Genomic DNA, 112,942 nt, shown 5'->3' with positions numbered 1-112,942 from the left:
CTCCATTTTCTGAACATCGATCTTGATCCCCTGGCGGGCCGCTTCATCGATCATGTTCAGGGCGACTACCATGGGAATACCCATATCAATGATCTGCTGGGTGAGGAAAAGGTCCCGGTCCAGGTGGACGGCATCAACGACGTTAATGACGATGTCGGCTGCCAGGATGACGTCCCGGGCTACTTTTTCTTCTTCGTTAAAGGAAGAAACGCCATAGACACCGGGCGTGTCCAAAATAAAGTCATTTCCTACCCGGGCATGGCTGATTTCCAGGGTGGTACCGGGAAAGTTGGAAACATCCACGTACAGGCCGGTGAAGGCGTTGAAAAAGACCGATTTGCCGACATTGGGATTACCGGCCAGGACTATCTTGCGGACGCCCGCAGGTATATTTAACTCACGGTTAAGATCGTGGCAGGCCATAGGCACGCCTCCTTGCCGGGGATTTAACCGGATGCGGGGCGGGGACAGGTTCAACGGTGATTTTTTGGGCCAGGCCCCTACCGATAGCTATTTCCTGGCGGTTTTTGGCCACAATAATGGGGCCCCCGGGAATGACGCTGGTACAGGTGATGAGTTCTCCTTCACTGATGCCGAAGCGGATGGCCTGGGCGCGAATGCCCCGTCCTGGCAGGGCGAGGATGCGACAACGCTGTCCTTCTCTAGCTTCATCCAGGGTCATGATCTTTCCCTCCCTGCTACCCTAAATTCTTATGCGAGAATTTTTGCTTGATGCCAGCCAAGTAATTGATAAAGATTATCAATGAGCTTCTATAAATATCTTACGGCAAATGAGAATCAATGTCAATGGGGTGGCAAAGAAAAAAGGCTCACTTTTTGGTGACGCCTTCGCGGCTGATAACGCAGCGGATGTCTTCAGCCACGGGTAAGTGATAGGACTGGCAGAGCTGGACCAGGCGGGAAGTTGTCCGCTCGCCCAGGTAATCTTCCAGGGCCTTTAAGTCCAGGTTACTGGTTACCACCGTCGGCAGTTCGTTGATTAAACGATAGTTTATCAAGGAATAAATTTTATTACAGGTCCAGTCGGTATAATTGTGGGCACCCAGGTCATCAAGGATCAGGACAGCTACTTTACGGGCCGTATCGATGAGTTCCAGTTCCGTTTGACTGCCGTCCTGGGGCCGGCGGTCATAGGTGGCCCGGATGGCATCCAGCAAATCAGGAACAACGGTAAAAAGAACTTCGCGACCGGCGGCCGTTAAGGCATTGGCAATGGCAGCGGCCAGGAAGGTCTTGCCGCTACCCACTGGCCCGAAGATAAAGAGGCCGCGGCCACGGGTTTCCTGGCGGTAGGTGGCGACGAAACGCCGGGCTGCTTCCAGGCAGCGGCGCGCGCTTTCGTAATAAGTAGTACCCGTAAGTTCATCGTTTAAGGTACGGGAGTAATACTTCAGGTCAAAGTTCTGGAAGGTGTACCTGCTCAACTGGGGTGCCAGGTTGGCTGCCCGCAGGCGGTTTTGCCAGGCCTTTTGCTGCATGCAACGGCAGCGGTAAGCCCGGCCGTCGCGGATGATGAGGCCCCGGTCCTGGCACAGGGAGCACTGGTAAGCCGGCAACTCCAGCGGCCCTTCCTGGCCTTTATTTTTCATAATTAATTGAGCTGGAATATGTATCCTTTCCATGGGCAGGCCTGTAACCCTCCCTTAACCTTCCGGGTTAAGCCGGTAAAGATCGCGGTATTTATCCTTCCTGGTAGAAGAACTGGCAGGGCGAGTAGAACGGGTTTTCTTTGTTTTTACCTTTTCATCATAGGCCATAGCTTCGGCAACGGTACGGATATTATGGCGCTGCCAGTCCCTTAAAATGGAGTCGATATAACGGAAGTTGACGATGCCCCTTAATACGGCCCGGCGCAAGGCTTCCTGTAATAATTCGACCGGCACCTGGTCATCCTGGCACCAGGCTTTCAGCTGCTCGCTTTCCAGGGGAGACAGGGGACGGCCAAACTCCTTTTCAAAAGTCCGGTACAACTCTCCCTGCCGGGCTGCAGTGGCAGCCGTTTCCTTTTTTACCTCAGTAACTGTATGGTAATCCCCTAGAGCCAGTTGAATTAATTTAGTCCAGAGGGGTGTAAAGGAAAAGGTATTTTGCCAGCGGCCCAGGGAAGGATGGTAATAGGGTTCGACCGCCAGGAGTTTTTTTTCAATAATAGAAGCAATTAGATTCTTAACTTCTTCGCTGTCCAGGCTCATGTACTGGCTGATCTTTTCCGGGGTGGGAAAACGTTCCTGCTCCACCTGGCGCCAGTGCAAGAGGTGGATTAAAACCATCATTTCCGTTTCTGTCAGGCCCAACCGGGCGTAAAACTTGACGAGCAGGTCAGGGATAACCAGACTGCCTGCTTCTAACATGGCTGTTGCCAGCGCCTGGTAACCATCATTGCTGGCCATACCTGCCCCTCCCCCCTGGTAACTCCTAGCAGTACTTCTATTATACCATCGACAATACTCCCGGCCAAATTTAATCAAGGATTGTTAGGGGCATTGCTCATAGCTAATTATAGATTATAATTATCTTAGTTAAATGGAGGTAAAATCCCATGGAAGTGGTTGCCCTCATTGGTCCCAGCGGCAGCGGCAAAAGTCACCGCGCCCTGGCAGTTGCCCGGGATTATGCCGCCGAAGCCATAATTGACGACGGTTTGCTTATCCAGGGGAGTCGTATTCTGGCGGGAGTTTCGGCCAAGGAACAGCCGACGCGGGTAGGGGCCATCAGAACGGCCCTTTTCAGCGACCCTGACCACGCCCGGGAAGTCCAGGAGAGACTGGCGGCCATTACTCCCCGGCGCCTCCTGGTGATCAGCACCTCCCGGGAAATGGCAGAGCGCATAACCAGCCGCCTGCAGCTGCCGCCGCCCTCCATCTGGGTGGATATCACCGAAGTGGCTACGCCGAAAGAGATTGCCCGCGCACGGCAGATTCGTAGCCAGCTGGGGAAACACGTCATCCCGGCACCCACCGTGGAAGTCAAGCCGCGCTTTAACGGGCCTTTTATCGAACCGTTAAAAACTTTTTTGCGCCGGCGCCAGGCACCGCCGGGAAAAAAGAAAAACCTGTGGGTGGAACAGACCACCGTCCGGCCGACCTTTAACTCCCTGGGCCATTTCTATATTGCCCATAATGCAGTGGCGCAGCTGGCTGTTTACCTGGTAACCGCTGCCGGGCTGGCCAACCCCCGCGTCCAGGTGGAAAACAGGAATGGCAATCTGGTGTTAAACCTGGAGGTTGCCGCTCCTTACGGTGTTTACTGGCCTCCCCTTTTACGGGCCGCGCAAAAACGGGTAAAATCAATGATTACAAATATGACAGCCCTGGAAATTGAGGCTGTCAATATTACGGTTCGCGGGATTAAATTTACCGATGACCGGCTCTAGCTGGCTTTTTCATCCAGGTTCTGGTTTAAAATAGCCGCTATTTGCTGCAGTTTATGATTGACGCCGGCATAATCCTGCCGGGCAAAACCCGCTTCTACCAGGGCCTTGAGCTGCACCAGGATGCGCTGGTAGGTGGCTTCGGCTTCGGCGGCTGCGGCGCTGGCCGTCAGGGTAGCCGGCGAGGCTGCCGGCAGGCTTTCCGCTAGCGGCAGGAGTTGGGCGGTAGCCAGCCATTGGGGGACTTCTGTGGCCAGGCCCAGCTCAGCGGTTACCAGGCTGGCGAAATCCCTGGCTGCTTCTTCTTCCCCGTGGGTTATAAAAACTTTGCGGGGGGGGCGGGCAAAGGATTTAAGCCATTTTAATAGACCCGCCTGGTCGGCATGGGCGGAAAAGCCGTCAAGACTGACAATTTCAGCCCGTACGGCAATTTCTTCACCGTGGATGCGTACCCGCTTCTCCCCGTCGAGCAGGCGCCGCCCCAGGGTACCGGCTGCCTGGTAGCCTACCAGGAGGACTGTACTTTCCGGCCGCCAGAGGTTGTGCTTCAGGTGGTGCTTGATGCGGCCGGCGTCGCACATGCCGCTGGCCGCAATGATGATGGCTCCTCCCTGGATCTTATTGATAGCCATGGATTCCTCGGCGGTGCGGCTTAAGTGCAGCCCCGGCAGGTAGAAGGGACAGGTGGCGCCGTCATTACTTAACTCTTTAGTTTCAGCATCAAAATAATCCTGGTGGCGGCAGAAAATCTCGGTGGCCGCCACTGCCAGGGGACTATCGAGAAAAATTTTGTCTACCTTGATGGCTCCCTGGCGCAGGAGGATATTAAGGGCATAGAGGAGGTCCTGGGTACGCTCTACGGCAAAGGCGGGGATAACCAGGTTACCTCCCTTTTTCATGGCCCTGTTAATTACTTCTTTGAGACGCTCAATTTTGTCCCCCTGGACGTTATGGTGGCGGTTGCCGTAGGTAGACTCCATGACCAGGTAATCGGTGGCCTCAATGGGCGCCGGGTCATTGACAATGGGTTGTCCCGGGTTACCTAAATCGCCGGAAAAGGTAACCTTTACTTCTTGCTCCCCATCGCGCACCCAGATTTCCGCTATCGCTGACCCCAGGATATGACCGGCGTCCTGGAGGCGCAGGCGAAAACCCGGTAAAATTTCCTTTTCTTCTTTATAATCCAGGGCCTGAAAATGCTCCAGGCAAGCAGCCGCCTGGGCGGCGGTATAGATGGGGGTTAAAAGGGGCAGGCCGGCGCGGCTGTTTTTCCTGTTTTTGCGCTCGACCTCCATTTCCTGGATATGACCGCTGTCCGGTAGCAGGACGCTGGCCAGCTCGGCACTGACCGGCGTGGTAAATACCGGCCCCTGGAAGCCCTGCAGGTAAAGCTTAGGAATCAGGCCGCAGTGGTCGATGTGGGCATGGGTGAGGACCAGGGCATCGATACTGGCCGGATTAAAGGGAAAAGGTCCATAGTTGCGTTCTTTAATGGCTTTGGAACCCTGGAAAAGCCCGCAATCAATAAGGAGGCGGTGCCGCCCGTTATCGAGAAGGTAGCAGGAGCCTGTTACCGTCCCGGCAGCACCGTAGAAATGTAAATTGATCATCTTTCCTCTCCCTGTTCTAATTTTTTGCCGACCTCTGACTTCCTGTCTCCAACCTCCGTTAAGCGTGGGCCACAGCCCGGTGCTTGAAGGCCAGGCGCCGGGCGACAAAGCGTTCCATCCGGTTCATGGCTTCCGTCAGCTCGGCCAGGGAAGTAGCGTAGGAACAGCGGATAAAGCCTTCCCCGCTGCTGCCAAAGGCCGGGCCGGGGACGACGGCCACCTTTTCTTCTTTCAGGAGTTCTTCGGCAAATTGGGTGGACGTTAAACCCGTAACTTTAATGGATGGGAAAACGTAAAACGCGCCCCGGGGTTCAAAACACTCCAGGCCCATTTCCCGCAGGCGACTGACGACCAGGCGGCGGCGCCGGTCATACTCGGCCACCATCCGCTCCACATCCTGGCGCCCGTTGCGCAGGGCCTCCAGGGCGGCCATCTGTCCCATCACCGGGGCACAGAGGATGGTATACTGGTGGATCTTGACCATGGCGGCCAGTAAGTCGGGGTGGGCGGCCACATAACCCACCCGCCAGCCGGTCATGGCAAAGGCCTTGGAAAAGCCGCTGACCAGGATGGTCCGTTCCTGCATGCCGGGGAGGGCGGCAAAGGACCGGGGCGGGCCGTCGTAGCGCAGTTCGGCATAGATTTCGTCACTGATCACCAGCAGGTTATACTTCTTTACCAGGGCGGCGATAGCCTGCATTTCGGCCTCATTAAGGACGGCACCGGTGGGATTGTTAGGAAAACACAGGATCAGGATCTTGGTACGGGGTGTGATATATTTTTCCAGCCGCGCCGCCGTCAAGGCAAATTCATCCTCCATGGTAGTTGGCACCGTGACGGGAACGCCGCCGGCCAGCTGGGTGATGGGCCGGTAGGAAACATAACAGGGCTCGGGGATCAGGACTTCGTCGCCGGGATTGATGACCGTCCTTAAGGCCAGGTCGACGGCTTCGCTGGCCCCTATGGTAACCATGACTTGCTTTTGGGGATCGTAACTTAAGCCAAAACGTTCCGCTAAGTAGCCGGCGATGGCCTGGCGTAATTCGGGCAGGCCGTAGTTGGAGGTATACATGGTATAACCTCGCTCCAGGGACTGGACGCAGGCTTCCCGGATGTGCCAGGGGGTAACAAAATCCGGTTCCCCCACGCCCAGGGAAATAACCCCGCGGGTGCTGGCTACCATGTCAAAAAAGCGACGGATGCCGGAAGGTGGTATATTTTTAACAGTAGGATTGATAAAGCGCTGGGCCTCAAAACCGCAGGTAATGGTCATGGTTGCAACACCTGCCTCCGGTCTGCTTCTTGATCCTCAAAAATAACCCCATCCTGTTTATACCTTTTCAGGATAAAGTGGGTCACTGTACTCTGGACGTGTTCCAGGGTAGCCAGCTTCTGGGAGACAAAGGTGGCCACTTCCTTGAGACTCTTTCCCTGGACCAGGACGGAAAGGTCATAGCTGCCGGACATCAGGAAAACGGATTTTACTTCCGGGTAACGGTAGATACGGCCGGCAATCTCGTCAAAGCCGACATCCTGCTGGGGCGTTACCTTAACGTCGATTAAGGCCGCCACCTCTTCTGCGCCGGCCTTTTCCCAGTTAATCAGGGTATGGTAGCGTAAAATGATTTTTTCCTGCTCCATGGCGGCTATTTCTTTAGCTACCTGGTCTACCGGCAAGGCTAACATAATGGCTATTTCTTTAGCGGTTAATTTACCGTTATTTTCCAGGAGTTCGAGTATTTTTTTACGCATGGATAAACCTCCGTATGATATATGAAAACCTCCCGCCCCGCAAAGGGACGGGAGGTTAATTCCCGCGGTACCACCCTCATTGGTCTCGTACGACCCAGCTCTGTAGCGCCTTTGTTAATGCGCTTTGGCCGTTAACGGGGCCAATCCGTCCTGCCTTAAGGATAAATTCCTTCCCGCGGCGGCTCCGGGGTGGCTTTCGACAGGTCTGCTACCGGGCTTGCACCCTCCCCGGTTCGCTTACGAGCAGGGGGCCTGCCTACTCTTCCCTTCACTGCCTTTAACCTTGCTGTAAATTTTAATGCTATTGTAGCACTGGCCTGGCTGCTGTGTCAATAAAAAATTAAGTCAGCTGGCGCCAGCTGGCTTCCCGTCGCAGGCGGCGGGCCAAATAGGCCGGATTGGCCAGTTCATCGGCGGCCACTTTGCGGATGCTGATCCCCTGTTGGCGACAGTAAAATTCATGGCGCCAGTCATAGCGCATACCGTCCGGTTCAAAGCCCAGCTGCAGGCGGGGCAGGAAAAAGGGAATTTTTCCCCCCCGGGTCTCATAGTTGGTAATTACTTCTTCGTCCGGGTACGCCTGAAGGAGGGCCAGGCGCAGGGCCTTCATAGCCTGATCCAGGGGATCGACGACAGCCGGGAAGGGAGGGGCCGCTTCCGCTTCCTCCGGAGAGGTCATGTCGTCTTCCCGGCCAATCAGCAGCACGTCATCTTCACCGATACCTGCGGGTCCGGGAACCGGTTCATTTACCGGTTCTCCGGATGTATCGCCAGGTGTTGCTTGTAGCGGAGGCCGGTCCGCAGCTACTACCCCTGCTTGCTCAGCCGGGCATGCCGGATGTGTCGCTTCAGCTGTTTCACCCGGGGCAGCAGGTTTACTTTCCTCACCGGGAGCATGTTCCTTTCCCTTTTCCTCCCGGGCCTTAAAGTAACGGGCTGTTCCTTCGCTGATTATATATTGTATGTCCCGGGGAAAGTTGCCAAAGCTCTGCAGGATACGACGGTCTGGTAGACGCTGGGCAACCAGTTGCTCAAGTAAAGCCTGGAGATGCTGTTCCCGTCCTTCCAGGACTTCCAGGAGCAAGTCACCCATTTCCTGAACCATGGCGATACCGCGGGCCAGTTGTTCTACGCGGGCGGATTCATCTTTAAGGCTTATGGATATGGCACATTGAACCAGTTCATCGACACGCTGCAGGATTTCATTTTCCAGCCGGTTATTGCGCAATCTCCCCACCTCCTGGCAGCTCTTCCTCCCATCAATATATGCGGCCAGGTTACCGGCAAGAACTGCAGGCCAGTAAAAAACCCGGGGTGCAAACCCGGGGTCAAAATTTATTCCGCCTTGGGCCGGGGGTAAAGGCCGGCTTCCTTGACGATGGTGGGGATGATCTCTTCCCACATCACGGCCATGATGTGTACGCCGGCTACCCCTTCAATGGTCTTGAGGTGTTTAATCTGTTCGACACATATGGCCACCCCTTCGGCCTTGGGGTCGGCAGCTTTTTCCATCCGGTTAACAATTTCATCGGGAACGATCATCCCGGCTACCGACTGCTGCATATATTTAGCGGCTTTGGCAGACTTCAGGGGCATGACGCCGGCAATGATATGGGCTTTTTTATGCAGGCCCCTTTCCCTGACCATGGCCATGAAACGCTCGAAACGCTCCATATCAAAGATGCACTGGGTCTGGATGAAGTCGGCGCCGGCGTTGATTTTCTTTTCCAGCCGCAAGACCCGGAACTCAAAGGGATCGGCGAAAGGATTGGCAGCGGCGCCGATGAAGAACCTTGGTTCATTGCCCTTCAGTTCTTCCCCGCAGGCGAATTTTTTCTCGTCCCGGAGGTCCTTGACGATTTTAATGAGCTGCAGGGAGTCCACATCATGGACGTTTTTGGCCGCCGGGTGGTTGCCAAAGGACTGGTGATCCCCCGACAGGCAGAGGACGTTGCGCATTCCCAGGCTATAGGCCCCCAGGAGGTCGCTCTGCAGGGCGATGCGGTTGCGGTCCCGGACCGTCATCTGGATAATAGGCTCGCCCCCTGCCTGGAGGACGTGGACACCGGCAGCAATACTGGAGAGGCGGACAATGGCCGTCTGGTTGTCCGTCAGGTTCATGGCATCCACATAGTCTTTTAACTGGGCGGTATGTTTTTTGATGCCCTCGGGGTTGGCGTGTTTGGGCGGGCCGATCTCACCGCTGACCACAAAATGACCCTGGGAAAGGAGTTTTTCCAGTTTGCTTTCTGTTTTCATGCCAGCCTCACATCCTCTCGTACCACTTTCCGGGGACCGCCGTCCCGGGACTTGGACCAGTCCTTGGGTGGCTGGATTTCCATGAGGAGATCCAGTTTACCTAGGGCCTGCATCCGGTCGTAGATGAGCTGCCAGGCACAGGGGGTTTCCGGGTTAACCTCACACTTGCCATTCTGGGAACCGCCGCAGGGCCCGTTTAAAATGCTCTTGGAGCAACGGATAATGGGGCAAATACCCCCGGTTTTATAGAGGATGCACTCGCCGCATAGCCCGCAGCGCTCTTCCCAGACGCCGTGCTCAACGGTGCCGCCGGCAAACTTGGTGTTTAAGGCCGGTACCACCCATTTATTATAGCGTTCGGCCAGGAACTGGACGCCGACACCGCAGGCCAGGGAAACGATGGCATCGACATCGTCGGTAACGTATTTTTCCAGCATATCCACGTATTCAGGGTCACACTGGCGGGTCAGGGTAACCTCCACTGTTTCCAGGGGGTTGCCTTCCTTTTGCCTCAGCAGCCGCAAAGCGGCGGCCAGGATCCCGGTTTCCTTTTCCCCGCCAGCCAGGCAAACGGTCACGCAGCCGCCGCAACCGACTACCAGCACCTTTCTGGCTCCTTGAATCAACCCGGCAACCTCGGCCAGGGGTTTACCCTCAGCGATAATCATTCCTGCTCACCTGCTTTCCTCGAATTTGCAGATGCATATTTTTTATTTAACGGGCTGGGACCTAATTTACGGATACGCTCGGTAAACTCCCGGGCAATTTCAGCGAAACGCGGTCCCATGGCCGCCGAGAGGTTGTACATCTCCAGGCGCTCACCACCGATACCGATCTCGTCCAGGATTTTTTTCGCCTGCTGGACCCGGCGTTTGGCCCGGAAATTCCCCTTCAAGAAGTGGCAATCGCCTTCCATGCAGCCCAGGACATAGACACCGTCGGCACCGTCTTCGAAGGCTTCCAGCAGGACCCGGACGTCGGTCTTCCCGGAACAGGGCATCTCAATTACCCGGATGTTGGCCGGGTACTGCAGGCGCAAGGATCCGGCCAGGTCGGCGGCTGAATAGGCACAGTAGTAGCAACAGAAGGCTATAATTTTTGGTTCAAACTCCTGCAATTGACTACACCTCCCCGAAGAGGCCGGCTACCTTGGCCAGCAGCTGGTCATCTTTATAGAACTGGAGCTGGATGGCCTTGGCCGGGCATTCACCGGCACAGGTACCGCAGCCCATACACTGGACGGCATTGATTTCGGCCACGTTACGCTCATTAATGCGCGGGACGCTGTAGGGGCAGACCCGGACGCAGGTCAGGCAGGCAGCGCACTTGTTTTCATCGACCACGGCTACCACGCCGCCTACCATCAGGTTTTCCCGGCTCAAAATGGTACAGGCCCGGGCCACGGCACCTTCGGCCTGGGCAATGGCTTCACTGGCGAATTTAGGCGCATGACCGGCACCGCAGAGGAAAATCCCGGCCGAGGGGAAGTCAATGGGCGCCAGCTTGGCATGGGTCTCGACATAGAATTTATCTTCATTTAAAGGCAGTTTCAGCATGGTAGCCAGTTTTTCCACCCCGTCCGGGGCCACGGCACCCGTGGCCAGCACCAGCTGGTCGGGCCAGAGCACCAGGTCTTTGCCGGAATCGGAATCCTTAACTAAAACCTCCAGCAGGCCGATGTCCCGCCGGCGCACCTCAGGTGGTCTTTCCGGCTCATAGTGGATAAAGAGGACGCCCTGCTCCCGGGCCTGGCGGTAATAATCCTCCATGAAGGCATAGGTGCGGATGTCCCGGTAAAGGACGTAAACTAAAGCTTCAGGATTGCGCGTTTTTATGGCCAGGGCGTTTTTAATGGTCTGGGCGCAGCAGGTGCGGCTGCAGTAGGGGTGATCGCCATCCCGGGAGCCCACGCACTGGATGAAGACCACCTGTTTGTTTTTCTCAGCATCCCAGTGGCCGTCGGCCAGGGCCTGCTCCAGCTGGGTATTGGTTACCACCCGCTCGTCCTGGCCATAGAGATAGGCGCCGGTTTTTAACTCCTGGCTGCCGGTAGCGACGATCACCACGCCGTGTTCCAGCTTACATGTACGGCGCAGGTGTTCTTTACCAGGTTCACCAAGGGAAATGGTGGTGGTAAAGTGTCCCTGGTGGCCGCCAAAGTCTTCCAGGCGGGCACTGGTGTACACCTGGATACGGGGGTTGGCCCGGACCCTGGCGATCAGGTCTTTTAACAGGGCCTGGAGGTCTTCCCCTTCCAGGGTGGTCCGTAAATGCCGGACCTGTCCACCCAGTTCAGCTTCCCGTTCGACGATAATGGCGTCAAACCCCTGTTCGGCGATATTTAACGCTGCTGTCAAGCCGGCTATGCCGCCGCCGATGATCAGGGCCTTCTGGACTACCGGTACCGGCTGCAGGTGCAAGGCTTCATGGCGTTTGACCTTGGCCACGGCCATGCGTACCAGGTCAATAGCTTTTGCAGTGGCGCTGGCCGGTTCGTTGCGGTGTACCCAGGAACACTGGTCGCGGATATTGGCCATTTCAAAGTAGAACTGGTTTAAGCCAGCCTCCCTTAAGGCTTCCCGGAAAAGGGGCTGGTGGGTGCGTATGGTGCAGGAGGCCACTACTACCCGGTTCAGGTTGTATTCCTGGATGGCGTCTTTAATCTTCTTCAGGGTGTCCTGGGAACAGGTGTAGAGATTATCCTCAGCATGGACTACGCCAGGTAATTTGGCGGCAGCCTCAACTACCGCCTTGACGTCGACTACGCCGGCGATATTAATGCCGCAGTGGCAGATAAAGACACCAACCCGCGGTTCTTCCTGGCTCACGTCCCTCTCCGGCGGGTATTCCTTGGGCGTGACCAAGGTATTACGGCCCGAGGCTATGGCGGCACCGGCTAAAGATGCGGCAGCGCTGGCATTGACTACCGTTTCCGGGATGTCCCGGGGACCCTGGAAGACGCCGGCCACATAAACGCCCGGCCGGGTAGTGGCTACCGGCTGGAAGGGTAAGGTCTTAGCAAAGCCATAGGGATTAAGCTCAATACCGGCAGCGGCCGCCAGTTTTTCCGCGCCGGCCGGTGGCCTGACGCCTACCGCTAAAACAACCATGTCAAACTCTTCCCGGATTATCTTGCCGTCGGCATAGTACTGGATGATAAGGTTTTTGGTCTGCGGGTCTTCTTCCACCCGGGAAATCATAGCCCGCACATAACGCACGCCGGCGGCTTTAGCCGCTTCGACGTAGCGGTCAAAGTTTTTACCGTAGGCGCGGATATCCAGGTAAAAAATGGTCGGCTCAATATTGGCGTCATGTTCCCGGGCAATAATGGCTTCTTTGGTGGAATACATGCAGCAGATGGCTGAGCAGTAAGGGCTGCCTTCCCCCTCGCAATCCCGGGAACCAACGCACTGGATGAAGGCCACCTTTTTGGGCGGCCGGTGATCGGAAGGCCGTACCACGTGGCTTTCCGTGGGGCCGGTGGCGCTGAGCAGCCGCTCAAACTCCAGGCTGGTCACCACATTGGCATAATAACCGTAACCGTATTCGCCGGCCAGGGTGGCATCAAAGAGTTCGTAGCCGGGGGCCAGGACCAGGGAGCCAACCTTGAGTTCCACTACCTTTTCCTGCTGCCAGTGCTCTACAGCTTTCTTTTTACAGACAGCTTCACACTGGAGACATTCCGAGCAGATGCCGCAGTTCAGGCAGCGTTTGGCCTCTTCTATGGCTTCTTCCGGGGTAAAGCCCTGGTAGACTTCCCGGAAATCCTGGATGCGCTCTGCTACCGGGGCCATGGCCTGGATTTTGCGCCGGCCGGGGAAGGGTATAACATTGGGCGGCGGGTCCAGCTTGGGTTCTTTTTCCAGGGAACGGCCGGCAGCCAGGTCTTCGCCCTGCAGGTAGCGTTTAACGGATTCCGCTGCTTCGTGGCCGCTGGCTACGGCTTCCACTACCGAGGCGGGCCCGCGGACGATATCGCCGCAGGCAAAGATGCCAGGCACGCTGGTAGCCAGGGTCAGGGGATCGGCAGCAATCAGGCCGCGACTGGTGGCTATGTTACCGTCTTCGCTTAAGAAAGAAAGATCGGCAGCCTGGCCGATGGCCAGGATAATGGTGTCGGCAGCCAGGGTTTGGGTAACTTCCGGGTTATACTGGGGATTAAAACGGCGTTCTGCATCGAAAACCCGGGTACACTGCATTAGTTCAATACCGGTGACCCGGCCTCCTTCGCCAAGGAAACGTTTGGGGCCCCAGGAAGGATGGATGATGATGCCTTCTTCCAGGGCTTCTTCAATCTCCCAGGGGTGGGCCGGCATCTCAATCCGGGATTCCAGGCAGGCCAGGTGGACTTCCTTAGCCCCCAGGCGCCGGGCCGTCCGGGCTACGTCAATGGCTACGTTACCGCCGCCGATGACGACAACCCTTGCTCCTACTTCGGGCCGGCCGCCCAGGGCGGTTTCCCGCAAGAAAGCTACTCCCGGTAGAATACCCTTTAAATCGGCACCTTCAAGCTTTAACATCCGGCTCTGTTGCAGGCCGGTGGCGATGATAACGGCGTTGTACTGCTTTTGCAGTTCCGCCAGGGTAATATCTTTGCCGATAACGGTATTGGGCACAAACTTAATCCCCAAAGCGAGGATGCGCCCGGTTTCCCGGTCGACTACTTCCAGGGGGAGGCGATAGCGGGGGATACCGCCTCGCAGCATGCCGCCGGGCTGGCTCAAGGCGTCGTAAACGGTAACCTGGAAGCCTGCCAGGGCCAGGTCCTGGGCGGCTGTCAGGCCGGCCGGCCCGGCGCCGATGATGGCGACTTTTTCTTGCCTGGCGGGAAGCTCCGGCCTCTGTTCCTTTTCCCGGGCTGCTTCAGCTTCCCAGCCATAGTCATAGGCCGCCCTTTTCAAAGTAGCAATGGCAATGGGGTCGTCAAACTGTCCCCGGTTGCATTCGGTTTCGCAGGGGTGGTGGCAGATGCGGCCGCAGATGCCGGCAAAGGGCATGCGGCGATGGATTACCTCCAGGGCCTCTGCAAATTTACCCTGGGAGATCAGGGCCACATAACCCTGGGCATTGGTACCGGCCGGGCAGGCGCTGCGGCAGGGAGGCGTACCCCTTTTGGTAATCAGGTATTTATTGGGTACCGCCTGGGGAAACATCTTGTGAATGGCCTTCCTGCTGCCCATATTCTGGTTATACTCGTTGGGAACAGATACCGGGCAGGCCTGCTCGCAGTCGCCGCAGGCAGTACATTCCTCAATATTAACGTAGCGGGGTTTTTCCCGGATCTGGACGGTAAAATTACCCTTTTCCCCTTCTACTTTCTCCAGGGAGGCGCATGTATGCAGGCGGATATTGGGATGGGTTAAAGTATCCGTCATCCGGGGCCCCAGCAGGCACATGGCACATTCATTGGTGGGGAAGGTTTTGTCCAGCTGGGCCATACGACCGCCTATGGAAGAACTTTCTGTCACCAGGTGCACCAGGTAGCCTGCATTAGCCAGGTCAAGGGCCGACTGCATACCGGCAATACCGCCGCCGAGGACTAGGACCGAACCTACGGCCGGGACATTTTCCTGCTTTTCATTCATGGCGTCTCACAACCTTTCTGCTAGGAGGCTACCAGCAACCCCTGCTGCCGTAAAAGGGGCAGGGGATCTACTAAATGTTTCTTTAACCAGGGAGCGGCATCCAGCCCCAGGGCCAGGCCGATGATTTCGGTAATGAAAAAGACGGGTAGAGGTTCTGCGCCGGCCGGCTGGCGGCTGTCCAGGTTAGTCTGGCACAGGGGACAGGCCGTCACTATGGCTGCAGCTCCGGCATAGCGAGCGGCAGCTACAATTTTTCCCACCAGTTGCTCCACAAGTTGCGGCTGGGGAATGGCGAGACTGGCCCCGCAACACTCGTTTTTATGGGTCCAGCCTACCGGAGTGGCACCGCACCGGGCCAGGAGCCGGTCCATCAGCCGGGGCTGTTCAGGATTAGCTTCAAAACTGGCTACTTTCGGCGGCCGGGTCAGCAGGCAACCGTAGTAGGCAGCCAGGGGGAGGCCGGCCAGGCTTTTTTTTGCTTTCCCATCCAGCAGAGCCTGGAGGCGGGCATCGGCCAGCATGTCTACGACATGGCGCACCCGCACCTCTCCCCGGTATTCCCGCCCCAGGATTTGACCTGCCTGCCGGTTGAGTTCCCGGGCTTCCTGGCTGCCGCCGGCCATAAAGGCCTGGGTCGCTTTTAAGGAGTTGTAACAGGCAGCACAGGGTACCAGCAAATCGTTACCGGCAGCCTCAGCCAGGACCAGGTTATGCAGGGGTAAGGCATGGCTCAGGTAACTGTTAAGGGAATGGCCGGAGGTGGCGCCGCAACAGCACCAGTCGTCCAGTTCCTGTAACTCCACTCCCAGGGTTTTAAATACGGCTTCGGTGGAGGCCGAAAATTCAGCCGCCGTCGAGTGCAGGGAACAGCCCGGGTAATAACTTAGTTTCATGCCTGTCCCCCCTTTTCTCCTTGCCACAAGGCCCGGAAGCGAGCTTTATTTTTAAGCCCTTCGGGTAAAAGCCGTAGTTTACCGCGGCGGAACATGTTCAGCCCCAGGGGAACATCCTGGAAGTAGGTACCTGTCTTCATTTTGAAGGCGATGATCATCCCCAGTTCATGGACCCGACCCTTGCTTTTAACCGAAGCCAGGAAGGCCTGGTGGAAAGCAGCCACTTCCGGCAGGGCCGGCTGGATACCTTTAGCCAGGGCCCGCTGCTTCAAAGCGTCGTTAATAGCGGCAATGTCGATGCCGTTGGGACAACGGGAAACACAGGTCCGGCAGGCAGCACATTGCCAGATGGTTTTGCTTTTTAAGAGTTCTTCTTCCAGACCAAGCTGCACAAAGCGTACTACCTGGTGGGGCATCAGGTCCATGGCCATCGTGACCGGACAGCCGGCAGTACATTTATGGCACTGGTAACAACGGCTGACAGGTTGACCCGATTGCCTGGCCACCGGAGCAACAAGCTGGTAGGATGGTATAATTTGTTGCTCAGCCAATCCCCTTCCTCCTTCCTGCCCTAAAAAAGAGAGGACCAGCGTTTAGACAATACGCCGGTACCTCTCTCCACTTTACTGCGGTAATTTTCCCCCAGGTATCAACGTATTCCTGTAACGCTGTTCGCTATTGTTAATTTTAATTTCACTATTTTAGTTACCCCGTAATATCCTTCGACATTTTTTATAAAAATCCTACCTGGTTTTAAACAACTTAACAAAAGAATCGCAGTAAACCGTCTGGTTGAGCAAAATTTCTGCTGCTGCCGCCGTTTCCATGAGGGCTTCGTCGCAGGCATCGGCTATGGCGGCATCCAGGCCGCAGGCCATGGCCATGGCCAGGAAAGTCCGGTTGATGAGGGGCCGGTTCTGGCAGTTCTGGGAGACGTTGCTCAAGCCCAGTACGGTCCGGGGAGCCGGGTCGGCCAGCATTTTAATCTGCTGCAGGGTCTTTAAAACTTCAGGAGCGTGATCCTGGGCGACGTTGGCCGGGAGAATCAAGGGGTCAATATACAGGTCATCCATGGGCAGGCCGAATTCATCAGCCGCAGCCACCAGTTCCATGGCAAAGGCCAGGCGGGTGTCGCTATCCTTAGGGATGCCGGTTTTATTCATAGTGAGGCCAATGAGGGCTGCGCCGTGCTCCACGGCCAGGGGGAACAATTTTTCTATTTTTTCCCGTTCGGCATTGGTGGAGTTGATAATAACCCTATTTTTGGCTTTTTTCAGTCCCGCTTCGATGGCCGCGATATTGGTGGAATCCAGGCACAGGGTTAGACTGCTGGCTTCCTGGGTGACCTCTACCAGCCATTCCATGGCACTGACCTTATCCTGGACGGCCGGCCCGACATTTAGATCCAGGGCGCGGGCGCCGCCTTCTTCCTGGCGGCGGGCCCATTCCTGTACGGGGGCCGGGTCCCGTTCCTGGATGGCCCGTTTAATGTCATTGAACATGCCGTTAATCCTTTCGCCAATGATAAGCATGCTTTAGACCTCCTTCGATTAATAAGCATTGTTAACCATAAGCTGGTCGATATTTTCCTTGACTTTGGCTACAGCTTCCGGGTGACGCATGAGGAGAATGTGGGCGCCGGCCTGGAGGAGGGCGGTGGCGGTAACGGCTTCCCAGAGGATACCCCGCTCCACTTCTTTACCCCAGCCGGGGTATTCACTTACCGGAGCCACAGCTTCCTTGGCCCGCCAGGCCTCATATCCAACCGTACAGATCACCGGCATGGAGAGCATTTTATCACCCTGGAGGGCTCCCAGGCGGATGCGCTCCATAATCGAGTAGGCGTATTCTATCCCGTAGCCCAGGCCGCCAATAGAAGGGTCAATAACAATGTGGTCCAGGCCCAGGTTCATTTCGTTGATGAGGATGTTGAGCTGCTTGCAGATATTGATATCCAGGGGTGAACGGGCAATAATGTTGTGCTTGTGCACCATGCAGGCCGCTGTCAGGGATTTGTAGTTGTCCTGCTCGGCGTTACCCAGGAGCAGGTTTTCCCCTGCTGCCGCCTCTGCTACTGCCTCCAGGACGTCATGATCCTTTTCCACATCGCCGCAGCCAACGACAATCAGGGGAACACCAACAGCCTGCAGGACTTCCTTGACGGTAGCCACACACTGGTCTACCGGGCGGTTGGCCCCTTCGGGATCGGCACCGTCTAGTTTCAGGTAAATCAGGTCGGCGCCGTATGCAGCCACACATTTTTGCGCCCAGCGGCCGGGCTCATTGATTACATCATTAAAGGGGTCCTTCAAAACATCCGGCCAGTCGGGAACGATATCCTGGACTTCCATGGCGATGACGGGGCGGCTAACCTCTCCTTCAAAATGGTGGAAGGGAAGGGCAGCATCGCCGCCGACAACAATGGTGTGGCTGCGGGTACCGCCTTGCTCTTTGGTGGCACCCAGGACAACTTTTTGTACCGTAGCGCGGCTCCGATCACGTAAAACCTGGACGGGCATGAAAAACACTCCTTCCATAAATTGTTAAATACGGCACCTGCTCAGGATGTCACTGACTGCCTGGACGGCCGGGGCTTCTGCCGGTAGCTCAAAAAGGGGTTTGCCGTAGGTATCAAAAGCGACGACCTGCTCATCATAGGGAATCGTCCCGGCCAGGGGCAATGCTGCCCGCTCCATCTCTTCCTGGAGGGGACCCTGGTCACCGGTAGTTTTGGTTACTATCAGATACATATTGGGAATAGCAAGCTGCAGTTCCTGGACCAGTTCCCGTACCCTACCGGCGGAACGAATTCCCCGGACGGAGGCGTCGCTGATGACGAAGAGGTCCTTCACATTCTGGATAACCCGCCGGCTGATATGCTCCAGGCCGGCTTCACTGTCAATGACCATATAGTCGTAGCTGGCGCTTAAGGTTTCCAGGTGCTTGCGCAAGAGGTCATTGGGGTAACAGTAACAGCCCGGACCCTGGGGCCGGCCCATGGTTAATAAATCAAATTCCCTCGTTTCCACCAGGGCCTGGGCCAGCTGGTACTGGATGAACATATCCTTGCTCATGCCCGCGGGGATGGCCCGCGGGTTTTTGGTGGCATCGAGGATATCGGCAATAACGGTATCGACTTTAACGCCCAGGGCTTCGTTTAAATTGGCGTTGGGGTCGGCATCCACGGCCAGGATGCTCCCTTTATGGTTCTCAACCAGGTAGCGTATCAGCAGGGCGGCAAAGGTGGTCTTTCCTGTACCCCCTTTACCGGCAACGGCAATATGGCGGGCCACTAGCCTTCCCTCCTTTCCAGGCTGGTCCCAGTGGTCACGGAGGGGAAGAGTTCCAGCCGGGTGTGGGGCAGGAACAGGGCCGAGACAAATTCCTCCATAAAGAGGTTGCCGGCGGAAAGCTCCAGGTAGGTCATCTTGCGGCCCAGTTCCAGGGCTTCCTCCCAGGCCGGCCGGGAAAGGAGGGCTAACTCGGCGCCTTTGAGGGAAGTGTTGCCGGCAAAGACGTATTTTTCCGCCGGCAAATCGGGTAAGAGGCCGATTTCAACGGCATTGGGAACGTGCAGGTAATTGCCGAAACCGCCGGCAATGATAATCCTGTCGACTGCTTCCAGTTCTAGGGAGACGGTCTTTAACAGGCTTTGGATGCCGGCAAAGACGGCTCCCTTGGAGCGGATGAGATTTTTGATGTCGGCGGCGGTAATGACGATATCCTTGCCGTGGCTGCTTTCTGCCGCCCAGGCCAGCACAAACTCATAGCCTTCATCGGTACGCCTCAACCTGGGCGTGGCTACTTCCTGGAAGTTACCGGTCCGGTCGATGATGCCGGCCCGCCTGAGCTTCGCCAGGCAATCAATTAAACCGCTGCCGCACAGGCCGGCCGGGCGGCCGCCGCCTATTACTTCCAGCTCAACTTCACAGGTTTCCGGGTCGATGGTTACTCCTTCAACTGCTCCCTCCATGGCCCGCATACCGCAGGTGATGCCGCTGCCTTCAAAGGCCGGCCCCGCCGAACAGGCGCAAGCGATGAGCCAGTCCTTATTCCCTAGGACCATTTCCCCGTTGGTGCCAATGTCAATGAAGAGGGTCAGTTCTTCTCCCCGGGCAAGGCGGGTAAAGAGAGCACCCGCGACAATATCGCCGCCCACATAGCTGGCTACGCTGGGGAAGACCTGGACGGTAGCCAGGGGATTAATGGCCAGCCCGATTTCCCCGGCAGTGAGGGCCGGCCACTCGGTAGCAGCAGGGATATAGGGTTGCAGGCGGATATACTTGGGATTTACGCCCAGCAGCAGGTGGCTCATGGTAGTGTTGCCGGCAATGACTGCTGCCGTCACCTCCGCCTGGTTAATCCCGTGGTTGGCCAGTAAAGAATTACTTATCTCATTAATGGTGGCCAGGGCCGCCTGGCGCAGCTCCTCCAGGCCCCCATGGTTACTGGTGGCGTGGATGATGCGGGAAATGACATCATCTCCATATACCGCCTGGCGGTTATAACTACCGCCCTGGCCAATCCTCCGGCCGTTACGTAGGTCCAGGAGGGAGACTACTACCGTCGTGGTACCCAGGTCGATGGCCAGGCCGAAGCTCCTGCCTGACCCGGCAGGGGTAACCCGTAAGAGGCGGTTATCAGCCCTGGCCAGGGTGACATCAACCTGCCAGCCGGCCTGGCGCAAGCTCTCCGGCAAATCCTGGAGAAGGGCTAAGCTCACCTGCCCCTCTACCCCTTTTTCTTTCCGCAGGGCCGCCAGCAGGCGGCTGGTATCACTGGTGTTTTCCGTCAGGGTAGGCTCGGCGAGATGCAAGGTTACTACTTCACAGGCAGCCTCCAGGGGATAGGAACCCAGTAAATCAGTCAGGCCGTCCTGCAGCCGCCCCTTGTCCTGGAGGAGCACCTGGTGTTTGCTGAGGAGGGATTCTGCCGGGATCTCGATGGCTACATCGCCCTGGATGATGGTCTGGCAGGCCAGGGTATAACCATCTTCCTTCAATTTGGCCGGCAGGTGTCCTCCTTTAACCTGAACCTCTCCCCGGCGAACTTTAATGATACAGCGGCCGCAGGTACCGGCACCACCGCAGGTACTTTTCAGGGGCAGGCCGGCCTTTTGGGCCGCCTCCAGGACGGTGGTACCTGCCGTTACCTTTACGGTGGTATTGGCTGGTAAAAAAGTAACAGTACACTGATTCACGGGCTTCTTCCCCTTCTTAGCTAAAATAGAGATGGTTTAGGATGCTAGATTGGCCCGGGCAAAGGCCACGATACCGCTGGCTTCCCGGGGTCCTACCAGTACCTCCCAGCCCGTCAGGTCTTCCAGCTTGCCCTTCAGGACGGCCACTGCTCCGGGAATAATAATCCGGCGGTGCTTGACCTTATTTTCGAGACCAACTTTTTTCATGACCCCGGCAATCTTTTCAGCCTCAAACTTACCGTCGGCATAGGCCGTCAGCACGGACAGGCCATCGGTATCGACGGACAGCAGGTAACTGGGTATCTTGGTGCTTTCAATTTCTCCTTCTACCGAGTAATAGGTCAGGGAGAAGTTGGTGGTCACATAAACCGGTGAATTCTCATTAACGGCTCCTATTTCATTGAGTTTCTCCTCTACCCGGATGGGTACCTGCGGGTCGGTATAGAGATTCTGGCGCCAGGACAGCAGGGGCAACAGGTGTTCTTTGGCGGCGGTACGCAAGACTACCAGGCTGGCATACTTGCTGATATAGTTCGTAGCCTGGAGGATTTCCGCCAGGGGATCGGTTGCCGTCGTCAGGGCAATAATGGGATAGCCGAAGGAACGGAAGCGTTTTTTAATGGCCAGGCGGCGGATCTGGGTAAAGTCGGCAACGGCACGGGAAGTTTCCCGGGCTCCGGGGTCGAGGACCAGCTGCTTGCAGCCCAGGGCGACGATTTTGTCCACCAGGCCGGCCAGTTCTTCCAGGCCGTTACCATATACCGCCAGGGGGCAATTAAACTCTTTTGCCAGGGCAGTCATGGCCTCGTAATTGGCAGCAGTGGCCGCATATAACAGGGGCCTGCGGTCGGCTACTCCCGCCAGGGCAGTTTTTAAGACGGCGGCATCGTCAGCCATGAGGATAAGGTTTAGCCGGGTAGCAGCAGCAACCGCAGCTACAGCTGCCTGGAAGGCATTGGGGTCATCGGCGTCGTGGCGGATGGCAATGGCCTGGATGGTATAATGCTGTCCCACCCGGTCAAATTGCAGTTCGTTGATGGCGGCAACTTTAGCCGTTAACTCTTCGTTGCTGAGGTTATCGCTTACCAGGATGGCAATGGCTGTTTCGTGGTAGAAGCGCTTGTCGTGGCGGAAGAGTTCGGTCTCATCCCCCATCTCCACTGTTGCCGTACCTGTACCCAGGACCACTTTGGCAATGGGCGGGGCCGCGGCGGCATTGAGGGCCTCCCGGGCAGCATCGGAAACGTAAGGGCAAGAGTCCAGGCTGGCCTTACCGGCCGCCAGGTTCATGGCAAAGGCCAGGCAGGTGGGCGTACCACATTCGCCACAATTCTTTTTGGGCAGCTGTTTATAAATTTCCAGTCCCGTTAAAGCCATAACTGTTAACTCCTTTCCTTTAAGGTTTAAATATTCCGGGCCGGGTATATGCAAAGAGGCATATACCCGGCCTTGCCAGCAGCAGGGGTAGAGCCTACATAATGGGATCCATGGTCAGGGCCGGGTGGCCCACTTCTTCCAGGTAGGGCAAGATTTCATCAACGGTGGTGCCTATGGTTTCATCGGCAATTTTATCGATAAAGTCCTCGCCCAGGCCTTCTTCGATGCTGCGCTGGATCAGGTCGTCACGGAGGAAGTCCTTCAAAGCTTTGGGCATCCAGACAATACGGGCGATGCCGCCGTCGGCCTTAATGAATTTTTTACTGACAATATAGGTGCGGCCGATGCCCATAAAGCCGGGAGTCTGGACGCCGCCGCCGATCATGCCGGCCAGGGTGGAGAAGGTCATTCCTGAAGGGGTCATCCCGGCATGGTCGCGGGTAGTAATCATGATGCCGTTACACTCCGGCAGGATGGCCATGATGGCTTCAAAGCAACCGCAGGAGGTCATGGGGTTCTCCATGAGGGTGTACAGGCAAACCTGTTCCAGGTTGCGGTTGGAAGCCGTGTAGAGGTAGTCGTTGACGCTCTTCCAGATACCTTTAACGGGATCAATCTCCCCTTCTTTAGCTATCGGCTGGTTGGGCCCGGCATGGTTGATTTCATAAGAAGCCTTGGCGTCCAGCCAGCTGACGGCGCCGCACAGGCCTACCCGTTCGGGGGTGACAATACAGACATGGTTAGGGGCAAAGGACTGGCACAGGACGCAGGAATAGAAAGTATCCACCGACTCGTCGGTTAAGCCGCGCATGCGGTCGTCACGCTCTTTGTATTTCTCCCGGGCGATGGCCAGGTACTCTTTAACTTTGGCTTCGTCAGTAAAGATGGTTACCTGGACGCGGTCGACAATGGCCGGGAATTCTTCCTTCATCTTGGCTACCAGGATTTCACCATAATGCTTGAAACGAAAACCTTTGGCCACGGCTTCTTTGCTAACCCGGAGCCAGTTAATGGCGCGCTGGCCGGTATGCCAGAGACCTTCACCGTAGTTAATGAAGTCGTGGATGCGCCGTTCCAGGACCCCTTCAAAGTCGGCCTGCATTTTACGGCCATAGATATCCACCAGGATACCCAGGGGTAAAGTGCTGCCCTCCGGCACCTGGTCAATATCCGGGCCGATAAGCTCGATCTTGCCGTCGGTAATCTCCGCCTCGGAAACAGTACGAACCAGCTCAAAGGCCGGGCTCCGGTTACCACCCATTTCGACATACATATCGCCCTTGCGGATACTCTCCCCTTCAAAGGCAGGACCGAAGTTAATGGGCAGGTCGAGCTTAATCTTGGTAAGTTTGATGCCCCGGGTTTCCATAGCTATCTGAACTATTTTGTCATAATCGGTAACGCTGAAGAACCAGTCGGGAATCTGCTTGTCTTCCGGCAAAGGTTGGTCGGTAATTACCGGGAAACCGGTAAAGATGGCGCCGAAGGCTGCGGCTGTCTTGACCATATCGTGCTCGCCCAGGTAAAGGACGAAGGCGCGGATGCGGCGCCGCTGGTAGTCGCGCTGCTCTTCGCGCAGGCCCGGCGTTACGCCGCCGAACATCATCCCGGCCCGGAGGGCGTAGTTGGCGGCGTGGACGATCTGGGTGAAATTACCCAGGGGGTAGGCGATGTAGTCAATGCCCAGTTTGACGTTTTCCTCCAGCAGTTGTTCTACCGCCTCATCGCAGATGAAGAGCATAAAGCCCATACCCATGAGGTCCTTGACTATCTTGGCCAGGGCCTTGGAGTCCCTGGCCCGGCCCAGGATAATGGCTTCCCCGGGGATGGTCCAGTCTACCATTTTGATACCAAAACGGCGGACGACCGGGTCACCGATAAAGCCCGTCCAGGGCTCGGGTAAGAGGGGCTCTCCCGGCTTATATTTCAGGTAACGGAGGGCCTCGATAATTTCGGCCGCGTACCAGGTGGCTTCTCCTGCCAGGCGGGCATTTTCAAAATTAAGCACCGGGCTTATTTGCGCCCGCTTGCGGTTGAGGATGGGCGGCAAGTCGCCGAGTTTTTTTACTTCTTCCCCGCTGTAGCAACGAATAACCGGCAAATAATAGGCGGTATCGGGATAACCGACGGGATGGTCGGGACCATAAGTCCGGATAGCCTGGTTTAAAAGGATCTCCGCATAGCTGGTGGCCGTAATGGCGCCATGGTAAACTTCCCGGAATAGGGTTACAGGTTCTTTACCCTCTGGAATAGCACCTTCGTAGATTTTATCAAAATCAGTCATTGCCTGGAACCTCCTTTAGTAACCCTGGCAGAGTTTGGTTTCATAACGCTCAGCAACATTTTTGTGTACGCCCAGCTTCCAGGTGCGATATTCCAGGGCGTCAAGGATCTTCCGGGCAGCTACATGGGGATCCATTTCAAACATAAAGTAACCGCCATAAACGTCGCTGGCAATCTGGGTGAGGATACTGTAGATCAGGTCGCTGCCTTCCACCGGCGGCATGGTACCGACGTGGGTCGGTACACCCAGGGATACCCACCAGGTGCCGATGGCTACCGCTTTACCGCTCATGGCTTCCGGGGCTGAGGCAACGAAGGGCACCTTGGGGGTATCAACGCCAAGGTCGTTGGCCATGGCCATTAAGAGGTCGGCGGCCCGGGAGTTATCCACGCAGGAACCCATGTGGAAAACAGGCGGCAGGCCGATTTCAATATTGGCTCCCTGGCTGAGGCGGTTGAGGAAAGCTTTTAGGCCATCGCCACAATAGGTTTCTACATTGGCCGGGTCCATTAAACCGGCTTTGGCCGCTCCCTGGGCCGAACACCCGGTAGCGATGACGAAGACGTTATTCTTCAACAACTCTTTCATAACAACCAGGTGCGAGTTATCCTGGAACCCTTTCAGGTTATTACAACCGCAGATAAGCGCCACCCCGGCCAGCTCGCCGTCAAGGATGGCTTTATTGAGCACGCGGATGGGATTTTCAGCATCCTGGGTAGCCAGGAGCTGCTGCAAGGCCTCCAGGCTCCAGCCGGCGACCACCCTGTTTTTGATTTGAGGGATAAAAACCGGCCGGTTGCTTTCTTTGCGCTCTTTGAAGGCTTCAATGGCCATGCGAATGGCGGTTTTGGCATTATCCAGGGCTGTAGCCGTCTGGTAGTCGAGGTGATAGGCGCCGGGGATCTTGACGTTGTCGGCAGTGGTAATAATCCGGGTGTGATAACATTCGGCCACGGCGCTGATGGAAGGCATAATGCACTGGACGTCGACGCACATGGCGTCAATGGCACCGGTGCAGATGGCCAGTTCCTGGGAGGCAAAGGAGGTGACCAAAGGTATACCCTGGCGCATCAGGACTTCATTACCGGTGCAGCAAATGCCCACCAGGTTGATACCCTTGGCGCCGGCAGCCCTGGCCTCACCTTCCATTTCCCGGGCCGCCTGGACGATAATTTCACTTAGCAATGGGTTATGACCGTGGAGGACAAAGTTAACCTCATCCGGGTCCAGGACGCCCATGTTGGCTTCACTGACCACCGGCTGGGGGGTACCAAAGAGGATGTCGGAAAAATCAGTGGCAATATGTTCACCGGCATAGTCAGCCAGGGCGACGCGGATAGCACTGAAGACCAGGTTAACGGGGTCGTTATCCATACCCATATGAGCCTGGTTGACCAGTTCAGAAATAGAGGCATGGATACCATAAGGTACAACATTGTGGGTGCGGAATTTTTCCCGGCGGCCCTCGGTTATAGTTGTCATCAGCCAGGTGGCTTCACCCTCACCCTTCAGGCGGCGGAAGTCTTCCAGGGCTTTCTCCCCTACTTCCTGGGCCAGTTCCATAACGCTTTTGCCTTCTACTTCAATACCTACACGCCGGCAGACTTCCTTTAACTTGGCTTCATCCTTGACAGTATAGTCCGGCGCTTTCCCATTAGCCATTTCTACCAGGGCATGGGCAATATGATTGCCGTGCTCACTGTGGGCGGCAGCTCCCGTAAGGAGCATTAAACCAACGTTACGGGCAACGATAGTCCAGGCTGAAGCGCCGCAAATGCCGCGGCTACCAGGACCATCGTCGGCTTTGATGCGGCAGGGGCCGGCCATGCAAAAACGGCAGCAAATACCTTCATACCCGATTTTACACTGGGGCTGCTGGGCGACAAAGCGATCAAAGGCGGTTATTACCTTGTCGTCTCTGCTTTTAGCCAGCATTTTCAGGGCTGCCGGGTCGACGGTACGGTCCCTGTTTTTGGGTTCCATAACCCGCGGGGCCTCTGAGGGCCTGCAAGTGTGGGTAATATCGCGGAACCTGGGCATATTCTTACCTCCTTGGTTTTTTTACTCCTTTTTAATGCAACAGCTATCTCTACGGAGAACTCCGGTTCTCCTGCATATGCCCGGGCAACATCCAGCTAGCTTAGCAACCTGGTAGCCAGCTCGGTAATACCTGCTGCGGTAAAAGACTGCTCACCGGTAAAACCGGCAGCCTGGTCTAAGATTTCTGTTTGGAAGGGAATCAGGCCAATGACATCGCCTGGCGGCAGGTGGTTGAGGATAAATTCTTCATCCTTGGGTTGACGCAATTTATTGCCCACAAATTTTATTTGCTCAATACCAAGTTCTGCGGCCAGTTTTTGCACGACCCGGGCGGTCTGGACACTGACCAAGGTGGGCTCGGTAACAATCAGCATCAGATCTACCCCACGGGCCGTACCCCGGGTCAGGTGCTCAATGCCGGCACCCATATCCAGGATCACCATTTCCTGGCGTTTCAGGATGAGGGAATTGACCATGGCATTCAAGACGGCATTTTCCCGGCAATAGCAGGTAGATCCCCCGGGTTTGATGGCCCCCATTTTCAAAAAAAGGATATTCCCGTTCCTTATGGTATAATCCTGCAGCAGGTTATCTACTTCCGGGTTTAAAGAAAAGAAGGCGCCGCTACCGCCGGTGCGTTCAGCAATCAACTGTCGCATATCCACAATGGGTTTAAGGGTACCCAGCCTTTCCTCAGGGAGCCCCAGGACCATCCCCAGGCTGGTATCGGGATCAGCATCGACGGCATATACCTGGTAACCATGCCGGGCAAAATATTTAATTAAACCGGCAGCAATGGTGGTTTTGCCGACGCCACCTTTCCCGGAAATGGCCAGCTTCACTCGAACACCTCCTTTGTTCAAAAAAATGGACATACATTTTTCCGGTTACATTAGTGAACTTCTACACAAAGTCCGTTTTTCCTGCTACCCTTTCCCTGAACTGCTTGTTAATTTTTGCTCTCTTCTCATCCCGGGCAACAAATCATTTAACTTAATTTTAACTGCTCCTGCACCTTTAAACCGGTTATTTCATCTATTCGGCCAATATTATAAACCATTTGATACAAAAATGGAATAATTTTTGTTAATTAAGAATGCGCTCACAAAAGAAAAAGCCTGCCATTACATATTGACTTTTATCATAACGGCAGGCCTTATTTGTGTCAATAGTTTAATACAATAATTTTGCTTAATAAGCTTATTATCTAATTTTACTGTTCTTCCTTATTCGCCAGTTTTGCTTCCAATTCAGCCACCTTTTTTTCCAGGGCCGCCATTTCGGCCTTAGTTACCAGGCCCCATTCATTGCGTAAGCGATTAATTTCTCTACTAACGGTTTCCTGGAGAAGGGCCTGCTGTTCTTTACCTTTGTTTAGAAGTTGCTCAACGAAATTTTTTACTTCTTCCCGCCGCAATTCCCCCTGGTGAACCAGCTCTTCGGCTACTTCTTCCGCTTTTTCCTTGGTCAGGAACATGGCTCCCAGGCCGGCGAGGAAAACTTTGCGCATGAGATCCAGCATAATCCTTGACTACCTCCCTGTTTTGAATTACCTTCCTGGATTATTATAACATATTCTGGCCGGGTTATATTTCGGGTTTAATAAAAAAGCTCCTTAAAGGAGCTTAAGGGGTAGGGGCATCTTTTTTGGTAAAGGAATCTTTGGCGCCACATTCAGGGCACTTGCGGGGTTTGCAACGGGCATCCTTTTCATAACCGCACTGGGTGCATTGCCAGACTGCCATGGCTTGTACCTGCCTTTCTAATAATAGTTACTGATATGATTATAAGCTGCCCCGGGTCTTCCTGTCAAGGTTTAAATTACCTTGACTTGGTACACCAGGTGTGAAAAAATATAAATATCTGCAGTCAAGGAGGTTCTTGCCTTGTCTACCCAAAGTAATACCCTTTCCGCTCCCCACCCCCGGCGGTGGCTCATCCTTTTTGCCGTCATGACCGCCGGCATAATGGGGCCTATTGATGGCAGCGTAGTAAATGTGGCCCTGCCAACTATTAGCAGGGTTTTTAATGCCGATTTAAATACGGTAGGCTGGGTGGCCATGGCCTATCTTTTAGTTTTGGGAAGTTTGATTTTAACCTACGGTCGCCTTGGGGATATGTACGGTTTTCGCCGGGTGCTTTTAATGGGAATTGCCATTTTTACTGTAGCTTCCGGAATCTGCGCCCTGGCCCCCAATATATGGATCTTAATTGCCTTTCGCGCCATCCAGGCCATTGGTGCCGGGATGTTTATGGCCATGGGGCCAGCCATTATAACCTCAGTTTTCCCACCTTACGAACGCGGGCGCGCCCTGGGGACCAACGGTATGATTATTGCCACCGGCCTGGCCCTGGGACCGACCCTGGGCGGTTTGCTAGTCACGGTAGCCGGGTGGCAAGCCATCTTTATCATTAATATTCCCATTGGTATCCTTAGTTATATCTTGTGCCGGCAGGTAGTACCAGCGACGAAAGATTTGCAACCGCAGCGGTTTGATTTAACCGGTGCGGCCCTAGGTTTTTTCTCTTTGAGCGCTTTCCTGCTGGCCGGCAGTTATGGTGAAGAATGGGGCTGGACTTCACCGGTCACCTTAATACTGGGTTTGGTGTTTTTAGTTGGTGCCTGGGCCTTTATCCGCTGGGAGCGCCGGGTTGAACAACCCATGCTGGATTTAACCCTGTTCCATAATAAGGTGTTTACTGCGGCCAACTTTGCGGCCCTGATGAACTTTATGTCCCAGTATGCCATGATTTTTTTGATCCCTTTTTACCTGCAACAAATATTGAACTACACTCCCGGGCAGGCCGGTTTAATTTTAACGGCTTCTCCCCTGGTGACTCTCTTAATCGCCCCTGTTAGCGGGGCCTTATCGGACCGCCTGGGGACGCGCTGGCTGGCCTTTACGGGGCAGGCTATCGTCAGTATGACCCTTTTCCTGATGGCCGGTTTAAAAGTTACTTCCCAGGTCCTGGATATTATCTGGCGCTTATGCCTCTTTGGTTTTGGCACGGGTATCTTCCAATCCCCCAATAATAGCGCCGTGATGGGCAGTGTCCCCCGCCACCGGCTGGGTATTGGCTCCGGCGTCCTGGCTACGGTCCGCAATGTAGGTATGGTGCTGGGGATAGCCGTTAGCAGCGGCGTCTTTACCTGGCAACGGGCGACCAAACTGGCTCTCCTGGGACCTGCCGGCACAACCATGGCTTTTATGGCCGGGTTAAAGGCCGCCTTCCTAGTTGGTGCTTGCTTGGCTGCCGCCGGTGCCATGGCCTCCCTGGTAAGGAGCGATAATTTACCCCCGGCCGGTCACTAAGGTATTGCCTGCCGGACGCAGGCATGTTAAAATATGAATGCTGCCGGGATGTAGCTCAGTTTGGCTAGAGCACCTGCTTTGGGAGCAGGGGGTCGCAGGTTCAAATCCTGTCATCCCGACCAGCGTTTTGTGCCAACGTAGCTCAGCCGGTAGAGCAACTGACTTGTAATCAGTAGGTCAGGGGTTCGAATCCCCTCGTTGGCTCCAGAATTTCAAGGCTTCCGGGGATTATCCCGGAGGCTTTTTTGTTTGTTTATGTTTGAGTTACTGTCGCAATAGCAATAACCTCATTTCCCAGGACATCAATTACTTGAACTGCAATGGTTCTTGATAGCTCAGGCTCCAGGATGGCCGTAGCCCGGACAGGTATGTTTTGTTCATTTTTGCCGTAATCCCTCCAGGCCTGCCACTGGCTTTTAAAAACCTGGCCGTCGTAATTCCAGTCAACGGCCCAATAATCGATAAGGAAGGCAAAGTTCTCTCGCGCTTTAGCCATTAAAGCTTCCCACTGGCCCTTCTTAAAATATGCATGGTTATCCGACCCTCCAGGCAGGGCATAACCCTCCAGGCCTACAGTTATTTGCACCTGTCCATTGGCCAGCCTGGTTACCGCGGGTTTGCTTAAGCTCAGATGTGGTCTTCTGTCTGATGCAGTTACGCCTGCAGATACGGCAGGGAAGACGGGTGACAGCAAATTGCTATCAGCCCGGGCCGGCCTGATAGTTTCAATAAGAAAAGGGCTGGCCTCTTCCGCTACCAGGCGCTTGCGCGTAACCTGGATTCCCACCTGGCCCAGCTCGCAGCCCAACCAGCGCCGTCCTAACTCTTCAGCCACCACCAGGGTGGTACCGGAACCGCAGAAGAAATCAGCCACCAGGTCCCCAGGATTGGATGAAGCCTTGATGATGCGCCGCAGGAGGCTTTTATTTTTCTGGGTGGCATAGCCGGTCTTTTCCCTGGAGAAGCTTTTGATCTGGATAGAATCCAGGCTCCCTTCCCCTTTCAGTTGAAATTCAAAGGGGTTAGCGTTCCATACATCTTCTATGGGATAGCCTTTCCCAGTTGTTTCCTGGCCACCGCGGCGCCGGTAACCAGGTGGGTAGGGTATGTATTCTTTGTTAAAGGTAAACTTCCCTGGGTTTTTGACGTAGAAAAGCAGGGTGTCGTGATTGCGGACCCAGTTGCGCACAGCACTCTTGTACCCGGAAATCCAGCCAATCCGCCAGATAATCTCCCGCTGGAAGGAGCCCGGGCCGAAGATCTCATCCATAATAACCTTTATATAATGACTGATGCTGGCGTCCAGGTGGACATAGATGCTGCCGTCCGGCGCCAGCAGCTTTTTCATGAGCTGGAGGCGGGGGTAGAGCATATCCAGGTAGGCATCTATACCCCCGGCCCAGGTATCCTGGTAGGCCGGGCGTTCGATTACCGGGACTTCCAGACCGGCTGACGCGCCGGAAATGGGAACCCGGTAGCTGTAATTGGCCTGGCTGAAAAAAGGAGGATCGATGTATATCAAGTTAATTTTACCTTCATACCCTTCGGCCAGGAGGGCGAGCATGGCCTGGAGGTTGTCACCGTAAATAAGACGGTTGAGATCTGGATTTCCCGCGGCGATTTCTTGTTGAGGCATGTCGTCATGGCCTGCTTGGGGGATGACCATCTCTTGCGCCCGGAAAATAAATTCACCCGCCCGTGGTTCCCCCGCCGGTTTTGTCTCCCAGACCAGCCGGGCAGAACTTTGCGGGGGCAGGCGCCTGTTAGCCATGGCTGACCTCCATCCTTTATTTCTAGGCTAGCCGCCTGGGAGGCGCACGGGGGTAACTCCCAGAACGGGACTTCTTAACCGCACCCGGCCGGCATCATGGCGGCCGCCTTCAGGCCCTCTTCCCGGATCTGCTCCAGGATGCGGGTCTTGAGGTCCAGGAAAACCAGGGAATTTTTTATAACGAAGATTTATTCGCCGTTGATGCCGGGAATCCTGCCAGCAGGCAAGCGCCGGCTCTGGCGCAGTGCATTTTTATTAAGACCCTGGAAGCAACCTGCCTGCTCTGGATTCTCCGGGACTGCCTTGCCTCCTGCCCCTTTAAAGGTGTAGGATAGTTATTGTTTGGGGGTGTAGCTATGAAGCTCGTCTATATTAACCCGGAGACAAACCTGGACCTCCTGGCCGGCAGCCTGTGGGACGGCCGGGGCGAGGATTGCCGGCAGCAAGTAGTTATCAGCATCCGCCAGGGCCGCATCGCCGCTGTACGGCCACAGGAAACGGCCGTTACAGAAAAAAATGCCCGGCAGATCAACCTTGCCGGATTGACGGTCTTACCCGGCTTAATCGACGCCCACGTCCACCTGGCCCTGGACGGCATCGATTTTCAGGCCTCCCTGGCCCGCTGGCAGGACCCGCCGGCCAGGGAAGCGGCCCTGGCCCGGGCCCTGCGGGCATCCCTGGAGCATGGCCTGGTAGCTATAAGAGACGGCGGCGACCGGGAGGGTCTCAACCTCCAGGCGCGGGAATGGGTCCGGACTGGCAAATACCCGGGTCCCCGGGTGGTGGCCACCGGGATGGCCGTAACGAAAAAAGGAAAATACGGTTCTTTCCTTGGTCCCGGCACCACCGACCCGGCTTCCATCAGGGAGTTGATTGCCGGCCTGGTAAACCGGAATGTCGACCAGGTGAAAGTTGTGGTGTCCGGCCTGGTTACCTTCCGTCGTTACGGGGAGGTGGGCAGTTTGGAATTTGATGCTGCCGAACTGGCTACCGCCGTAAAGGCGGCCCATGCGGCCGGGCGGCCGGTGATGGTCCATGTCAACTCGGCCGCCGGCGTGGACCTGGCCCTGGCCGCCGGGGTGGATAGTATCGAACACGGCTATTTTCTCACCACGGCCCAGCTGGAAACCATGGCTGCCAGGGGTACATACTGGGTACCGACTGTCGCCGCTATAGCCAATCGCCTGCTTACCACAAAAAGGGATGACTACCCGGAAGGGGAAAGGGATATTATTCGCCGGACCCAGGAATCCCAGCAGCAGATGATTGCCCGGGCTTACCAGCTTGGGGTGAAGTTGGTCGTAGGTACCGATGCCGGTGCCCCCGGTGTCTACCACGGGGAATCTTATCTGGACGAACTGCTGTACTGGCACCGGGCCGGCGTCCCGGCGGTGGCTATCCTCCGGGCGGCTACGGTTACAGCTGCAGCCGCCCTGGGCCTGGGCGGGGAACTGGGGCAGGTAAAACCCGGCTACCGGCCCTGCCTGATTGCCGTCCGGGGTAACCCCCTGGAGGATTTAAAAGTCCTTGCCCAACCAGAAATGGTTTTTATTGATTTTTAGCCATGCCGCCGCACCTCTACCTGGGGGCTCTTCCTGCCTAACTATCAGTTGTCATTTTCCAGGGCCTATGCTATCTTTTCCTTAGATTTTTGCCAGGGAGGTCTTTGCTTTGTCCATTGTGCGGGCGCACTTCTGGGTGAAGGGCCTGGTCCAGGGGGTGGGTTTTCGTTATTTTGTCCTGCGGCAGGCGGCGGCTCTGCAGTTAAACGGATGGGTGCGGAACCGCTATAACGGCAGCGTTGAAGGGGTAGTTGAAGGACCGGCTGAAAGGGTGAAAGAGTTCCTGGACCACTGCCGGCGGGGGCCCGCCCTGGCCGAAGTCCAGGAAATGAGGATCCAGTATGAAGAGCCAAAGGGCGAAACGACCTTTAGAATTAGAAGTTCCATTTGAATTAAGCCATAGTGATTGGACCCCTATTTCAGTAAAGCCTGGAAGTAGCAGCCTCCAGGCAAGGGGGCAAGAAGTTGGATGCAGTTAATCAAGCTTACCAATTACCAGGGGTCCATGCCGTAGGAGCATAATCACCGCCAGGCCCAGGCCGAAGACAAAATACCAGCCGGGTCCCAGGCGCCACCAGAAATAAAATGGCAGGCAGCTGAATATGACCATGGTTGCCAGGTCACTGTTGCGGGTGAGGAATACCAGCAGGCCAAGGGCAATGGCCGCCGGCGGGACTACCGGTGCATAAATGGCCAGGGCTGCACCCAGGCTGGTGGCCAGGCCCTTCCCGCCTTGAAATTGCCAGTAGAGGGGCCAGTTATGCCCGGCCACGGCTGCCAGGGCCATGGCGACGGCCAGCTCTATTCCACCCCACTTCCATCCCAGGGTCGCCAGCAGGTAACCTTTCGCCGTATCCCAGAGGAAGGTGGCAATACCTGCCATCACCCCCAGATTGCGGAGGACGTTCATGGTACCGGCGTTACCGCTGCCCACCCGGCGCACATCCACCCGGTGCCAGAGGCGGCCGGCAATATGCCCACCGGCCAGGGAACCGGCCAGGTAGGCCAGCAAGGTGCCTGCCAGAGCCAGCGACCAGAGCAACAAAACTCCCTCCCCCTCAATTAAATTACACTTTATTTAACTATAGTTCTAAAAACGGAGATGAAGCGGAGATAGTAGGGAGATGATCCGGACCAGTCATTTAAGTCAAATTTAACCGTGCCGGTTTAACCGTTTCCGGAATAAACTCATCCCCTTTTAGCAACCGGCCAACACCAAGCATAGGATATGTATGGAACGGCCGTGCTGAAGGGGGGGATACAGTTGGAAGATCTCAGTCGCTTCTTTACCGTTATCGGAGCGGTCTTTGCGGCGGCCAAAGGCATTACTGACCAGGTCAAGGCCCGCTGGCCCTGGCTGGGGGAACCAAGGGATGATCCCCGGGAGGAAAAACAGCGGGAGCTATGGGTGATTTTATTTAACGCCGTTATCGCCGCCCTCCTGGCCGGTATGGCCTCGATTGATGTCTTTGCTCTGATGGGACTGAATGCCTTTGCCGGCCTGAAGGCTGCTTATCCTGGCCTTTATTCATTGATTAATATGGTTGCCGTGGGCCTGATGTCTACCTTTGGCAGTCCCTTCCTCCATGAAATCCTGTCGATCCTGATTGAATTCAAGGAAAACATTCGCCTACGTAACCAGATGGCCACCTTGCAGCTCCTGCCGGTTAAGAAAGTCGAAACACACAGGCAAGAAAAATGAAGGGGGGACTGTTTTACGACGCGGCCGTGAAATAACTTAAATGGCCAGTTTAGACCTAGAACGATACGGAATGAGGCCCAGCAGATCATCTTTATTTTTCGGGACTGGTGCCGTTGCCGGCAGCCAGCCTTTATTTTTCAGGTCTTCGTAGACATCCAGCAGCCAGGGCCGGGCCAGGCCGGCAGCCTCCAGGAGGGTGGCATCGCTAAAGATTTCGGCTGGCGTCCCGGCGCCAATTACCTGGCCACCAGCCAGGACGTAAATATAGTCGGCCCAGGTATAGGCTATGTCCACGTCGTGGGTGGATAAAATAATCGCCTTACCCTGGCGGCTGATATCTTCCAGTAAGGCCATCACATCCCGGGTTGAGCGCGGGTCCAGGTAGGCCGTCGGCTCATCAAAGATGATAAGCCGGGGTTCCATGGCCAGGACGCTGGCAATGGCCACCCGCTTTTTCTGGCCATAGCTTAAGAAATGAGTTGGCTTATCCTGGAGGCCGGTGATACCCGTTGCCGCCATGGCGGCTTCAACCCTTTGCCCCACCTCTTCCCTGCTCAGGCCCAGGTTTAATGGTCCAAAAGAAATTTCCTGGCGGACGCTGGCTGAAAAGAGCATGCTGTCGGGGTCTTGAAAGACGATACCCACCTGCTGGCGTAAATCTGTTAATGCTTTATGGCTGTAATTAATCCTGGCCCCGGCAAAGTAGATACACCCCTCCTGGGGCCTTAAGATGCCGTTAAAATGAAGGAAAAGGGTTGATTTGCCGGCGCCATTGGGACCCAGGACGGCAATTTTCTTACCCTCAGGGATGCTTAAGGTAACATGCTGCAGGGCCTGGGTACCGTCAGGGTAAGTAAAGGAAACCCTTTCTGCTTCTAAAAGGGCGGCCAAAAGGTCCACCTCCGGTAGTCGGCATTGAGGTTGGGGTCAAAAAGACACGAGGAGGAGCCGGTCTGAAGACGGCCGGTTTATGTAAGCAGCATTAAAATAACTAAAACCAGGTCAAAGATGGCGGCCAGGCATAAAAAGGGCCAGGAGAAAGGATAAGCAACCTCCAGTACTTGTAGCTCTTCATGGTAGCCCCGGGCTGTCAGGGCGGTAAATAATTCCTGGGAACGGCGGTAAGTCTTAATAAAAAGGTTGGCCGCCAGCTGGCCCAGGGAATGATAGGACGTGCGTAGGGAGGCATAGCCCAGGCGGGAAGCCTGGGCGGTATAAATGTCGTTTACGGTCGCCAGTAGGACAAAGATAAAGCGGTAGGTCAGGCTGATTAAATCCACCAGCAGGGCGGGGACGCGGAGCTGTCTGAGGACGGTAAGGATATCCACTATGGGGGTCGTTAGGGAAAGAAAATAAAGACAGGCAGCGGCCCCCAGGGACTTGAGAAAAATTTTTCCGGCAAGGTGCATACCGGCTGGGGTGAAGCCTAAAGTCCAGCCCAGGAGGGTCACGCCCTTAAGACTGGCCTGGGGCTGGCTGGTAATGGTGAGGGCGATCATGGCCACCCCCGCTACTAAAAAAGAAAAGGGAACCAGGAAAAGTTGCAGGTAAAAACGGGCCGGGATGCCGGCGATCCCAATGGTAGCCCCGGCCATCAGGGCAATGATGATGGCCGGGATTAAAGGCCGGGGCGCCACCAGGGCGATCAGGAGGGTTACCAGGGCAAAGGCTACTTTTTCGCCCGGGTGGATGTTCTTCAACCGGTTGCTATAGGCATACTGGTCAATGCTGAACATTTACTTTTGCTCCCGCTGTTTCTTGCCTTTGCTGTAGCCCAGGAAGTAACAAACAATACCGCTACCGATGGCTGCCTGGGCGGCAAAGAGGAAGGATTCCACTTCCCCGCTGGGGGGTTCCCAGACAGGTTTAAACCAGGGTTCATAATCAGGCCGGATCTGGGTAATAGTCTCTTCCGCCTGGTCGTCAGCACCAGCAAATTCAGCGCTGCGGTGAAGGAAAAAGGGTGCCACTGCCAGGAGAATAACGATCAAGAGTAAGAAGATATTTTTCTGGGCGGTACTCATTACTTGTACACCTCCATTAACTGCTGGATGTCAGATACAGAGGGCCTTCTTAATCTAAAATAGATAGCTCCTGCAATTCGTTTTTATTATAAGTGGCCAGCAAGTTAAAGACGATGACGGTTAAGATACCTTCGCTAATGGCCAGGGGTAACTGGGTGACGGCAAAGATACCCATGAATTTTAGCATGGATGCTAGCACCCCTCCGGGTTGGGCCGGGAAGGCCAGGGCCAGCTGCAGGGAAGTGGTGACGTAGGTCATCAGGTCCCCCAGGGTAGCGGCCAGGAAGACGGCTACGGCCATTGAGCCATTGAGCCTCCGTACCAGGCGGTAAAGGCCATAGGCCACAAAGGGTCCGACGACGGCCATGGAAAAGGTATTGGCACCCAGGGTGCTTAAGCCGCCGTGGGCCAGCAAAAGGGCCTGGAAGAGGAGGACGATACCACCCAGGATACTCATGGCTGCCGGGCCAAAGAGGATGGCCCCCAGACCTACCCCGGTGGGATGGGAACAGCTACCGGTTACTGAAGGGATTTTCAGGGCCGACAGGACAAAGGCATAGGCGCCGGCCAGGCCTAAAAGCATTTTCAGGCCGGGATTGCTTTTTACAGTTTGCTGGATGGACCGCAGGCCCCAGAACCAGAAGGGCAAGACGACGACAAACCAGAAGGCGGCCCAGTTAAACGGGAGGAAGCCTTCTGCGATATGCATGGCAAAGGCCGGCCCGGCCAGTAAGGCCATAGCCAGCAGGAGATATAGGGTTAGCCAAGTTGTACGGCGGAACATTGTATGTACCCTCCTTACATTTTAGAAGTAAGACCTATCCTTGTTCTTCGCTTTTTACCGGTGCTATCTTTTTTAATAAATCAATAACTTCCGCCACTGAATAGACCGGATAACGGTACTGGATTGCCGGCCTTTTAATTATGACCACCGGTATTTTTAGAGCCAGGGCGGCGGCAATTTTCGCCTCGGTACCGCCGGCCGGGCCGGCATCCCGGGTGATGATAACGCCGGCCTTATATGCTTTAAACATGGCTTTGTTCATTTCTTTAGAAAAGGGTCCCTGCATGGCTATAATGTCACGGGGCGTTAAACCCAGGTCCTGGCATTTTTTAATTACCTGGTGTTCAGGTAAAACCCTGACAACAATTCGTTTGTCTTTAAGTAAAGGGTTTTTGACGAACACTTCCAGGTTATTGGTACCGGTAGTTAAAAAGATAGTCTCCCCCAGCCTGGCAGCAGTCCGGGCGGCTTCTTCCCAGGTTGCCACCTGGTATATTAGGCTATCATCTGGCAACAGGGTTTCAGGCCGTAAGAACCGCAGGTAATATAGCTGTTGTTGTTGGCACCAGGCTTCCAGGGTCCGGGATAGCTGGTTGGGATAAGGAAGGGTGGCGTCAATGACTGCTTCCAGTTGCCTGCTACCCCCCAGGGTAGCTAAATTACCTTCCGTTAAGGGACATGTTAATATTAACGTTGCACCATCCTGCCGGGCCAGTTGTTCGCCATAGGCACTGTCGGTCCAGGTAACAATTTGATAGCCTGCCTGCCGGAGGCTGCGGATTAACTGCCGTCCCTCGCCGGTACTCCCTACCACTAAAATCAAAACGCGCTGTCCTCCCTGTAGAAACTAAAAACCCCGGCTACTTTGCCGGGGGAACCGGTGGTGCCGCTAAACAGGCATACCTAAATACACCACCTCCCCGGGTTAAGGCCCTGGTGGCATCAGGATAGGCTGGCCTGTTGGCCAGGCATCATCGGTCGCTGCAAGTTCCCGCTTCCAGGCGGCGTTTTGCGCAACCTCTCCCCTGCCGGCGGCTAATTTAAGCCCGGTCTTCTCGAGACCGCGCACCCATTCTGTATGCATTTTAAAAAGCCATTGAAGGATAAGTTTAGATAACAAACAACTGAGAAGCAACATGATAAAACCCCCTGCTCCTACAAAAGCAGAGGGTTTGCTTGCCATACTCTGGCCAACCACCCCCTATCCGGCGTAGGGGTAAAGGTTCCCAGACAACCGGTATCCTGACTCGGGATCATGGCTCCAGCACCGCCTTCCCAGGTATTACCCAGTGGCTTTATTGGTGCTTGCTCCCCCTCACAGTGGCGGGACCGTGTCAGAATTGCACTGACTTCCCGTATTTGCCTGGAACATATTCACTTTAAGGTTATTCTATCATAACCTGGATAGGATGTCCAGGGGGTTTAAACGTGTTCTTAGATTCCTGATGATTTTTTGCCTGATAGAAGTTATGCCAGCCCGGCCCTTTGGGCAACGCGCAAGACTGCCTCATTAGCCTTCTTCCGAACCTCACCGGCATCTATAGTTTTCAGTTCGCCCTTCTCCATGACGATTTTGCCGTCCACCATGGTCATGGTAACATCAGAACCCCGGGCCTGGTAGACCAGCTGGGTGTAGACGTTGACGCCAGCCGCAGGCTGGGTATGGAGGCCCGCCAGGGAAACTATGGCCAGGTCGGCCTTTTTCCCTACTTCCAGGCTACCGATTTCCTTTTCCATTCCCATGGCCCGGGCCCCGCCCAGGGTGGTCATCTCAAAGACCAGGGGTGCCGGCATGGAGGTGGGACCATGGATAGGCTTCTGGATCAGCGCCGCCAGCCGCATTTCCATAAAGGCGTCCAGGTTGTTATTATTGGGCGCACCGTCAGCGGCCAGGGAGACTACCGTCCCCCGGCTCAAAAGATCCGGTACCGGGCATATGCCGGAAGCCATTTTTAAGTTGGATGATGGGCAGTGGACCACTTTAGTACCGGTGCGGGCCAGGATATCCTTCTCTTCTTCGCTGAGCCATATACAGTGGACCAGGATGAGGTCGGGGCCAGTGAGGCCGATATCGTCCAGGTAGAGGACATTACGCCGGCCGTGGAGTTTTTCCACAAGGGCGCATTCACCCCGGTTTTCCGAAGCATGGGTATGGATTTTAACGCCGTAATGGCGGGCGAGATCCCGGACTTCTAATAATAATTCCTCGGTACAGGAAACCACAAAACGGGGCTCAAAGGCGTACTGGATGCGGCCATTGTCGTAACCGTGCCATTTCTCCAGTAGGTTGACGCTCTCTTTCAGGGAGGCTTCGGTACTTTCCTTCAGGCTGGCCGGGACATCATCGCCAAAGTCCATCATCACCTTGCCGGTAATGGCCCGGATGCCGCTTTGGGCGATGGCCTCAATGGCCGCCTCCGTATGGTGGACACTTTCCATGTCTACGATGGTGGTCGTACCGCTTAAGAAGAGCTCACTGATGCCCAGCAGGGCGGAATAATAAAGGGACTCGGGATCGTGGGCTCCTTCTAGGGGCCAGATACGCAGGCGCAACCAGTCCAGGAGTTCCAGGTCGTCGGCGCGGCCGCGGAAGAGGGCCTGGCAGAGGTGGATATGGGGCTGGATGAGGCCGGGGATGACTAGCTGGCCCGTAGCATCGATGATCCGGTTGGCGGTGACCGGCGTCCGGCCAATGGCGGCGATGCGGTCGTTCTCGATGTAGATATCGCCCTGGAATACTTCCCTCTGGGGGTTCATGGTGACCAGGGTACCGTTCTTGATTAAAATACTCATTTCTGCTCTCCTTCTTTTTCCCGCAGGGCGGCCAGGATTTTTTCCGGTGTAACCGGTAACTCCGTAATGCGAACTCCTACAGCGTTATAAATGGCATTGATAATGGCCGGTACTGTGGGGATGGTGGCGGGTTCACCCACTCCTTTAGCGCCATAGGGGCCGGTGGGCTCATAAGTTTCCACAATCAGGGGTTGAACCTCGGGCATATCCAGGGTGGTAGGTATCAAATAGGTGGAAAAGGAATTATTAACGATCCGGCCATGCTGCAGGTGGACCTTTTCCAGCAGGGCCATGCCGAGGCCCTGGGCGATACCGCCTTCAATCTGTCCCTCTACCCCTTTCCTATTAACGGCCCGGCCGACATCATGGGCAGCGATGAATCTTAAGACCCGAACCTGGCCCGTTTCCGTATCCACTTCCACTTCCGCAATCTGGGTACCAAAGGCATAGGGCCAGTAGGGCGCTCCCTGGCCGGTCTCCCGGTCAACGGCTGTGGTATGGGTGACGAAGGTCCCCTGCCCTACCAGGCGGCAGCCGGCCAGGCGGGCCCGGGCGGCAGCCTCGGGATAAGTTATTTGTTTCTTGGGGTAACCCTTGACGTAAATTATTCCTTCGCGGGCTACCAGACCGGCAATGGTATTGACCCCTAAGATGGTCCGGGTGTACTCAAAAAGGACTTCCCGGGCCTCGCGGCAGGCCATTTGCACGGCATTGCCGGAGGCATAGGTCTGGCGGGTGGCCGCCGTCGTGCCGGCATCAGGGGTGGTATCGGTGTCAGCGGTGATTACTGTTACCCATTCATAGGGCACCCCGAGTTCCTCAGCAGCAATCTGGGCCAGGACGGTGCTGGAACCCTGGCCGCAATCTACTGCGCCGGTGCGGACGGTGGCCGTGCCGTCATCGTGGATTTCTACCGTAGCCGTTGAGACATCGGGAAAACCATTACCGTAGCCGGTACCGTAGAAAAAGCAGGCCATACCAATACCGCGTTTTTTACTCATCCTGCTTCCCTCCCGGTATTAACTCTTCCAGCGACCAGCCTGCGGCCCGGGCCGCCTGGAGCATGGTGTCTATAAGGCCGACACTGCTTTCCAGGACCTGGCCGGTGGCAGTTATATCCCCCTGGCGGAAGGCATTGAGCCAGCGGATTGTAAAAGGATGGATCCCCAGGCGGCTGGCCAGTTCATCCATCTGGCTTTCGTAAGCCAGGGGCGGCTGGGTGGCACCAAAACCGCGCATGGCGCCGGTAAAGGGATTATTGGTATAGACCGCGTAAGCATCAATCTTGACGTTGGGGATGACATAAGGACCGGTGGCATGGATGGCCGCTTTGCGCAAAACGTTAGGGGCCCAGGAAGAATAGGCGCCGCTGTCGCCGATGATTTCCGCCTCCAGCGCCGTTAACTTTCCATCCCTGGTGGCCCCGGTCTTATAGCGCATGATCATGGGGTGGCGCTTGCTGTGGGCCAGGAAGGATTCTTCCCGGGTAAGGACCATTTTAGCCGGCCGCGAGGTATGCACGGCCAGCAACGCCACCAGGGTCTGCAGGGTCATATCTTCCCGGCCGCCGAAGGCACCGCCCACGGCCGGGGCCACGATGCGGATGCGGTCCTGGTTCCAGCCCAGCACCCGGGCTACTTCTGTCCGGTCCCAGTGAACATACTGGGTGGCCACGTAAATTACCAAGTGGCCGCGCTCATCCACCCGGGCCACGGCGGCCTCCGGCTGGAGGAAGGCATGGTCCAGGAGCTGGGTGCGGTAGGTATTTTCCACAATCACGTCGGCCGCGGCAAATCCTGCTTCGACATTACCTTTGCGGATGGGCAGGTGGTAAATAACGTTGTCCCGGTCGGGATGGACCCTGGGAGCCCATGGCTGCATGGCAGCGATGGGATCTAAAAGGGCCGGGAGTTCCTCATAAGTTACCTTTACTTTGGCGGCCCCGGCCCGAGCGGCGGCCGGGGTGGTGGCACCTACCAGGGCGACGACGTCATTCACCGAGCGCGCCTCGTCCCGGGCCAGGACGGGCATGTCCTGGTAGACGACGCCCTGGCCGTTATGGCCGGGAATATCACGGGCCGTAAGGACGCAGAGGACCCCGGGTACCTCCAGAGCGGCCGAGGTATCTATATTGATAATCCGGGCATGGGCGTAGGGACTGCGGACGGCCTGGCCGTAGATCATCCCAGGGAAATTAACATCAGCCGGGTAGATGGCCTGGCCGGTGACTTTAGACCGGGCATCCACCCTGGGCGGGGAAGTGCCGATAATCGGCATGTTAAACCTCCTTCCGGTAGTTATAAAAAACCAGGCAACCGTAGCGCAGCAACGAAGGACTAACTTCGTAGCCGGGCAATTTGCGGTTGCCTGGTAGAAACCCTCAGGCCGTATTGCTGAGGATATACGAAGTATAATTATAATTCGACTTGTTACAGTTAAAATCCTGCTAAAGTTTTAAAGATGGGGTTAGGGAACCTGAACCAAACCGGCGGCACGCAGGGCCAGGAGCCGCTAACATCTGTTCGCAGACCCCTTGTTATTTTGGCAAGCAGGGCGATGGTGGGCATTACCACCAGTGTCGGCCTGGGGCCTACAAAGCTACTGGCCAAGATGGCGGCCGAGATGCAAAAGCCCGACGGCCTGACGGTCCTCGATTACCCTGACGTTCCTAAAAAGATGTGGCCCCAGATGTGGCCCCTGCCGGTGAAGGAGCTTTTCGGCGTAGGTCCCCGGATGGAGGCGCATCTGGCCAAGCTCGGCATCCATACCATCGGCGACCTGGCCCGTGTAACCGGGGTCGAAGCCCTATGCTACCCGAAAAGTAGATGCCATGCCTTCTTTTATTGCGTCTGCTCTATGCTAACTCTCTGGTTTCGCTTTCTTGATGATCATTACTTAAGGTTAGCTCATGAATTCCCCTGGTGTAGAAGCTAAATAACCCGAACAGTACGCCGACAGCAGCTATTTTTATAGCGTAATCGAGGAATTTTTTACCAATCAAGGCTATCTGGGTGGCTGCCGGGCCGCCTATGAGAAATCCCGCACCAAACATGAAAGCCACCAGCGCACCAATGAGGACGGCAATTAAAACAAAGATGCCAAAAAGGTTGTTAAAAAGGTCTACCAATGCTTTATTCATTTCAATACCTCCTAGCCAGATACTTGTACGTTCTCGAAAACTTCCAAATGTTGGTACTCAAACCCTTCAGGAAGGGTTTTTATTTTTTCTCCCCAGCTCCTATGGGGTATAGGGATAAATAGGTGCCGAAAATAGGCGTTTGAGTTAGTACGTGTGCGATTTAGATTGTATTGCTTCTAATTCCATCCATTACGGCAAATTTTAACCTTTGACTTTTTCAAAACGCCACCAAAATTTGGGTAGAAGTATTTTTCAATACCCTATTTGAGGTGGTGTTTTGTTTATGCTCCTTACCTGTCGCTGCCACTCTGATTTCCAACAGTTCCTGCGGGAAAGACTGCTTTCTTTGGCTCTTTCGGAGCCAGAAAGGTTGTTGTCTTTCTCCACCCAGTTGCCAGGGTCTGGCTCCTTAATCTGGACCCAGCCATCCCTTTCTTGTTATCCCGTTATTCTGCTTTTGGCCGCTCAGCTGAGTTCGAGCCGGTTGACTTGCTGCGTTCTTTGGTATTGATGACTAATTTGAAGATCGCTGGTATTTCGCAATGGGTCTCGATGCTCATACGGGATAAGGTCCTGGCTATCCTTTCGGGTTTCGAACCGCATAAGACGCCTGGCGTCGGTACTTTTTATGATTTCTTCCACCGCTGTTAGCTGGAGGATAGCACGAAAATTCGTGACCGCCGCCTTAAGCTGCGTCCTTTTTTGGCGAAACTTAAGGATAGACTTAAGTCTGGTCAGAAGCTTGCCCCTTCTTTTACTTGGGGTTTTCTGGAGGTTTACGAGACCTACATAACTTATTTAATAAATATAGGTAAGACGCCGATAAGGAGTAAGAAGGTGACTATAAGGTGAGCAAATACCCAGACGTAAGTCATTAGCCGTCTCCCAAAACTTGGACCGGGCAATCCCCATAGCCGTATACATGGCCAGGGCCAGGGGCGGGGTCATACCTTCCATTACTCCGGTAATGGCCGGCATAACGACAGCTACCAGGAAAGGATCGAGGCCTACCGCCGCACCGGTAGAGATAATGGCTGAACCCAGGATGGCTACCTGGGAAGATCCGGGTAAAACCATCCCCAGGAAAGCGGTAAAGACGACTATCAGTAAGGCCCAGCCTGCTTTACCCAGACCGAAACTCAAGAACCAGGTCTTAATTGCTTCGCTCATTTCTACTTTCTGGAACACCAGGGCAATGGCGTAGGCAAGGTAAATAGTAGCCGAAACCGGTACTACCCCTTTTAAGCTATCCCGGAACATGGCGAAAACGCTATTCAGGTTAAAGCCACCGGGAATCTCCTTGCGTCCGACAATAATGGTGTAGAAGGTACAGAACCCTGCCGCCATCAGGAGCACCGAAGCGGAAAAGGCCTTGGCGCCATCAGGACCATAGCGGGCTATAAGGGTAGTCTTAAAAACTGAATCGATAATAATCGGACCCAGGATAAAAACCGGAATTAGTAGGGCGCTCCAGCCTTCTTTGAGGGCCTGGGCCAGGTTGGGCCGCTCCTTTTTAGGTACGGGCTGTACCCTGTAATATTTGCAAAAGGCCAGCAGGGTGAGCCAGCGTTGTAGAATCAACCAGCCGAAAACAATATATAGCCCCAGCCAGAAAGTAGAAAGGGAATATTTATCGGGGTATAAAGTCGAGAATATGGCAAAAGCGACCAGATTTAAACCGGGGCCAACCTGGTTACCCAGCATGCTGGCCGCCATTTCCACCGTTGCTGCCAGGTGGCGGGGAAAACCGCTCCGGATCATGGCCGGGATGGTAAAAACACCGGTAGCCGCGACGTTGCCCGGTCCGGTACCGTCATGGTCGCTAGGGCGCAACTGCCAAAAAGGGAGACATAACCGGCACCACCTGGCAGACCGCCAATGAACGCTAATATAATGTTAATTAACTCAACGTTCGCAGTTGATCTTTTTGAGTACCGTGATAAAATAAAGTTTTATTAAATAATAGGCAAAATACCCTTTTTCTGGTATACATGGAACCAGCAAATAACTCATCAACCGAAAGGAAAGGTGTTTTGCTTGCCTCCCATTATAACAGAGTTATCCGAAAATATCTAGATCCAGACCCGAATTAGTAGTTTCTTTAAGCGCTTTAACGTCAAGGAGTGCTTAAAAGAGGCCAGGATCAAGAAACTAAACGGTTATTCAATCGTCGCCGTTGTGCATTATGATGGTTAGCCCTGTTGTCGACCAATACCACCATTTCGGAATTAAGAAATCATTCGGATTTACGGAATGCGCTGGGACATCGAGGTCTACTTCAAAATGTGTAAGTCGTTTCTGGGTCTGGCCAAAGAATTCCAGGTCCGGGACTACGACGCCATGGTTGCCCACACCACCCTGGTCTGTGTCCGCTACATACTGCTCAGTATCGAAAATCGAAGAAAGCAAGGATGACCTTCCTGGGGCGGAATCTTCTACGAAATGTGCGAAGAGATTGAAAACATTAGCTTTGCAAAAGCATTCGTCATTCTCCTTGAGTTATTTACGCAGGTGCTTCGGGATAAATTGTACTTACCTGATGACGTGCTGGAAGAAATATTAGACAGCTTTATGGAATCCCTGCCGGAGTTTTTTAAAAAACGCTTGTTAACCCGGGCAGCAGCATAAATTTGCCTTGAGTTATTTACCACGACTTTTTCGAACAAACAATATTCCATCCTATCTTCCGCACCCTGTGAGCAACCCCAAAATAATTTTATAGGAGTTTTACAGGGTACAGGAAGAAATAATAGTAGAGGGAATCTTCAAACATTTCATGTCGAAACATTCCTCTAAGAGAGTTCTGGAGGAATGTTCGATGCCTGTAGCAATCGATAATATGCGCTTCTTCAGGGCCGGTCCTGCCGCCCTTATCGCCAGGCTGTGTGACGTCCTGAAGATAGCAGAAATCATAGATGCCGTAGTTGACTGGGACCCGGTACAGTGTCATCTTTCTCCGGGAAATCGGGTTAAGGCGCTGATAATTAATCTCCTGGTTGACCGGGAGGCTCTTTATCATGTGGAGCGCTTTTATGAGAACCAGGAGCTGGAGGTCTTGTTTGGCGCTGAACAACAGCTCCGGCCTGAAGATTTTAACGATGATGCCCTGGGCCGGGCCCTGGATAAACTCTTCGCCAGCGGCCAGTTAAAAAAGCTCTTTTCGACCATTGCCTTAACTGCCGCCGCAACCCACAGCGTGCTCATTGAAGGCATCCATGTGGATACCACCTCTATATCCGTGCATGGCGCCTATGAGGGCGAAGGAGATTTAGACATCACTTTCGGTTTTAGCAAAGATCATCGCCCCAACCTCAAACAATTTCTCATCGGCTTGACCGTAAATAGAGATGGGTTGCCCATTTTGGCTCAGAGCTTGGACGGCAATACCAGTGATAAGTCCTGGTACCCCCAGGTTATCGAGGAATTGGTCCAAACCTTCAGCCCGGCAAAGCTTAAAGGGATTATTTTTGTGGCGGACTGCGCTCTGGTAACTAAGGATAACCTGGCTCTTTTAGTTCAGGAGAACAAACCTGCCCTCCAGTTTATCTCCCTGTTACCGGAGAACTTCGGCCTTAACAAGGAAATTAAGGCCGAGGCCTTCCGCACCGGTTTCTGGCAGGAGATCGGGAAACTGAGCCCAAAGAAAGATGCTGCCTGCTATAAAAGCCAGAGCTTTGTCCGGGAAATAGACGGCCGCGGTTACCTGTTAATCGTGGTCCACTCCACAACCCTGGATAAGCGCAAAGAGAATAGTCTCTTGAAAAAGTGGGCCAAGCAAAGAGAAGTTCTGGAAAAGGCCGCCAAAGATCTTTCCCGGCGTCCCTTCGCCTGTGAGGCCGACGCCAAAAAAGCCATAGAACTCTTCTGCCAGGAATACCGCCACCAACCTTTCATCTTGAAAGGCACGGTTACGCAAGAAATAGTGAGTAACTATGTCAAACGGGGGCGGCCCAGGAAAGGAGAGCAGCCATTAAACACAATTGTCTACCATGCCCACATCCAGATAGAGGAAGACCGGGAAGCAATGGCCCATGAAAAAGACCTTGCTTCCACCTTTGTCCTCATTACCAACCTCATGGATACCAAAGCTTACCCCGACCGGGAGGTACTTAAGGAGTATAAGGAACAGATGCTGTTGAGAGACAGTTCCGTTTCTTAAAACAGCCGGTCCTCCTGGGACCCATCTTCCTTAAAAACAAAAACCGGGTAGAAGCCATGTCTTTTGTTTTTCAGCTAGCTCTTCTGGTGGCAGCTTACCTGGAGTATCGGGTCAGAAAAAGTCTGGATCAAGAGGAGTCCTCCTTAATCCTGCCGGGGAAACGTAAGAGCACTAACCCTACAGCCAGGGCACTCCGGGAGATGTTCGATTATCTCCTGGTAGTTAAACAGGGTTCGGACCGGGCGTTAATCAACTATCAGGGGCCGGAGGTGATTAGAGCTCTTGAACTTGCCGGCTTCGGTAAGGAAATATATCTTTTTCCACCTCACGGTAGTGGATAGAAGTTTTACGCACTACAAAAAATGAGTGGCAATTATATCCAATGGTGCGGAATGTAGGTTCCATCCGTGAATGGTTGATATTTTATCCTAAACGGTTAATATTTAAGCTTAAACGGTATCCGGAAGCTTTTGTGGTTACTTTGAGCAATCGAAATATAGCCTCTGCGGTTAGCCGGCGGACAAGGCCCCCCACTCTTGATCCCTTAAGCTTCGAAGAGGAAAATGAACTTTTACCGTAAAGCGTTGCTTCGGTAGGCTTTTGCCTGATTTGCCAGGGCTTTAAAAAAGTTCAAATATATGGACTCGTCGGTCATTTTCTCCGGGTGGAACTGCAGGCCCAAGACAAAGGAGTGGTTTTTGCTTTCGATGGCCTCGACCACGCCGTCTTCCGCCCTTGCCGCCACGATCATCCCCGGGCCGACCTTTTCCACAGCCTGGAGGTGCAGGCTGTTCACGGGCAGGTGCCGCTGCCCCACAATCCGGTGGACCAACGTATCCGGTTCAATCTCCACCGCGTGGGCCGGCGCGGCGGGGGGACTTGTCTGGCAGTGCGGGTGTGGTTCGGGGAGGCGCAGGCACAGGTTTCCGCCCGTTACCTCATTGATCATCTGGTGGCCGCGGCAAATTCCCAGCAGGGGCATGTCCCTGCGCAGAGCTTCGGCAATCAACCGGTAGTCGGAGGCGTAGCGGGCCGGGTTTTGTTCCTTCAGGCCGGGCAAAACCGGCTCGGCCAGCATGTCCTTGGGCAGCGGCCGCACCCCGCCGGTGACCACCAGTGCATCAAGACGATCCAGCAGACCCCGCAAAACCGTTTCATCTTTAACCGCCGGCAGCATGACGGGCACGGCCCCGGCTAACTCCACGGCCCGGGCGTATTCCCGGTTAGTATAGTAAAGATCGGCCCCGGGCACCGGGGAATTTTCCAGGATGGTTTCAAAAGCCACCGTGATTCCGATAATAGGAAGCAAAACTTTTCTCTCCCCTCGAAAATAAGTTAAGTGCCAGGTACTTAACTTATTTAATAAAGGTGGCAGGCGACGAAATGGTCCCCGCCCACGTCTTTTAGCGTCGGCACGATTTGGGTACAGACGGGGTCTTTTTTCTCCGGGCAGCGGGTCTGGAAGCAACAGCCCGGGGGCGGGTTAAGCGGACTGGGGATCGTCCCCTCCAGGAGGATGCGCTCGCGCCGCCGGATTTTGCTGATTTCCGGAATGGCGGAAATCAGCGCCTTTGTGTAAGGATGCCGCGGGGCGGTCAGCAGTTCCTCGCTGCCGGCGATTTCCACCACCCGCCCCAGGTACATCACGGCGATCCGGTTGCTGATGTGGTGAACCACGTTGATGTCGTGAGCGATGAAAAGATAAGTAAGCCGGAACTGTTCCTGCAGGTCCATGAGCAGGTTGATAATCTGCGCCTGCACAGATACGTCCAGGGCGGATACCGGCTCGTCGGCGACGATAAACCGGGGGTGCACGGCCAGCGCACGGGCAATTCCGATCCGCTGGCGTTGCCCGCCGCTTAACTGGTGGGGGTACTGGTTTAAATGCCAGCGGCTTAAGCCCACCCGTTCCAACAGCTCTTCCATTTCGCTCGGCCGCTCCGGCCCCGGTACCCCCCTCATCCGCAGGGGCACGTCCAGAATCTGTCGGACCGTTTTACGGGGGTTCAACGAAGAGTAAGGGTTTTGGAAAATCATTTGCACCTTTTGCCGGAAGCTTTTGCGCTCCTGAGGGGACAGCTCCTTTACCGGCCTCCCCTCAAACCGCACTTCACCCGCCGTTGCTTCGTACAAACCCACTACCGTGCGCCCCAGGGTACTTTTCCCCGATCCGCTTTCCCCCACCAGGCCGAGGGTTTCCCCCTCCCGGATGAACAGGTCCACGCCATCCACCGCCTTCAGCCAGCCCGGGCGCTGCCCGAACAGGCGGCTGGCCAGGCTGCGCTGGACCGGGAAATATTTTTTTAAGCCGTTCACCTCTAACAAATTTCCGGCCCTCATGCCGCTCCCTCCTTAATTAAGCTCCCGCCAGCACCACAAAACGTGCCGGTCTCCCGCTTCCACCGGCTCCGGAACGAGGCGGGCGCACTCCTTTCCGGCCAGCGGGCAGCGGGGGTGAAAAGCGCAGCCAGGCGGCAAATCCGCTAGGTCAGGGACCGTTCCGGGGATGGTGGTCAGGCGGGCGCCGTGCGTAATCCCCGGCAGGGGCACGGCGCTTAGCAGTCCTCGTGTATAGGGATGGCGCGGGTCCTGTAGGATTACCTCTGCTGGACCTTTTTCCACGATGCGTCCAGCGTACATGACGGCGATTTCTTCGCAAAGATCCGCGGCCAGCGCCAGATTGTGCGTCACCAGAATGATCGAGGTATGGTGCGTCCGGTTGATCTTCCGGAGCAGTTCCACGATTTGCGCCTGGATGGTCACGTCTAAAGCCGTGGTCGGCTCGTCGGCCAGCAGCAGCTTGGGCTCGCAGGCAAGGGCAATGGCGATGATCGCCCTTTGCTGCATCCCGCCGCTGAACTGATGCGGGTATTCCAGGACGCGGTTTTCCGGGGAAGGAATGCCCACCTCCTGCATCAGCTCTAAGACCCTTTCTCTCTCCCGGCCCCGATACAGACCGTGAATTTTTAAAGATTCGGCAATCTGGTTACCGATATTATAGACCGGGTTCAAGGTGGTCATGGGGTCCTGAAAGATCATGGAAATTTCTTTCCCGCGCACGGCACGCATCGCCTGCGGCGAAAGGGCAAACAAATCGGTTCCCTCATAAATAATCCGGCCCTCCAGCAACACGTCTTTTTCCGGAAGCAGGCGCAAGATGGCGTTTAAAACGGTGCTTTTCCCCGATCCCGACTCGCCCACGATGCCCAGGATCCGGCCTTTATCCAGGTGCAGGGAAACTTCGCTCACCGCCCGGACCATGCCGTGCCTGGTCTTAAACTTTACGGATAAATGCTTGATATCCAACATGCGCCCAATCACCTTCTTGTCAATGATCTGGACAATTTTTACTTACTCCCGGGCCTGTAGGCGGGGATCGGTGATATCCCGCAGCGTTTCGCCCAGCAGGTTGATGCCCAGCACTAAAAACAGGATGGCTAGGCCGGGAAGGGTGGAAATCCACCAGGCGTTTATCAACGTGTCCCGGCCGGCGGCGATCATCGAGCCCCAGGCTGGCACCTCCGGAGGGACGCCCAAACCCAAAAAGCTTAAAGAAGCTTCCATAATAATCATGTACCCGATGCGCAGCGTGACTAAAACCACCAGGGAATGAATCACGTTGGGCAAGACCTCGGCCACGATGATCACCGGGCCGGGCCGCCCCAGCATCCGGGCCGCCTCCACGTACTCCTTAGTCTTTTCCGAAATGATTTCGCCCCGCAGCAGCCGGTAAAACTCAATCCAGGCCTTGATACTCAGGGCGATGATCAAATTAAGCACGCCCGGTCCTAAAATGGCCATGGCGAAAATGGCGAATAAAAGGTAAGGGACGGCCATTAAAAGATCGGCCACCCGGGAAACGATCCGGTCAAACCAGCCCTGGTAATAACCGGCGATGCTGCCCAGCACGCTCCCCACCAGAAGCGAAATCAACACAGAAAACAGCCCGACGCTGATCGAAACCCGCGACCCGTAAATAATCCGGGACAAAAGATCCTGCCCCAGCTGGTCCGTTCCCAGCAGGTGCTGCAAAGAGCCCCCGGCCGCCCAAGCGGGAGGCAGAAACCGCGCCCGCAAATCCATTTCCGTCGGGGAATAAGGTGCCAGTAACGGGGCCGCAACCGCTACCACCAAATAGAGCAAAATGATGATCGCCCCGATCAGGCCGGACGGGTGGGCCGCCAGTTCCTGCACGGTCTTTTTCCAGGGGGAGGCGTTTGCCGCACGAGGCGGTGCGGGCAGCGGCGCAGTCGACAACTCCTGCAATCGAAGACCCCCTTTCGCGGGATAATAATTTTCACAGAGAAATCTTCGGATTTAAATAGGTGTAAACGATGTCCACGAGCAAATTGGCCAGGATAAAGGTGATTCCGTAAAGCATTACGGCTCCCTGAATCACCGCGTAGTCCCGGTTTAAAATCGACTGGACGACCAAGCGCCCTAAGCCGGGCCAGCCGAACACCGTTTCCACAATCATATTTCCGCCCAGTAAAACGCCCATTTGCAGGCCCACCACGGTGACCGTGGGGATCAGCGCATTGGGCAGGGCGTGTTTGAAAATAACCGCGGTCTCCTTCAACCCTTTCGAGCGGGCCAGCTGGACGTAGTCGTGGCGCAGCACCTCCACCATGCTGGAGCGGCTGATCCGGGCCACGATCGCCAGCAATTCCGCCCCCAGAGTGACGGCAGGCAAGACCAGATGGGTAAACGCGCTGTGCAAAGCGGCCCAGTTACCCGTGAGAATACTGTCCAAAAGAAACAAACCGGTAATTTGGCGCAATTCCAGGGTCGGGTCGAGGCGGCCGGAAGTAGGCAGCCAGTGCAGGCTTACCGAAAAGATCAGAATTCCTAAAATGCCTAACCAGAAGGCCGGCATGGAAATGCCCAGGAAAGAAAAGCCCATACTTAGGCGGTCCACCCAGGAATTTTGTTTGACCGCCGAGTAAATCCCTACCGGCAGGCCGATCAACAGAGCAAACAAAAGGGCCGCTAGGGCAAGTTCAATAGTGGCGGGAAAAGTCTCCACAAGCAGGTCGGTCACCTTTTTGCTCTGCGTGATGGAATAGCCCAGATCCCCCTGCGCCGCCCCCCGGACAAAGTCGGCAAACTGGATGGCAATCGGCTTATCCAGGCCCAGCTGGCTGCGCATCTGCTCGATTTGCTCCTGCGTAACGTTTCCCCCGCTGCCCATCATAATATCCACGGGGTCGCCCGGCATGAAGCGAACCAGAAAGAATACGGCAATAATGGTCAAGATAAACAGCGGGATACTTTCGATCAGGCGCTGGACGACTTTGATGGTTTTCATCGACTCACCCTTCTTTAGACACCTTTACTTTCTTTGGACAAGACACCTTTCTTTTGGAGACGGCTTTCCGGCGGCTTTGCCCGCCGAACCGCAGGCGGTTCAGGCACCGCCTGCGGTTCGCGAACAACACGCACCCCACCGGAACTGCCGCTCGTCGGTCGTCAGTCGTTGGGGCGACAGTCTTCTTTTCGTCCTTTTGACGACGCTGTTTCAAAACCGGCAGGCGAACCTACGGAGTCTTATACCCGGCTTCCTTGAGCAGTTGCTTCGCCTTTTCCGGATTGTACGGGTAAGGTTTGATGCTGTCGTCGAAACCAAAGCCGCTAGGCAGAAAAGCCGTGCTCAACCGGTGGGCGTGGCTGCCGTAGATGGCGCCCAGCAGTTCATCCCAGTTCACGGCGTAATTTAGCGCTTGGCGGACTTTGGGATCGGTAATCTTTTTGTTATTTAATTCGATCATATAGCAGCGGGTTCCTTGCGTGGTGACAATTTTTACTTTCGGATCGTTTTGCAGATCTTTGGTCACATCCACCGGAATATCCTCGGCAATCTGGATCTCGCCGGCCTTCAGTGCCGCCACCCGGGTGGAAGGTTCCGGCAGCATCTTAAAGACCACTTTCTTCAGCTTGGCCGGGCCTACCGGGGGCAGGTCGGGGGAGCCGCCGTAGTAGCCGTCAAACCGCTCCAGGACGATCTGGGAATCCAGCTTCGCCTCCACGAGTTTGAACGGCCCGCAGCCTACCGGTTTTTCCGCAAACTTCTGGTCGCCCACCGCCTTCAAATACTTTTCCGGGACGATCTGCGTGTGCACCAGCAGCTGCAGGAACTGCGGACACGGTTTATCGAGGGTGAACCGGACGGTTCGGTTATCTACTTTCTCCACTTTCTTCAGGGGGCCCAAAAGGCCTACCCGGGGCGACTGCTTGCCGTTTATCCCGGTGGGTGAAAGGATCCGCTCGAAGGTGAACACAATGTCTTCAATCCGTAAAGGATCGCCGTTGTGAAATTTAATGCCGGGGCGGATGGTAAACTCGTAAACCGTCGGGCTGGGCCGCTTCCAGGATTCGGCGATTTCCGGCACAACCTTTCCGTCGGGTGTTCTGGTGACCAGCCCATCGAACATGTTGCGGATTACCGTTTCTGCTTCCCGCTCCCGGTGGTTGGCCGGGTCCAGCGAAGGAATGCGGTCGATATTCAGGCCCACCGCCAGGGTGTCCTTGCCGTCGCTTAAAGAAACGTCGTGCAGGTTGATCCGGTTGTCCATGGCCGGTTTATACCCTTGCACGTTAGCCGCAACCCCATGAATGATGTCCAGATAATAACCGAAAATCCAGGGCGCATCCTGGTAGAGGATCTGCTGGGCTTCCTTGTAAGCCTTTTCACGCTCCTGATCGTTATCCCCAAAGGCGCCTTTCTCGAGCAGTTCATCGAACTTCGCGTTACTGTAAAAAGAGTAGTTACCGCGTTCGTTCGTCTTTAGCTTCGGCACGGCCAGGTCAAAGGGGTCGAAAATGGCGCTCCCCCAGTCCTGGGCATAGGCCTGACGGTTGCCGGCCTTAATTTCGTTCAGCAGGGCGTTCTTTTCCCACACGCGCACCTGGGCATCCACGCCCACCTTTTTCAAATACTGCGCCACCGCCTCCAGTTCATGCTGGCGCGAAGCTACGCCGTCTAAAACCAGGGAAAGCGTCTTTTCGCCCTGTTTTTCCGCGGTGGGCTTGCTCCCCCCGCAGCCGGTCAGCAGGCCGGCCGTTAGAAAGAGCGCCAAACCAAGCAGCAATAACCTTTTCAGCAATTTACAATCCCCCTTCTTAATAGCTAATTTGCAGACAATTTCTGCACTAACCGAAAACTAGCAGAAAAATCGCGTATGCCCGTTATTTTACTTTCACCTCCTAGTAAAAAGTTGCCTGCTTGTTATGGATGTAGAAAGACCAGCTGATGGCTCTACTTCCTTATGAATAGTTTCTGTCGGCGGCCTGCTCCCCTGCTGGTGGACAACGCCGCTATTCTCCGGCCGCAGGTGGATATCATCCAGGTACATGGTCCCGCCGCAAACAACATTTAAAACTTGGTGCCCGCGGCAGATGCCGAAGATAGGCATGTTCCTTTCCAAGGCACCCAGCAGGTAGTCCCTTTCATTGGCAAAGCGTAGAGGGTTCTGGCTTTCTAAATCTTTAGCCTGGTCCCCTTTTAAAACATTGCGCTTGACACTGAGGACCTCGCCAGCGGCGATAAGGGCGTCAATGTTGTTTAAAGTCTCCCGGCGAATTTCGGGGTCGTTGACTACCGGTAGCAATAAAGGAATGCCACCAGCCTTCTCCACCGCTTCTACACAGGCCTTGACTGTGTAGATGAGGGACCAGCCCGGGACAACATTGCCCTGCTCCCATCCGGTAGTAATACCGACACGAGTGGAACGCATCTAATTGTTATACCCTCCTTTCATTTTTGATTATAACTTGTTATAACTATTGGATACGCAACTCGGTTTTCCTGCTGCCGAAACAGAGAAATACATCATATACAACGATAAAGCCCCCGGGGTGTTCGTAGTACTCCGGGGGCTTCTTTGCCAGAATCAGGCTTCATTGCACAGTCTTTTATTTACAATGATATTATACCATTATCGCCCCAATTGTCAATACCAGTTATAACCTTTTTCCCTGGTTAACCGGCCGGGTTATATAAAAGCTATATTTGTCGCCCCGGTAGGCGGCCTGCTTGTATTCTACCGGGCGGCCTTCGGCCGTATAAACCAGGGAAGTTACCAGGAGCAGAGGTTCCCCCTGTTTAACGCCCAATATTCTGGCCTGTTCCCTCCTGGCGGCAATGGCCTCAAAGGATTGGGTCAACATGGCAGGTGCGGGTATCCCTGCTTTTTCATACAAATCAAAAGTAGAAAAAGCAACTCTTTGCTGGGAAAGTTCGCGGGCCAGATCGCATAATTTTTGCCCCAGCTCGCCGGCGAAGTAGGAAAGGTAATATACCATGGGTTCATTGTTTCCCAGGCCCAGGAGTTCCATCCGCATCACATCGGTGGAAATGGGAATTGCCAACACAGTGGCCAGGTGATAGTCGGCCGGTATAAAGCTGGCGCCTAAATATTTTGTGGAGGGTTCCAGTCCTTTGCTACGCAGGGTTTCCTCAAAAGGGGTCACCCTTACTAGTTCCTGCTGGATGCGGGGTCGGGCGACAAAGGTGCCTTTACCGTGACTGCGATAAATAAGCCCTTCCCTGGTGAGTTCCGCCAGGGCCTGGCGCACCGTAATCCGGCTGACATTATACATGGCACAGAGTTCCTTTTCCGAAGGCAGGCGATCATCCGCCTTGAGGATGCCGTTTTTAATTTGACCTGCCAGGACATCTTTTAATTGTTGATAAAGGGGTTTGGATTTTTCCGGTGATATTTCCCATTCCCCGGGTTCTAATGGCAAAGTATTTTCAGGCATAGCTAAATCCTCCATAACTTGCAGCCTTGTTGTCATAACAAGACTAGCATAGTCCGGCGTTAAAATCAATATTAACGATAATTTATGACCGGCCCTTTAAACCTGTCCCTCTAAAATCTTATATTTTTTATTTTAACCAGAAGGAAAAACGACACCCATGTAGAATAGAAAAATTAACACGTTATAACACGTGATAACATCTTGGAGGGAAGAGTTATGGAAAGGAAACCGCTGCGCTTTCTCTGCCCCAACGGTCACCTGGGATTTGCCCCAATCAAGACGGGCAGTTTTTACCGGGGAGTTGCAACCAAGCCCGATTTCATCCTGGCTGACTCCGGTAGCGATGACATCGGCCCCGGGCCCCTGGGCGCTGACACCTCCACCAGCCCGCTGGAATGGCAAAAACACGACCTGGAGCACATGTTGCTCGCCGCCCGCAAGCTGGGTGTGCCGATGATCATCGGCTCCGCCGGCGACACTGGTGCCAACAGCCGCGTCGACCGTTACGTCAATATTATTAAAGAGCTTGCCGAGAAACACAACCTTCCCAAATTTAAAATCGGTTACTTCTACTCCGAAATAAGCAAGGACTACCTGGCCCGCAAAATGGAAAAGGGCGAAGCCATCAAGGGCCTGGACGGCCGCCCCGACCTGACCAGGGAAGAGCTGGAGAAGACTGATCGCATCGTCGCCGTGGCCGGCGTCCACCCCTACATTAAACTCCTAGATATGGGTGCCGACGTCATCATCGGCGGCCGCTCCAGTGACTGTGTTATTTTTGCCGCCCCGGCCATCCGCGCCGGTTTCCCGGAGGACCTAGCCTACTACCTGGGCAAGGTCCTGGAGTGTGCCTCCTTCTGTGCTGAACCCTACGGTGGTAAGGAGACAGTCATCGGCACCATTACCGAAACGGAAGTCCTGGTCACGGCCATGCACCCGGACCAGCGCTGCACCGTGGCCTCGGTGGCTGGTCACGCCATGTATGAAAGATCCAATCCCTACTACGAGTACGTCCTGGGTGGCATGCTGGATATGAGCAACTGCCGCTATGAGCAGTATGACGAGAAGACCTGCCGCATTACCGGGCCTAAGTTTATTCCTTCAAATGAATGGCGGGTGAAACTGGAGGGTTCCGGTAAGGTGGGCGAGCGCTATATCGGAATAGCCGGTATCCGCGACCCCTATACCATCCAGAACATCGACAAGGTCATTGAGTGGGCGAAGGCCCAGGCCCGGGAACGCTTCGGCGATACTGGTTATGAACTCCATTACCATGTTTTTGGCAGGAACGGAGTCATGGGTGACCTGGAACCGGTGAAAGAAATCCGCTCCCATGAACTCTGCGTCGTCGTCGAGGGTGTCGCCCCTACAAAGGCCATGGCTGAGGAAGTCGCCATGATCGGCACCCGGCAGATGTTTTATGCCCGCCTGCCAGAGGTTAAAGGCACTGCCGGCGGCGTCGCCTTTGTCATCGACGAAGTACTGCCGGCGTCACCCGCCTATATGTGGACCATAAACCACACCGTCACCCTGGATGACCCGTTAGAATTGTTCCCCACCTACCTGACGGAAGCAGGGAAGTAAGGAGGTAATATCAATGGCTACCGTAAAACTGATCAACCTGGCGAAAACCATCCGCAGCAAAAATGCCGGTACTGATAAAATTACCTTTGATATCATTTTCCGGGAAAAGGAAAACTACGAGCTGGTCAAAAAAAGCGGGGTCCTGACCCCGGAAACCATCTGCAAACTTTATGCTATCAGCCCGGAAAGAATCGCTGATTTCGTTGAATTTGACCCGGCTTATGCCATCAAGTTCACCATCTACCGGCGGCGGCCCAGCGGCAGCCCGGGAGATTCCGATGTATTTGGCTGCCAGCAATATGCACCCCTTCTTGATATCGAAGTGCCGGTGGACTAAACTCATCGCTATTCTTGACCCGGGAGGCATATATATGCCTCCCGGCACTCATAAATCTGGGGAACGGCCTGTTAATTAGAGGAACGGAAGCGGAGTAATTTCGTAATTGTCATAATTGAGCCCCTATCTCGGGCCTTGTTTATACACTATTACAGGAGGGCAACAACCCTATGTCCTTGCAATTACTGATTATCCTAGCCTATTTTGCCCTGACCATCGCCATCGGCCTTTATGCCCGGAAAAAGACCAGCAGCGCCAGATCCTTCCACGGGGCCGGCCTGGGTGTCCTGATGGTGGTCGTCGTCGGGGTCGGCGAGTGGCTTGGCGGCACTTCGACTACCGGTATCTCGGAATACGGTTTTATTGCCGGCCTTTCCGGGGCCTGGTATACCATAGCCAACGGTATCGGCGTCATTGTCCTGGCTTTATTCTTTGCTAAATTATACCGTAGCCTAGATACTGTAACCGTACCGGGGATTGTGGAAAAATTTCTCGGTGTCAACGCCCGCGTCGTTACCAGCGTTTTACTTATCTTCGTCATGATCACCGTCGGTACCGCCCAGGTCATCGCCGCCGGAACCCTGGGCGTCTCGGTCCTGGGCCTCAGTTACGAGACAGCTGTTGTCATCCTGGGAATCGGGTTTATCGCCTACACCCTGGCTGGGGGGATGACGGCCATCGGTTATACCAATCTAGTACACCTGATCGCCATGTACGGTGGCGCCGTCCTGGCCGTGGTCTTTGTCCTGGCCGACATCGGTGGGTTGGCCTCCCTCAAAAGTCACCTGCCCGCCCAGCCTTACTTTAGCTGGACCGGCATCGGCTGGTCTCATATCTCTTCCTGGATTATCGCATCCGTCCTCGGTGCCTGCACCGCCCAGGCCGGCATCCAGCCCATCCTGGCGGCAAAGGACGTCCGGGTAGCCCAAAAAGGGGCCTTTATTACTGCTTTTGTCGTCGCCCCCTTCGGTATTCTCACCGCCCTGCTAGGCATGGCCGCTAAAGTACGTTTCCCGGAGCTTGCCAATGCCAAGCTGGCCTTACCCACCCTAATGATGCACTTGAACCCGGCAGTCGGCGGCATTGTTCTGGCCTCTATAATGGCGGCTATCCTCTCGACTGTAGCGCCGATTATCCTGGCTGCCGGGACGATGTTTGCGAAAGACCTCTACCAGCGCCTCTGGTACCCGGAGGCCGGTGAAAAGCAGTTGTTGCTGGTTTCCCGGATAAGCACCGGTGCTGCCGGGATCGCCTGCCTGCTTCTAGCCCTCTTAATGTACGGCAGTACTCGCATCCTGGATATGGTTTATTTCGCCTATACCATCCGGGGTTCCCTCTTTGTCATCCTCCTGTTTGCCATCTACTGGCGCAAAACCTCGCCCCAAGGAGCCGTCTATGCGATGGTTATCACCGCCATGGCGGGATTCTTCTGGGTCTTTTATAAGGCCAAATATGGCCATTTCCCCGTACATCCCGCCTTTACGGAAACCTATGCTGCCGTGGTAATAGCCGTGATCAGCACCGTCGTTTTGAGCCTTATCACCGGGAAAACCGCGGGGCAACATAACGCCGGTGTCGCAACTCTCAATACTGCTTCAGGAGAAGACCGCTAAAGCGACCTGCAGGTGCAGGCCCCGGTAGTTACCACCGGGGCTCTTTACCAGGCTTTATGTTTTCCAACTTTAGCCCGAGCGAGTCTCAGTATGATCCTCTACTGCGCCCCGAGCCACTGGTCTGCGCTCCACTTCTACCATCCACGGCCATTTAAGCCGCCTGGAGAAAAAGGGCTACATCCGCCGGGACCCCCTTCGCTCTCGGGCTATCGAAATCGTTGAACCAGGCCCAACCACAACTGTCGCCGAAAGCGGTGATATCGTCGTCGCTCTGCTGGGCGAGGAAGCCACCGTCAGATATTTCTACCGCTACGAAGACCATGTTGAACTGGTGCCGGCCAACAGCCAAATTCAACCCATAAAAGCCCGCGAAGTGACCATCCTGGGGAAAGTGATCGGCCTTTCAAGGCGCTTCGCTTAACTGGCAGAGTCCTATATGTATCCCCTGCCAGCAGAAATTTCCACCGCACATTTGTTCTTTTCCCCCTTGCTTCCTCCCCGACGCCGGAGTTATAATATATCCAAACATTTGTTCCGGCGGTGAGCTTAAATGTCTTCCTCCTGCACCATCCTCCTCTGCGACGCCAACAGCTTCTTTGCTTCCGTCCACCAGGCCCTGGATCCGGCTTTACGCGGGCGCCCGGTTATCGTCGCCGGCCGGGAGACCACCCGCCACGGCATTGTCCTGGCAGCCAGCTATGAGGCCAAAAGGGGTTACGGTATTAAAACCGGGATGACCGCCCGGGAGGCGCGTAGCCTCTGCCCGGAAGGCATTTTCATCCCTCCCCGCCATGACCTGTACATCGAATTTTCCACCCGCCTTTTACGCATCATGCGGGACTTTACTCCCCTGGTGGAGCCCTTCTCCATTGATGAAGCCTGGCTGGATGTCCGCGGCTGCCGGGAACTCCACGGTTCCCCCCTGGCCATTGCCGCCGGTTAAAGAAGCGGATTAAAGACGAAGTGGGCATTACCATCAGCGTTGGCCTGGGGCCTTCCAAGCTCCTGGCCAAGATGGCGGCTGAGATGCAAAAGCCCGATGGCCTGACGGTCCTGGATTACCCGGATGTCCCTAAAAAAATGTGGCCCCTGCCGGTGAAGGAACTTTTTGGCGTCGGTCCCCGCATGGAGGCTCACCTGGCCAAACTTGGCATCCATACCATCGGCGACCTGGCCCGTTTTCCCGTCGAGGTACTGGTCAGGCGCTTCGGTGTCGTGGGGCAGGTTTTACACCAGTGCGCCCTCGGCATCGACTACAGCCCGGTGGACCCTCACTCCCTGGATAGAGTTAAATCTGTCGGCCACCAGATCACCCTCCCCCGGGATTACTACAGCTACGAAGATATTGAGGTGATTTTACTGGAGCTTTCCGAGCTGGTGGCCCGGCGGGTGCGCCTGGGAAATTACCTGGGGCGTACGGTGACCATCAGCCTTAAAGACGCTGAGTTTAACTGGCTAGGACGTTCTTACACCCTGCCCTATTATACCGATACGGCTGCCGATATTTACGCGGCGGCCCGGCAACTCCTCCACCGCCACTGGCCGCCCGGGCGGCCAGTGCGGCTGGTGGGAGTGAACCTGTCCGGGCTGGTACCGTCAGCGGCACGCCAGGAAGACCTTTTCGGCCGGGTGGAAAAACAGGCCCGGCTGGACCGGGCCTGCGACCGGTTAAAAAACCGCTACGGGGAAAGGGTCATCCACCGGGCGGCATCCCTAACTCAGGCAGGTGTCCTCTATGCGCGGGGCTAACGCTTTGTATGAAGGCCACCGGTTGATGCTGCCGGGGCTCAAAGATCGGGCCACGGCTACCTGCCGGGGCTGCCGCTACTATGTCCTGATCCTGGGTCGGGAGGAAAATAAACCGGCCTGCCTGGCCACCCTGGATCTCTATCTTACCGGGGAACGCCGGGTGCCGGGGGAACTCCAGGCCCGGGACTTTATCTGGCTGGCCGGTAAAGAGGCCCTGGTCAAGGCTGTGGAGAAGGTCCGGCCGGAAAGGCAGGCCTGCGGCTTCTATTGCCCGCGGGAGTAACGCGGTTTGCCAAGGAGGAGGTTTATTTGGATTTCCCCCGCTTCTCCACCGCCTGGATTCTGGCCAGGGGTGAGGGGTGGGATGAGGAGAGCCACTCGATAAAGGCCGGCAGGGCCACATCACCGAGATTCTTCCGCGCCAGGTCCACTTGCAACCTGATCATGGCCCCGGGGTTACCGGTAAGCTCCAGGGCCACCCGGTCGGCTTCAGTTTCATAACAGCGGGAGATGGCGTTCTGCACCGGCTGGCCCAGGAAGGACACCAGCTGGATAAAGAGGAGCATGGCTACCAGGAGGTGGGGCGGGTATGGCCCCGGCCGGGCTATCTCGTAGGTGAAGGTTAGTTTCAGGACGGCATATAACAATCCCAGAAGCAAGAAATTAGCCACGATACCCCACAGCAATCCCCGGAGAATATGGCCGCGCTGCCAGTGGGCCATTTCGTGGGCGATTACGGCTTCTACTTCATCAGGGGGATAATCGGCCAGCAGGGTATCATAAAGAACGATGCGTTTGGTAGCCCCCAGGCCGGTAAAATAGGCATTGGCTTTGGTGGTCCGGCTGCTAGCATCCATTACTAACACTTCCTTAACCTTCAACCCGGCGCGGCCGGCTAGCTGCGTAACCATAGTCTTAGTCGGGCCTTCTGGGATAGGCTGGAAGCGGTTAAAGAGGGGCGCGACTAGGAGCGGCCAGAGGAAGGCGGAGATAAAGAGCCAGCCGGACAGAAAGAGGCCGGCGGCGGCCCACCAGGTATGGGGCCAGCGCCCGGTAGCCCAGAAAAGGAGGAGCACCCCGGCTCCGGAAAGGATTAGATCGAGGACGCCACCCTTGAGGTAATCCAGCCACCAGGAAGTCAGGGTTTGGGTGGAGAAGCCCCACTGGTGCTGGACGATAAAGCTGCTGTAAAAATTAAAGGGTAAAGCCACTGCTTTTAGCGACAGCCAGATAAGGACGAAATAGATTACCAGGGCCGGATAATAGCGCCCGCCGGTCAGGCATAAAGCTCCATCCGACCAGGCGGCTGCCCGGGTACTGGCGACCAGCCAGACCAGGAAGGCTATTTGGGCCAGGAAGGCCAGGATACTTACCAGACGCATGGTCTGCTGGTAATGCCGCGCCCTTTCCACCTCGGCCGGGGTGAAATATTGCCAGGCAGCATCCGGTACTTGGCCCGGAAAGAGGGTAAAAAAGATAAAGGCCAGGCTGAAGATGCCTGCCAGGATTAAAAGGGTGGTCCAGACCATGCTGGCTTTAGCCGTCATTAAACTGCCCCCCTCTACCACCTGCCCTCGATGCTATTTTATTCGTCCCGGGCGGCTCTATTCTCCCGCTTAAATTTTTAGTAAATGGAGCCGGATTACCTCTGGCCCCTGAGGCTACAGGGTTGCATATCAACAGTGGCCGGCCGTTCAAGACGCCTTTTTATAGCTGTGGGCTGACAACAGGGCCTGCAAGATCATAATATTGGCGCGGGCATTTTTGCGGATGGCTTCCTGGCCTGCAGGACACATATAGTCTAGGGGGTGCAGGTAGGGTTCGCCACATACGTCGGCCCCGGCCACATTTTTCTGCAGCGTAATTTCCCGCAGTGCAGGTAAAAGCTCCCCAAGGGTCATTGACCCCTGTTCCCAGTTGGTGATCGCCTCCTGCGGGCTTAACACATCTTTATCGATGCTGATATAAACCGTCCCGTTGGTTTTCTTTAATACCTACCGGATCATGGATACCCGGGCACCGGGGAGGAAAACCAACTTGGCCAGGTAATGGGGAGCAATCCCCTGCAGGCTTACCGACCGTGGGCCGATAATAACGGCTTTTTGCAAAGTTGGCAGCTCCAGAGCCCTGGCCACCCAGGAACCGCAGGAAATAGCCACCCCCTGGGGGGCATGGTGCAGGTCGTTATGGTGATCAAAAAGGATTAACGTAAAGGGGCTGGCTATGGACGCCGCGAGAAGATAAGATACATAGTGGAAATCCCCGCTACCGATAAAGGTAATACCCCTCTTTCCCTTCCTCAGCCTGGCGGCGACCTGGTCCAGGGCCTCCTGGTCGCAATACAGCCTGGTACCCTTGATGTCCCGCAGTTCGATTAATTCATAGGGAAAACGCCGTAATTCTTCCTGCCGAGTTAAAGTATCATCGAAATTCAGCAAGGTAATAACCTTAGACCCTGTAAACATAAATAGGTTATCACCTCGGCTTTCTATTGTACTGTACTTCCCCCCTCTTTTCAACCAGATACAGGAAAAATATACGGTGTCCCGGGCTCGCCCCGGTTCGAAGCCGGGGTTAATGTGGCCGTCAAGCTCTCCGCCGGGGCCTAAAGTTATTGTGGATTTAATTTCCGTAGCTGCTTTACCAGGGGGATGCCGAGAACCAGGACGGCGATGGCCTCGCCCAGAGCAACTGTAGCTATGGAGAGGAAAATATTAACATGAAGTAAATATGACAGGTAAGCACCGACAATGAGGCCATTCAAGATAATGGGTGGTAAGTAAGCCAGGGGGCTCTGCCGCCAGATGTAGGTCAACCAGGCGGCTGCCAAAGTGGTCAGGCTGCCCAGGACGATGTCAATGAGGCCCAGGCCACCGTAAATATTGCTTATCAGGCAACCGAGAAAGAGCCCCGGGATGGCTTCTGGGTAAAGGATGGGTAAAAGGGTTAAAGCTTCGGCTACCCGTACCTGTAGGTAACCGAAGCTAATGGGCTTGAGAATAATCGTTACCACCGTGTAGAGGGCGGCTATAATGGCTCCGCGGGCGATTTTAGAGGTCATTAACATTCCCCCATTAAATTTAGTACATTACTACCGGGACATCCTTCCAGGTGGCTAACCCTGTATGTCTTGCAGATCAGATATTAGTTTGCCTTTTAACAGCCTGTTTAACAGGTACTTTTAAATCATATTTCTTTGCCGGTTACTGGGCCAGGTTTACATAAGCAGGCAGGCCGTTATGATAAGGCACGTTAACTTCTCCCTGAATCAAAGGCCGGGCGTAATTGATGAAGTCGGTAGTAACGTCGTTTCCTGCCGCGTTGATCCAGGCCCGTGGTACCTTCTTTTCCTGGTTGGCTACCTTATCAAGTTCCACGAGCTCATAAGTACACCGGTACTCTTCCCCTTCCAGGCGCTTGATGGCTACCATATGGCCACTGGCTCCCCGGAGGGCCTCCTCAACGGCTACCCGGCCTACGTTATAGGCTTCTTCCGCATCGGTCCGGGAGGCCAGGTGCATGGCACTGCGCTGGCTGGTGGCCGGGAGGATAAAGCGACCTTTGATTTTTAGTTCAGCTTCAATTTTATTAAGGAGGAACTGCCCTAGACCACCGAGGCGCTGGTGGCCGAAAACATCTACGGTGGCGGCATCATTAAATATATAGTTCCCATTTTTATCAACCAGGCCTTCGGAAACAACTACCAGGACCGTGCCGTATTGGTGGTAGGCTTTTTCCACATCGGTCAGGAAAGCCTGAAGGTCAAAGGCTACCTCCGGTAGGTAGATTAAATGGGGAGCTTCTCCTGGTGCACGCCGGGCCAGGGCCGTAGCTGCCGCCAGCCAACCGGTATTACGGCCCATGGCTTCCACGATGGCTACTTTGGTAGAGGTGACGATGCTTTTAATATCCATCCCCATCTCCAGGACAATGGCGGCTAGATATTTGGCGGCGCTACCATAACCTGGGCAGTGATCGGTTAGGGGTAAGTCATTGTCTACTGTTTTGGGGATGCCAATTACCCGGAGCTCATACCCTTCTTCCTGCGCCAGCTGGTTGACTTTATGGGCCGTATCCATAGAATCATTGCCGCCGATGTAGAAAAAATAACGGATATCAAATTTGCGGAAGACGGCCAGGAGTTTATCATAGTCTTCCTTCTTCTTTAACTGGTACCGGCAGGAGCCGAGGGCTGCTCCCGGTGTAAAACGCAGGCCTTGAATGGTAGCCGCATCTTGACGGCGTAAATCAATAAAATTCTCTGCTAAGATCCCCATGATGCCGTTGCGGGCGCCGTAAATTTCACCAATGGCTTCACCGCGATAGGCGGCTTCGATGGCTCCGGCCAGGCTGTTATTAATCACAGCCGTAGGGCCACCCGACTGGGCAATGACACAGTTCCCTTTAAGCAAAGGGATTTCCTCCTCTCCCGGATCAAGCGTTGCTTTCTATATTATAAATCTGGGCCGGCTTTCCTGGCTATAGAGAGTGACATCTTAAGGTCCTCCTGAATAAGCTACAGTAGACTAAATCCCATTGGAGGTGTACCTAATGGCTGAGGAAGGCGGCAGCATCTTCGGACCGAAAAAAAACGCACAGGATGGCAGCCTTGGCTTTACTTTTCCTGGCGGCAGTTTTATCTTTATCCTGTTCCTGATCTTGATCCTTCTCTTCTTTGGTGATAATTAGCAGTTAACCGGTAGAACCCCGCAGATAGCGGGGTTATTTTTTTATAAGCGGTGGAGAAGCCTGGAGTCCAGATAATCGGGCTCCCTTTATACCGGTACTACCGGGACGCCGGTAGCACTTGCCAGGTCCAGGTAATGTTGCCCCGTCAGGTCGAAGCCCCGGTAGTCAAAGGCTATGGCAGGTAAGATAATGAGGTCAACGGGGTTGTGATCCTGACGCCACTCCTGCCAGGCAATCTTAAAATCCCCTAAGGTTAATAAACCGGCGCAGGCGATGGAGCCGCCAAAAAAGCGGCTGGGAGCAGTTATTACCTCCAGGTCCCAGGGGAACCCAGCCACGGCTTCCTTTATTACGTTACCGGCCAGTTCAGAAGTCATAATCAGCGCCCGCCGGGCATGGTGATGCCGGCAGGCCTGCTCAACTTCCTGGAGAATGTCAGGGTCAAAATCCCAGCTAAAGGTAAGGCCGCTACCGTCCTTTTCCACCAGTAAGGCAAGAGAATGCCTTTGTTCTTTATACCCGGCAAGCGACGTATCCGGACCGGAACCGGTAGTTTCGTTCCTGAAAGGTGCTGCCGCGGCGGTACGGGATTGTACCACTAAATGCCGCCTGCCTGGCCGGTTAATCAGGCGATAGGCTTCTACCCGGGAACGGGGTTTTTGCCCGTCTACGGCCAGTATGATATCGCCCCTTTGGAGGCCGGCCCTGGCAGCCGGGGTACCGGGGATAACCCCCTCTACTACCGGCGTTAGATTATTTAAGCAAGGGGGTTCCAGCAGCAAAGGGACGTCCGTTTGCTTACGGAGGTGCTCCAATTCTGCTTCTATTTGCTGCCGTAAAGTTCCTGGAAAACGTAACTCCGGCGGCGCCAGCCGGGTGTAGCCGGGTAAAAAGATGCGGATGGTCCTGGCCCCGGAACGGGCCAGGTAAAGGATTGTCTCCCGGACATCCGGCCAGCTGGCAATCCAGGGTAAGGCCACCAGGCTCCCGTGGTAGGTAATCCCGGCCTGCTGCAAGGTCAGGGGTGCCTGCAATGCCGTTTCAGGTTGCTTATCCCCCATGAGTTTTAGCCGGCCTGCCGGGCTGGCGCTGTTGAGGGACAGGTTTATTTCCAGGGGCCCCAGATCAGCCAGGGCCCTGGCCAGTTCACGGGTCAATAAAGTCCCATTGGTAGTAATCTCCAGGGTGGTTGCAGGAAAACGCCGCCGCACTCTGACCAGGATTTCCAGAAAATCGGGATGGGTCAGGGGTTCTCCTTCAATGAGCCGGGTAGCTGACTCGCCAATGACGATTTTTCGGGTACCATCTAGAAAGTCCAGGAGGGTGTCAACCTGTTCCGGCTTTAAAGGGGGCAGGTATCGCGTTTCCACTCCCGGAGGATTCTGGCGGTGGCTACAGAAAAGGCAGCGTAAATTACAACTGGAAGTCAGCGGTAAGATATTATACCGGGCGGCCGTCAGGACGGCCAGCTGAAAGCTATCCATAGATGACCGGCGCAGTTATAAAAAACCTGTCATTCATCGCAGAAAAATCCCTCCGAGAATCAAAGAAGCAACTACACCTAAAATGGGGTTTAAATTGAGATAATGGACCAGGATAAAATAAGCGGCCGCAATGCCAAAGGGGAGCCAGTTGAGGGGGCCCGTGTTTTTGGGCACAAAGGCATATTTGGCAAAGTCCCAGGCCAGCATAGCCAGCATCACGAAAACCACGGGTCTGATGCCGGCCACCATGCCCTTTAAGAAGGGGCTATCCTTGAATTTCTCCAGAAAGGCGAAGAAACCAATCAAGATTATAAATACAGGGATGGTTACGGCGATCAAAGCAACGGTAGCACCCAGCCAGCCAGCTACTTTATAGCCGATGAGCATGGTTAACTTGGTAGCAATGGGTCCCGGGAGGGCGTTACTAAAGGCCAATACCTGGCCGAACTCTTCCTGGGTTACCCAGTGGTAAATATCAACTGCCTCGTGCTCATAAAGAGGTACAATGGCCGGTCCTCCCCCATAGCCCAGCAAGGTCGCCCGCCCAAAACCTATAAAAAGGTCCAGCAGCGTCTTGAGCATTCAGGTTTTCCTTCATCCTTTCATCGATTATAATGTCGATCTGGATCGAAATAAGTACCTTTTATATTTCTACTATTTAAGGGAAACTCCTTTTTTATTACACAAATACCATGACCAATTTTAATTAAAAATAACGAGACCCTTGACAGAGGATGTCAAGGGTCTCGCTTCTATCAGTGGTGCGGCAGAAGGGATTTGAACCCCCACCCTGTAGACCAGGACTAGAACCTGAATCTAGCGCGTCTGCCAATTCCGCCACTGCCGCCCGCAATCGCTCCCTTCAGGAGCAAGATTAATTATAGCAGCCCACCGGCTACCTGTCAAGGGTCCCAGCGTAAAGTAACCTGATCTCCTTCGGCCAGGGGGGTAGTAAATTCGGCCGGACGGCCGTTAACCTCCATTACCAGCCTTTTCCGGCCCGGCGGCGGTGTTGACGGGAAATCCAGGTAATTAAAAACATCGGTAAATAAAACATCGGCTGCCTGGACTTTGAGGGTAGCCGGGCGGCCATTTAAGATGATAGTTATGGCCCGGCCGGTAGCCTCTACCCCTGTGACCAGGTTGTCGCCATCTTTGATGGGAGCTTCGGGCCGGACCGGCTGGCCGTTTAAAAGAATAGTGCCTTCCAGGGACTCCCCCAGCCTAGCCAGGACCCGGGCTACCGTATCCAGGGGTTCATAGGTGATGCGGGCCTGATCTTCTACCTGGGTATGGTAATCCACCTGGTTATCATTCATGATAATCAGGGGTTCCAGGGTAACCTGGCGGCCGTTAAAGGTAATTGTTTTAGGAGTAAGTTCCGGCACCAGGTCTTTTATTGTACCCCGGGCATCGGCGCCATCCCGGCCCGGAATCACCTGGATTTCATCGCCGGGCCTGACGGTGGTATCCAGGGTGGCTGGGGAATTATTCACCAGGATGGTTCCCGGCTGCCCGGGCTGGCCGCGGAGAAAGGTCAGGCGGCCGTTAATTTCCACCCCCAGGCCCTTACCCGGCCGGCCGTAAAGCAGGCGCGCTGGGATGCCGGCTGCCAGCAGGGCCTGGGTAACCGTCATCTGCTGCCCGGCCAGGAAATGCACCGGCCGGCCGTTGACAATTACCCGGGCCAGGCCCAGGCCTTCCTGCTTTAAGGCTGTAATGGCGATCCCAATAGGGGTAATGGCCTGGGGTCCCTGCAAATTTTTAGCGCCGCTGATGCCATTTAAAACTTCCCGGCCGCGCACGGCCACCCTGTCCGGCGGTATTTCCAGCTGTCCGGCCAGGGCCTCAGGGAGTCCCGGGGTCAGGCTACCACCCCCTACCAGCAGGACGGCCTGGGGGGCGCGGCCGTTGAGCAAGATAATCTGGGTGGCGATCTGCCGGGCCAGCTCAGTTACCGCCTGTTTAATGGCCTCTATAATCCCGGGTGCCGGTAGGGTGCGTTGTTGCCCGACGATATCGGTAAAGGTCACACTGGCATTTTTTAATAACTGGCGCTTGACTGCTTCGGCTGTATGAAAGTCCAAAAGGAGGGCCCCTGCCAGGGCTTCGGTAATTTCATCCCCGGCTGAGGGTACCATGGCGTAGCCGGTAATGGTGCCCTGGCCGGTAATGGCAATGTCGGAAGTGCCGGCGCCGATATCTACCAGGGCCAGGTTTAATCCCCGCATGGCTGCCGGTACGGCCACGGCGCTGGCGGCAATGGGTTCCAGGGTAAGGGAAGCCATGGTGAGCCCTGCCCTTTGCAGGGACGCCACCAGGGAATCTACCACCACCCGGGGCAAAAAGGTGGCTATAACTTCAGTAGCCATGCGCTGGCCCCGCTGGCCAACCAGGTTACCGATGGGATGACCATCGAGGCTGTAGCCCACCACACTGTAACCCACACAGTGGTAGGCCAATTGATTTTCACTACCATCCAGGAGACGTTTTTCTGCTTCCTGGACGGCTGCCGCCTCCAGGGCCAGCACATCCTGGCCACTGATTTCCGTAGCCGGCGATATTTCTTCCTCGGCGGTGGCCCGCTGGGTTTTTAAAGCCCGGCCGGCAGCGGCTACCGCTGCTTCTTTTAAAGGCATATGTAACTTTTTTTCCAGTTGTTCTTTAACCGCCTGGATGGCCAGGGCTACCTGGGGAATATCATGGATCTGGCCGTCCAGCATAGCGCGCTGCTGGTGTTCAACTATTGCTGCCGCCCGGATGTGGTAACCCTTTGTCCCGGGGGCCAGTACCAGGCCAGCGACTTTGCGGGTCCCCACATCCAGGGCAAAAACCGGGCCTTCAGCCATTGCAGCACCTCCCTCCTACAAAATTCGCCCTGTCCAGGTAAAATCCTGCTTCCCTCTGGTAAAAGCCGGCCTTTTCCTGCTTTGTAAATTAACCACGGCAGGAAGTAGCAAAAATTTACCCGGGTGTTTCAATCCCGGGTCACTTAGTCACTACCCTATTTCTTTTCTCCCTCAGCAAAGCCGCTATAGGGGTCAGGATAACCTGGCGCCCCGCCGTACATTTGCAGGATCTTCTTTATGTCTTCCATTTCTTTCTTTTCCCGCTCCAGCATACTGTTAATTATTTGCTTGACTCCATCCGGGGCTGTAGAGGCAATTTCCGGCCAGAGGGTCAGCTCTTCCTCATCAAGGCGTAGGACCTGGCGCAGTTTATCCAACCAGTGCATAGTTCTTTCTCCTTTCTATTTCTTTTCTTCCGCAGGTTTTTCACTGTAAGGGACAGGGTCATCATAGTAAGGCGGCCTTGGCGGTTTATAAGGCGGCGGGTAAGGCGGTTGATAGGGCGGTTCGTAGGCCATTAAATGGGCCAGGTGGTGGTTCCAGAATATGGCTTCTTCTACTTCACCCAGGATGTGGTTTAAAAGGGTATGCCGGACGCCAAAGGAAGGTGTTGCCGCCGCGGCTTCAGCCAGGAGCCTGATCTCTTCCAGGTCGATTTCCAGGGCTCTTTTAGTTTTATGATAGGAACCGTTCATACTATTACTCCTTCCATAAAAGGGTTCTTATGTTATAAGCTATGCCAGTTGTTACCAGGATGTTACTGGTGGCCGGCTTTTTCTAATTGCACCGGCGGGGCAAGTGTTATAGAATCATTGCGGAAAGGAGATTAGACATGCAACCTCAGGATGAAGTTTTGCCCCGCGATGTTACCGTACCTGTAGAGATTGCCCCCCTTATGTGGCAAGGTGTCCGGGCAGCCCTGCCCATCGTCCTCGGCTATTTACCCCTCGGCTTTGCCTACGGTGTCCTGGCCCGGGAGGCGGGCTTTAACCTCTGGGAGACAGTACTCATGTCGGTGCTGCTCTATGCCGGCTCCGGCCAGTTTATTGCCGTTAGCATGTTTGGCAGCGGCGTGACAGCGGCCGCCATTATTTTCACCGTCTTCCTGGTCAACCTGCGCCACCTGCTCTTCAGTGCCTCCCTGGTACCCCATTTACGGCGTTTCCGTCCAGCCGCCCTGGCCCTGCTGGCAGCGGAAATTACCGACGAGACCTTTGCCGTGGCCATCAACCACTACAGCGACCACGAGGCCCATCTTCCCTATCATTTCGGCCTTAACCTGACGGCCCATTTTTCCTGGGTGCTGGCCTCGCTGCTGGGCGGACTGGCGGGGAATTTGATGGGGGATCCGGCCCGTTTCGGTTTCAACTTTGCCCTGCCGGCCATGTTCATCATCCTGCTGGTCATGCAGTTAAAGGATAAGCAGACCCTGGTGGTTGCTGCCCTGGCGGCTCTATTTTCGGTAGTTATTGCCCTCCTCTGGCCCGGCAGCTGGAACATCATCCTGGCAACGGTGATAGCCGCCACCCTGGGGGTGATCCTGGAACCATGGACAGGCAAATTTTAATTATTATTCTCGGTACCGCCCTGGTAACCTACTTGCCCCGGATGCTCCCCCTGGTAGTTCTGAGTCGCATGGGGTTACCGGAGGTTTTTTTACGCTGGCTAAGTTATGTTCCAGCGGCCGTCTTGGCCGCCCTGCTGGCGCCGGGACTGCTACTGCCAGGTGGCAAGCTGGCTTTGACCGCTAACCCCTACCTGCTGGCTGCCATCCCCACTGGGATAGTAGCTCTGAAGACCCGCAGCATGGCCCTGACCATTTTAACCGGCATGCTGGCCATGGTCCTGGTCCAGCACTGAAAGGAAGGTTTTTAACTATGGCTACCTATCGTTCCGTCTGTCCCCTCGACTGCCCCGATGCCTGTGGCTTGCTCATTGAAGTTAACGACGGCCGGGTGACTAAAGTCAGCGGCGACCCGGAGCACCCCTACACGAGGGGATATACTTGCGCCAAAATGCGCCATTACCCGCAACTCATTCACTCCCCGGAACGGATTCTGACGCCCTTAAAGCGTAGCGGTCCCAAAGGCAGCGGCCTTTTTACGCCTATTTCCTGGACGGAAGCCCCGGAGACGGTTGTCGATGCGGACCTGGTAATCATCTGGGGTATGAACCCGGCCTCTACCAGTATCCATTTCCTCTCCCTGGTCCAGCAGGCCCGGCAGAGATACCCCTTGACAAGGTAGACCGCGAAGCCCTGGCTGCCGGCAGGGCTGTTAAACTAAAACCGGCCCGGGGATTTGCCACCCCTTCAGGTAAAATCGAACTTGTGGCTGCCGGTGCCCAACTCCCCGGCTACGAGCCGCCGGGCGATACTGAACGGGCCGGCCTTTATCCTTTCTACCTCCTCACGGCCCCGGCCCATTTTGCCCTCAACTCCAATTTCGGGCAGCTGGCTCCCCTCCGGGAACGGGAAGGCGGCCCTCAGGTTCTCCTCAACCCCGATGACTGCCGTAAAAAAGGCCTGGTGGATGGCACCCTGGCTGAGGTTTACAACCAGCGCGGCTCCTGCCTCCTCAAAGTGCGGGCCAGCAGCGACGTTCCTCCGGGTGTCGCCGTGGCTCCCGGGGTCTGGTGGTGCCAGCATTCCCCCGGCAAACGCAACATTAACAGCGTCATTGGCGACGAGTTGACCGACCTGGGAGGCGGCAGTACCTTTTACGACCACCGGGTCGATATCCGGCCGTTATAGCTGGTAACCGGTGGTGAGCCCCGAAAAACCGGCAGGGCCTTGAACGTCGTTGCTCAAGGCCCTGCTGGCTCAAGGAGGTCTTTGAAGAAGTGAGTGTGTATTCCTATTATAACCTCCCCGGCCAATCTTATACATAGCTACCAAAATATTTTTCGGGGACGTCCCACAGACACCCCCTAGAAGGTTAAAGGATTGATACTCACACGGTTTTTTCAGGCAGCGATCTCTTGGAAGGCCTCCCGGGCAGCTTCAACGGTCCGGTCAATATCTGCTTCAGTGTGGGCCAGGGACATGAAAGCAGCTTCATACTGGGACGGCGCCAGGTAAATTCCCCGGCGCAGCATGGCCTGGAAGTAAGCGGCAAAGGCTTTGGTATCGCTGGCCGTGGCCGTAGTGTAATCGGTTACCGGGCCGGGGTTAAAGAAGGCTGTGAACATGGCTCCCACCCGGTTAAAGGTAACGGGTACACCGGCCTCCCTGGCGGCTTCCTTGAGGCCCTTTTCCAGGCGGGCTGAGAGGGTTTCCAGGCGCTCATAGACACCGGGCTCCTTGAGGATTTTTAAAGTTGCCAGGCCGGCACTGACGGCCAGAGGGTTGCCGGACAGGGTCCCGGCCTGGTAGACCGGCCCGACTGGAGCTACCCTGGCCATAATCTCCCGCCGGCCACCGTAGGCCCCTACCGGCAGGCCGCCGCCGATGATTTTACCCAGGCAGGTAAGGTCCGGCCGGACGCCAAAGCGGGCCTGGGCACCGCCGTAGGCTACCCGGAAACCGGTCATGACTTCATCAAAAATTAACAGGGTTCCATAGTGTTTCGTTATGGCCCGCAGGCCCTCCAGGAACCCCGGCTGCGGCGGGACGCAGCCCATATTGCCGGCCACAGGTTCGACAATGACGGCGGCAATCTCCTCGCCGGCCTGCTTAAAGATAGCCTCGACGGCATCCAGATCGTTATACGGGGCAACGATGGTATTGGCGGCCGTGGCAGACGGGACGCCGGGGCTGTCGGGGACGCCAAAGGTCAGGGCCCCGGAGCCGGCCTGGATTAAAAAATAATCGGCATGGCCGTGGTAACAACCGGCAAATTTAACAACTTTCTCCCGGCCGGTATAACCACGGGCCAGGCGGATGGCGCTCATGGTCGCCTCCGTTCCCGAATTGACCAGGCGCACCATCTCGATGGAAGGAACGGCGGCGGTGATTTCCCGGGCCAGTTCATTTTCCAGTTCGGTAGGAGCGCCAAAGCTGGTCCCCATGGTATGTAAGGTGTTTTCCAGGGCAGCTATAACCTCCGGGTGGCGGTGCCCCAGGATTAGAGGCCCCCACGAGGCGACATAGTCGATATACCGGTGGCCGTCAATGTCATAGAGATAGGCCCCTTCACCACGCTGGATAAAGGGCGGCGTCAGGCCTACAGCTTTAAAGGCCCGGACGGGGCTGTTGACCCCCCCGGGCATGAGTTTAACAGCCTCAGCATAGGCGGCAGCTGATTTGGGCCAGGCTTCGATCACCGGGTACTTCCTCCTTTTCTATTCCCGACACTCGGGGGGTTCCTGAATAAAATACTGCATGCTCTCTTTTTTTAGCTCGGCCGTACTGAAAATGAGGCGGTAATTATTATGGCCAATGGCTGCGGCCAGGCGGGCCGCCAGTTTCTCGCAGGCCTCCCTGGTGTGGCAGTGAATGACGGCATACAGGTTATAGGGCCATTCGGGCCGCTGCTGGCGCTGGTAACAGTGGGTTACTTCCGGGAAGGTGGCCAGTTTTTCCCCTGCCCTTTTTAATTCTTCCGGCGGCAGCTGCCAGACTACCATGGCGTTGGCAGTTATACCGGCTTCCCGGTGGCGCAGAGCGGCACCGAAGCGGCGGATAATGCCCTCGGCCTGGAGGCGGCGGATGTGCTCCAGGACTTCCGCTTCGCTGAGGCCCAGCTTTTGGGCCACCGGTAAAAAAGGACGGGAAACCAGGGGGATGTCGCCCTGGAGCAGGCGCACCAGTTCTTTTTCGAGGTCGGTTAAAGGACGTGGCAATTTTATGGGTTCCCTTCTTCCAGGTTAAAGTTTACTCGAATCTTGTAGGAGCTTTCCGCCGGGAGTTCCAGTACTGGCAGGCCGGTCCTGGCTTCGATGCTGGCCATAACCTTTTCCAGGTGGCGGCGGCAGGGGCCGATAAGGGTAAACCACATGTTATAAGCATCTTCCCGCAGGTAATTGTGGGTAACTCCTGGAAAGGCATTAACCACTGCCGCTACTTCCGCCAGGCGCCCTTCAGGGACCTTCATAGCACAAAGGGTACTGGTATAACCCAGCCGCCGCAGGTCAAAGACAGCGCCGATGCGGCGAATGATCCCCTCTTCTTTTAATTTAGCCAGGCGTTCCAGGACTTCCTTTTCCGTCAGGCCCAGGCGCCGGCCCACTTCGGCGTACGGTTCCTCCGTCAGGGGGAAATCTTCCTGGATCATATTTAATAAACGGCGGTCAAGGCTATCCAACCTTCATCCCCTTCCGGCCCTGGTAGATGCACCAGGGCTCTTCAGCCATATAGTCACCGTGGTAATACCAGGCCCGGGCGCGGCAACCGCCACAAATCTTTTTGTAGCCGCAGTGGCCGCAGCCACCGCCGTAGCTTTCCGTGCGTAAGATGCGGAAAACCTCACTCTCCTGCCAGAGGCGGCTAAAGGGCGTTTCCCGGACATTGCCCACGGGCAGGTTCAGGTAGGCACAGGGCTGTACATCCCCCCGGGGACTGATAATACAGTAGGCAATGCCGGCCAGGCAGCCGCGGCTGTAACGTACAGGCACTCCGGTTTCCCGGGCAATGCGCATGAACTGGGGCGCGCAGGTCGGTTTTAATTCAATATCTACCTGCTGCTGCTTTTGTAAGATGCGCCTTAAAGTTGCCTCATATGCCTCGGCCCGTAAGGATTCCGCTTCAATGCTCGCCGCCCGGCCGGTGGGCACCAGGAAAAAGAAATGGTGGGCCGCCGCACCAAGATCCACCGCCAGGTCGGTGAGTTTTTCCAGCTCGTCCTGGTTCCAGTCAAAGACGGTGGTATGCACCTGGAAGGGCAAACCCGCTTCCCGGCAAGCTGCCATACCGGCCACGGCCTGCTGCCAGGCTCCTTCCTGGCGTCTCAGGCGATCATGGCGGGCGGGATCGCAGCTATCCAGGGAAATACCTATGGCCCGCGCCCCAGCCTTTTTCAATTCCAGGGCCAGGTCCAGGGTGAGCAAGGTACCGTTGCTCCCCAGGACCGGCCTTAAGCCGCGCGTAGCAGCATAAGCTATCAAGTCCAGCAAGTCGGACCTTAACAGGGGTTCGCCACCGCTGAAGATCATAATCCGGAAACCGGCTTTAACGGCCTCATCGATTAGATTCTTTGCTTCCGCCGTACTTAATTCATCCTCCACTTTAGCGCCGGCGTCCCGGTAGCAGTGGTCGCAGTAGAGGTTGCACTGGTTGGTCGTATTCCATGATAAGAGCATTATTTTAGCCACCTTGCTACATCCAGGGCATAATAGGTGATAATGAGATCGGCCCCGGCCCTCTTGATGGCCGTCAGGCTTTCCAGCACGGTTCTTTCTTCATCCAGCCAGCCATTGGCAGCGGCGGCTTTGAGCATGGCGTACTCGCCGCTGACCTGGTAGGCTACCAGGGGGGCGTTAAAGTTATCTTTAACCCGCCGGATAATATCCAGGTAAGGCAGGGCCGGTTTGACCATGATCATATCGGCCCCTTCCTGGAGGTCCAGTTCCACTTCCCGCAGGGCCTCGTCGCTGTTGGCCGGGTCCATCTGGTAGCTGCGGCGGTCGCCAAACCGGGGTGCCGAACCGGCGGCTTCCCGGAAGGGACCGTAGAAAGTCGAAGCGAACTTGGCCGCGTAGGCCAGGATAGGTGTGTGGGTGAAGCCTTCTGTATCCAGGAGGCGGCGGATGGCCCCTACCCGGCCGTCCATCATATCCGAGGGGGCTACGATATCGGCCCCGGCCTCCACATGGGAGAGGGCTGTTTTGGCGATAAGCTCCAGGGTGGGGTCGTTTAAAACCTGGCCGCCATCCACCAGGCCGCAGTGGCCGTGGCTGGTATACTCGCACAGGCAGACGTCGGTAATGACCAGGAGTCCCGGGTAAGCGCCCTTTAAGGCCCGCACGGCTTCCTGGACAATGCCCCGGGGGTCATAGGCCCCGGAGCCCACCTCATCTTTTACTGCCGGGATGCCAAAGAGGAGGACAGCCGGGATGCCGGCAGCGACTACTCCTGCGGCTTCTTTAACCAGGTTGTCGATGGAGAGCTGGTATACGCCCGGCATGGAAGGTACCGGGTTTTTTATTCCCTGGCCGTGGATGACAAAAAAGGGATAAATGAGGTCGCGGACGTTAATTTCCGTTTCCCGGATCATGGCCCGCAAGGTTTCATTCTGCCGCAGGCGGCGCGGCCGGCGCACGGGAAAACCGGACATGAAAAATCACCTCGGCAAATATGTTGATTATGGCTATATCCTGGGGGCATGGCCGTGAGCGGTGAGGGACATAGCCAAACAGGGGCATTTTTACCTGGCTGCAATCTCCGCTTCCGTTAAATAGCAGGCGGGGTCGGCCTCCCAGAAGTCGCCGGTCAGGCTTTCCGCCCGGGCGCGGCAGTTGCCGTTACAGAGGTCCAGCCAGGCGCAAGTTGAGCAGCGGCCTTTGAGCAGGGGCTTGCGATCCCGCAGGCCTTGCAGGAGGGGATGGCTCAAATCGGTCCAGATTTCACCAAAGGGCCGTTCCCGGACATTACCCAGGGTGTGGTGCATGGTAAACTGGTCAGGGTGGACGTTACCGGCCCAGTCGACGGCGCCGATGGCGATCCCGCTGCGGTTACCCCCGTTCAAGCGCAATAACTCCAGCACGGCTGCTGCCCGCTCCGGGTCCTGGCGGCGCAGTTGCAAATAAAGGTAAATGCCGTCGGCATGGTTATCGACGGTTAAGATTTCCACTTCCCGGCCCTGTTCCTTCAGGCGCCTGGTTGCTTCGATAAGCAAATCCATGGCGGCGCGGCTTTCTTCATGGCTCAGGTCTTCCCCGGCGAGCTCACTGCCCCGGCCGCTGTAAACTAAATGATAGAAACAGGCCCGGGGAATGTTCTCTTCCCGGATGAGGTAAAAAATCTCCTCCAGCTGGTCGACATTGGCACGGCTGATGGTAAAACGTAAACCTACCCGCTGGTCGGTAGCCAGGCAGTTACGGATGCCTTCCAGGGCCGCCGTAAAGGCTCCCTTTTGCCCCCGGAAGGCATCATGCTTGCCCTCCACGCCGTCCAGGCTGATCCCCACATAGCTGACGCCGATTTTTTTCAATTCCCGGGCTGTACTGCGGTCAATAAGGGTACCGTTAGTAGACAGGGTGACCCGCAGGCCCCCTTTCACGGCAGTGGCCATCAGGTCAAAGATATCCGTCCGCACCAGGGGTTCACCCCCGGACAGGAGAAGGACAGGCACGCGGAAGGCCACCAGTTGCTCCAGGAAATCCCGGGCGGCCCGGGTATCCATCTCTTCGCTGCCTGCACCTGGACCGGCGCTGGCATAGCAATGGCGGCACTTCAGGTTGCAGGCCCGGGTACAATTCCAGACTACTACCGGGCCACTATCCCGGCGCGCTCCCGCTGCCGCGCCAAAGGCAGACTGGCTGTAGCGCAACGTATCCCCGAAATAACTATCATTAAAAAGCAGTTTAGTCAGGCTGATCAGTTCTCCTCACCTGCCTTCCGGCCGGCATAATAGTCCAGCATGGCCTGGATCAGGCCTGCTTCCGTATATTCCCCGGCCGTAGCTGTTACCGCCAGCCCCGCTTCCCTGGCCGTGGCTGCCGTAATAGGCCCGATGCAAAAAACATCGACGCCCTCCATGAGGGTAAGAGCATCCTTCCCCAGGAGTTCAAGGAAAGACTTGACCGTAGAAGAACTGGTAAAGGTAACGGCCGTTACTTTCCCGGCGGCTAAAAGTTCCCGTAAAGCGGAAGCATCGCCTTCCCTTTTAACCGTCCGGTAGACGGCTACTTCCGTCACTTGTGCCCCCTGGCGGCGGAGATCTTCAGCCAGGAAGGGCCGGGCAATATCAGCCCGGGGCAGGAGCACCCGCCGGCCCTGAAGTAAAGGTCCCAGGCCCGCAGCTACGGCTTCGGCCACATATTCCCCCGGCTGCCAGGCGGGGAGCAACCCCCGTTCCTGGAGGGCCCTGGCCGTCGCCGGGCCGATGGCGGCAATTTTTATCCCAGCCAGGGTGCGGATGTCAAGCTGCCTTTCCTGTAAACGCCGGCAGAAATAACGGACACCGTTGGCACTGGTAAAAATTAACCACTCGAAATCTTTAATCTTAGCCAGGGCGGCATCCACAGGGCTCCAGTCGGCCGGTGGCTCGATTTCAATGGCCGGGAAGGCCAGCACTTCCGCCCCCAGTTCGGCCAGCCGCCGGGCCATTGCTTCCACCTGGGCCCGGGGGCGGGTAATTACCACCCGCCGGCCGAAAAGGGGTTTGCCTTCCAGCCAGGCCAGGGTAGAGCGCAAGGTGACCACCTGGCCGACGACGATAATGGCCGGATTGCTGAAGCCGGTCTCCTGGGCTTTGGCCTCAATATCGGCCAGGGTACCGACCAGAGTCTCCTGCTCGGCCCTGGTGCCCCAGCGGATGAGGGCCACCGGGGTACCGGGTGGACGGCCACAGGCCAGCAGCCGGCTGACAATCGGGGCCAGGTTGGCCATGCCCATGAGGAAAACCAGGGTATCGACGGCGCCGGCCAGGCCTTCCCAGTTTATGGCGCTGCTTTCTTTACCCGGATCTTCATTGCCGGTAATAAAGGCTACCGTCGAAGCCAGGCCGCGGTGGGTGACCGGGATGCCGGCGTAGGCCGGTACGGCGATGGCCGCCGTGACCCCCGGCACCACTTCAAAGGGTATCCCGGCGGCCTTGAGGGCCAGGGCTTCTTCCCCGCCGCGGCCAAAGACAAAGGGGTCACCGCCTTTTAAGCGCACTACCTGCTTTCCCTGCCGGGCGAGCTCTACCAGGAGTTCATTGATTTCTTCCTGGCGCAGGGCATGGCGGTAGGGGGCTTTGCCGACATAGATTTTTTCGGCCCCATTTGGTGCATAATCCAGGAGGCCCTGGTTGATCAGACGGTCATAGACCACCACGTCGGCCCGGGCCAGGCATTCGTGTCCCTTGATAGTTAATAAACCGGCGTCACCGGGGCCGGCACCGACCAGATATACTTTACCTGTGGGAATTGCCACCCTTCAGTCTTACCTCCTGTAAAATGGCCTCCGCGCCTTGGGCCAGTAATTTCCGGGCCAGCTCCTGGCCAGCGGCCTCCGGGTTGGCCGTGCTCCCGGAAGTAAAATCCCTTAACACTTGCCTGCCGTCCAGGCTGGCTACCATACCCTGCAGGACCAGGGCTTCGCCTTCCACGGTAGCCAGAGCACCTATGGGAACCTGGCAGCCTCCTTCCAGGGCGCGTAAGTATGCCCTTTCCGCCCGCACGGCCGCTGTCGTGGGCGGGTGGTTGATGGCGGCCACCAGCTGCGCGATTTGTTCATCCCCGGCCCGGATCTCGACGCCGATGGCCCCCTGCCCTACAGCCGGCAGGCAGAGGTGGTAGGGAATGGGTTCCCCCAGGAGGCGGCCATGGTTTAACCTTTTCACCCCGGCGGCAGCCAGGACGATGGCCTCCAACCCTTCCCGTTCCATTTTCGCCAGGCGGGTGGGGACATTGCCCCGCAGGTCCACCAGTTCCAGGTCGGGGCGGACATTGGCCAGCTGGGCCTTGCGCCTCAGGCTGCTTGTCCCCACCCGGGCCTTGACTGGTAGAGTCGCCAGGGTATAGCCCGCCGGGGAGATGAGGACATCAGCCGGGTCTTCCCGCTGCCCCATGGCACCGATAATCAGGCCCTCTGGCAAGCTGGTCGGCATATCCTTCATGCTGTGGACAGCCATATCGATAACTCCGTCCAGGAGGGCCAGTTCCAGTTCCTTGGTAAAAAGGCCCTTATCGCCAATCCGCGCCAGGGCCACATCGAGGATCTTATCGCCCTTAGTTTTAAGGGTAACCAGGCGACAGGTCAGATCCGGCCAGGCTTTTTCCAGGGTCTCTATGACCCAGCGGGCCTGCCAGCGGGCCAGTTCACTTTCCCTGGAGCCCACCTTTACTTCCAGCATTTATTGCCCTCCTCCTTCCACTGCCGCCGCTTCTTTCCGGGACTTAGCCCCTTCCACAGGCAGGTTAAAAAGTTCATGCAGGGCTTCGGCATACAAATGTCCCCGCGGTGTCAGGGCGGCCTTTTTTAAGTTCACGACAGCGTCGTGGAGGAGCTGGTTGACAATGGAGTTGGCCAGGGAGCCGATTATTTTTTGCTGCCTTGGTGTCAATTCTCCCAGCCGGTTACAGGCCCGCTCCAGTTCAGCCTGTTTAATGGCTTCGGCCTTTTCCTTCAAGGCAATAATAGTCGGCACCACATACAGGGAGCCCAGCCACCGGAAGAAGGCCTCGACTTCAGCCGTAATGATACCTTCCGCCTGCCGGGCGGCATGCTGCCGTTCCTCCAGGTTGGCCAGGACCACCTGTTGCAGGTCGTCGATATCATACAGTTTCACCCCCGGCAGGTCGCCTGCAGATGGCTCAATATCCCGGGGCACGGCAATGTCAATGAGCATCAGGGGGCTGTCCGGCCGTGCCGCCCGGGCCCGGGCTACCTGTTCCCGGTGAAGAATATAGTGGCTGGCCGCCGTACAGCTGATAACGATATCGGCCCGGGACAGGTAGTCCTCCAGGGCGTCCAGGCGCACGGCCTGTCCGCCAATCTTAAAAGCCAGGGCTACAGCCCGGTCATAAGAACGATTGGAAACCAGGACCGTGGTCACGCCTTTATCTTTCAGGTAACGGGCAGCCAGGGTACTCATTTTACCGGCACCGATTACTAAAACGGTCCGCCCCTCGAGGTTACCGTGAAAAACCTGGCGGGCCAGTTCTACGGCAGCGTAGCTGATTGATACCGTGTTGCGGTCGATGCGCGTTTCCGTCCTTACCCTCTTGCCAACGGTAATGGCCTGCTGCCACAGGGTGTTGAGGATGTTATTAGTTGTTCCTGTTTCCCGGGCTATCTCGTAAGCTTCGGCCACCTGGGCTAAAACCTGGTCTTCGCCGAGAATCATGGAATCCAGGCCGGCAGCCACCCGGAACAGGTGGCGGACAGTATGGCGCGTATTCAAGGTGTAAAGATAGCCTTCCAGGTTTTTAGGGTCCATCCGGCAGGACTGGCCAAGGAAATTTTTGCCCGCCCTGATCCCGGTTTCCTCCTGCTGGCAGGCCACATATATTTCCGTCCGGTTGCAGGTACTTAAAATCACGCAACCCTCAACGCCGGCCACGGCCCGTAGCTGTTCCAGGGCCGCCGGCAAACCGTGGCGGGCAAAAGCCAGTTGCTCCCGGATTTCTACCGGCGCCGTGCGATGATTTAAACCGGCGGCAACGACAAACACTGCTTCACCCGCTCCTTTGCTAAATCTTCTTTGCCCCGGGCTACCAGGCGAAATAATATCTCATCCCCGGCCAGCCGCCGCAGTAATTCTTCCCGGCGTTTCTGGTCATGGGGCCAGACCTTTTTAAGAAAAGGACGCAGTTCTCCTAAAAAATCCACCCAGGGGCCGTATTCCGGTCCAATTTCAGCCTCCAGCTGTTTGCGTAACTGGCGGGCCAGGGCCGGGCTTTTCCCGGCGGTAGAGATGGCTATTTGCAAATCCCCGCGCCGGACGACCGATGGGACCATAAAGGTACACTTTTCCGGCGCATCGGCGACATTGACCCAAATGCCGGCCTGGTGGCAGTCGGCAGCCACGCGGGTATTAAGACCGGCGTCACCGGTGACGGCAAAAACCAGGGTCATCCCCGTAATATCGCCGGGCTGGTATTCACGCCGCCACCATACCAGTTGCCTGGCCAGGGCCAGGTCGGCCAGGACGCGGGTGACCTCCGGGCTTACCAGGGTAACCCTGGCGCCTGCTTCCAGCAAATTTAGAACCTTGCGCTCACCCACCTGCCCGCCGCCGACTACCAGGCAGGGACGGTCTGTTAGCTCTACAGCCATAGAATAAAAGCCCATTATATACCACGCGTCCTCACAAAGTACGTCAGGCCCATTAAAGTATCCCGCGCCTGTCCTTCCGGCAGGAAAATGGCCTGCTGCCTGGCCCGGGCCAGGTAACGCTCGGCCAGCCCCAGGGCATAATCGATGCCGCCACAATCTTTAATGAGGTCAATGACTTCCAGAATTTCCGTAGCTGTTTTATCCCTTTTGGCCAGCAGGCAAACCAGCTTTTGCTTTTTGGGAGAGCAGCGTAAAGCATAGATGGCCGGCAGGGTAATAACCCCCTGGCGCAGGTCGCTACCTATGGGCTTACCCAGGCGTTCCGGATCGGCCACCATATCCAGGACGTCATCGGTGATCTGGAAGGCCATCCCCAGGTTGCGGCCATAATGGTACAGGTGGCGGATAAAATCCTCCCCGGCCCCGGCAGCTATGGCCCCCAGCTGGCAACTGGCGGCAATTAGCAAGGCCGTCTTGCGGTAAATACGTTTCAGGTAATCCCGCAAGGTAACCTCTAGGTCAAAGGTGCCGGCCAGCTGGTACAGTTCCCCCTGGACCATTTTGACGCTGGTGGAAGCCAGGATCGAAGGGATACGGGGATCGTCATAGGTGGCCACCAGGAGCAGGGACCGGGCAAAAAGGTAATCCCCTGTATGCAAAGAAAGCTCCTGGCCCCAGCGGGCCCACACCGTCGGCCGCCCCCGCCGGATTGGCGAGGCATCGATGACGTCGTCATGGACCAGGGTGGCCATATGAATCATTTCCAGGGCCACGGCCAGGGGCAGGACCCGTTCCAGGGGGGCGCCGCAGCATTTAGCTGCTAGGATGGCAAAGGCCGGGCGCAGTCTTTTTCCCCCCGCCTGGACTAGGTGCCGGGCTGCCTGGCTCAAGACCGGGTCGGGAGCATCCACCTGGCGCAATAATTCAGCCTCTACCTCTTGTAAATCGGCTTGTACCTCCTGCCAGAGGGGTAACTCTTTCATAATTACATTATACCACCTGTAAATGTTCTTGCCGAGTATTTTTCCCCATTACCAGATACTTACCGCTCAGGTGAGCCTCTACCTATTTAGCAAGAACCGGCAGGTTTTTAAACTGGTCGTATTGTTTGGCCAGGCCGGCATCGGCCTTCTCCACCTGGGCCAGGAGCTGGTTGGCCCGGCCGGTATCTCCCTGGTAATAAGCGAGTATTGCCTGCCAGAGCTGGGCTTCAGCCTTTATTTTTGCATCTTTAGCTGCGGCGTTAAGATTGGCTGCCGCTTCCCTTTCCTGCCCCAGGAAATACTGGCCAATGGCCGCCCGGAGCTGGATAGCCGGGCTCAGGGTCACCCCGCCGGGCTGGTGCAGGTCTTTGAATTCTCCCAGGCTATCCACTTTTTCCTTTACGGCTGCCGGCAAGGCCGCTACCTGCTGGAACACCTGCCGCGCCTTGTCCTGCTGGCCGGCCTGTAGATAGTTAATACCGGCGGCAGTATAAGCCTGCCCCAGGTTCTCCCAGCTGGCGCCTACCCAGGGAGCAACCTGACGGGCGCGTTCCATGATCGCTAGGGCCTGCTCTACCATACCATCCTGCCAGTAGGCTTCGGCCAGGCGGTTTAAGATAGCCAGGTTGTAGGGCTCTTTTTTGCTGGCAGCCAGGGCCAGGGCCAGGGCTTCCTTAGTTTTCCCTTCCTTCAGGTAAATACCGGCCAGGTCACTGTTGTAGGACGCAGTGAAGGGGTCATAACGGCTGGCTTCTTCCAGGTAAGAGGCCGTAGCCCGGAGGTTGTTGCGCTGCAGGGCAGCAGCCGCCTGGCGGGCGCTAGTCACCCCGGCCAGGTAAGAAATGCTGAAAAGGACGATGACCAGGGTTGCCAGGGCTGCTCCTGTAACGTAAGCCGCCTGCTTATTTTTAAATACTGCCGCGGCCAGGGCCGGCTCCGGTCCCAGGCGCTGGCCTTCAATACTCCTGGCCAGGCCGAAGCAGGCCCAGAGCATCATGGAGACGGCTCCCAGGGCCAGGTCGAAATCAATGGCGGCATGGAGGCCGAGGTTCAAGGCAGCCATACCTATAGCCAGGGCCTGGAGGCGTTCTATGCCGCGGGAAGAACGGTAGTTACCCAGGGCAGTCAGGAGGAAAAACAGCCATACAATTCCCAGTACAGCGATGCCCACCAGACCGGTTTCTACGGCTACCTGGGCGTAATCATTGTGCACCTGGGTGGAATTATAAAAGTAACTCTGGTACTGGCGGTAGGCTGCTTCCCAGCCACCACCGCCAAAGCCAAGGACGGGGCGTTCCCGGACCATCTTCAGCGCATCCCCAGTCCAGATCAGCCGTTCCCGGCTGCTTTTGGTCTCCAGGTTGATATCCTGGAGCCGGGCCATAATCTGGGGCGGCAGGATCCGGGCTAGGAGACTGGCCGGTTGCCTGCCCCCTGCTACCGGAGTGACCGCCAGCTGGTGCTGGACCAGGAAAATACCGCCGCCAATGAGAAGGACCAGAGCGGCCACCACGGCTGCCATGCGCGCCCTGGGGGTCCGCAGGCTCCAGCCGGCTCCCTGGATAATAAGCTGGCCGGCAAGGGCTACCAGTAGGCCCAGGGCAAACCAGCTCCAGGCCGGGCCATAGGCTTTAGCAACGGCCAGGGGAATAAACCGGGCATTGCCTGCCAGGGCGGCAGCGCTGCTGGTCACCAGGTGAGCCAGGGTATTCAGGCGGTAGCCTTTTGGCGCCAGCAGCCAGTAGAGGAAGATAACCAGGGGGAAAACGAGGTAAGCGCCCCGGGAGCCTGTCCCCAGGAAAACCATGAGCAACAGGTAGTTGGCCGCTGCGTATAAATACCGCTGGCGGCTGCCGGCCCGGGCCCAGAGGTAAAAACCGATGATACTGCCGGCACCGGTGTAACTGGCCAGGGCATTGGGGTACTGCAAAGTGGAAAAGAAACGCCCGCCGACAAACCCATCTTTAATATAAACAATCCCGGTGGCACTGAGCAAAGCCGCCACGGCGGTTCCAACTGCGGCCAGGTAAAGGGCATGGAGCAGGTAGAGGGTACGGCGCTGGCCGCCAAGGCGGGAAGTCAGCCAGAAGGTTAAAAAGTAAAGGAGGACCTTAGCTACTTCAGCTACGGCCAGGCTACGGCTGGCCGGCTTGATGGCAGCCAGGATATAAACTACTACCAGGGCCGCGGCTGCAAAATCCAGGGGCCGGTTAAGGAAGGCTACTTCCCGGCGGGACAACTTCCACAGGTAAGTAAGGAAAAACAGGACGGCGGCAAAAAGTAAGGTCCAGCGCTGCTCTACCGGGAAAAAGAGGCCGCGAAAAAAAGGCGGGTAAAAGAGGAGCAACAACAGGCCAGTAAAGGCCAGAAGAAATAAAGTCTGGTTGCCCCCGGACGGCCAGAAGGGCTCCCCGCTGCTGTTTTTTTCCTTGGCGCGGCGCCAGGGGGTTACTCGCGTATTAGTATCAAGGTTATCTTCAGCGTTATTTACCGTTTGATTTTTCCCGCCCTTGATGGCACTTGTTAAGGGGATTACTTTGCCTTTTCTATGTGCTTCTTTTATATATGCTGCCCCGGTCTTTCTTTTGCTCCGTGCCATGGCTAGACCCCTTTCACGTCATGTCTACCTATTCATTCGCCGCTTCCCTATCCTTTTCCTGCTAAAATAAAAAGATAGCCGGGGGCAAACGATAGCCGGTGGCTGCCGGGGGGCTTTTTTCTACCACCCCAGAGCATAACCATCACCACGGGGATCGGCTCCACCCATAAGGACACCCCTTTGATAGTCGATTACAATCCCCTGGGCATGACCTGTTTCATTTGACCAGGCCGGTAAAAGGGTTACTTTGTGACCCAGGCGGCGCAGGTCTTCAATTACGGTAGGATCAAAACGATTTTCCAGGTTCAGGCTGGGCGGTCCGTCTCCCAAGGCCCTACCATGGATCCAGCGTGGTGCTTCAATGGCCTCCTGGATGTTGCAGCCGAAATCCAGGAAACGGGATATTACCTGCAAGTGAGTCTGGGGCTGCCCGTCGGCCCCCATGGTACCGAAGACCAGGCAGGGCTTGTCGCCCTTAGTGATAATGGCTGCCATCAGTGTATGGAGGGTGCGTTTACCAGGTGACAGGCAGTTGGGATGGCTGGGGTCGAGGGAAAAATAAGCACCCCGGCTTTGAAGTAAAATACCGGTACCCCGGGCCACCAGGCCGGAACCAAAGGGGAAATAAATACTCTGAATGCAAGAAACAATATTTCCTTCCCTGTCCACCACAGCAAAGTAGGTGGTATCGCCTCGCAACTGGCTGCCGGCAGCTATTTCCATAGCCTGCTGCGGGTCAATAAGACGGCGGCGCTTGGCTGCATAATCCTTAGAGAGCAAATGATCGATAGGAATTTGCACAAAATCCGGGTCACTAATATAGGCATCCCGGTCGGCAAAGGCCAGCTTTTTGGCCTCTACCAGGTGGTGAATGTAGGTGGACGTGTCGAGGCCCATGGCTTTAAGGTCAAAACCTTCCACCAAGTTAAATTCCAACAGGGCCGTTAAACCCTGGCTGTTAGGCGCTGTTTCGTAAATGGTATAGCCGCGGTAAGTAGTGGCTACCGGTTGGCCCCAGGTCGAAGTATGGCCGGCCAGGTCTTCGAGGGCCAGGAAACCACCCTCTTCTTGAACGGTTCTGGTTATTGCTTCAGCAATTGGCCCCTGGTAGAAGGCGGCTTTTCCCTCCCTGGCCAGGAGGCGGAAAGTGGCAGCCAGGTCATCCTGGCGTAAAATATCCCCCGGTCGGGGTGGCCTCCCGCCGGGTAAAAAGATGGCCGCTGTATCCGGGTAGCGGGACAAAACTTCCCGGTGTTCGGTTATGTACCAGGCCAGTTTATGGCTCACAGGATGCCCTTCGGCATAGGTAATGGCCTCGGCCAGGAGATCAGCTAGGGGCATAGTACCATAACGTTCTCGTGCATCCTCCCAGGCAGCGACGCAGCCAGGAACAGTAACAGCATAGGCGCTACGGGGTGGTATTTTAACCATTCTTTTTTCCCGGAAAAATTCCAGACTGGCTCTTCGGGGCGCCCGGCCGGAACCGTTAAGAAAAATTACTTCTCTCGTACGGGCCAGGTAAATAAGATAAAACAAGTCACCACCAATACCGCACATATGAGGCTGGGTAACATTTAAGACGGCATTGATAGCAATGGCAGCATCAATAGCATTACCACCGCGCTTGAGGATATTAACTCCTGCCAGGGAAGCCAGCGGGTGGGCCGCTGCCACCATTCCGTTGGTACCCATAACTATTGGCCGATACATACGAACTACACCTCATTTCAGGAGACTTCAGTCTTTATTGTAACCCTTAATCTATATTTTTGACGAGATCTTTTGACGATGGAGGTCTTCAGGTGTTATTCTTTAAAGAGGATTTTTGAACCAGCACTTTTATTAAGGGTGAATTTAATGGTACAGGTAGCAACCATCAGCATCCTGGCATTTTTAACTGCCGTTCTCCTCGCGGTTAGTACCGGGTGGCTTGCTTTGCGCCGGGCCGGGAAAAAGGCCAAACGCCAGGCCATCTATGCCGTCCTCGCTTTTACCCTCTTCCTGGCTACTGCCTGTGGTAACCTTACCGGGGAACAGCCCCCTTCCCCGGCCAACCAGTCGCGGCAGCCGGTAGCGCAAACAGCTTCGCCTGCACCAGGAGCAGCGCCTGGCACCTCAACATCTCAAGAAAAGCCTCCCGACTCCTCAACCCCACCGGCTGAAACCGGCAAGCTACGCGTCCATTACCTGGATGTCGGCCAGGGGGATGCCATCCTGGTGCAGTTGCCCGATGGCAAGAACATTTTAATCGACGGTGGCACCAGTGAAGCCGGGCCGGGGGTGGTACAGGAATTGCAGCAGTACGGTGTTGAGATACTGGACTTTGTCATTGGCACCCACCCCCATGAGGACCATATAGGCGGCCTGGACGTGGTAATTAACAGCTTCCAGGTGGGTAAAGTTTACCTTCCCCGGGTGACCCATAATTCTGATTCATACCGGGACCTCTTGCTGGCTATAAAAAATAAGGGCCTCAAGGCCATGGAGGCTAAAGCCGGCGTTGCGCTGCCCATGGATGGGGGCCTCCAGGCTCTTTTTGTCAGCCCGGCGAAAAGTAATTATGAGGATCTAAACGATTATAGCGCCGTCCTGCACCTCACCTACGGGCAAACGGCTTTTCTCTTTACCGGTGACGCCGGTACTACCGCCGAGGAGGAAATGCTGGCCGGCGGCAGGCCTCTTAAGGCTGATGTACTCAAAGTAGCCCACCACGGCTCCCGTTATTCTACCAGCACTGCTTTTCTCAAAGCTGTGGCTCCCAGGTATGCTGTTATCTCCGTGGGTAAAGGGAATGACTATGGCCATCCCCATGCCCAGACCCTGCAACGCCTACAAAAAGCCGGGGTTAAAATCTACCGTACCGACCAGGATGGTACCATAACGGCCGTCTCCGACGGCCAGAAGGTGACTATACAGTAGCATTGTACGGCCAGGCCGGTAGCATTCCTGCTATCTATAGCGACCTGATGCAAAGTAAAAGTGAAAGGAGTAAAATAATGCCCCGCCGGGAATTGCTGGTCATTGATCGTTTTGAAGAAGACATGGCCGTAATTGAATACGGCCGCCGCACCTTTACCCTGCCCCGCTCCCTCCTGCCCCGGGCCGCCAAAGAGGGTGACGTGATTAAACTCGCCGTCGTCCTGGATCCGGAAGCCACTGCCCGGCGCAAAAAAGAAGCCCGCTCCCTGGCGGACGATGTGTTTGAGGGGTAGAAGCTTAATGCTTACCGGGCTGCATCCACAATGGCCCTGATTTTAGCGTCCACCTGTGAGGCTATTTCTTCCAGGCCGGCTTCGGGATAAAATTTGGCCAGCATGGTGGGCCGCAGGGCGCTGATGTAAGTCTTGCCGTCCCGGGTGTAGACATTTATTTTACAGGGCATCATCAAGCTGATCAGGACGTCTTTAGCCAGGACTTCGTGGGCGTAGCGGGCATTGCAGATTTCAATGATTTTCAGTGGTTCAGAAGCGTAGCCCTTGCTTTTCAGGGTGGCCTGGACATCGTGGATATGCTGGACCTTCATGCCTTGCGCGGCAGTAGCTTCTTCCACGGAAGCCACGGCGGCGTCAAAATTTTTTTCAGTTGTCACGGTGTAGCTGATGTCTTGGTAATCCATGCCAAATGCCTCCTTCGCCTGTTGGCCTGTAGTAAGTCTGGCTTTCATTGTTGAGCTTTATAAATGCTTTTCGACTTTACTATAATACTACTTACATAATTCGCTGTCAATATATATGGCGAATAATAACCTGATGAACCCTTAATTTACTCCGTTTTGGAACGCCGGGAAAACCCTGTCCCGGTATTAGCTGCTTTTGGCCAGGGTAATGAGGCTCCTTGCTGCCTGGTAGGCTTCCAGGTAATCGGCTCCCGTGTAAGTTACGGTAGCGGCATCGAGGAACCGGCTGCGGGGCAGGATAGCTGCTGCCGCCGCCCGGGCCGGGTCGTTAAATTTAATCGTTACCGTTGCCGGGGCCGGTGCCGCAAGGGGTTGATAACTTTTTTTGCTCAGGGCCCGGACCAGTCCCAGGCGGATTTTTTCCCTGGCCAGCCGGGGCGGGAGCGACCTGGCGGCGTGGTAATTAACTGCTTCTTTAACAATAACGGCTTCTACTCCTTCAAGGATTTTCCTTGCTTCCCCGGCCAGGACCTGGTCGCCGCTCACCAGGACCACCGGGACACCGAAATAGCCGGCCAGCAGGGCATTCAGGCCCAGTTCCCCCATTTCCTGTCCATTAACCTCCAGGCGGTGGACTACGTCGCTGTAGGTGTGGGCCAGGACGCCATGGCTGCCGGCCCGGGCATGATAACCTATGAAACAGGCTACAGCAAAGCCCCTGTCTATACCCTCCATCATACCCAGTTTTTTCGGTGTGCCGCTGATGAGCTGGGCCCCGGGGTGCAGGTCTTCCGGCGGGATGTTACGCATCCTGCCGTGGGCGTCATTGACGGTTACGCTGGTAGCCCCGGCTTCAAGGGCGCCACGGATGGCGGCATTGACTTCAGCCGTCATTAGTCTCTGGGAGCGTGCGTATTCCACCCCACCTATGGTTTCCACTTGTTCCCAGGCAGTTACCCCGGCCACGCCTTCCATATCGGCGGATATGTAAACCCGCATCCCTGCCATTCCTCCCTTATGACGGGTAAATGTCAAAAGGGCCTGACCGGCCCTAAGAACAACTCCTTCATGATTTATGGATATAATGGTAACCGAGTTTGGTGATATGCTGACCAATTATTTCCAGGCTTATCTGGGGCAAATAATAGGTAATCACCACCCAGCGACGTTCGAGGACAACATTGACGTTAATTACACCCGGCAGGCTGCCCAGGGCATTAGTAATTTTTTTGGCATCTTCCCCGGTGCGCATGTCGCTTACAATCAGGGTCATGGTTACCTGCCGGAGCTCAGGGGTGTAACCATAACGCAAATTTTGCCACTGTTGCCCGGCCAGGATTTCTGCGGCCCGCTGGCTGTACCAGCTCATCTATTTAACCTCCTTTTACCATATTTAACTTTTAATTGCTGATGAGCATCCTGCTCACCCGTTTTCCCCTCAGGGACTCAGTCGCCGGAACTCAACCCCCTTTTGCTGTAACAAATAGTCTATAAAAGAAGGTGTAATCCTTTCCGGGTCATAGATTATTTTCATCATATCGACCTGGCCCTCCCGGGGTAACTGGATCTCCTTTACCAGGGCTGCCAGGGTATAATAGACTGTTTCCCTGATGACCGGCGTTTCAAGGTTGGGTATAATGTAGGTGACTTCCTGGTGCCGTCCAGGTTGGAATTTTTCCTGGCGGGCGTCAATCCACATTCTTACCTTCGGTTCCATGTCCTTGCCACCTCCAGGGCCCTGCCCTATATTCTATGCATCAACTCGCCTTTTGCCGCCTATTTTAGGTTCATCCCTCCATTCACCAACATATGCTGTAATAGTGATTCTATGAAATGAGGGGTGAAAGATGGCCAAAATCCTTTTGGGAGATATTGCTTTATCATCATGGGAACTTGATGCTTTCAGCAAAGCCTTGTTTCCAATCCTGTGCCGCAGTTTGGGTGTAAGTCTCTTAGAAGACGGTGAAGGAAACTTTATCCTGAATCCGCCCCTGGCTAATAAAACGATTGTTTTACGCCCGCTGGCCGGCCAGGATCAAACCTTTACGGCCCTGCTAACTACCTTAAGCCAGGAGCTGCAGGGACAGGGGGCCAATGTTTTAATTGTTCCAGCTACCGCCAGCGACGGGCAGCTTTTCAGGCTATGGCAGACCCAAGTCCTTTTTGCTTTCTCGCAAAGGGATGGTGCCGCTCCCGCTCCAGAACCAGCCTTACGCTTTTTTTACGCACCCAAAAAGCGCGAGGAAAGCCTGGGTCTAATTGCTGCCCTGGTACAGGCTATGCTCCGTTCAGGAAGACCCCTGGGTTATACCATCCCCGGATCCTGGGAGCATTTTAAAAACTTCCGTTACCGCCGCCTTTTAAATAATGCAGAAGTGCCATCGGTCTTAATTGAATTTTGCCAGGTTCACCTGGACCCGGAATTTATTCACAACATTACGATGTGGCTGGTTGGCGGGTTAACCTGGTATTTCCAGAAACCGCTTACGGAAGAAACGGTTTTCAAGCTTCAATCCCTGTTGCAGCGCTTCCGGGATGCCTGTTTAAGGGAACCGCAGTACCGGGTTCCCGCAACAAACCAGGAAAAGAAGGAAACTGCGCCTCCGGAAGGGGAACCGGCAACTATGACGCCGGCCAGGCCGGGAGAGAACCCTGTTCAGACCGGAGAAAAGAGGGACGCAGGAGCAGAAACCACAGGGGGCGCGGCCCGGGGAGAGACTGGGGGAAAGATGACAGAGTCAGGGGCTATAACGGGCCCTGGAGAGGGAACGGAGGCAGGAGCTACAACGACCCCGCAAGAGGTAGCCATACCCGGCAGAAGCGCAATGCAGGTGCAGGATGGACTGCCGGTACAGGGTAAAATACAGGGGCGAGACGGGGCGGCAGGGCAAGCAAAGATACCACCCCAACATGAGCTCCTGGCAACGGAAGGGGACGTAAACCAAAGGGCAACGGCGGCAAAGGATCCAGTTTCCAGCAGCCTGGCTTCTCCGCCGGCACCTTCCGGGCAGGTCCGGAATGCCCGGCAGGGTAAAGGCCGTCACCGGGGCAACCCATTTCCCCCTCCCGGTGACGGGCCGGTGTTTATCTTTAAGCGGCCCCTGGAAGCCAGCCTTGCTCCTGCCTTGTTTACCCAGGAAGTACTGGAACGTATGGCACCACTGCCCCTCCAGAGCACTTTCCTGACAGGAGAACAATGGCGTAAATACCTTTCCTCTACCGGAGCGAATACGGCCATGGCCAGCCTCGCTGCCCGGCAGGCCCCTGAGCAGGGAGCAGTAAAACCCCCGGTTCTTAACTTTAACCAAATCAGGACAGATGTGATCGGGACGGGTACAGTAGCCCAGGAAACCGGAAAAAATGATAATACCCTGGCGGCGCTCAAAAACCTGAGTGCCGCCATCCTGGCCCCGGAACAGCCCGGAGAACCACTAAAGAGCGAAGCACCGTCAATTTGACGGTGCTTCTTAATGGTGGGCCCGTTAACTGTTATACTAGAAACATTGAGCCGGTGGCGCCGGCGGGCAGACGCCGGGAGCCACAGTGCAGGGAGCCGGCACGCAGAAGCCGTAGCTGGGCACCAGGAGCTGGACGGAAAGGATGGTCTTAATGACAACGCATACCTGGAAGTCACAGGTAACGGTGATGTTACCGACACCTACGGCCGAGACGACGCAGTTGCAGAAAAGCAAGGTACTCTCGGAGCAATCTACGGTTACTCCTTCAGGAGCGCAGAGGGTGACGACTTTGGTAAAGGTAAAGACACGATTGGCAGTTTCAGCTGGAGCATTGGGGTTGGTCAGGGTTATTGGAACAGAGACGACTATGGTTAAAGTGGCAAAATTGCCGGTAGCTGGTACCCGGTTAATCACGCTGCAGGAAATGGTCCCATTCAGGGCACAGGGGATAGCTTGCCCTACGGTAAAAGTCCCGGTAGCAAACTCACCAGTAAGACCCGTCGTTACTGTTGTATCCCGGGTACGGCTTTCCACCTGGAAACAGCTGTCATAAACCTTGTCAACGACGATACACTCGATACGAGTCGGGGGCGGACATCCTTCCGGCGGGCACTGGCCGGGAGCAACGACGGCCTGCTTGACGCTCGCTTCATCAGCCATGTTTAAACTTACCTCCTTAGAGCAAATATTTCGGGTTAATGCCTGGTATATAATATTGACCTCAACGGGTGGATGTTACCGGGAAAACATAATTTATTGCCGGCAATCAAAATTATATTTTTTCTGCCAGGAAAGCATATGCATTAGTTAGGTAGACCTGGTCCGGGGAGGTGATGGCCATGGTAAATTATTTAGCTACACCAGGTGATAGCTGGCAGTTAGTTTTGCGCCAGGGCATATTACATTACAGTTATACCGCAACCGGTGAACCCATGGCCGGCCTGAGCGCCTCTACTGCCGTTATTGACCCTGACGGTCGCCTGCATATACTGGCAACGTTGCTTAATAAGCGTTTAATTTATGCCCGCTGGGAGGGGCACCGCTGGGAGAGCAGGGAGTTGCCGGCAAATGGTTCCGTCCTGGCCTTTGTCCTCGATTCCCGCAGGCAACCGCACCTATTATTAGAGGAATCCTGCAGGCCGGAAAATGTCCATCTCTACCTGGCCGGTAACCGCTGGCAAAGGCAGTTTTTACCTTTTAACCTTACGGCTCCCCCCTTACTATTTAAACCCCTGCTCCGTGGGCGGCTTTTTTTTGCCGGGCAGGATGCATCCAGGGGAAGGCAGCATTTATTTTTAACAATTTTTGATCCTGCCACGGGCTGGCAGGTGCCCCGTCCCCTTACCGGCGTAGAACCTGGTAATAAAATTTATGCTTACTGGTTTCAGGGGTATCTTTACCTGTTGTCCTGGCACAGGCAGGAAAAGGACTACTTGCTTTATTTCCACGTAGTTGACCCGGAAAAAAACACCTCGCTGAGGCTCTGCCCGGGAACAATGGTTGATCTTCCCGATGACCGGCCGGTACTCCTGGCTAAGGAAAAAACCTTGCTTTTCCTCTGGACGTCCAGCAACCGCCTGGCTTTTTGCTTCTCCCAGGACGGCGGCAGTACCTGGTCACCACCCCAGAGCGCCTATTTCTTTTTTCCGGCCAGGATTAAAGCTGTAGAGGGGCCAGATGGCCCCTCCACCAGGCAGGTAGTTTTCACCAAGATCAGCGGTCTGGAGCCGGACTGGCCCCTGGTAATCAATTTTGAGCCTCTTTTTTCTTTATGCAGGGCGGTCCTTGTAAATCCCGGCAGCAGGAATACTCCTTTTAAGCAATGATTCTAGATAATAAATGGCACCACCACACCCAGGAATAAAGGACCAAAGAAAAAGGGGAACCTGCGGGCAGCGCCGATTAACAAAACAGGGTCTTTATCCATCTCAGCATCCATCATATGATGGCTCATCATCATACCATCGGCCATGGGCATCATTTCAACTACCCTAAACTCTTCCATTTCCCGGTAGCGAACCATTAAAACGACATGATCCATATCGAAATGCCTGGGATCAGGAATTCCCCGGGCAACGACCAGCAATTCCCGTTTTTCTATATCAATCATGCCCATACCCATGGCGCTGGGGCAATGATGGGTGGGATGCATCATAAAACAGTGGCGCCGGGGCATTACTGGAGGCATGATGGGAATGCAGATGCGCTGGCCGGGATAGATCAAATTGGGATCTGTAATTTGCGGGTTGGCCGACAGGATCTGCTCCACAGTAATGCCAAACTTTCGGGCAATACCGCTTAAAGTATCGCCGGGTTTGACGATATAGACGAAACCGTGCGGGCAGTGTATCGCGGGTCTGCCCGGGATGCAAAGTACCTGCCCAGGATAAATCAGGTTGGGATCCCGTACCTGGGGATTGGCAGCAATAAGCTCATCCAGGGTTATACCAAAACGCCGGGCGATAAGATACATAGTGTCGCCGCTTTTGACGGTATAATGGAAGCCATGGGGACACGGGGGCACCATGTGCTGGGCTGCCGCCTCACTTACAGTTGCCTCAGCTTTCTTGCTTTCGTCACTCATAACGCCGGTCTCCTTTCCTTGATGGCATGATTTGCTAGTATAGGGTATGAAACCGGCCGGTTATAGGTGACGAAAAAGCGCCCCTCCAGGGGCGCTTAATTATGGGGGTGATTAACGTTTTGGGTAAGCATAATAATTGGTACCTGTACGCCTCCCGGCCCGGGCCAGCATCTCCCTTGATATCCGGTTGGCCTGGCGAACAATCTTAATTTCATCAATTTTTACCAATCGCCCTTCACGGACTACGACCTCACCGTTAACAATAGTGGTATCCACCAGCTGGCTATCACCACAGGTAATAATAGCCGCTACCGGGTCATGCTGGCCCCCGGCAAACCCCAGTTCCTCAAAGTTAACCAGGATCAGGTCTGCTGCCATTCCCGGCGACAGATAACCTATATCTTCACGGCCCAGAACACGGGCACCGCCAGTAGTGGCCAGGCGCAAGACTTCCTCGGCTGTCAGGCCGTTATTACCGTAAGCCAGTTTTTGCAAGAGATAGGCAATACGCATTTCGTTCCACATATTAGAGGAATCATTACTGGCGCTGCCATCCACGGCCAGCCCCACCCGGGCCCCGGCAGACAGCAGGTCTTTCACCCGGCAGATCCCGGATGACAGCTTCATATTGGAAGCCGGGCAATGGGCCACCCCGCTTTTCGTCTCGCCCAGCAGGGCTACCTCGGCATCGCTTAAATGTATGGCATGGGCAAACCATACATCGGGCCCCAGCCAGCCCAGGTCAGCCATGTACTCCACCGGCCGCCGGCCAAATTTTTCTTTACAGAAGCGTTCTTCATCCATGGTTTCGGCCAGATGGGTATGGAGCATGACCCCGTACCGGCGCGCCAGGTCGGCACTATCTCGCATCAGTCCGGGAGTTACAGAAAAAGGTGAACAGGGGGCCAGGGCAATACGGCACATGGCGAAGGGTCCAGCCTCATGGTACTGCCGGATCAAGCGTTCGCTATCAGCTAATATCTCGTCTTCTTTTTGAACTACTTCATCCGGTGGCAGGCCACCCCGGCTTTTGCCCAGGGACATGCTGCCCCGGGTGGCATGGAAGCGGACCCCCAGTTCCCGGGCCGCCTGGACTTCAATATCAATAAGTTCATTCCCCTGCCCGCGGGGAAAGACGTAGTGATGGTCGCTGGAGCAGGTACAGCCTGTCTTCAGCAATTCCCCCAACCCCACCATGGCTCCCAGGCGAACTGCTTCCGGCGTCAGTTCACGCCAGATCTCGTAAAGGGTCACCAACCAGGGGAACAGGGGTATATCCTGGGTTGCCGGGATATTGCGGGTCAGGGTCTGGTAGAGGTGGTGATGGGTATTGATCAGCCCGGGCAAAACAACCTTACCCCTGGCATTAATAATTTCGTCTCCATCCCCAGGAGGCAGATTGAATCCAATGGCCTTAATTGCCGGCCCCTCTATTAAAAGATCGGCCTTCTGGTAGCGATGGCCCTCGCTATCCAGGGTAATAATCCATTCGGCATTTTTGATAAGTAAAGCCAAGCCCAAGTACCTCCACTCAACCGGTCAAACCCGGTTAAATTTAATGATTACACGGTTTAATTTTAACCGGCCCTGGTAGGTATTAAATTTAACCTGGCTAAAAGATTGGCCAAAGCGGTAGCTAATTCAGCCCGGGTGGCATTCTGGTCGGGCCGGAAGGTGCCGTCCGGATAGCCGCTCATAATCCCGGCCGCCATGACCTGGCGAATGGCCGCCTCGGCCCAGTGACCCTGGATGTCGCGGGGCTCGTTTGGCTTCAGGCCCAGGTAGGCGGCCAGGCCGCGAAAAATGGCCCGGGCCAGGGCTTGCTGTACTGCGGGCGTAGCCAGTTGAGCTGCCGTCTCCGGGTTGCTGATAAAACCCATTTCCACCAGGACTGCCGGGGCATCGGTCTCCCGCAGGATGTAGAAATTCGCCTCGCGGACACCCCCGTCCGGCCAGCCAGTGGCAGCCACCAGTTCGGATTGGATCAAGCGGGCGATCTTTTCAGCCTGGCCACCAGGAGCCAGGATAAAAGTGCTAACGTAACTGGCGGCTGGAGTACCGGCGCTGTTGACGTGCAGGCTGATGATGAGGTCTACCTGTTCCCGGTTGAAGAGACCCGCCCGGTCAGCCAAGGAAACGTCCTGGTCGCCTGTCCGGGACATCACCACTTCTACACCTGCTTCCTGGAGCAATTGGCGCAACGCCAGGCCCACGGCCATGGTGACGTCCTTTTCCTGGAGGCCGCCGGCGGCGACGGCCCCGGGGTCACTGCCACCATGGCCGGGATCAATGCCAATTTTGGGCATAAAAACCACCCCCAATCTAAGATATGCTTTAAGTTGATCTTAAGCTCCGGGGGTGACCATGGCTAATGGCGTAAATTGCTAATTACACAAGCCCTGGCCCTGTTGCAGCCTATTTATGGTCTTAACTGTACCGGGTTTCGTCATAGCTGCCGGGGTTAAGATGCTTTCCAGTTCGTCCGGGGTTAAAAACCCTTTTTCTAAAATGATTTCTCTAATCGAGCGGCCGGAAGCTTCTGCTTCCCGTACCACCTCTGTGGCTTTTTCGTAACCGAGATATGGCAGTAAAGCTGTGGCCAGGACGGGACTCTGCTCCAGCACTTCCCGGCAGCGCCCGGCGTTGGCTGTTATACCGCTGATACATCCGGTGCGGAAAATCCGGGCCGCTGCCGCCAGCATTTCCAGGGATTCCAGCAGGGCATGGGCGATAAGGGGCGCGAAAGGATTGAGTTCCAGGTGGCCCTGGCTGGCGGCCATAGCGATTACCATATCGTTGGCCATGACCTGCATGGCCACCTGGTTGACCATTTCCGGGATCACCGGGTTGACTTTGCCGGGCATGATGGAAGAACCGGCCTGCCGGGGGGGCAGGTTGATTTCCGCCGGACCGCCCCTGGGACCGGCAGAAAGGAAGCGCAGGTCGCCGGCGATTTTATGCATGGTTACGGCGGCGGCCTTCACGAGACCGGAAACTTCCACAAAGACGTCCATATTCTGGGTGCCATCGATCATGTTTTCCGCCCGGGCCAGGCCCAGCCCCGTGAGGCGCCTCAAATAATCATTAACCAGGTAAATATATTTCAGGGGGGCATTGAGGCCGGTGCCGGTGGCTGTGCCGCCCAGGTTCACCTGGCGCAGGCGCTCCTCAACCTTGTACAGCCGCCAGCGGTCCCGGGCCACGGCCTGGGCATAGGCACCGAATTCCTGTCCCAGGGTTACCGGAACGGCATCCTGGAATTCAGTACGGCCGATTTTAAGTATCCCGGCAAAGGTAGCCTCCTTTTCCTGAAGGGCTTCCTGGAGCCTGGCCAGTTCCTCGGCCAGGGGCAGTAAAAGGCGGATGGCCGCTATACGCATGGCGGTAGGATAGACATCGTTGGTGGACTGGTGCAGGTTAACGTGGTCATTGGGGTGGATTGTGGCATAATCACCCCTTGGAAGTCCCAGGATTTCCAGGGCGCGGTTGGCGATTACTTCGTTGATGTTCATATTGGTCGAAGTACCGGCGCCGCCCTGGAAGGCGTCGAGAAAAAACTGATCGGCCAGTTTACCCCGGGCTACTTCCTGACAGGCAGCAATAATGGCCTCTCCCTTTTCCCGGGGAAGGTAGCCCAGGTCGAGGTTGGCCCGGGCGGCCGCTTCTTTGACGGTAGCCAGGGCTTTAATTAGCTCTGGATGGACTTGATGCCGGCTGACGCGGAAATTCTCCGCTGCCCTTAAGGTGTGGATGCCGTAGTAGGCGCTGGCGGGCACTTCCCTGGTACCCAGGAGATCATGTTCCTGGCGGGTAGACATAGATGATCCCTTCCTTTGGACTCTATTGTAGCAAACCAAGTACGGCCAGGAAATACGAGCAAGTAAAAAGCGACCGGCCATAGAAATTGCCAGTCGCCCTGGAGGGGCAGTCTGCGTCCATCAGCTAACGTCTATTGCTGGATGCGCCTTCCTGAGGTACAAAATTATTTCTGGACATAGATGTGGGCATCCTGGGGTAGGGCCAGGCCGGCAGCTACTTCGACGGCCTTAACCATGCCGGGGAGTACCGGGCAGGCGGCATGGGGGCAATGTTGAAAGAATAATTTACGCAGGCGGCTGTTGCCTTTGAAGCTAATCTCGTCCAGGGGATTGAGGGTGCCCAGTTCAGCGGCAATCTTCTGGATGTTGGGACAGGTAGTGTTGATGGTCAGGTTGCAGGAAAACATATCCGGTGCTTCCGCCAGAATGTCGGTGGTAAAACCACAGATGCCGGATTCTACAGTTACTTTAGCCATGGGAAAACTCCTTTCTTTATAGATTGTTAAAACCCGCCCTGGATGCTTTTTTACTCTTTTGTTCTGCTCTTTAAATACTCGAGAAAGATAGCTGCTGTAGCCAGGTTCGTGGCCGCCGGAACGTTGTGGACGTCACAAATGCGCAGGAGGGCGCTGATATCCGGTTCATGGGGCTGGGGCGTCAGTGGGTCCCGCAGGAAAATTACCAGGTCCAGGCGTTTTTTGGCCACCAGGGAACCCATTTGCTGGTCTCCCCCCATGGGCCCGGACATGAGACGGTGGACCTTTAGACCGGTTCGTTCCATGATCCTGGTACCGGTAGTCCCTGTGGCTACCAGGCGGTGACCGGCAAAGATATGTTTATGCTCATCGACAAAGTTGACCAGTTCATCTTTCATACGATCGTGGGCTATGAGAGCGATGCGCATAAATTATCCTCCAAAATTCATATTAGCCCTCGTAACAGGCCAGCCTTATTTTAATCTTTTCAACGAGCCTTGACTACAAATATTCACCAAAAAATTGCTTTTCCCTTCTACTATAGAAATATTTTACCTTAGATTTCTACTGGCGAAGCTGCCGCCACAGCTCCAGTGAACAAAGGGACTTTAAAGGGACTTCGGCAAAACTCAAGCAGCCGGCGAAAGGGGTTGGCGGCCAGTCATGACGGCGCACCCCTGCTGGTACCGCTGGCTGCCAGGAAAGCCAGTACCGCACCAGTTCATCTTCCCCGCGGTTGACAAGGGTTTCTCGTAAAACCCTGGCCCGCCGGGTGAGGGGGCAGCAAAAATAGGTGCGGCAGATGAGGGGACGGTATTTGTACAGGCGGCAACGACGCCGGTACGGTTCTAAAAAAATACAGTAACCTTCGGCGTCAGTCCGCAAAGTAATATCTACCGCCCGCCCCTTCACCTGGACCTGGCAGTACTCCTCCAGCATTTCCGGGAGGGAAAACCTTTTACCAGTAAGTTCCTCCAGGCCCTGTTGCAATACATGCAGGTCAATGCTGGTCAGGGGCAGGCGCCCGCCACAGCAATGATCGCAACCTAGGCAATCGCCGTTAGTATAGGGGCGGTAAAGGAGGGATGGGTCCAGTCCTTCCACGGCGGTAATATAATCAGCTATGCTGGCCTCAGGAGATAAAACCCGGAGATCATAACCTTGCTTACCATTGACCTGCCAGTAACGCACCTGGACGGGGTTCTGTTCTTGCCTTGCGAGCAAATGACAACCTCCTGCCAATTATATTTTACTCTTCTTCCCGCCATGCCATCAGGGCCAGGGGGAAGGGTTCCAGGGCCCGTTCCAGGACTCCGTGGATAAAGGCCAGGAGGACGCCGTAATTAACTATTGGTACGCCCGCTTCCTTGGCCAGCTGGATGCGGTAGAGCATTTCCCGGCGGTTGATCATGCAGCCGCCGCAGTGAATTATCACCTTATAACTGGCCACATCTTCCGGGTAGCCGGTGCCGGAATACCAGGAAAACTGTAAATCACCACCCACGTACTGGCGCAGCCAGCGGGGTATCTGCACTTTACCGATGTCATCAGCCTGGCGGTGGTGGGTACAGGCCTCAGCAATGAGAACCCTGTCGCCCGGCTGCAAATTTTTAACAGCCTTCGCGCCCCGCACCAGCTCTACCAGGTCCCCTTTATAGCGGGCAAATAAAATGGAAAAGGAAGTCATCCAGACGCCGGGCGGCGTGTCGGCAGCCACCTTCAAGAAAGCCTGGGAATCGGTAATAACAATCTTGGGGGGCGGGATCTTAGCCAGGGCCAGCTTCAGTTCCCGCTCTTTTACCACCAGGCCCATGGCATCGTGATCCAGCAAGTCCCGCAGTGTCTGTACCTGGGGCAGGATCAGGCGCCCTTTCGGTGCCGCCAGGTCGATGGGTACCACCAGGACGGCCATTTCTCCGGGCCCCACCAGGTCGGCAACAATATAAGGCTCCTCAAAGTCGGCAGGAGCGGCTTTAATCAGCTCCCCTTTCAATTCCTCGATACCCTGGCGGGTCAGGGCGCTAACCGGCAGGACCCGCTGTCCCAGGGTTTTTTCCAGGTCCGGCAATAGTTCCCGGCCGCCCTGGTCGATTTTATTTAAAACTATCACCAGGGGCAGGTTTTGTTCCTTTAGTCGCTGCAAGAGTTCCAGTTCGTAAGGTCCAACCCCGGCTGCCGGGTCCAGGACCAGGATGGCCAGATCAGTGCGCCGCAGGACTTCCATGGTCTTTTTAATCCTTAAAGCGCCCAGTTCGCCCACGTCGTCAATCCCGGCTGTGTCGATGAGGACGACGGGACCCAGGGGTAAAATTTCCATGGATTTAAGGACCGGGTCGGTTGTCGTGCCAGGAACGCTGGAGACTACCGCCAGTTCCTGGTTGGTCAGGGCGTTAATTAAACTGGACTTGCCGGCGTTGCGGCGGCCAAAGATAGCAATATGCAGGCGGTTCCCCCTTGGTGTTGCTTCCAAAGATAACTCACCTCCCTGTAAAGCAAAAAGCAGGCCACGCTCTTACGAAAATCCGTACTCTTTTGGGCGCTGGCCGGGGAATCTTCCCAGAAAAAAACGGGAGTTTATCTCCCGTAGCTTACCACTTTTTAACTGGCCTGTTTAGTGACCTTCTCTTTATTGGCACTGCTGTCGCCGTCATCTATTCTGGCCGCTTCTTTGATTTCCTCAGTTACGGAATTAGTAGCATTCTTAAACTCCCTGATGCCCTTACCCAGGGCGCGGCCCACCTCGGGTAGCTTGCCGGGGCCAAAAATAATCAACGCCAGGACTAAAATCAAGATTAATTCAGGAGCTCCCAAACCGAACATCCTTCTCACCTCCTGTTTAAGTTAATTGTACAACTGTTTCCTTTAAATTTAAATACCTTCTTCCTTGGCCTTTTCTTCCCGCTTGCGTCGTACCAGGTAAGAAATCCAGATGCTGACTTCATAAAGGGCAATTACCGGTAAAGCCATTAGCGTCTGGGAAATCATATCCGGCGTTGGAGTAAGAATGGCTGCCAGAACAAAGATAATTAAAATAGCATATTTACGGTTTTTCGCTAGAAACCTTGGCGTTACCAGCCCTAAATGGGTTAGGAGCATAATAGCCAGGGGCAACTGGAAAACGGCCCCGAAAGGTAAAATAAACATGGTCAAGAAACTAAAATACCGGGAGATGGAAATCAGCGGCGTAAAGCCTTCGCTGGCAGTTACCAGTAAAAAGCGAAGGGCTGCCGGGAAAACTACCAGGTAACCAAAGACTATTCCCGCGGCAAAGAGCACTATTGAGGCCGGCATTAACATATAAACGAGGCGCCGTTCATGGGTGTGCAGGGCCGGCAGGATAAAGCTCCAGACCTCCCAGAGGATCACCGGTAGAGCCAGGAAGATAGCTGCCACGAAGCAAATTTTTATAGTGGTAAAAAAGGCTTCCCAGGGAGTGATAAAGACCGGGTTTATGCCTATTTCCTTAATGGGTCTCATGATTAAAACCAGCAACTGATCCCGGAAGCCAAAATAAACAGCGATAGTTGCGATCACCAGAGCGATAATACATACCAGTAGTACCCGTCGCAAAGCTTCCAGGTGCTCCGTCAGGGTCATAGACTTATCTTCCATCGCTCCACCTCCTTTTAACCTGTTTATGGCTAGTTTCATTATACCGCCCTTGTCATAGCATAGCAAGGCAACATTATTTCTTTATCCCCACATGGACGGCTACAATTCCACCCGTCAGCTCGTAATAACATGCCCTGGCCAGGCCCAGGTCGCGGAAGTACTGTAATATTTCTTCCTGGTGGGGATAGCCCTTAAGGGAACGGGGCAGGTAGCTATAGGGGCCCTCCATTCCTACTCCCAGGCGTCCTATTAAAGGCACCAGGTGGTCAAAGTACAGGTAATAAAGCTGCTTAAAAAAGGGCCGGGAGGGTTTGGCTAATTCCAGTGAAATCACCCGTCCTCCCGTCCGTACCACTCGCATCATTTCCGCCAGGCCCCGTTTGATATCAGGGAGGTTGCGCAGGCCAAAGGCAATGGTGGCGCAATCAAAGGTATTATCCGGGAAGGGGAGGTCCAGGGCATTGCCTTCTACCAGCTGCACCAGGTGACCATAGGTACTGGCTGCCAGGCGGCGCCGGGCCACCTCAAGCATGGCCGGGGCAAAGTCTAACCCAACTACCTGCCCCCCAGGGGCTACGGCGCGGGCAAGCTCCAGAGAAAGCATACCGGTGCCACAGCAGACATCCAGGGTCTTGTTCCCAGGTACAAGGCCTGCCTGGGCTACGGTAAAACGGCGCCAGCCCCGGTCGCAGTTAAAACTGAGAATTGTATTTAAAAGGTCATAACGGGGAGCAATGTTGTTAAAAATGCCACGTACATATTCCTCTTTGGTCACAGGGCCATCACCCGTTTGACAGGCAACTCATCGCCTAATTGTATGACCAGTTCGCCAAGGAGTTCCCTTACCGTTCCAGGAGCAAGTCTTTCTACGGCCTCGGTGGCTTTAACGGTTACTGCCTGGCCATTCCACAGCTTGCCTAAAAGTAAGCCTATCTCCTGCCAGAACTGGGCTACCCTTGGTTCGGCCTGGCCTAACTGGCTGCCCAGGTAAGTTGCCGCGGCAGCCAGGTATTCCCTGGTATGAAGTTTTTCGAGAAAAGAATTTCCCCGGGCAGTAACTGCTCCTTCCCTGGCTTTTTCTAACTGCCGGGCAGCATCAAGGTGAATCTGGCAAATCAACTGGGAAAGGGGTGCCAGAAATTGCAGATTACCATCGCGGCACAGGAGATCAAAAAATCGGGTGTAGAAATAATCTCCCACCAGGGTTTCCAAGGCTACCTCATGCTTAACATTGTTATGAATTAATGAGGCCAGGAAAATAAATTGAAAAACGGCAGCCAGGGATAGAGCCCTGGGGCCAAAGTAACCCTGAGTATGAGCGCTTAAAAGGACTAGAGCAGGTAGAAAATCTTGATCTAAATGATTCAAAACAGGCCAGGTAAGCCCGGGTAACGTTCGCCCTTGCATGCGGGTTTCCTTTATCAAACGCTGGCGAACTATTTCCAGCTCTGGTTGTAATAATTTAAACAGGGCGGTCAACCTCCAGCCCTCCTATAAATGAAAATGAGTATTTCTTTTGATATTCTATTCTTTAAAGCATATTCCTGCTGGTTTTTTATCGTAAAAAACGCTACAGGCCCTGCAAGTTTCCTCCCTGCAAGGCCTGTCAGCTACTACCATCGCTACTACCTTTAGTTGTAGGTAATAAAATAAATATCCCTCCTACAGATTTACCGCTGCCGCCCGAGGAGGTTCCATCACGCCCCGTTCAATTTCGGTGGCGTGGACTTCGCCTGCCTGGAACTGCTCGGTTAAATACCTGCAGGCATCCCAGGGATTTACCCTCTCGCCGCAGGTAAAAACGTCAACGGCAGCATACCCTAACTCCGGCCACGTATGGATTGCCAGGTGCGATTCGGAGATGACCACCACGCCGCTGACACCCTGAGGGCTGAATTTATGGAAGCAGACTTCCCGGATTTCGGCACCGGCTTCTAGAGCGGCTTTGACCATGATTTCTTCGACCTTTTTGATGTCGTTTAAGATCTCGAAGCTGCATCCATAAACCTCAGCTAAAACATGACGGCCCAATGCGCGCAATTATCATTCCTCCTCCAGGATAAAAGTGGGGCATGACATCAATCAAATCCAATTGTAACCCCACTCCCCCTTATTGTCAACTAAAAATCGCAGTAGATGTCGGATAAAGTTGAGGGCTTGTCTCCGGAGGCTATAAGAAGCGGCCTGGTACCAAACCATGCCGCTTCTTAGCCATCCAATTCAATTCCATCCCGACAGTTTTAATTGTACTTAACTAACAAGTACGAACATCACCGTATCATTTCCGTACCCACTCCGTTATATGAACGTAGAAACCATAAAGTTACATTTAAGTAACCTTTCTACTTCCGGGCCACCTCGTGGCCTCCAAACTCGTGGCGCAGGGCGGCCACCACCTTGGTGGCGAAGCTCTCTTCCTGCTCGGAGCGGTAACGCATCAGCAAGGCGGCTGTGATTACCGGTGCCGGCACTTTAAGACGCAGGGCTTCTTCTACCGTCCAGAGACCCTCACCGGAAGAATAAGCGATATCTTTTATGCTTTCCAGAGTAGCGTCTTTGCTAAGGGCACTTTCCATGAGGTCCATTAGCCAGCCGCGGATTACCGAACCATGGCGCCAAACCCTGGCCACCGCCTTCAGATCCAGTTTGAAGGGCCCTTTAGCCAGGACTTCCATACCCTCGCCGATGGCCTGCATCATACCGTATTCAATGCCGTTGTGGACCATTTTAACATAGTGGCCGCTGCCGGGGGGGCCGGTGTGCAGGTAACCACCGGGAACGGTAATATCTTTAAACAAAGGCTCCAGGTAGGTAAAGAGCTCATCTTCGGCTCCCACCATACAGCAGGCGCCATAGCGAGCTCCCTCTATACCGCCGCTAGTACCGGAATCGGCGAAGCGAATACCCTTTTCCTTTAAAAATTGATAACGGCGTAAGGTATCCCGGTAATGAGAATTTCCTCCGTCGACGATAATATCGCCTGGAGCAAGCAGGGGTAATAGCTGTTCAATAACCTCGTCCACGGCTTTGCCGGCAGGGATCATTAACCAGATAAGGCGCGGAGATACCAACTCGCCAACTAGCTCTTCCAGGCTGTAGGCACCTTTAACCCCCTGGGCGGCAGCCTTTTCCACTGTCGACCTCGTGCGGGCGTACCCTATCACTTCGTGACCATGCTCCAGCATATTGAGGGCCAGGTTCAAACCCATTTTACCTAAACCTATTATGCCGACACGCAAAATTACATCCCCCTTTAGGTATGTATGAATTATCACTCGGAGAAAAAATATTACTGTGACCATTTCTTAGTATTATAATTTACCAGCCTTATAATCCTCCACAGCTTGGATTAAGGCTTCAATATTAGCCATAGGAACCTCGGAGCTAATCTGGATAGAAGGGGCAATAATATAGCTACCATAGGCGCCGAGGACTTCGATACAACGCTTTACTTCATGGCGAACCTCTTCCGGAGTACCAAAGGGCAAAGTAACCTGGGTGGAGATGCCACCATAGAAGGTCAAATTCTTCCCATAGCGTTGTGCCAATTCTTCGATAGGCATGGCCTGGGGCTGAACGGGATGGAGGATGTCCAGGCCCATGTCGACCAGGTCATCGAGAATTAAACGCACGTCGCCACACGTATGGTGAATAACCGGTAGGCCCGCTTCCTTATATACGGCCCAGATACGTGCTAAGCGTGGTTTAATCATTTCTCGCCAGAGATTGGGAGACATAAGAAGGGTATTCTGACCACCATAATCATCGCCAGTGCGGCCGCAATTAACTCCAGTTTCTACATATCGTTTGGCTATCTCCACCTGATAATCAGTTATTTTCTCTAAAAGTTCTTCTGCAAAATCTCGGTTAAGAATCATATCCATAAGGAAGTTTTCAAAACCCCTTAATGCCCAGGCGCGTTCAAAGAGACAGGTCACTTGATAGGAAGGCACTAGATACTCACCGGCATATTTTGCTACCGTTTCTTTGGCAAAATCCATTAGATCCGGCGAATAAGGATCGGGGAACTGGTAATCTTTATACTTTTCTAGATTGGCCAGAGGATGGTAAGCAATAAAAGTGCCCTCCTGCTGGGTATCCCAGCCTACCCCCCATTCATCGTAAAGGATTTTTTCCTCAGGGGTAAAAATACGCTTGCGGATCTTGCCGAACGGGTCATTAAGATATGCATAGACCAGGTGGTTATCAAGGCGTTCAATTAAATACTCTTCATTATTTGGCACGCCCCAAGCTTTTGTAACTTTGTCCAGAGCTGCCGGAGTAAACTCGATTTGGATCGGCAAGTGATCAATTTCTTTGCGGGCGATACTGCGCAAAACGCGCTCTTTGTGGGATAATTTCATTTTTATACATACCTCCACTGCCACTCCCGCTTATAACGGGTAACGATTCTCCCTAGCTACCCGGATCATAGCGTTGACATTTTCCTGGGGGGTGTAATAAGCCAGTTCGCAGCCAGCTCTAATAAATGACGCCCCGCCTACCTTTGCAGCATGGTTACCCATATAAGGTCCCACGGGTACGACATCGGGTTCCATCCTATTGGCAGCAGCACATACCCTTTCAAGTGAAGTCATTTCAGGCAATCTTTACACCCCTAATGTTTCAGGATGAGATTTGGCAAGAAAGTGATTAAAGAAGGAAAGAAAGCAATCAGAGCAACTACGGCCAACATAGCAGCAACAAAGGGCCAGATTGCTCGAGACCCTTCGGTCAATTTTACTTTAGCTATACTACAGGAAATAAACAAGGTTATTCCTACTGGCGGGGTAATACAGCCGACTAATATGGTTATTATAACTAAGTCTGCAAAAAATATGGGATCAAAACCAAACTGGGCAACAATTGGTTGAAAGAGGGGTACTAGTAAGATCATTGCTGCTGTCCCGTCAAAAAAGAAACCTAGTACATAAAGAAAGGCTAATAGTAACATTAATACTACCTGGCCATTATTAGATAACGACAATAGGCCATTGACAGCCAGCCGTGGTGCCTGCTCAATTGCTAAAATCCAGCCCATTACTTGCGCCGCAGCAATGATAAGCATGGTAACGGCACTAACAACAGCCGAATCTACCAAGATTCTTTTTATGTCCATAAATTTCAACTCACGGGTAATAAACAAGCCAACTATAAAGCCGTAAGCTACAGCAATTACTCCCGCTTCGGTTGCTGTAAAGACACCCGACAAAATGCCTCCTAAAATAATAACCGGCATAAGCAGGGCAGCTAAAGCGCCTTTAAACGACGACCAAACTTCACTTAGGGAAGCCCGAGGCTGAGAACCGTAACCCCTTTTGCGGGCAATAATATATGCCACCAGCATAAAAGCCAGACCCACAAGAATGCCAGGAATAAAACCTCCTAGAAAAAGGCCGCCAATAGATAAACCTGTAATTGACCCGTAAATAATCATTAAAATACTGGGTGGGATAATCGGGCCAATGGTAGCAGCACTGGCCGTAACTGCTACGGCATAATCACGATCGTAACCTGATTTCTCCATTGCCGGGACCATCATGGCGCCTATGGCTGAGGCATCAGCCGCCGCTGCACCGGAAATACCGGCAAAGATCATGCTGGCAACAATGGTTACATGAGCAAATCCACCTCGGATATGGCGTACCAAGCTGCTAGCAAATTGAACGATCCTGCTGGTTATGCCGCCAGTATTCATTAATTCACCGGCGAGAATAAAAAGGGGGATAGCCATTAAGGGGAAAGAATCCATGGCGACGAATAAGCGTTGGGGAATTACCAGCCAGGGAATCGGACTATGACCTAAAACAAATGCTAATACAGCGGAAAAACCCATACTGAAGGTTATAGGCACACCCAGGACCAACAAGACAGCGAAAGAAAGTAAAATAATTGTTAACATTAGCATCCCCCCTGCTTATAACTGATGATTAAATTTTTAATAGCAAAAAGCGAGTAAATAATAATAACTACTCCTCCGATTGGCAGGCAAAGGTAGACTAACCCCATAGGAATCTGCATTGCAGGGGAGGGAGTGTTCCAGGTCTTTTGGGCTAATAGCCAGCCTTCATAGGTTATAAATGCACTAAAGGCCATAACTACAACTAGTGAGAAACAATGAACAATAAACCGGGGTAAACGCGGCAGAAAATTAACAAATAAATCAAGTTCCATATGAGAACCGCGTTTAACAGCAATAGCTCCGGCTAAAAAGACAATCCAGATAAAAACGTAGCGGGCAAATTCCTCAGCCCAGGTTAAGGAATTATTTAATACATAACGAAAGATAACTTGGGCAAAAACAATGATTACAAAAGCAGCAAAACCCATAGCTATAATATTTTCCACCCAGTTTTCAAAAAAACATTTGCGTTCCACAATCTCTCACCTCTCCGATACCTACTTTTTCACCCCATTCAGCATAAAGAGGTTTGACAGCCTGGCGGAATGGCTCTAAATCAGGATCCGGATTTAGTCCAAAAGGTTAATGATACGAAATAAAAAATGGTGCTGGAAACAACTTGGGGTGATGTTTACTCCAAGTTGTTTCCTTAAATCGATATTATTACCGAAGTGAAAGATTTTTGCACCCATGTCTGGAATTCGTTCCATGATATGGCTGACGTTACCCTCATTATGGTATAAACCAATAGCGTACGGAAACTCATTAAAGATCTGTGATATATAAGGAAAACAAAATTCCTCAAAATGGTCTGGGGAAACCTGAGTAGGGAAATGTTCAGGTACATACAGCCTTTTTAGTTTGCCATTGATTTTCTCCTGTTCGTGAAGCCACTCAATCTCAAACTCAGTAATAATCTGCAATAATTTGTGGACTTCTTTGGGGTGATCATATAGCTCGAATAAAATTTGACCGTAACCTACAACTAAAGCAGCAGTCTCTAATGGGCCCAGTATATAACCTAAACCCTCTAGAAAACCGTATTCATCGATATACTTTTTATCAAGGTGATCCCACATATACCGGTATTGTTCAAGCATTAAACCGGTTATACCGTCTTTACCGGGAATTGGCTTTCTCATATATCTAACTTCGGTAATACTTTCAATAGCAGGTCTGGCCCAAGGGGGTTCATTATCAGGCCATTCAATTTTACAACCAAAAGCAGATGGCTCCACTGCCACACCAAAATCGGGCCAAGGTCCCGGAACGAGGAGAGCCTCGGGAAATTTTTCCTGTATAGTCATTTGGGCTTTTAATTTTAACTCAGCATCAAAATAAAAATCTTTTTGTTTAACCCCAAGCAAACTGGTACCAAAGGGTGCAGTATTCCAGATAACAAATAAAGGTCGCTCGGGTTCCTGGAAATTAACTGTTGCCTCAAAATTCTCTTTAGGCGTGCTCACCAGTTAACCCTCCCATGATTGATATTGATCGTGCCACATTGCCATGGCAGCAAATTCATTTTCCATTTTTTTGTAGATGCGTTCGTAAATTTCAAAAAGAAAACGGTATTTAGTGGTATTTGGCCAATTGGGGTGATATTGCTTCCTTTCTTGCAATAACTGATAAACGATGTTAATATCGCTTGCACGTCCCATGGCAACCATTCCCAGAACCGCCGCCCCAAGACAGGCCCCTTCCACTCCTGGTGTTACGGTAACTTGCTGGCCGAAAACATCTGCCAGGATCTGGCACCACAACGGCGAGCGGGTGAACCCGCCGGTAGCGCGAATTTCTTTGAACGGTCCGCTTAATTCCCGCAGGGCCAGGGCAACGCTGTAGAGCCTGAAACACACCCCTTCCATCACGGCCCTCGCCAGGTGCTCCCGGCCGTGATGCAAATCCAGTCCAAAAATAACGCCTCGAGCATTATCATTCCATCCCGGCGCCCTCTCCCCCGCAAGCAAAGGGAGGAAGATGAGGCCGTCGCTGCCGGCCGGGACGCTGGCGGCGTATGAGTTCATAAGGTCGTAGACCTCAACCCTCGCTTCCTGCGCCGCTTGTGCTTCGGCCTGGAAAAATTTATCCCTCAGCCAGCGGTAGATTAGACCGGCGTTATTGATGGGGCCGCCAATTATCCAGTCTTTTTCCGTTAGCGCATAGCAAAAGGTGCGCATCTTGATATCGGTGCACGGCGCGTCAACCCGGATACGGACGGCGCCGCTAGTGCCAATGGATATGGCTACCATCCCCTCCTCTATCGCGCCAACTCCCAAGTTAGCCAAGGTGCCGTCGCTGGCGCCAATTATAAAAGGTGTATCAGGG

116 protein-coding genes, 3 tRNA genes, 2 pseudogenes, 2 riboswitches and 1 other annotated feature (2 of these 124 cut by a window edge) are annotated in these 112,942 nt (G+C 54.9%); of the genes and pseudogenes, 27 read left to right on the top strand and 94 right to left on the bottom strand.

From position 1 onward, the window contains the following. From feoB to MOMUL_RS04930, 4 genes are all read right to left on the bottom strand, one after another. Window positions 1–423: the 5' end (the start) of a ferrous iron transport protein B gene (gene feoB, locus MOMUL_RS04945; protein WP_062282287.1), read on the bottom strand. The gene continues 1,422 nt to the left of window position 1, outside the view; 423 of the gene's 1,845 nt are visible here — the first part of the coding sequence; the start codon lies at window positions 421–423; its stop codon lies off the left edge, out of view. Beyond that, window positions 404–682 (bottom strand): FeoA family protein, encoded by a 279-nt coding sequence (locus MOMUL_RS04940; protein ID WP_054935879.1) that lies wholly within the window; start codon window positions 680–682, stop codon window positions 404–406. Before MOMUL_RS04940 ends, feoB begins: the two co-directional genes overlap by 20 nt. A 148-nt stretch (window positions 683–830) precedes the next feature. Beyond that, window positions 831–1,610, bottom strand: coding sequence for an ATP-binding protein (locus tag MOMUL_RS04935; protein WP_062282441.1), 780 nt, complete (start codon window positions 1,608–1,610; stop codon window positions 831–833). A gap of 54 nt (window positions 1,611–1,664) precedes the next feature. Further along, the gene (locus MOMUL_RS04930; RefSeq protein WP_062282284.1) at window positions 1,665–2,411 is read right to left on the bottom strand and encodes a DnaD domain-containing protein; all 747 of its coding nucleotides are present in this window, start codon (window positions 2,409–2,411) and stop codon (window positions 1,665–1,667) included. A gap of 149 nt (window positions 2,412–2,560) precedes the next feature. On the opposite strand from MOMUL_RS04930, the gene MOMUL_RS04925 reads away from it, so the two are divergent. After that, on the top strand, window positions 2,561–3,394 hold the full coding sequence (locus tag MOMUL_RS04925; protein WP_062282282.1) for an Asp23/Gls24 family envelope stress response protein: 834 nt from the start codon (window positions 2,561–2,563) through the stop codon (window positions 3,392–3,394). On the opposite strand, the gene MOMUL_RS04920 is transcribed toward MOMUL_RS04925, so the two are convergent. The 20 genes from MOMUL_RS04920 to MOMUL_RS17810 form a co-directional block, all read right to left on the bottom strand. Then, window positions 3,391–5,001: an MBL fold metallo-hydrolase RNA specificity domain-containing protein gene (locus tag MOMUL_RS04920; RefSeq protein WP_064774326.1), complete on the bottom strand. Its 1,611-nt coding sequence runs from the start codon at window positions 4,999–5,001 to the stop codon at window positions 3,391–3,393. The genes MOMUL_RS04925 and MOMUL_RS04920 overlap by 4 nt on opposite strands. A gap of 58 nt (window positions 5,002–5,059) precedes the next feature. Beyond that, a complete protein-coding gene (locus MOMUL_RS04915; RefSeq protein WP_062282278.1) occupies window positions 5,060–6,274 on the bottom strand; it encodes an aminotransferase class I/II-fold pyridoxal phosphate-dependent enzyme in 1,215 nt (404 codons plus the stop codon). Then, entirely contained in the window at window positions 6,271–6,753 is a 483-nt protein-coding gene (locus tag MOMUL_RS04910) for an Lrp/AsnC family transcriptional regulator (RefSeq protein WP_054935875.1), read from the bottom strand. Before MOMUL_RS04910 ends, MOMUL_RS04915 begins: the two co-directional genes overlap by 4 nt. Window positions 6,754–6,793: 40 nt before the next feature. Continuing rightward, window positions 6,794–7,034: a binding site (T-box leader), on the bottom strand. 59 nt (window positions 7,035–7,093) lie between these two features. Beyond that, complete coding sequence (locus MOMUL_RS04905; RefSeq protein ID WP_062282275.1) at window positions 7,094–7,981, bottom strand: hypothetical protein; 888 nt, start codon at window positions 7,979–7,981, stop codon at window positions 7,094–7,096. Window positions 7,982–8,088: 107 nt separating this feature from the next. Then, window positions 8,089–9,012, bottom strand: a complete 924-nt coding sequence (locus MOMUL_RS04900; RefSeq protein WP_062282272.1) for a methylenetetrahydrofolate reductase — start codon at window positions 9,010–9,012, stop codon at window positions 8,089–8,091. Next, window positions 9,009–9,680, bottom strand: a complete 672-nt coding sequence (locus MOMUL_RS04895) for a methylenetetrahydrofolate reductase C-terminal domain-containing protein (protein ID WP_062282270.1) — start codon at window positions 9,678–9,680, stop codon at window positions 9,009–9,011. The genes MOMUL_RS04900 and MOMUL_RS04895 overlap by 4 nt, the downstream gene beginning before the upstream one ends. After that, window positions 9,677–10,129 carry a hydrogenase iron-sulfur subunit gene (locus MOMUL_RS04890; protein ID WP_062282267.1) on the bottom strand — a complete coding sequence of 151 codons (453 nt, stop codon included), beginning with the start codon at window positions 10,127–10,129 and terminating at the stop codon, window positions 9,677–9,679. Before MOMUL_RS04890 ends, MOMUL_RS04895 begins: the two co-directional genes overlap by 4 nt. A 4-nt stretch (window positions 10,130–10,133) precedes the next feature. After that, complete coding sequence (locus MOMUL_RS04885; RefSeq protein ID WP_062282264.1) at window positions 10,134–14,597, bottom strand: FAD-dependent oxidoreductase; 4,464 nt, start codon at window positions 14,595–14,597, stop codon at window positions 10,134–10,136. Window positions 14,598–14,617: 20 nt separating this feature from the next. Then, window positions 14,618–15,490 (bottom strand): CoB--CoM heterodisulfide reductase iron-sulfur subunit B family protein, encoded by an 873-nt coding sequence (locus tag MOMUL_RS04880; protein ID WP_062282261.1) that lies wholly within the window; start codon window positions 15,488–15,490, stop codon window positions 14,618–14,620. After that, window positions 15,487–16,041 (bottom strand): 4Fe-4S dicluster domain-containing protein, encoded by a 555-nt coding sequence (locus MOMUL_RS04875; protein WP_153018244.1) that lies wholly within the window; start codon window positions 16,039–16,041, stop codon window positions 15,487–15,489. The genes MOMUL_RS04880 and MOMUL_RS04875 overlap by 4 nt, the downstream gene beginning before the upstream one ends. A 192-nt stretch (window positions 16,042–16,233) precedes the next feature. Then, a complete protein-coding gene (locus tag MOMUL_RS04870; protein WP_062282258.1) occupies window positions 16,234–17,022 on the bottom strand; it encodes a methyltetrahydrofolate cobalamin methyltransferase in 789 nt (262 codons plus the stop codon). 18 nt (window positions 17,023–17,040) lie between these two features. Next, the gene (locus tag MOMUL_RS04865; protein WP_062282255.1) at window positions 17,041–18,009 is read right to left on the bottom strand and encodes an acetyl-CoA decarbonylase/synthase complex subunit delta; all 969 of its coding nucleotides are present in this window, start codon (window positions 18,007–18,009) and stop codon (window positions 17,041–17,043) included. A 24-nt stretch (window positions 18,010–18,033) separates the two neighbouring features. After that, on the bottom strand, window positions 18,034–18,783 hold the full coding sequence (locus MOMUL_RS04860) for an ATP-binding protein (RefSeq protein ID WP_062282252.1): 750 nt from the start codon (window positions 18,781–18,783) through the stop codon (window positions 18,034–18,036). Beyond that, on the bottom strand, window positions 18,783–20,690 hold the full coding sequence (locus MOMUL_RS04855; RefSeq protein ID WP_062282249.1) for an ASKHA domain-containing protein: 1,908 nt from the start codon (window positions 20,688–20,690) through the stop codon (window positions 18,783–18,785). Before MOMUL_RS04855 ends, MOMUL_RS04860 begins: the two co-directional genes overlap by 1 nt. A gap of 36 nt (window positions 20,691–20,726) precedes the next feature. Continuing rightward, window positions 20,727–22,067: an acetyl-CoA decarbonylase/synthase complex subunit gamma gene (acsC, locus tag MOMUL_RS04850; RefSeq protein ID WP_062282434.1), complete on the bottom strand. Its 1,341-nt coding sequence runs from the start codon at window positions 22,065–22,067 to the stop codon at window positions 20,727–20,729. A gap of 94 nt (window positions 22,068–22,161) precedes the next feature. Next, window positions 22,162–24,351, bottom strand: a complete 2,190-nt coding sequence (acsB, locus tag MOMUL_RS04845; RefSeq protein ID WP_062282244.1) for an acetyl-CoA decarbonylase/synthase complex subunit alpha/beta — start codon at window positions 24,349–24,351, stop codon at window positions 22,162–22,164. Window positions 24,352–24,366: 15 nt separating this feature from the next. Next, a complete protein-coding gene (gene cooS / locus MOMUL_RS04840; protein WP_062282242.1) occupies window positions 24,367–26,391 on the bottom strand; it encodes an anaerobic carbon-monoxide dehydrogenase catalytic subunit in 2,025 nt (674 codons plus the stop codon). 95 nt (window positions 26,392–26,486) lie between these two features. Next, window positions 26,487–27,233, bottom strand: coding sequence for an ATP-binding protein (locus tag MOMUL_RS04835; protein ID WP_062282239.1), 747 nt, complete (start codon window positions 27,231–27,233; stop codon window positions 26,487–26,489). 371 nt (window positions 27,234–27,604) lie between these two features. Next, entirely contained in the window at window positions 27,605–27,913 is a 309-nt protein-coding gene (locus MOMUL_RS04830) for a phasin family protein (RefSeq protein ID WP_062282236.1), read from the bottom strand. Between the two features lie 103 nt (window positions 27,914–28,016). Continuing rightward, complete coding sequence (locus MOMUL_RS17810; RefSeq protein WP_153018243.1) at window positions 28,017–28,136, bottom strand: RCKP-type rubredoxin-like domain-containing protein; 120 nt, start codon at window positions 28,134–28,136, stop codon at window positions 28,017–28,019. 141 nt (window positions 28,137–28,277) lie between these two features. Here MOMUL_RS17810 and MOMUL_RS04825 point away from each other — a divergent pair, with 141 nt between their 5' ends. The 3 genes from MOMUL_RS04825 (at window position 28,278) to MOMUL_RS04815 (ending at window position 29,912) form a co-directional block, all read left to right on the top strand. Next, entirely contained in the window at window positions 28,278–29,705 is a 1,428-nt protein-coding gene (locus MOMUL_RS04825; RefSeq protein ID WP_062282233.1) for an MFS transporter, read from the top strand. Between the two features lie 44 nt (window positions 29,706–29,749). Next, a tRNA-Pro gene (locus MOMUL_RS04820) sits at window positions 29,750–29,827 on the top strand. A gap of 9 nt (window positions 29,828–29,836) precedes the next feature. Then, window positions 29,837–29,912, top strand: a tRNA-Thr gene (locus MOMUL_RS04815). Window positions 29,913–29,958: 46 nt separating this feature from the next. On the opposite strand, the gene MOMUL_RS04810 is transcribed toward MOMUL_RS04815, so the two are convergent. Then, a complete protein-coding gene (locus MOMUL_RS04810; RefSeq protein WP_062282231.1) occupies window positions 29,959–31,476 on the bottom strand; it encodes a site-specific DNA-methyltransferase in 1,518 nt (505 codons plus the stop codon). Window positions 31,477–31,832: 356 nt separating this feature from the next. Between MOMUL_RS04810 and MOMUL_RS04805 the strand changes: the two genes are divergently transcribed. Together MOMUL_RS04805 and MOMUL_RS04800 are read left to right on the top strand one after the other, a co-directional pair. After that, a complete protein-coding gene (locus MOMUL_RS04805; RefSeq protein ID WP_062282228.1) occupies window positions 31,833–33,038 on the top strand; it encodes an amidohydrolase family protein in 1,206 nt (401 codons plus the stop codon). Between the two features lie 109 nt (window positions 33,039–33,147). Next, window positions 33,148–33,429, top strand: a complete 282-nt coding sequence (locus MOMUL_RS04800; protein WP_062282225.1) for an acylphosphatase — start codon at window positions 33,148–33,150, stop codon at window positions 33,427–33,429. Between the two features lie 84 nt (window positions 33,430–33,513). Here MOMUL_RS04800 and MOMUL_RS04795 read toward each other — a convergent pair whose 3' ends face one another. Further along, complete coding sequence (locus MOMUL_RS04795; protein WP_062282221.1) at window positions 33,514–34,080, bottom strand: glycerol-3-phosphate acyltransferase; 567 nt, start codon at window positions 34,078–34,080, stop codon at window positions 33,514–33,516. A gap of 222 nt (window positions 34,081–34,302) precedes the next feature. On the opposite strand from MOMUL_RS04795, the gene MOMUL_RS04790 reads away from it, so the two are divergent. Further along, on the top strand, window positions 34,303–34,740 hold the full coding sequence (locus tag MOMUL_RS04790; RefSeq protein ID WP_062282216.1) for a hypothetical protein: 438 nt from the start codon (window positions 34,303–34,305) through the stop codon (window positions 34,738–34,740). A gap of 36 nt (window positions 34,741–34,776) precedes the next feature. On the opposite strand, the gene MOMUL_RS04785 is transcribed toward MOMUL_RS04790, so the two are convergent. The 9 genes from MOMUL_RS04785 to MOMUL_RS17490 all read right to left on the bottom strand — a co-directional run bounded on the left by MOMUL_RS04785 (window position 34,777) and on the right by MOMUL_RS17490 (window position 42,618). Further along, a complete protein-coding gene (locus MOMUL_RS04785) occupies window positions 34,777–35,631 on the bottom strand; it encodes an energy-coupling factor ABC transporter ATP-binding protein (RefSeq protein WP_062282215.1) in 855 nt (284 codons plus the stop codon). Between the two features lie 77 nt (window positions 35,632–35,708). Next, complete coding sequence (gene cbiQ, locus MOMUL_RS04780; RefSeq protein WP_062282212.1) at window positions 35,709–36,476, bottom strand: cobalt ECF transporter T component CbiQ; 768 nt, start codon at window positions 36,474–36,476, stop codon at window positions 35,709–35,711. Continuing rightward, the gene (locus MOMUL_RS04775; RefSeq protein WP_054935849.1) at window positions 36,477–36,764 is read right to left on the bottom strand and encodes an energy-coupling factor ABC transporter substrate-binding protein; all 288 of its coding nucleotides are present in this window, start codon (window positions 36,762–36,764) and stop codon (window positions 36,477–36,479) included. 49 nt (window positions 36,765–36,813) lie between these two features. Beyond that, the gene (locus MOMUL_RS04770) at window positions 36,814–37,548 is read right to left on the bottom strand and encodes an energy-coupling factor ABC transporter permease (RefSeq protein ID WP_062282209.1); all 735 of its coding nucleotides are present in this window, start codon (window positions 37,546–37,548) and stop codon (window positions 36,814–36,816) included. 34 nt (window positions 37,549–37,582) lie between these two features. Beyond that, window positions 37,583–38,362 carry a precorrin-6A reductase gene (gene cobK / locus MOMUL_RS04765; protein WP_236712993.1) on the bottom strand — a complete coding sequence of 260 codons (780 nt, stop codon included), beginning with the start codon at window positions 38,360–38,362 and terminating at the stop codon, window positions 37,583–37,585. Between the two features lie 111 nt (window positions 38,363–38,473). Further along, complete coding sequence (locus tag MOMUL_RS04760; RefSeq protein WP_153018241.1) at window positions 38,474–38,731, bottom strand: hypothetical protein; 258 nt, start codon at window positions 38,729–38,731, stop codon at window positions 38,474–38,476. A 32-nt stretch (window positions 38,732–38,763) separates the two neighbouring features. Continuing rightward, window positions 38,764–38,956: riboswitch (cobalamin riboswitch) on the bottom strand. Window positions 38,957–39,015: 59 nt separating this feature from the next. Further along, window positions 39,016–40,341, bottom strand: coding sequence for a 5'-deoxyadenosine deaminase (locus MOMUL_RS04755; RefSeq protein ID WP_062282201.1), 1,326 nt, complete (start codon window positions 40,339–40,341; stop codon window positions 39,016–39,018). Further along, window positions 40,338–41,342 (bottom strand): xanthine dehydrogenase family protein molybdopterin-binding subunit, encoded by a 1,005-nt coding sequence (locus MOMUL_RS17495; RefSeq protein WP_062282198.1) that lies wholly within the window; start codon window positions 41,340–41,342, stop codon window positions 40,338–40,340. The genes MOMUL_RS04755 and MOMUL_RS17495 overlap by 4 nt, the downstream gene beginning before the upstream one ends. Beyond that, a complete protein-coding gene (locus MOMUL_RS17490) occupies window positions 41,335–42,618 on the bottom strand; it encodes a xanthine dehydrogenase family protein molybdopterin-binding subunit (RefSeq protein ID WP_062282195.1) in 1,284 nt (427 codons plus the stop codon). Before MOMUL_RS17490 ends, MOMUL_RS17495 begins: the two co-directional genes overlap by 8 nt. 48 nt (window positions 42,619–42,666) lie before the next feature. After that, window positions 42,667–42,768, bottom strand: a riboswitch (purine riboswitch). A gap of 123 nt (window positions 42,769–42,891) precedes the next feature. Between MOMUL_RS17490 and MOMUL_RS17805 the strand changes: the two are divergent. Continuing rightward, window positions 42,892–43,125 (top strand): annotated as a pseudogene (locus MOMUL_RS17805) (DNA polymerase IV); the annotation flags it as partial. Between the two features lie 70 nt (window positions 43,126–43,195). Here the strand turns inward: MOMUL_RS17805 and MOMUL_RS16110 are convergent. Both MOMUL_RS16110 and MOMUL_RS04735 read right to left on the bottom strand, forming a co-directional pair. Then, complete coding sequence (locus MOMUL_RS16110) at window positions 43,196–43,480, bottom strand: hypothetical protein (RefSeq protein WP_062282193.1); 285 nt, start codon at window positions 43,478–43,480, stop codon at window positions 43,196–43,198. A gap of 798 nt (window positions 43,481–44,278) precedes the next feature. Continuing rightward, the gene (locus MOMUL_RS04735; protein WP_062282190.1) at window positions 44,279–45,313 is read right to left on the bottom strand and encodes a TRAP transporter large permease subunit; all 1,035 of its coding nucleotides are present in this window, start codon (window positions 45,311–45,313) and stop codon (window positions 44,279–44,281) included. A 450-nt stretch (window positions 45,314–45,763) separates the two neighbouring features. Here MOMUL_RS04735 and MOMUL_RS17485 point away from each other — a divergent pair, with 450 nt between their 5' ends. The 4 genes from MOMUL_RS17485 to MOMUL_RS15630 all read left to right on the top strand — a co-directional run bounded on the left by MOMUL_RS17485 (window position 45,764) and on the right by MOMUL_RS15630 (window position 47,980). Further along, entirely contained in the window at window positions 45,764–45,895 is a 132-nt protein-coding gene (locus MOMUL_RS17485) for a hypothetical protein (RefSeq protein WP_269085183.1), read from the top strand. 27 nt (window positions 45,896–45,922) lie between these two features. Further along, window positions 45,923–46,108, top strand: coding sequence for a hypothetical protein (locus tag MOMUL_RS04725; protein ID WP_062282184.1), 186 nt, complete (start codon window positions 45,923–45,925; stop codon window positions 46,106–46,108). A gap of 190 nt (window positions 46,109–46,298) precedes the next feature. Next, window positions 46,299–47,639: an IS1634 family transposase gene (locus MOMUL_RS04720; protein ID WP_062282181.1), complete on the top strand. Its 1,341-nt coding sequence runs from the start codon at window positions 46,299–46,301 to the stop codon at window positions 47,637–47,639. 56 nt (window positions 47,640–47,695) lie between these two features. Next, window positions 47,696–47,980: a hypothetical protein gene (locus MOMUL_RS15630; protein ID WP_062282178.1), complete on the top strand. Its 285-nt coding sequence runs from the start codon at window positions 47,696–47,698 to the stop codon at window positions 47,978–47,980. A gap of 230 nt (window positions 47,981–48,210) precedes the next feature. On the opposite strand, the gene MOMUL_RS04710 is transcribed toward MOMUL_RS15630, so the two are convergent. From MOMUL_RS04710 to MOMUL_RS04675, 8 genes are all read right to left on the bottom strand, one after another. After that, window positions 48,211–48,948 (bottom strand): gamma-glutamyl-gamma-aminobutyrate hydrolase family protein, encoded by a 738-nt coding sequence (locus tag MOMUL_RS04710; protein ID WP_062282175.1) that lies wholly within the window; start codon window positions 48,946–48,948, stop codon window positions 48,211–48,213. 50 nt (window positions 48,949–48,998) lie between these two features. Then, entirely contained in the window at window positions 48,999–49,979 is a 981-nt protein-coding gene (locus tag MOMUL_RS04705; RefSeq protein WP_062282172.1) for an ABC transporter ATP-binding protein, read from the bottom strand. A 12-nt stretch (window positions 49,980–49,991) separates the two neighbouring features. Continuing rightward, a complete protein-coding gene (locus tag MOMUL_RS04700; RefSeq protein ID WP_062282171.1) occupies window positions 49,992–50,948 on the bottom strand; it encodes an ABC transporter ATP-binding protein in 957 nt (318 codons plus the stop codon). 42 nt (window positions 50,949–50,990) lie between these two features. After that, window positions 50,991–51,905: an ABC transporter permease gene (locus MOMUL_RS04695; RefSeq protein ID WP_201786463.1), complete on the bottom strand. Its 915-nt coding sequence runs from the start codon at window positions 51,903–51,905 to the stop codon at window positions 50,991–50,993. A 31-nt stretch (window positions 51,906–51,936) separates the two neighbouring features. Further along, window positions 51,937–52,947, bottom strand: coding sequence for an ABC transporter permease (locus tag MOMUL_RS04690; protein ID WP_062282166.1), 1,011 nt, complete (start codon window positions 52,945–52,947; stop codon window positions 51,937–51,939). Window positions 52,948–53,176: 229 nt separating this feature from the next. After that, a complete protein-coding gene (locus MOMUL_RS04685; RefSeq protein WP_062282164.1) occupies window positions 53,177–54,742 on the bottom strand; it encodes an ABC transporter substrate-binding protein in 1,566 nt (521 codons plus the stop codon). A 93-nt stretch (window positions 54,743–54,835) separates the two neighbouring features. Then, complete coding sequence (locus MOMUL_RS04680) at window positions 54,836–55,372, bottom strand: gamma-glutamyl-gamma-aminobutyrate hydrolase family protein (protein WP_062282160.1); 537 nt, start codon at window positions 55,370–55,372, stop codon at window positions 54,836–54,838. A 226-nt stretch (window positions 55,373–55,598) separates the two neighbouring features. Next, complete coding sequence (locus MOMUL_RS04675) at window positions 55,599–56,399, bottom strand: GntR family transcriptional regulator (RefSeq protein ID WP_062282157.1); 801 nt, start codon at window positions 56,397–56,399, stop codon at window positions 55,599–55,601. 216 nt (window positions 56,400–56,615) lie between these two features. Here MOMUL_RS04675 and MOMUL_RS04670 point away from each other — a divergent pair, with 216 nt between their 5' ends. The 6 genes and pseudogenes from MOMUL_RS04670 (at window position 56,616) to MOMUL_RS04645 (ending at window position 61,965) form a co-directional block, all read left to right on the top strand. Further along, window positions 56,616–57,983 (top strand): acyclic terpene utilization AtuA family protein, encoded by a 1,368-nt coding sequence (locus tag MOMUL_RS04670; RefSeq protein ID WP_062282154.1) that lies wholly within the window; start codon window positions 56,616–56,618, stop codon window positions 57,981–57,983. Between the two features lie 13 nt (window positions 57,984–57,996). After that, entirely contained in the window at window positions 57,997–58,320 is a 324-nt protein-coding gene (locus MOMUL_RS04665; RefSeq protein WP_054935788.1) for a DUF4387 domain-containing protein, read from the top strand. Between the two features lie 170 nt (window positions 58,321–58,490). Beyond that, entirely contained in the window at window positions 58,491–59,933 is a 1,443-nt protein-coding gene (locus MOMUL_RS04660) for a sodium:solute symporter family protein (protein ID WP_062282152.1), read from the top strand. A gap of 121 nt (window positions 59,934–60,054) precedes the next feature. Next, on the top strand, window positions 60,055–60,354 hold the full coding sequence (locus MOMUL_RS17635; RefSeq protein WP_084785464.1) for a LexA family protein: 300 nt from the start codon (window positions 60,055–60,057) through the stop codon (window positions 60,352–60,354). Window positions 60,355–60,483: 129 nt separating this feature from the next. Beyond that, window positions 60,484–61,682: pseudogene (dinB, locus tag MOMUL_RS04650) on the top strand (DNA polymerase IV). Continuing rightward, the gene (locus MOMUL_RS04645) at window positions 61,669–61,965 is read left to right on the top strand and encodes a hypothetical protein (protein ID WP_062282146.1); all 297 of its coding nucleotides are present in this window, start codon (window positions 61,669–61,671) and stop codon (window positions 61,963–61,965) included. Before dinB ends, MOMUL_RS04645 begins: the two are co-directional and overlap by 14 nt. A gap of 22 nt (window positions 61,966–61,987) precedes the next feature. Here the strand turns inward: MOMUL_RS04645 and MOMUL_RS04640 are convergent, their stop codons facing one another. The 5 genes from MOMUL_RS04640 to MOMUL_RS04620 form a co-directional block, all read right to left on the bottom strand. Next, the gene (locus MOMUL_RS04640; RefSeq protein ID WP_062282144.1) at window positions 61,988–63,229 is read right to left on the bottom strand and encodes a M48 family metallopeptidase; all 1,242 of its coding nucleotides are present in this window, start codon (window positions 63,227–63,229) and stop codon (window positions 61,988–61,990) included. 147 nt (window positions 63,230–63,376) lie between these two features. Beyond that, complete coding sequence (locus tag MOMUL_RS17630) at window positions 63,377–63,628, bottom strand: hypothetical protein (RefSeq protein WP_169802165.1); 252 nt, start codon at window positions 63,626–63,628, stop codon at window positions 63,377–63,379. Between the two features lie 48 nt (window positions 63,629–63,676). After that, on the bottom strand, window positions 63,677–64,147 hold the full coding sequence (locus MOMUL_RS17625; RefSeq protein ID WP_062282139.1) for an arginase family protein: 471 nt from the start codon (window positions 64,145–64,147) through the stop codon (window positions 63,677–63,679). Window positions 64,148–64,293: 146 nt separating this feature from the next. Further along, window positions 64,294–64,743, bottom strand: coding sequence for a QueT transporter family protein (locus MOMUL_RS04625; RefSeq protein WP_169802164.1), 450 nt, complete (start codon window positions 64,741–64,743; stop codon window positions 64,294–64,296). 142 nt (window positions 64,744–64,885) lie between these two features. Continuing rightward, the gene (locus tag MOMUL_RS04620) at window positions 64,886–66,094 is read right to left on the bottom strand and encodes a 6-phosphofructokinase (protein WP_153018240.1); all 1,209 of its coding nucleotides are present in this window, start codon (window positions 66,092–66,094) and stop codon (window positions 64,886–64,888) included. Window positions 66,095–66,233: 139 nt separating this feature from the next. Between MOMUL_RS04620 and MOMUL_RS16875 the strand changes: the two genes are divergently transcribed. Continuing rightward, complete coding sequence (locus MOMUL_RS16875) at window positions 66,234–66,371, top strand: hypothetical protein (RefSeq protein WP_169802163.1); 138 nt, start codon at window positions 66,234–66,236, stop codon at window positions 66,369–66,371. An 86-nt stretch (window positions 66,372–66,457) separates the two neighbouring features. Here MOMUL_RS16875 and MOMUL_RS04615 read toward each other — a convergent pair whose 3' ends face one another. The 6 genes from MOMUL_RS04615 to MOMUL_RS04590 form a co-directional block, all read right to left on the bottom strand. Then, entirely contained in the window at window positions 66,458–67,855 is a 1,398-nt protein-coding gene (locus MOMUL_RS04615; protein ID WP_062282130.1) for a radical SAM protein, read from the bottom strand. A gap of 33 nt (window positions 67,856–67,888) precedes the next feature. Continuing rightward, window positions 67,889–68,437, bottom strand: coding sequence for a chromate transporter (locus MOMUL_RS04610; RefSeq protein WP_062282126.1), 549 nt, complete (start codon window positions 68,435–68,437; stop codon window positions 67,889–67,891). A gap of 177 nt (window positions 68,438–68,614) precedes the next feature. Continuing rightward, window positions 68,615–68,702 (bottom strand) — tRNA-Leu (locus MOMUL_RS04605). A 55-nt stretch (window positions 68,703–68,757) separates the two neighbouring features. Then, window positions 68,758–70,704, bottom strand: coding sequence for a cell division FtsA domain-containing protein (locus MOMUL_RS04600; protein WP_062282124.1), 1,947 nt, complete (start codon window positions 70,702–70,704; stop codon window positions 68,758–68,760). Between the two features lie 155 nt (window positions 70,705–70,859). Further along, window positions 70,860–71,090, bottom strand: coding sequence for a hypothetical protein (locus MOMUL_RS04595; RefSeq protein ID WP_054936770.1), 231 nt, complete (start codon window positions 71,088–71,090; stop codon window positions 70,860–70,862). Between the two features lie 15 nt (window positions 71,091–71,105). Continuing rightward, window positions 71,106–71,399, bottom strand: a complete 294-nt coding sequence (locus MOMUL_RS04590; protein ID WP_062282122.1) for a hypothetical protein — start codon at window positions 71,397–71,399, stop codon at window positions 71,106–71,108. Between the two features lie 137 nt (window positions 71,400–71,536). Between MOMUL_RS04590 and MOMUL_RS04585 the strand changes: the two genes are divergently transcribed. The 4 genes from MOMUL_RS04585 to MOMUL_RS16865 all read left to right on the top strand — a co-directional run bounded on the left by MOMUL_RS04585 (window position 71,537) and on the right by MOMUL_RS16865 (window position 73,456). Continuing rightward, window positions 71,537–72,271, top strand: a complete 735-nt coding sequence (locus MOMUL_RS04585) for an AzlC family ABC transporter permease (RefSeq protein ID WP_236712978.1) — start codon at window positions 71,537–71,539, stop codon at window positions 72,269–72,271. Continuing rightward, window positions 72,253–72,564, top strand: a complete 312-nt coding sequence (locus MOMUL_RS04580) for an AzlD domain-containing protein (protein WP_062282119.1) — start codon at window positions 72,253–72,255, stop codon at window positions 72,562–72,564. Before MOMUL_RS04585 ends, MOMUL_RS04580 begins: the two co-directional genes overlap by 19 nt. A 17-nt stretch (window positions 72,565–72,581) precedes the next feature. Next, window positions 72,582–72,950, top strand: coding sequence for a molybdopterin-binding domain-containing protein (locus tag MOMUL_RS16870; protein WP_062282116.1), 369 nt, complete (start codon window positions 72,582–72,584; stop codon window positions 72,948–72,950). Between the two features lie 83 nt (window positions 72,951–73,033). Then, window positions 73,034–73,456: a molybdopterin dinucleotide binding domain-containing protein gene (locus MOMUL_RS16865; RefSeq protein ID WP_062282113.1), complete on the top strand. Its 423-nt coding sequence runs from the start codon at window positions 73,034–73,036 to the stop codon at window positions 73,454–73,456. 212 nt (window positions 73,457–73,668) lie between these two features. On the opposite strand, the gene hemL is transcribed toward MOMUL_RS16865, so the two are convergent. From hemL to ggt, 13 genes are all read right to left on the bottom strand, one after another. Continuing rightward, on the bottom strand, window positions 73,669–74,967 hold the full coding sequence (hemL, locus tag MOMUL_RS04565) for a glutamate-1-semialdehyde 2,1-aminomutase (RefSeq protein WP_084785462.1): 1,299 nt from the start codon (window positions 74,965–74,967) through the stop codon (window positions 73,669–73,671). Window positions 74,968–74,985: 18 nt separating this feature from the next. Beyond that, window positions 74,986–75,486 (bottom strand): siroheme decarboxylase subunit beta, encoded by a 501-nt coding sequence (gene ahbB / locus MOMUL_RS04560; protein WP_062282111.1) that lies wholly within the window; start codon window positions 75,484–75,486, stop codon window positions 74,986–74,988. Between the two features lie 2 nt (window positions 75,487–75,488). Further along, a complete protein-coding gene (gene ahbA, locus MOMUL_RS04555) occupies window positions 75,489–75,947 on the bottom strand; it encodes a siroheme decarboxylase subunit alpha (protein WP_062282108.1) in 459 nt (152 codons plus the stop codon). Further along, on the bottom strand, window positions 75,940–76,941 hold the full coding sequence (gene nirJ2, locus MOMUL_RS04550; protein ID WP_062282106.1) for a putative heme d1 biosynthesis radical SAM protein NirJ2: 1,002 nt from the start codon (window positions 76,939–76,941) through the stop codon (window positions 75,940–75,942). Before nirJ2 ends, ahbA begins: the two co-directional genes overlap by 8 nt. Continuing rightward, window positions 76,941–77,915, bottom strand: a complete 975-nt coding sequence (gene hemB, locus MOMUL_RS04545) for a porphobilinogen synthase (protein WP_062282103.1) — start codon at window positions 77,913–77,915, stop codon at window positions 76,941–76,943. Before hemB ends, nirJ2 begins: the two co-directional genes overlap by 1 nt. Before the next feature lie 90 nt (window positions 77,916–78,005). After that, on the bottom strand, window positions 78,006–79,181 hold the full coding sequence (locus MOMUL_RS04540; RefSeq protein ID WP_062282100.1) for a radical SAM/SPASM domain-containing protein: 1,176 nt from the start codon (window positions 79,179–79,181) through the stop codon (window positions 78,006–78,008). Next, window positions 79,178–80,713 carry a uroporphyrinogen-III C-methyltransferase gene (cobA, locus tag MOMUL_RS04535; protein ID WP_062282426.1) on the bottom strand — a complete coding sequence of 512 codons (1,536 nt, stop codon included), beginning with the start codon at window positions 80,711–80,713 and terminating at the stop codon, window positions 79,178–79,180. The genes MOMUL_RS04540 and cobA overlap by 4 nt, the downstream gene beginning before the upstream one ends. Next, window positions 80,700–81,641, bottom strand: a complete 942-nt coding sequence (gene hemC / locus MOMUL_RS04530) for a hydroxymethylbilane synthase (protein WP_062282097.1) — start codon at window positions 81,639–81,641, stop codon at window positions 80,700–80,702. Before hemC ends, cobA begins: the two co-directional genes overlap by 14 nt. Next, window positions 81,642–82,961, bottom strand: a complete 1,320-nt coding sequence (gene hemA, locus MOMUL_RS04525) for a glutamyl-tRNA reductase (protein WP_062282095.1) — start codon at window positions 82,959–82,961, stop codon at window positions 81,642–81,644. Further along, window positions 82,937–83,566: a precorrin-2 dehydrogenase/sirohydrochlorin ferrochelatase family protein gene (locus MOMUL_RS04520; RefSeq protein WP_169802162.1), complete on the bottom strand. Its 630-nt coding sequence runs from the start codon at window positions 83,564–83,566 to the stop codon at window positions 82,937–82,939. Before MOMUL_RS04520 ends, hemA begins: the two co-directional genes overlap by 25 nt. Before the next feature lie 14 nt (window positions 83,567–83,580). After that, complete coding sequence (locus tag MOMUL_RS04515) at window positions 83,581–84,549, bottom strand: polyprenyl synthetase family protein (RefSeq protein WP_062282089.1); 969 nt, start codon at window positions 84,547–84,549, stop codon at window positions 83,581–83,583. Between the two features lie 82 nt (window positions 84,550–84,631). After that, window positions 84,632–87,148: an O-antigen ligase family protein gene (locus MOMUL_RS04510; protein ID WP_062282087.1), complete on the bottom strand. Its 2,517-nt coding sequence runs from the start codon at window positions 87,146–87,148 to the stop codon at window positions 84,632–84,634. 120 nt (window positions 87,149–87,268) lie between these two features. After that, window positions 87,269–88,858: a gamma-glutamyltransferase gene (ggt, locus tag MOMUL_RS04505; protein WP_062282085.1), complete on the bottom strand. Its 1,590-nt coding sequence runs from the start codon at window positions 88,856–88,858 to the stop codon at window positions 87,269–87,271. Between the two features lie 147 nt (window positions 88,859–89,005). On the opposite strand from ggt, the gene MOMUL_RS04500 reads away from it, so the two are divergent. Both MOMUL_RS04500 and MOMUL_RS04495 read left to right on the top strand, forming a co-directional pair. Continuing rightward, window positions 89,006–90,067 (top strand): ComEC/Rec2 family competence protein, encoded by a 1,062-nt coding sequence (locus MOMUL_RS04500; protein WP_062282423.1) that lies wholly within the window; start codon window positions 89,006–89,008, stop codon window positions 90,065–90,067. A 47-nt stretch (window positions 90,068–90,114) separates the two neighbouring features. Continuing rightward, the gene (locus MOMUL_RS04495) at window positions 90,115–90,360 is read left to right on the top strand and encodes a DUF3006 domain-containing protein (RefSeq protein ID WP_064774334.1); all 246 of its coding nucleotides are present in this window, start codon (window positions 90,115–90,117) and stop codon (window positions 90,358–90,360) included. Between the two features lie 11 nt (window positions 90,361–90,371). Here the strand turns inward: MOMUL_RS04495 and MOMUL_RS04490 are convergent, their stop codons facing one another. The 4 genes from MOMUL_RS04490 to MOMUL_RS04475 all read right to left on the bottom strand — a co-directional run bounded on the left by MOMUL_RS04490 (window position 90,372) and on the right by MOMUL_RS04475 (window position 92,481). Continuing rightward, the gene (locus MOMUL_RS04490; RefSeq protein ID WP_062282082.1) at window positions 90,372–90,764 is read right to left on the bottom strand and encodes a DUF302 domain-containing protein; all 393 of its coding nucleotides are present in this window, start codon (window positions 90,762–90,764) and stop codon (window positions 90,372–90,374) included. Between the two features lie 186 nt (window positions 90,765–90,950). Beyond that, on the bottom strand, window positions 90,951–91,763 hold the full coding sequence (locus tag MOMUL_RS04485; RefSeq protein ID WP_062282080.1) for a M55 family metallopeptidase: 813 nt from the start codon (window positions 91,761–91,763) through the stop codon (window positions 90,951–90,953). A 67-nt stretch (window positions 91,764–91,830) separates the two neighbouring features. After that, on the bottom strand, window positions 91,831–92,133 hold the full coding sequence (locus MOMUL_RS04480) for a heavy-metal-associated domain-containing protein (RefSeq protein WP_062282077.1): 303 nt from the start codon (window positions 92,131–92,133) through the stop codon (window positions 91,831–91,833). A gap of 69 nt (window positions 92,134–92,202) precedes the next feature. Beyond that, window positions 92,203–92,481 (bottom strand): hypothetical protein, encoded by a 279-nt coding sequence (locus MOMUL_RS04475; protein WP_062282074.1) that lies wholly within the window; start codon window positions 92,479–92,481, stop codon window positions 92,203–92,205. A 130-nt stretch (window positions 92,482–92,611) separates the two neighbouring features. Between MOMUL_RS04475 and MOMUL_RS04470 the strand changes: the two genes are divergently transcribed. Next, window positions 92,612–94,222 (top strand): hypothetical protein, encoded by a 1,611-nt coding sequence (locus MOMUL_RS04470; protein ID WP_062282071.1) that lies wholly within the window; start codon window positions 92,612–92,614, stop codon window positions 94,220–94,222. A 36-nt stretch (window positions 94,223–94,258) separates the two neighbouring features. Here the strand turns inward: MOMUL_RS04470 and MOMUL_RS04465 are convergent, their stop codons facing one another. After that, window positions 94,259–94,882 carry a hypothetical protein gene (locus MOMUL_RS04465; RefSeq protein WP_062282068.1) on the bottom strand — a complete coding sequence of 208 codons (624 nt, stop codon included), beginning with the start codon at window positions 94,880–94,882 and terminating at the stop codon, window positions 94,259–94,261. A 179-nt stretch (window positions 94,883–95,061) separates the two neighbouring features. Between MOMUL_RS04465 and MOMUL_RS04460 the strand changes: the two genes are divergently transcribed. Next, window positions 95,062–96,048 (top strand): hypothetical protein, encoded by a 987-nt coding sequence (locus tag MOMUL_RS04460; RefSeq protein ID WP_062282067.1) that lies wholly within the window; start codon window positions 95,062–95,064, stop codon window positions 96,046–96,048. 2 nt (window positions 96,049–96,050) lie between these two features. Here the strand turns inward: MOMUL_RS04460 and MOMUL_RS15350 are convergent, their stop codons facing one another. The 20 genes from MOMUL_RS15350 to MOMUL_RS04365 form a co-directional block, all read right to left on the bottom strand. Continuing rightward, the gene (locus tag MOMUL_RS15350) at window positions 96,051–96,806 is read right to left on the bottom strand and encodes a LysM peptidoglycan-binding domain-containing protein (RefSeq protein ID WP_064774325.1); all 756 of its coding nucleotides are present in this window, start codon (window positions 96,804–96,806) and stop codon (window positions 96,051–96,053) included. 111 nt (window positions 96,807–96,917) lie between these two features. Further along, window positions 96,918–98,321 carry an 8-oxoguanine deaminase gene (locus MOMUL_RS04450; RefSeq protein WP_062282064.1) on the bottom strand — a complete coding sequence of 468 codons (1,404 nt, stop codon included), beginning with the start codon at window positions 98,319–98,321 and terminating at the stop codon, window positions 96,918–96,920. A 62-nt stretch (window positions 98,322–98,383) separates the two neighbouring features. Continuing rightward, window positions 98,384–99,112, bottom strand: coding sequence for an N-acetylmuramoyl-L-alanine amidase (locus tag MOMUL_RS04445; RefSeq protein ID WP_062282063.1), 729 nt, complete (start codon window positions 99,110–99,112; stop codon window positions 98,384–98,386). A gap of 78 nt (window positions 99,113–99,190) precedes the next feature. Next, the gene (locus MOMUL_RS04440; RefSeq protein ID WP_062282060.1) at window positions 99,191–100,624 is read right to left on the bottom strand and encodes an aspartate ammonia-lyase; all 1,434 of its coding nucleotides are present in this window, start codon (window positions 100,622–100,624) and stop codon (window positions 99,191–99,193) included. 164 nt (window positions 100,625–100,788) lie between these two features. Next, window positions 100,789–101,100 carry a DUF6951 family protein gene (locus MOMUL_RS04435; RefSeq protein WP_062282057.1) on the bottom strand — a complete coding sequence of 104 codons (312 nt, stop codon included), beginning with the start codon at window positions 101,098–101,100 and terminating at the stop codon, window positions 100,789–100,791. Between the two features lie 50 nt (window positions 101,101–101,150). Further along, window positions 101,151–101,528: a methylglyoxal synthase gene (locus tag MOMUL_RS04430; protein WP_062282055.1), complete on the bottom strand. Its 378-nt coding sequence runs from the start codon at window positions 101,526–101,528 to the stop codon at window positions 101,151–101,153. A 136-nt stretch (window positions 101,529–101,664) separates the two neighbouring features. Beyond that, window positions 101,665–102,324 carry a YkgJ family cysteine cluster protein gene (locus MOMUL_RS04425; RefSeq protein WP_062282052.1) on the bottom strand — a complete coding sequence of 220 codons (660 nt, stop codon included), beginning with the start codon at window positions 102,322–102,324 and terminating at the stop codon, window positions 101,665–101,667. A 25-nt stretch (window positions 102,325–102,349) separates the two neighbouring features. After that, complete coding sequence (hydF, locus tag MOMUL_RS04420; RefSeq protein ID WP_084785458.1) at window positions 102,350–103,570, bottom strand: [FeFe] hydrogenase H-cluster maturation GTPase HydF; 1,221 nt, start codon at window positions 103,568–103,570, stop codon at window positions 102,350–102,352. A 128-nt stretch (window positions 103,571–103,698) separates the two neighbouring features. Continuing rightward, window positions 103,699–103,920 carry a Sec-independent protein translocase subunit TatA/TatB gene (locus tag MOMUL_RS04415; protein ID WP_062282046.1) on the bottom strand — a complete coding sequence of 74 codons (222 nt, stop codon included), beginning with the start codon at window positions 103,918–103,920 and terminating at the stop codon, window positions 103,699–103,701. 48 nt (window positions 103,921–103,968) lie between these two features. After that, window positions 103,969–104,712 carry a twin-arginine translocase subunit TatC gene (gene tatC, locus MOMUL_RS04410; RefSeq protein WP_062282044.1) on the bottom strand — a complete coding sequence of 248 codons (744 nt, stop codon included), beginning with the start codon at window positions 104,710–104,712 and terminating at the stop codon, window positions 103,969–103,971. Window positions 104,713–104,785: 73 nt separating this feature from the next. Next, window positions 104,786–105,487, bottom strand: a complete 702-nt coding sequence (gene ubiE / locus MOMUL_RS04405) for a bifunctional demethylmenaquinone methyltransferase/2-methoxy-6-polyprenyl-1,4-benzoquinol methylase UbiE (RefSeq protein WP_062282041.1) — start codon at window positions 105,485–105,487, stop codon at window positions 104,786–104,788. Further along, a complete protein-coding gene (locus MOMUL_RS04400) occupies window positions 105,484–106,191 on the bottom strand; it encodes a polyprenyl synthetase family protein (protein ID WP_062282038.1) in 708 nt (235 codons plus the stop codon). Before MOMUL_RS04400 ends, ubiE begins: the two co-directional genes overlap by 4 nt. A gap of 183 nt (window positions 106,192–106,374) precedes the next feature. Continuing rightward, window positions 106,375–106,752 carry an adenosylmethionine decarboxylase gene (speD, locus tag MOMUL_RS04395; RefSeq protein WP_054936805.1) on the bottom strand — a complete coding sequence of 126 codons (378 nt, stop codon included), beginning with the start codon at window positions 106,750–106,752 and terminating at the stop codon, window positions 106,375–106,377. A gap of 302 nt (window positions 106,753–107,054) precedes the next feature. Next, the gene (gene gnd / locus MOMUL_RS04390; RefSeq protein ID WP_062282037.1) at window positions 107,055–107,951 is read right to left on the bottom strand and encodes a phosphogluconate dehydrogenase (NAD(+)-dependent, decarboxylating); all 897 of its coding nucleotides are present in this window, start codon (window positions 107,949–107,951) and stop codon (window positions 107,055–107,057) included. Window positions 107,952–108,023: 72 nt separating this feature from the next. Then, window positions 108,024–109,076: a uroporphyrinogen decarboxylase family protein gene (locus MOMUL_RS04385; protein WP_062282024.1), complete on the bottom strand. Its 1,053-nt coding sequence runs from the start codon at window positions 109,074–109,076 to the stop codon at window positions 108,024–108,026. A gap of 30 nt (window positions 109,077–109,106) precedes the next feature. Next, the gene (locus MOMUL_RS16100) at window positions 109,107–109,271 is read right to left on the bottom strand and encodes a hypothetical protein (RefSeq protein ID WP_161484961.1); all 165 of its coding nucleotides are present in this window, start codon (window positions 109,269–109,271) and stop codon (window positions 109,107–109,109) included. Between the two features lie 59 nt (window positions 109,272–109,330). Continuing rightward, a complete protein-coding gene (locus MOMUL_RS04380) occupies window positions 109,331–110,614 on the bottom strand; it encodes a TRAP transporter large permease (protein ID WP_062282022.1) in 1,284 nt (427 codons plus the stop codon). Continuing rightward, window positions 110,614–111,090: a TRAP transporter small permease gene (locus MOMUL_RS04375; protein ID WP_062282019.1), complete on the bottom strand. Its 477-nt coding sequence runs from the start codon at window positions 111,088–111,090 to the stop codon at window positions 110,614–110,616. The genes MOMUL_RS04380 and MOMUL_RS04375 overlap by 1 nt, the downstream gene beginning before the upstream one ends. A 93-nt stretch (window positions 111,091–111,183) precedes the next feature. Next, window positions 111,184–112,080 (bottom strand): uroporphyrinogen decarboxylase family protein, encoded by an 897-nt coding sequence (locus MOMUL_RS04370; protein ID WP_062282016.1) that lies wholly within the window; start codon window positions 112,078–112,080, stop codon window positions 111,184–111,186. A gap of 3 nt (window positions 112,081–112,083) precedes the next feature. Next, a protein-coding gene (locus tag MOMUL_RS04365) for a gluconokinase (RefSeq protein ID WP_062282013.1) crosses the window boundary here: on the bottom strand, window positions 112,084–112,942 show its 3' portion. Its footprint extends 695 nt past the window's final position; 859 of the gene's 1,554 nt are visible here — the last part of the coding sequence; its start codon lies beyond the right edge, outside the window; it ends in the stop codon at window positions 112,084–112,086.

The organism is Moorella mulderi DSM 14980 (genome assembly GCF_001594015.1).
Classification (GTDB): Bacteria; Bacillota; DSM-521; order Neomoorellales; family Neomoorellaceae; genus Neomoorella; species Neomoorella mulderi.
The sequence above is the reverse complement of the archived record's forward strand: the minus strand, read 5'-3'. Positions and strand labels throughout refer to the sequence as shown.

What these genes read in the sequence shown, in the direction of transcription:
- MOMUL_RS17625 (WP_062282139.1), bottom strand. Translation starts at nt 64,147, where the DNA reads ATGTTTACAGGGTCTAAGGTTATTACCTTGCTGAATTTCGATGATACT.
- MOMUL_RS04755 (WP_062282201.1), bottom strand. Translation starts at nt 40,341, where the DNA reads ATGAGTATTTTAATCAAGAACGGTACCCTGGTCACCATGAACCCCCAG.
- MOMUL_RS04475 (WP_062282074.1), bottom strand. Translation starts at nt 92,481, where the DNA reads ATGGAACCGAAGGTAAGAATGTGGATTGACGCCCGCCAGGAAAAATTC.
- MOMUL_RS04705 (WP_062282172.1), bottom strand. Translation starts at nt 49,979, where the DNA reads ATGAGGGCCGGAAATTTGTTAGAGGTGAACGGCTTAAAAAAATATTTC.
- MOMUL_RS04520 (WP_169802162.1), bottom strand. Translation starts at nt 83,566, where the DNA reads ATGGCTGTAGAGCTAACAGACCGTCCCTGCCTGGTAGTCGGCGGCGGG.
- MOMUL_RS17485 (WP_269085183.1), top strand. Translation starts at nt 45,764, where the DNA reads ATGTGTAAGTCGTTTCTGGGTCTGGCCAAAGAATTCCAGGTCCGGGAC.
- MOMUL_RS04480 (WP_062282077.1), bottom strand. Translation starts at nt 92,133, where the DNA reads ATGAGCTGGTACAGCCAGCGGGCCGCAGAAATCCTGGCCGGGCAACAG.
- hemC (WP_062282097.1), bottom strand. Translation starts at nt 81,641, where the DNA reads ATGCTGGAAGTAAAGGTGGGCTCCAGGGAAAGTGAACTGGCCCGCTGG.
- MOMUL_RS04590 (WP_062282122.1), bottom strand. Translation starts at nt 71,399, where the DNA reads ATGAACGGTTCCTATCATAAAACTAAAAGAGCCCTGGAAATCGACCTG.
- ggt (WP_062282085.1), bottom strand. Translation starts at nt 88,858, where the DNA reads ATGTATCGGCCAATAGTTATGGGTACCAACGGAATGGTGGCAGCGGCC.
- MOMUL_RS04585 (WP_236712978.1), top strand. Translation starts at nt 71,537, where the DNA reads ATGCAACCTCAGGATGAAGTTTTGCCCCGCGATGTTACCGTACCTGTA.
- MOMUL_RS17495 (WP_062282198.1), bottom strand. Translation starts at nt 41,342, where the DNA reads ATGAGTAAAAAACGCGGTATTGGTATGGCCTGCTTTTTCTACGGTACC.
- MOMUL_RS15630 (WP_062282178.1), top strand. Translation starts at nt 47,696, where the DNA reads ATGTCTTTTGTTTTTCAGCTAGCTCTTCTGGTGGCAGCTTACCTGGAG.
- hemB (WP_062282103.1), bottom strand. Translation starts at nt 77,915, where the DNA reads ATGTCCGGTTTTCCCGTGCGCCGGCCGCGCCGCCTGCGGCAGAATGAA.
- MOMUL_RS04500 (WP_062282423.1), top strand. Translation starts at nt 89,006, where the DNA reads ATGGTACAGGTAGCAACCATCAGCATCCTGGCATTTTTAACTGCCGTT.
- MOMUL_RS04470 (WP_062282071.1), top strand. Translation starts at nt 92,612, where the DNA reads ATGGCCAAAATCCTTTTGGGAGATATTGCTTTATCATCATGGGAACTT.
- MOMUL_RS04460 (WP_062282067.1), top strand. Translation starts at nt 95,062, where the DNA reads ATGGTAAATTATTTAGCTACACCAGGTGATAGCTGGCAGTTAGTTTTG.
- MOMUL_RS04725 (WP_062282184.1), top strand. Translation starts at nt 45,923, where the DNA reads ATGTGCGAAGAGATTGAAAACATTAGCTTTGCAAAAGCATTCGTCATT.
- MOMUL_RS04440 (WP_062282060.1), bottom strand. Translation starts at nt 100,624, where the DNA reads ATGTCTACCCGCCAGGAACATGATCTCCTGGGTACCAGGGAAGTGCCC.
- MOMUL_RS16100 (WP_161484961.1), bottom strand. Translation starts at nt 109,271, where the DNA reads ATGGAACCCGATGTCGTACCCGTGGGACCTTATATGGGTAACCATGCT.
- MOMUL_RS04665 (WP_054935788.1), top strand. Translation starts at nt 57,997, where the DNA reads ATGGCTACCGTAAAACTGATCAACCTGGCGAAAACCATCCGCAGCAAA.
- MOMUL_RS04930 (WP_062282284.1), bottom strand. Translation starts at nt 2,411, where the DNA reads ATGGCCAGCAATGATGGTTACCAGGCGCTGGCAACAGCCATGTTAGAA.
- MOMUL_RS04610 (WP_062282126.1), bottom strand. Translation starts at nt 68,437, where the DNA reads ATGCTCAAGACGCTGCTGGACCTTTTTATAGGTTTTGGGCGGGCGACC.
- MOMUL_RS04680 (WP_062282160.1), bottom strand. Translation starts at nt 55,372, where the DNA reads ATGCGTTCCACTCGTGTCGGTATTACTACCGGATGGGAGCAGGGCAAT.
- MOMUL_RS04645 (WP_062282146.1), top strand. Translation starts at nt 61,669, where the DNA reads ATGCGCGGGGCTAACGCTTTGTATGAAGGCCACCGGTTGATGCTGCCG.
- MOMUL_RS04760 (WP_153018241.1), bottom strand. Translation starts at nt 38,731, where the DNA reads ATGGCAAGCAAACCCTCTGCTTTTGTAGGAGCAGGGGGTTTTATCATG.
- MOMUL_RS04640 (WP_062282144.1), bottom strand. Translation starts at nt 63,229, where the DNA reads ATGACGGCTAAAGCCAGCATGGTCTGGACCACCCTTTTAATCCTGGCA.
- MOMUL_RS04660 (WP_062282152.1), top strand. Translation starts at nt 58,491, where the DNA reads ATGTCCTTGCAATTACTGATTATCCTAGCCTATTTTGCCCTGACCATC.
- MOMUL_RS04880 (WP_062282261.1), bottom strand. Translation starts at nt 15,490, where the DNA reads ATGAAACTAAGTTATTACCCGGGCTGTTCCCTGCACTCGACGGCGGCT.
- MOMUL_RS04690 (WP_062282166.1), bottom strand. Translation starts at nt 52,947, where the DNA reads ATGAAAACCATCAAAGTCGTCCAGCGCCTGATCGAAAGTATCCCGCTG.
- MOMUL_RS04675 (WP_062282157.1), bottom strand. Translation starts at nt 56,399, where the DNA reads ATGCCTGAAAATACTTTGCCATTAGAACCCGGGGAATGGGAAATATCA.
- MOMUL_RS04805 (WP_062282228.1), top strand. Translation starts at nt 31,833, where the DNA reads ATGAAGCTCGTCTATATTAACCCGGAGACAAACCTGGACCTCCTGGCC.
- MOMUL_RS04915 (WP_062282278.1), bottom strand. Translation starts at nt 6,274, where the DNA reads ATGACCATTACCTGCGGTTTTGAGGCCCAGCGCTTTATCAATCCTACT.
- MOMUL_RS04885 (WP_062282264.1), bottom strand. Translation starts at nt 14,597, where the DNA reads ATGAATGAAAAGCAGGAAAATGTCCCGGCCGTAGGTTCGGTCCTAGTC.
- MOMUL_RS04670 (WP_062282154.1), top strand. Translation starts at nt 56,616, where the DNA reads ATGGAAAGGAAACCGCTGCGCTTTCTCTGCCCCAACGGTCACCTGGGA.
- MOMUL_RS04700 (WP_062282171.1), bottom strand. Translation starts at nt 50,948, where the DNA reads ATGTTGGATATCAAGCATTTATCCGTAAAGTTTAAGACCAGGCACGGC.
- MOMUL_RS04435 (WP_062282057.1), bottom strand. Translation starts at nt 101,100, where the DNA reads ATGGCTAAAGTAACTGTAGAATCCGGCATCTGTGGTTTTACCACCGAC.
- MOMUL_RS04595 (WP_054936770.1), bottom strand. Translation starts at nt 71,090, where the DNA reads ATGCACTGGTTGGATAAACTGCGCCAGGTCCTACGCCTTGATGAGGAA.
- MOMUL_RS04515 (WP_062282089.1), bottom strand. Translation starts at nt 84,549, where the DNA reads ATGAAAGAGTTACCCCTCTGGCAGGAGGTACAAGCCGATTTACAAGAG.
- MOMUL_RS04580 (WP_062282119.1), top strand. Translation starts at nt 72,253, where the DNA reads ATGGACAGGCAAATTTTAATTATTATTCTCGGTACCGCCCTGGTAACC.
- MOMUL_RS17490 (WP_062282195.1), bottom strand. Translation starts at nt 42,618, where the DNA reads ATGCCGATTATCGGCACTTCCCCGCCCAGGGTGGATGCCCGGTCTAAA.
- MOMUL_RS04940 (WP_054935879.1), bottom strand. Translation starts at nt 682, where the DNA reads ATGACCCTGGATGAAGCTAGAGAAGGACAGCGTTGTCGCATCCTCGCC.
- MOMUL_RS16870 (WP_062282116.1), top strand. Translation starts at nt 72,582, where the DNA reads ATGGCTACCTATCGTTCCGTCTGTCCCCTCGACTGCCCCGATGCCTGT.
- MOMUL_RS04490 (WP_062282082.1), bottom strand. Translation starts at nt 90,764, where the DNA reads ATGGATTACCAAGACATCAGCTACACCGTGACAACTGAAAAAAATTTT.
- MOMUL_RS04935 (WP_062282441.1), bottom strand. Translation starts at nt 1,610, where the DNA reads ATGAAAAATAAAGGCCAGGAAGGGCCGCTGGAGTTGCCGGCTTACCAG.
- MOMUL_RS04720 (WP_062282181.1), top strand. Translation starts at nt 46,299, where the DNA reads ATGCCTGTAGCAATCGATAATATGCGCTTCTTCAGGGCCGGTCCTGCC.
- nirJ2 (WP_062282106.1), bottom strand. Translation starts at nt 76,941, where the DNA reads ATGCTCTTATCATGGAATACGACCAACCAGTGCAACCTCTACTGCGAC.
- MOMUL_RS04385 (WP_062282024.1), bottom strand. Translation starts at nt 109,076, where the DNA reads ATGAAATTATCCCACAAAGAGCGCGTTTTGCGCAGTATCGCCCGCAAA.
- MOMUL_RS04910 (WP_054935875.1), bottom strand. Translation starts at nt 6,753, where the DNA reads ATGCGTAAAAAAATACTCGAACTCCTGGAAAATAACGGTAAATTAACC.
- MOMUL_RS16110 (WP_062282193.1), bottom strand. Translation starts at nt 43,480, where the DNA reads ATGAATAAAGCATTGGTAGACCTTTTTAACAACCTTTTTGGCATCTTT.
- MOMUL_RS17810 (WP_153018243.1), bottom strand. Translation starts at nt 28,136, where the DNA reads ATGGCAGTCTGGCAATGCACCCAGTGCGGTTATGAAAAGGATGCCCGT.
- MOMUL_RS04900 (WP_062282272.1), bottom strand. Translation starts at nt 9,012, where the DNA reads ATGAAAACAGAAAGCAAACTGGAAAAACTCCTTTCCCAGGGTCATTTT.
- MOMUL_RS04895 (WP_062282270.1), bottom strand. Translation starts at nt 9,680, where the DNA reads ATGATTATCGCTGAGGGTAAACCCCTGGCCGAGGTTGCCGGGTTGATT.
- MOMUL_RS04415 (WP_062282046.1), bottom strand. Translation starts at nt 103,920, where the DNA reads ATGTTCGGTTTGGGAGCTCCTGAATTAATCTTGATTTTAGTCCTGGCG.
- MOMUL_RS04600 (WP_062282124.1), bottom strand. Translation starts at nt 70,704, where the DNA reads ATGGCTGAAGGCCCGGTTTTTGCCCTGGATGTGGGGACCCGCAAAGTC.
- MOMUL_RS04870 (WP_062282258.1), bottom strand. Translation starts at nt 17,022, where the DNA reads ATGCTTATCATTGGCGAAAGGATTAACGGCATGTTCAATGACATTAAA.
- MOMUL_RS04920 (WP_064774326.1), bottom strand. Translation starts at nt 5,001, where the DNA reads ATGATCAATTTACATTTCTACGGTGCTGCCGGGACGGTAACAGGCTCC.
- MOMUL_RS04625 (WP_169802164.1), bottom strand. Translation starts at nt 64,743, where the DNA reads ATGACCTCTAAAATCGCCCGCGGAGCCATTATAGCCGCCCTCTACACG.
- MOMUL_RS04865 (WP_062282255.1), bottom strand. Translation starts at nt 18,009, where the DNA reads ATGCCCGTCCAGGTTTTACGTGATCGGAGCCGCGCTACGGTACAAAAA.
- MOMUL_RS04430 (WP_062282055.1), bottom strand. Translation starts at nt 101,528, where the DNA reads ATGCGCATCGCTCTCATAGCCCACGATCGTATGAAAGATGAACTGGTC.
- acsC (WP_062282434.1), bottom strand. Translation starts at nt 22,067, where the DNA reads ATGGCTTTAACGGGACTGGAAATTTATAAACAGCTGCCCAAAAAGAAT.
- MOMUL_RS15350 (WP_064774325.1), bottom strand. Translation starts at nt 96,806, where the DNA reads ATGAGTGACGAAAGCAAGAAAGCTGAGGCAACTGTAAGTGAGGCGGCA.
- MOMUL_RS04445 (WP_062282063.1), bottom strand. Translation starts at nt 99,112, where the DNA reads ATGCCCAAAATTGGCATTGATCCCGGCCATGGTGGCAGTGACCCCGGG.
- MOMUL_RS04775 (WP_054935849.1), bottom strand. Translation starts at nt 36,764, where the DNA reads ATGAGTACCGCCCAGAAAAATATCTTCTTACTCTTGATCGTTATTCTC.
- cooS (WP_062282242.1), bottom strand. Translation starts at nt 26,391, where the DNA reads ATGCCCAGGTTCCGCGATATTACCCACACTTGCAGGCCCTCAGAGGCC.
- MOMUL_RS04615 (WP_062282130.1), bottom strand. Translation starts at nt 67,855, where the DNA reads ATGGATAGCTTTCAGCTGGCCGTCCTGACGGCCGCCCGGTATAATATC.
- MOMUL_RS04485 (WP_062282080.1), bottom strand. Translation starts at nt 91,763, where the DNA reads ATGCGGGTTTACATATCCGCCGATATGGAAGGCGTGGCCGGGGTAACT.
- cbiQ (WP_062282212.1), bottom strand. Translation starts at nt 36,476, where the DNA reads ATGTTCAGCATTGACCAGTATGCCTATAGCAACCGGTTGAAGAACATC.
- MOMUL_RS04465 (WP_062282068.1), bottom strand. Translation starts at nt 94,882, where the DNA reads ATGGCTGATGAAGCGAGCGTCAAGCAGGCCGTCGTTGCTCCCGGCCAG.
- MOMUL_RS16875 (WP_169802163.1), top strand. Translation starts at nt 66,234, where the DNA reads ATGGCTGAGGAAGGCGGCAGCATCTTCGGACCGAAAAAAAACGCACAG.
- MOMUL_RS04770 (WP_062282209.1), bottom strand. Translation starts at nt 37,548, where the DNA reads ATGTTCCGCCGTACAACTTGGCTAACCCTATATCTCCTGCTGGCTATG.
- MOMUL_RS04925 (WP_062282282.1), top strand. Translation starts at nt 2,561, where the DNA reads ATGGAAGTGGTTGCCCTCATTGGTCCCAGCGGCAGCGGCAAAAGTCAC.
- acsB (WP_062282244.1), bottom strand. Translation starts at nt 24,351, where the DNA reads ATGACTGATTTTGATAAAATCTACGAAGGTGCTATTCCAGAGGGTAAA.
- MOMUL_RS04810 (WP_062282231.1), bottom strand. Translation starts at nt 31,476, where the DNA reads ATGGCTAACAGGCGCCTGCCCCCGCAAAGTTCTGCCCGGCTGGTCTGG.
- MOMUL_RS04380 (WP_062282022.1), bottom strand. Translation starts at nt 110,614, where the DNA reads ATGTTAACAATTATTTTACTTTCTTTCGCTGTCTTGTTGGTCCTGGGT.
- MOMUL_RS04495 (WP_064774334.1), top strand. Translation starts at nt 90,115, where the DNA reads ATGCAAAGTAAAAGTGAAAGGAGTAAAATAATGCCCCGCCGGGAATTG.
- MOMUL_RS04510 (WP_062282087.1), bottom strand. Translation starts at nt 87,148, where the DNA reads ATGGCACGGAGCAAAAGAAAGACCGGGGCAGCATATATAAAAGAAGCA.
- MOMUL_RS04830 (WP_062282236.1), bottom strand. Translation starts at nt 27,913, where the DNA reads ATGCTGGATCTCATGCGCAAAGTTTTCCTCGCCGGCCTGGGAGCCATG.
- tatC (WP_062282044.1), bottom strand. Translation starts at nt 104,712, where the DNA reads ATGGAAGATAAGTCTATGACCCTGACGGAGCACCTGGAAGCTTTGCGA.